Origin of the sequence: Vibrio sp. T3Y01 (assembly GCF_013114525.1) — a bacterium.
Lineage (GTDB): Bacteria > Pseudomonadota > Gammaproteobacteria > Enterobacterales > Vibrionaceae > Vibrio > Vibrio chagasii_B.
On record NZ_VTXJ01000019.1, the window covers coordinates 1 to 102,254 of the forward strand.

The window sequence follows — 102,254 nt, forward strand, 5'->3', positions numbered from 1 at the left end:
ACATTCACTGCCATGGTGATTTCTCCAATTGATTTTCCGGTATTGCGGTTTCCGACGTCTCGGAAAACCAAGTAGTTCTCTCAAAGTTACTTTTAATAACGGCGTAATTGACGAAACCTTTAGGAAAAAAACAATAAAATTAAAGAAATAGCGATAAAGGAGAAGAAAGCGTGACTGGTAATAAATTTATCAAAAAAAGATAAGAAAAACGCTAAAGTTGTCGAGAAGTCCGTCGAGCGAGGTTTTGTGTTTTTATTAACCAAAGAAGCCAAATAAACTGAAATGGTGTTATGAGATTTAAAGTAATTGATTAACCTAACAAGGTTAAGGCAAGGTTAGGTGCTTGCTTCGCTTGAGCCAGAATAGTGGTGCTAACTTGCTGCAGAATTTGCTGCTTTAGCATCTGAGTCGTTTCCTTGGCGTAATCGGTATCTTTGATTCGACTGTTTGAGGTCGCCAAGTTTTCATGAACATTTTCAAGGTTGTTAATGGCGTGGTCGAAGCGGTTTTGCATTGCGCCTAATTCAGAGCGATGGCTATCCACGTACTTCATCGCGGTATTTAAAATAGAAACAGCACGCTGCGCACCACCCACATCCGTCACATTGATGTCATTCACCGACTCATAGTAACCCGCTGACATCGACAGTTCACTCGCGAGTGAACCAGAGAAAGAGATAGTGCCAGACGTATCTTCACCAGACATGTAGATTTGAAGCTGCCCATCATCATTAACCGAAGCTGAGACCAGATCCGTTTGACCATTGATGTAGGTCGCCAATTCTTCAATGTCATCGCCAACTTTCGCATTAATGGTGATCTCTTGAGGCTGGCCAAAACGATCGGTAAACGACATCGTCATATCATTCTGATTTGATTTCACTGCCCACGAGTCATTGGCCTTGCCATCAGCGACATAACTAAAACCACCCATGTTGATGTCATCGGTACGCATACTTTTGAGGCCGATTTGTACCGCCTCGCCAGAGCTACCACCAATCTGAAATGACGTACTACCAAAATTACCATTGAGAAGTTTTTTGCCACCAAAAGAAGTGGTCTCTGCAATACGATTCAGCTCATCGTTTAAGGCGGTAATCTCTTCTTGAATCGCCGTTCTTTCGGACTGGCTATTTGAACCGTTGCTTGCTTGTAGAGACAAGTCGCGCATGCGCTGCATGATATTGGTGGTTTCATTCATCGCGCCTTCAGCGGTTTGCATGATAGATATACCATCATTTGCATTACGCACAGCGACATCAATACCACTCATCTGCGCTTCCAAGCGGTTCGAAATTTGTAGGCCAGCAGCGTCGTCTTTAGCGCTGTTAATACGACTCCCTGAAGCCAAGCGCTCCAAAGATTGGTTCAGCATGTTATTGGCATTAGAGAGGTTTCTCTGGGCCACCAGCGCTGAGACATTGGTATTAACAGTTATAGCCATAGACCTTCGCTTACAAAAAGAGGAATAAAACTCACGATTGCTCTTATATCGACCAACTCATATAAAGCTTTAATAAAAAAGGAGCCCTGAGGCTCCCTTTGTTTATTCTTTTTGAGACGACTTACTTAATCGTTAATGCACTCAACATCTCAGTTGAAGGAGCAAAGTAATACGCGCCAGTCACCGCTTTAGTAAAGCGAAGCAGTTGGTCTGTTTTGCCATCAGTTACGCCGTACATGCTCTCTAGCATCGCGTCGAAGTTATGGCGCACGTTACAGTAAGCAATAAACAGTAGGCCGTGATCACCCGTTGCTGTGCCGTAAGGTAAGCTGTGACGAACGATCTTAAGGCCTTTGCCTTCTTCTTTGATATCTACACGGCCGACGTGAGAAGCTGCTGGAACATCATCTAACTCGATTGAATCAGGCTTAGTACGACCAACCACTTTTTCCTGCGCCGATACATTCAATCGGTTCCAAGCAGGTAGGTTATGCACAAAGCGCTGCACCATCACGTAGCTACCACCCGCGAATTCACCTTCAGGAACAATCGCAACTTCAGCGCGCTGTGCGTCTTTCGGGTTTTCAGTACCATCAACGAAGTCCGTCATATCACGAGAATCTAGGAAGCGGTAACCGTAAGTTTCATCAACCACTTCAACGTCTGCTGCTACTTCAGATAGCAATTTACGTAAGATGAAGAAGTGCAGATCGTGTCGGTTTGAATGGCAGTGAATCAACACATCAGCTGGCGTGCTAGGTGCTGTAACATCACCTTCACCAAGCGCAGGGAAATCAATTAGATCAGAGGGAGCTGCCTGCTCGAACTTATCCCAAAACGCTTTAGAGAATGCAACCGAAGCCGTTAGGTTTGCATCTGGCTGAGTCTGATTCAGCTCTTCGATTAGCGCTGGAATCTTTTGAATTTCAGCTAGTACATTAGCAGTGTTAGCATTCACTTTAAGTTGAACGTAAAGAGCGAAAGGCCCAGCTTCAGGCAAAATAGCACTTTGAACGTTAGGCTGCTCATTTGAGACATTAAGCATAGATTATTCCTTCCAGTTTTAGCTTCTAAGTATAATTGTGAATGGGACAAATGTTTTGATGAGAATCAGTCTTCGTGCTCAACCACTTTAAAGCAATCCCGTGCTGTATGGCTATTGGTTAGATAAAGCGCAAACCACAGCAGCAACAATAGGGTGAGACCATTTGACCAACGGAACCAACCGTTATCCAAATAGATTAAATAAATTGTATGGGAGCCCTGCCCCACAATAGCAGCCATGGTGGCCCAACGCCCCCAAGACACCACTTTATTGAGGCGCTTTCTATCTGGAGATCTTAGCCCAAATAACCACATCAGTAACAAGCTAGGGACACTCAAGGCGATCCCTACATAAAACATATGATGATCTGGGTAGATGATCTCGAGAATATCAGTTCCCGATTCTCTACTTGCACCTGCAACGATGAAAACGACGAGAGCTTTCGCAAGAAACAGCCAACCTAACCATAATAAGATGGGTGCTTTTAAGAAGCCGTGCTTGTCGTATTGTTCTATGGAGTACCGCACAAATCTCACTTTCACTTGTTTTCAAACCAACACTTTAACGCAAATCATTCATACTTAACTAGGTTTGCGTTATCTTATTAGCTAATCCGTTTTAATTATCGAACTCAGCATGAAAAAGAAAACTAATACACCCTCTGTTGAATCACAACAAGAAGCACTGAAGATAGCCAAAGCGACTCAAAAGCCAGCCCAAACCAAAGAACAAACCAAATTAATTGCCCAAGGTATTGAGAAAGGCATCGCGCTTTACAAGAAGCAGCAAAAGGAACGCAACCGTCAAGCTGATAAAGCCAAAAAACGCGTACAAAAAGAGAAGCAAACTCAACAAGCGGCTACAGAGCAAGAGCACGATGCAAAGCCTAGTGTTGAAACAACATCAAATCACTCAAGTAAGTTACCGTGGATACTATTGTTCGCGAGCTGGGTAGGTTTTGCGATTTATTTGATGCAATAACAGGATAGACGTATGAAAAAGGAATGGATGGCATTAGCCGTGAGCGGCATGTTGTTGGGGTGTACCACACCAACTTCAGTACCTCACAATGAAGCCAACAGTGTGAGAATGGATTTTCACGGCATGATTGATATTGAACAGTGTGAGTACAAAGGGGAAGTCACTGGTAGCGAAGGCCATTGGTACAGCTACCTCTTCTACCCGAATGACACCTTGATTCAGGGTGCGATGAACGAACTCAAAACCAATACCATTGAACTTGGTGCAAACACAGTCATCTTTACCCTACCTCAAGATTTTGCCACTTCGGTTACCATGCTTGGCACCGCTTATCTTTGCGAGTAACCAACAGCTCTACTTAGCAGCATACAAAAAAGAAAGCCAGCTTTCGCTGGCTTATGCACTAAATCCAAGGCTTGTTGCTATATCGCCTTTACGTTCTAGAACCCACTGACTGTCAAATGGTCCCCAATCGGATAACTGGTAATAACCATCATTATGACGTCGCCCATCTTGAACAAACATAAGTTCGATACCGATCCCCGGTAACGCCTTGAGTACATCTTGAATAGTACGACGAGGCCAACCCGTTTTTTCGATGAGTTTAGGCACATTTGGCCTATCAAGGCTTTCAACTAACAATGCTAAATATAGCCGCCTTGCAAAAACAGGACTCAACTCCATTGACACCTCCTATATATGTGCAACTCAATTATTTCTTTTTTCGCTGACAACATGTTGAGGCTGATCAATAAGTCTCCAATAGTGACATTTTCTTACTGTTTTTTTTCGCTCAATGAAATATTCCTCACTCTATTTTGTCTGAATTGCCGCTTCCTGATAGGATTCAACTCATAACAATGAAAGAAAATCACCCAGAGGAAGAATAATGACTATCACAATGTTTGGTATCCCAAATTGCGACACGATTAAAAAAGCAAAGAAATGGCTTGAAGTTGAAGGTATCGAGTTCGAATTTCACGATTATCGCAAACAAGGCATCACTGAAGAGTTAGTAACAAACTTCTGTTCAGAGCTTGGCTGGGAGCTTGTACTAAACAAACGTGGCACGACTTATCGTCAGCTTTCTCAAGAGCAAAAAGACACGTTAACAGAGCAAACGGCAATCACTCTGCTTGTTGAACAACCAGCGATGATCAAGCGCCCTATTTTGAAAGTCGATGGCAAACTTCACATCGGCTTTAAAGCTGACCAGTACGCGGCTATTTTTGCGTAATCAGCAATTTTCTTAATCAAGAATTTGCGTAATCAGCAATATTAGAACAGATAACAAGGCGTTGAACGTGCCCTGTTCAACGCCTGAGATTAATGACTCGACGTTTTATTTAAACAAGGAATTCAAGGATGACAGATAGCCCAACTTTGGCTCTGGCAAAAGACCTCATTAGCCGTCAATCGGTAACCCCTGAAGACGCAGGCTGCCAAGAGCTGATGATTAATCGCTTAAAAGCACTCGGTTTTGAAATCGAAGTGATGGTATTTGAAGATACGACGAACTTCTGGGCTCGCCGAGGTACTGAAGCACCTCTGTTTGCTTTTGCAGGCCACACAGACGTGGTACCAGCTGGCCCAATCGAACAATGGAACACCAAGCCCTTTGAGCCAACAATGGTAGATGGCTACTTACACGGCCGTGGTGCGGCAGACATGAAAGGTTCTCTAGCTTCAATGATTGTTGCTGTTGAGCAATTCATTGAGAAGCATCCAGACCATTCAGGCTCAATTGGCTTCCTTATCACCTCTGATGAAGAAGGCCCTTTCATCAACGGTACTGTACGTGTTGTTGAAGCTCTAATGGCACGCGGTGAGAACATCGACATGTGTATTGTTGGTGAACCGTCAAGCACTGAGTTTGTAGGCGATGTAGTGAAGAACGGCCGTCGTGGCTCTATCACAGGCGACCTAACCATTAAAGGTACACAAGGTCACGTTGCCTACCCTCACCTAGCGAATAACCCTGTACACAGCTCTCTACTGGCAATTCACGAGCTAGCGACGACGGAATGGGACCAAGGTAATGACTACTTCCCACCAACCAGTTTCCAGATCCCGAATGTGAGTGCAGGTACTGGCGCATCTAACGTGATTCCAGGGGAGTTTAATGTTCAGTTTAACCTGCGTTTTAGCACAGAGTTAAGCAATGACGTTATCGTTGAGCGCGTGACAACAACGCTTGATAAATACGATTTCGAATATGATCTTAAGTGGACTTTCAATGGCGACCCGTTCCTAACAGACGCAGGCTCACTGCTTGATGCGATTGTTGATGCTGTTGGTCACGTCAATGATGTAAAACCGGCACTGCTGACAACTGGCGGTACGTCTGATGGTCGCTTCATTGCACGTATGGGCGGACAAGTGGTTGAGCTTGGCCCTGTGAATGCAACCATTCACAAGGTTAACGAGTGCGTGAAAGTAGCAGATTTAGAGAAGCTAACCGACATGTACGAAAGAACGTTAGTGAACTTGTTCGCTAAATAGATCTTTCCTAGCGAAGTATCACTTCCAAACATTGAGAGACTCGTTATGACACCAGAGCAGCTTACCGGACAATCAGATTCTCACCTGGTACCGAGCCTAATTGGTACTAAGACATTCTTGGTACACAGTGACGTTATCGATGACTTAAACAGGTTGATTGAAGCTGCTCAGCTCGCTGGTTTTAAAATGGAGATCGCCAGTGGCTTTCGAGACTATGAAAGGCAATCTCTGATTTGGAATCGCAAGTTTTCTGGTGAAGCCCCAATCTTGGATTCAGATAGCCAACCACTTGATGCTTCAACACTGACTGAACATCAAAAGCTGTCGGCGATTCTGAGGTGGTCTGCGCTTCCTGGAGCGAGTCGCCACCATTGGGGTTGTGACTTCGATGTCTTTGCTCGTAATCACCTCCCTGAAGACACACAGCTACAACTAGAGCCTTGGGAATACCTTACTGGTCACCAGCAAGCGTTTTATCAATGGCTCTCTGCTAATGCTGCACAGTTTGGGTTCTTTTTCCCGTATAGCCATGATCTTGGTGGTGTCGCGATAGAACCTTGGCATATTAGCCATCGTAGCGTTTCGGAGCCGTGTTTATCACAGTTATCCCCGACTTTACTTGGCAAGCAACTCCAATCTAAGCCAATATTAGGGTATGAGATTATTATGGAGCAGCTAGACGAGATCTATGCGCGCTTCGTAGCGAACATCAGCCATTAGGAGCGCTTATGTTGGAGTGGCTTACAAACCCTTGGGTTATCATCATCATCGTGGTTAGCGTTGTGGTAGCTAACATCGCAGCTCTAAAACAGACCGCTAATATGGATCTCGGAAAAACAAGCCGTGGGAAAAGGGAGAGTGACTTGGACAAGCTCAATCGGCTAGATAAGCAGAACCAGGAAAAAGCTCAATCAAAAGAGACCAAAGATAGCTGATCTTGCAGTCAAACGAACACAAAAAAGAGGACACAATGTGTCCTCTTTTTTATTGGATGTCGCTAAATCATTGGCTATAAAAGGGCCGATTTCACGCAGCCCTATAGCCGATCAAGCTTGGCTTACTCAGCTTCCGCCGCTTTGTCATCTTTGGTTTGGTCCGCAACGTGTGCGAGAACAGGAACCAGTGACTTAAGCAACTCTTCCTCTACTGGCTTACCTGATGCATCCGTCACGTTAATTGACGTACGGTTACCAAGATCACCGAATAGGAAGTTGTATGTACCTGGTGCTAAATCAACAGGTTGCAAGCCAACTTCTTCCCAGAACTCATCATCTGGCGCTGCGTACTTAGCTTTAACCGTACCCTGAGATTGGTTACGTTCTTCAAGTTCAAAGCCCATCGACGGTAATAAGGTCGGTAGACGCTGCCAGAACACGTTATATGGTGTACGAGCAATAATCACAGGGAAACCACTGCGGTCAGAGCCCATCGAGATAGGAATTCGTTTCACCAACTCTTGTGCTTTCAGAGCCGCTTCAGCACGAAGGTTTTCATCGTACTTAGCCATCACTAAATTGGTTAGGAAAGCGTTGTAACGCTCTTTGTTGGTTGCCGTAACTGGTTTCTCTTTGTTGCCTTCACGCCAATCAATAAGGTTAATCTTGAAGCCATGACGGTTATTCGCTTGGAAACGAGAGATAGAGTAGCGGCTGCCGATCTCTACGTCTTCGTCTTCAGAAACCCAAGTAACCCAATCGGTCTCAATCTCGTTCTCAGACTGTTCACGAATACCAATACCACGTTGAGCCAACATGTCGACAGCCGTTTGCCATACACGGTCTGCTTCTTCTGCACGAAGCAACCATAACGTTACTTCACCGTTTTGACGCTCTGCACGAGCACCAGGGATCAACTCAAGAACCTGTTGTGGTGGACGAATATCCACGGCAGGGCCGACACCACCAGTGAAGTCACCGCTCGGGATGTCAAAATTTGGGTAGAACTGAGGCTGAGCATCTTCAGGCAACTGCCATTGTGAAAACTCAGGTGTTTCTAAGTATTCGAAATCATCTTTGGCTTGACGACGTTGAGTCGGGCTGCCAGAACATGCTGTAAGAACGAAAACAGCCAGTGACCCAATCACTAGCTGGTGAGAATACTTCATTTATACTCCTAAATGCCGAAGGTTCGCTTCGGCATCACTTCATACGTTTTTAGTAAATACACGCTTCAGTCATTGCTTGAGCAACAACAGGTTGAGCTGGTTCCGACAGTTCAGTCAGAGGCAGGCGTAAGCCACCTTCAGCAATCAGACCCATTTTATGAACCGCCCATTTTACGGGAATAGGGTTAGACTCAACGAACAAATTCTTATGTAGAGGCATCAAGCGCTCATTGATCGCTTCTGCTTCTTCAAACTTACCTTCTTTCGCAAGTTTGAACATAGTAGCCATATCAGCCGCTGCAACGTTATTCGTTACAGAAATCACACCATCGCCACCACGCTTAACAAATTCTAGGCCTGTTAAGTCATCACCACTTAGTAAGATAAAATCTTCGCCACAAAGTTCACGGTGAATTGCAATTCTGTCGAGATCACCCGTCGCATCTTTAAGTGCAACGATGTTTTCGATTTCAGAAAGGCGAGCAACCGTCTCTGGTAATAGGTCTACCGCAGTACGACCCGGTACATTGTATAGGATCTGAGGAACGTCACTTACTTCAGCAATCGCTTTGTAGTGTTGGTACAAACCTTCTTGAGTCGGTTTGTTGTAGTAAGGCGTTACGCTCAGGCAACCCGCAATACCAGAACCGTTCAATAAACGACTGAATAGCACTGACTCGTGCGTAGCATTTGCGCCTGTACCTGCGATAACTGGGATACGACCATCAGCAAATTCAACGATCTTATTGACGACTTTGACATGCTCTTCAATTGTGAGTGTTGAAGACTCACCTGTTGTGCCAACCGCAACCAGACCATCACTACCTGCGGCAACATGGTGATCAACCAACTTTTTAAGGCTGTCGAAATCCACTTCGCCATCTGCGTTAAATGGCGTAACTAGCGCAACGATACTTCCTGAAAACATGTCTATCTCCCTTAATTTATTCTTTTTGCATGTTACTGTAAGCCAATCAATAAACACAAGACATTAAAGTGGCTTAGCGGCAACATCGGTATGAAATATTGTCGTATGTTTGAGGTAAAACGGCTTATCGCAACGTTCAACCTAAAATTTGGATAACCTGAGCTCAATCTAACGGATAGAACATGGATAGATGTCAGTAACAGGTAAGCTGTGCTGTCACCCGACAAACTTGTGCTACGACGTTATAGATATTCTTATCATTGGTTGCCTGTCAGACGCAAGATGAGTCATAAAAAGCCCCGCTCGCACGCTTATTCCTCTTGCTAACTGTGCTAACATGCATGAATCAATGGAATATATAGAGACGTGATTTTATGACTCAACATCTAGTAATCACAGCTGTGGGCACAGATCGCCCAGGTGTATGCAACCAAGTGGTTCATTTGGTCACCCAATCAGGCTGTAACATTATTGATAGCCGTATTGCCCTGTTTGGCGAAGAATTTACGCTTATCATGCTACTGTCTGGTAAAGCAAACAACATCACCCGTGTTGAAACCACCCTGCCCTTGCTTGGTCAAGAGCACGACTTGATTACGATTATGAAGCGAACCTCTCCGCACGATGTGGTAGAGAACTCCTACACGCTAGAAGTGTTCGTTGAGTCAGATGACAAACTCGGCCTGACCGAGCAGTTCACACAGTTCTTTGCAGACCGAGACATCGGCCTCGACTCGCTGAGCGCACAAACGATCAATAAATCTAAGGTCCAGCTCGACAACGACCAATTCCATATCTCTATTACCGCTTCTGTACAGTCAGAATGTAATTTGATGCAGCTACAAGAAGAATTCAACTCGCTGTGTCAGAGCCTATCAGTCCAAGGCTCGCTCAACTTTATTAAAAACAGTCTTTAAAAAGGAAATATCATGAATACGCTAACGGCTGGTGTTCCAGCACCTGCTTTTTCTCTTCCAGATCAAGATGGCAATATCGTATCTCTTGGTGACTTCAAAGGTAAAAAAGTACTTTTCTACTTTTACCCAAAAGCAATGACTCCGGGTTGTATCGTTCAAGCAGAAGGTCTGCGTGACATCAAAGCTGAGCTAGATGCACTGAACGTGGTTGTTCTGGGTGTCAGCATCGACCCAGTGAAACGCCTGCCTAACTTCATTGAGAAGAAATCTCTAAACTTCACTCTGCTATCTGACGAAGACCACAGCGTTGCTGAGCAGTTCGGTGTTTGGGGCGAGAAGAAGTTCATGGGCAAAGTTTACGATGGCCTGCACCGCATTAGCTTCCTCATCGATGAAGAAGGTCAGATTGAACACGTCTTCAATAAATTCAAGACAAAAACTCACCACGAAGTGGTTCTAGAGTACTTCAACCAAGAAGCTTAATGTCTGTTGGGGTGAGCTAGACTCACTACCAACTAAGATAAATTAAAAAGGCGACTATCATTGATAGTCGCCTTTTTAATCATTCATTTTTCGTTACTGGTGATGTACAGGGTCATCATCTAATGCATGGCTCGGTAAGGCATTCCAAACCGCCTTCACTAAAGTAGCCAGTGGAATCGCGAAGAACACGCCCCAGAATCCCCAAAGTCCACCAAACACTAATACCGCCACAATAATCGCCACAGGATGTAGATTCACCGCTTCAGAGAACAAAACGGGTACTAACACGTTGCCATCTAGGGCTTGAATGATGCCGTAAGCCAATAATAGCCAGTAGAATTGAGGCTCAAGCCCCCACTGGAACAAACCAACAATGGCAACCGGCACGGTTACCGCCGCTGCACCAATATATGGAATCAATACCGAGAAACCGACAGCAACCGCTAATAGCACTGAGTAGCGAAGGTCTAAAATCGCGAAAGTTACGTAGCTGACGCCACCTACGATTAAAATCTCTAGCACCTTACCGCGGATGTAGTTCGAGATTTGTTCGTTCATCTCTTCCCATACTTTGGTCGCTAAGCGACGGTTTCGAGGAAGCACACCACTTGCCATTCTGATCATCTCTTCTTTGTCTTTCAGTAAGAAGAAGATAAGCAGTGGTACTAAGATCAGATAAACACCTAGCGTCGCTAAGCTAACCAAAGAAGCTAGCGAGCCTTTCACCACACTCTCACCCATACCTAACGCCTTGTTCTTCGCATTAGACATTACAGACTCAACGATCTGCAGGTTAGCAAGCTCAGGGTAACGCTCTGGAATCGTTGCAATGAACTTCTGCAAGCTACCGTACATGCTCGGAATATCATTGATTAGATTACCCACTTGCTCCCAAATGGTTGGCACTAATCCAAATATCGCTAGTAGCATTAGGCTAAAGAACATCAAGATCACCAACATCACCGATGGCGTTCTTGGGACACCGAGTCGTTGAAGTTGAGTCACTGGCCACTCAAGCAAATAAGCCAACACAATCGCCACCAACAGCGGTGCGATCAGGTGACCAAAGAAGTAGATAGTAATAAAGCCGAATAGAATGATGGCAACCAAACTGACAGCGTGTGGATCAGAGAAACGTCGTTTATACCAACGACTGACCATTTCAAGCATCTGACTGCGATTCCTTTTTAGTGACGAGGAGATGGTGGTAATTAGAACAAACCTCTGTCATGACAACATAAGCTTGCTTAGACAAAAAAGTAACAATATCTTTCATCGAACTGTTATCTGATACATAAATTGACAAAGATTGCCCTACTTCTAACTTTACACTGTGACGCTTGGCTAATAATAACGCCATTGGGCAGCGCTCTTGGCGTAAATCTAGAATATTAGGTGTCATTCTTGGGCTCGATGCTTATTATAAGGGGCATATTGTAATCTGTTTTTGAAAACGTGCCATCATTGATTCATCTTCCTTCAGGATAGCGCACGCACTTAACAAAGGTTAAACCAGATGAAGAACCAATTTGCATTGCCCTTGTCTTACTGTCAGAAGAAACGGAGTATTACTGACTAATATGTTTAAACGCGCTCGTTCAATTGCTTGCTTATGCATCGCAGCCACATTAAGCACCCCAACGTTGGCTAACACCAACAGCTTGGATTTACCGGACATCGGCACGGCGGCTGGCGGCACGCTCACTATCGATCAAGAACTCATCTATGGTGATGCCTACATGCGCATCATCAGAAGCAGCCAGCCTGTTATCAACGATCCAGTTCTCAACCTTTATATCGACACACTAGGCCATCGCCTTGTCGCGAATGCCAATGACGTAAAGACACCTTTCCAGTTCTTTATGATCCGTGACCGCAACATCAACGCTTTTGCTTTCTTTGGTGGTTATGTTGCACTGCACTCAGGTCTATTCCTGCACGCACAATCGGAAAGTGAACTTGCGTCTGTATTAGCGCACGAAATCGCACACGTTACGCAGCGTCACTTAGCGCGTAGTATGGAAGATCAAGCACGCCGTTCTCCTGCGACTATCGCAGCGCTTGCAGCGTCTGTATTGCTGGCTATTGCCGCTCCTGAGGCGGGTATTGCAGCCTTAACCGCAACCACCGCGGGTAACATGCAGAGCCAAATTAACTACACCCGTAGTAATGAAAAAGAAGCCGACCGCTTTGGTATCAACACGCTAGCAAAAGCTGGATTTGACGTGAACGCAATGCCACGCTTCTTTGGCCGTTTAGCGGATGAATACCGCTACGCAAGCACACCACCTCCAATGTTGCTCACTCACCCGTTGCCAGAAGATCGTATTACCGATTCGCGCGCACGTGCTCGTAGCTACCCACCGCTGAAACTTGCGCCATCGCTGGATTATCACCTAGCAAGAGCACGTATCGTAGCACGCTATGCCGGTATCAATAATGAGGCGTCGCTCGATTGGTTCTCACGCCAATTGAAAAAGGCACCAAAAGAGATTGTTCCATCGTTAGAGTATGGACAAGCACTGGTTTACCTCGATTCGAAAAAGTTAGATAAAGCAGAACCGATTCTAACCAAACTGATTACCAGCGACCCGACCAACCTGTTCTACTTAGATGCGATTTCCGATCTGCACATCGAGCAGAAAAAGCCTGAGCTTGCCATTAAAGAGCTGAAATCGGCATTAGTTCGTCAGCCAAACAACCCGGTACTCACAATCAACTACGCAAATGCCTTGATTGAAAAAGAAGACTTTGCAGAGGCTGTTCGCGTATTACAACGTTATACGCATGACAATCCGAATGACACCAATGGCTGGCACCTGCTTTCAAAAGCGAATACTAGCCTTGGCAATAGTGATGAAGACCTTGCCGCACGAGCTGAAATTTTGGCATTGCAAGCCAACTGGAACAAAGCGATTCAGTACTACACGCAAGCCAGTCAAATCGCAGAGCTCGGTAGTTTGAAGCAAGCCCGCTACGATGCTCGAATTGATCAGCTGATGATTCAGCGCGAGCGCTTCTTAGCACTGCAATAAGGCGTTCAATACTCGGCGAGTCGCCAAAAGAAAAAAGCTCAACGTATACAGTGAAGAGGCCAATTAGCTGGCCTCTGCTGAAGATTAAATAAAAAATAATAATGAGGAAGAACCATGTCTGTCGTGATTTATCATAACCCACGCTGCTCAAAGAGTCGTCAAACGCTTGAATTACTTGAAACAAACGGTGTACAACCTGAAGTGATCAAGTACCTAGACACACCTCTAACTGTTGAACAGCTAAAAGTACTGTTCACTCAGCTTGGTTTTAGCAGCGTTCGCGAAATGATGCGCACCAAAGAGGCAGACTACAAAGAAGCGAACCTTGGCGATGCTTCTGTATCTGATGAAGACCTATTTTCTGCAATGGCTGCTAATCCAAAACTGTTTGAGCGCCCAGTGGTTGTTGCGAACAATAAAGCCAAGATTGGTCGTCCACCAGAGCAAGTACTAGAGATTCTGTAAGCGGCTATGAGCATCAACATCCTTGTTCTCTACTACAGTCGTCACGGCAACACACAAGCTCTAGCAAGGCAGATAGCACGAGGGGTGGAGTCCATTCCTGAGTGTGAAGCCATGCTAAGAACGGTTAACGATGTATATACAGTAGAAGAGCAGCCAGACTCTCGCTATCAACCCACGGATCCAATTGCCACGCTTCAAGATCTCCGTTCTTGCGATGGCTTGGCGCTTGGCAGCCCGGTTTGGTTCGGCAACATGGCTGGGCCGATGAAGCACTTTTGGGACAGCACTACATCATTGTGGATCAATGGCGATCTAATCGATAAGCCAGCTTGTGTATTTACCTCTTCTTCATCACTGCATGGTGGGCAAGAAACAACACAGCAAAGCATGATGTTGCCACTGCTTCACCATGGAATGTTAGTGGTCGGCATCCCCTACTCAGAGCCTGCACTGCATACCACTCAAACGGGTGGCACGCCCTATGGCGCAAGCAGCACAGGCGAGAGTGCTTCACTAAGCAAAGAAGAAATTGAGTTGGCGCAGAACCTAGGTAAACGCCTCGCGCGCATCGCGATAAATCAGAAGGGAATCTCTCAATGATGTACATGTCAGAGAAGGCGATGTCTCCTAAGACAAAGCTATTTCGCTATCTCGCATTAGCAGGCAACCTATTGCTGTTAGGTTGGGTTGTCGCTTGGCAGATGACGCTTTCACCGCATCCTCACCTAGATAATGTCACGCTGGCTATCGTTTGGGCTGTCCCGCTACTGTTGCCATTACCTGGCATTTTAATCGGTAAGCCTTACACGCACGCTTGGGCGAACTTCATCTTAATGCTCTACTTCCTACACGCATTAACCATTCTATACGTAGATGGTGGTGAACGCTTATTGGCTGCTGTTGAGCTACTGCTGACAACTATGGGCTTCGCCGGAAATATCTTATTTACCCGTTTCCGCGCTAAAGAGCTAGGCATCAAGCTTAAACGCCTTTCTGAAGTAGAAAAGAACGAGAAAGCGAAGTTCGAGTAATAAGATTCAGTTCGATATTTCTGAATAACTATCTAACCAAGCAACGAGCTAGCAAGTAACACAAACAAAAAGCCCTGCCAGGTTTCTCTAGCAGGGCTTTCTTTTTATTTCTCTTCGCTACTTACATTTTCGTATTAGCGATAAGCGCAAGCAATGGCTTAACTGCGATTCCACTCGTATACCAAGCTTGGCTCTGCATGCAGCGGTGCAGTTGCTTCTAACTCTTCGGTACCTGTATCTTCAGAGTTAGCCTCCGAGCCAGCCAATGAATCATCACTTGATACTTCATTACCTTTAATTACTTGAACGTCAGTATCTGCGTCAGTTGCTGTCGCTTCAGTATCAAGGGCAGCTGTTGAATCATCGCCTACAGACATGGTGTTGTCTTGTGTTTCGAATTCAGGGCTTACTTCTGGTTCAATGTAAGACTCTTCAACCTTCGCAACTTGGCGAATACTTGCCACCTCTTGTTCAAACTCTTGTTGAGTCGACAACAAATGAATACGGAACGTCACTTCGTTGTTTTGAATCTTAAGAATATCTAAGCTAGCAACCGAGTTTAGACGCTTAAGTGCATTCTCTAACTGGAAGAAGTCTTGAGCATTATTCAGGCTAATAAACTGAGTTAAAATCGACTCTGATGACTCACTCGCCACCGTCACCGCGCTTTTACCTGCGTAGTAGTTACTGATTTGGTCAACTAGCTTCTTAGAAGCCGTCGCGCTGTTACCCGACACAGAACCTGTGATTGGTGCCGTTGGCGCGCTAGTCAATTGACTTGGTTTTTGGTCGTACAGCGTCCAACGCAATCCTGAAGATTGAGCTTTAATCACCAATACTGCATCTACTGGGTAACGTTGACTTGCTCTGCTAATTGGTGAAACAAAGCTGCCCCACAAATCTGAGGTCGCGATACCAGTGATATCGTCGAAATCACCGACAGGCAAAGTCAGAGGTAAACCACGATCTTTTGCACTTGCTTGCATTTGAGCAGCAAACTGTGAGTTCGAGTGCTCCCACACAATGTTCTTATCGAAGCTGTCTTCCTCCACTAGCCAAACCAAGATGTTTGAGCGAGTTTCAGGCCAGTACGGCAGTTGTGCTTGAGTCAGTAGAGAACGGATTTGAGCGCCATTAAAACGCATACGCAATGTTGATTGGTCATTGCTCTCACCAAAACTCATTTGAGACATGTACTGCGCACTCTTACGCATCGCCTTTTGGATGGTCTCATTTGAAGCAACATCAGTTTGGCCAGTCGCACGTATCAATACCTGCTCCATACCGGTATTTCGTGCCACTTGTTCTGGTTGTTTGTCTTCGGCGTTAATCGCAACTTCAGCACTAAAGATATCTACTTGAGTTAAGGCGTAACTCGGGAAGGCTAATAGTCCCATCAACAACAATGCTATGTAGCGCATATTGATCCTAATATTCAAAGCTTGTGCCTTGATGATAAGCAACTATGGATTGAGGGGCAAGGTCGTTAGCGCCCACTGTGTTTAATAACCACAAAATATCACCTGACCATGATAAAGCGCTAACTTATAAACTGAATTTTCGGACCTTGTTCGATATAAAACATCACTATGATAAATAAATTTGATCTATTTTGTGTAGCAATCGATTGCTAAGTGATAGAATCGCGCGAATTTTATTTTTCACTTTTCATATAACGACCAATCTAAGGACATATCATGAAAAATGCATTGCAAGGTGCACAAATGCTGTTTGTGGCTTTTGGTGCGCTTGTACTCGTGCCGCTACTGACAGGACTTGATCCCAACGTTGCACTCTTTGGCGCAGGTATCGGTACCCTTTTATTCCAACTTATTACACGCCGTTCAGTGCCAATCTTCTTAGCGTCTTCTTTTGCATTCATCGCTCCTATTATGTTTGGTATCCAAACTTGGGGGATTGGTGCAACCATGGGTGGCCTAATGGCAGCAGGTGTTGTGTATGTTTTAATGGGCGCTCTGATCAAAGTGAGAGGCGTTGGCTTTATTCATAAGCTGCTTCCACCTGTAGTGGTTGGCCCTGTAATTATGGTGATTGGTTTAGGCCTAGCACCCGTTGCGGTAAACATGGCTTTAGGTAAGACCGGCGATGGCGCCGTTCAACTGGTTGATGCAGACGCAGCACTGTGGATCTCATCAATCTCACTGCTCGTAACCATCATCATCAGTGTATTTTCGAAAGGCTTCCTAAAGCTACTACCTATCTTCGGCGGTATTATCGCAGGTTACATTACGAGCCTGGTTTACGGCGCAGTCGACTTCACACCGGTTGCTCAAGCATCGTGGTTGGCACTACCAAACTTCACCATGCCTGAATTCAACATCAACGCTATCTTCTTCATGGTGTTTGTTGCGATTGCACCTGCCGTTGAGCACGTAGGTGACATGCTGGCGATTTCCAACGTGACGGGTAAAGACTATCTTAAGAAGCCAGGCCTGCACCGCACAATCACAGGTGACGGCGTGGCAACAATAGCTGCTTCTATGCTGGGCGCTCCACCAAACACAACTTACAGTGAAGTAACTGGCGCGGTGATGCTAACGAAAGCGTTTAACCCTGTAATCATGACTTGGGCTGCAGTAACCGCTATCGTTCTTGCATTGGTTGGTAAGCTAGGCGCATTACTGCAAACCATTCCGGTTCCAGTGATGGGCGGTATCATGATTCTTCTGTTTGGCTCTATCGCAACCGTAGGTCTTAACACGCTAATCAAGAACAACGTTGACCTCCACAAATCACGTAACCTTGTCATTGTTGGTATTACCCTAGTATTCGGTATTGGCGGAATGGCTTTTGGTATCGGCGACTTCAGCCTACAGGGCGTAAGCTTATGCGGTATCGTGGCGATTCTACTTAACCTAGTACTTCCTGAAGAGCTAGGTGACAACACTGTGGTAGACAAGGCTCAAATCGACTAACAGTTGAGTCTGGTTAGATGCCGACAAACTGGAAGATCAAAAAAGGGAGAGCATCGAATGCTCTCCCTTTTTATTAATACGGGTAATGAAGTGAATTCAGTAAATTAAAACAACGGAACCCACTTAATCTAAAAACCGAATTACTTAGTACCGAAGATCTTATCACCAGCATCGCCAAGACCAGGAACAATGTAGCCCTTGTCGTTTAGCTTCTCATCGATTGCTGCAGTGTAAAGTTCAACATCTGGGTGCGCTTTTTCTAGAGCTGCAATACCTTCGGGAGCCGCTACAAGCACAAGAATCTTGAAGTGCTTACAACCTTTCTCTTTCATTAGGTCGATAGTTGCGATCATAGAACCACCCGTTGCAAGCATTGGGTCTACCACTAGAGCGATACGCTCATCGATGTTAGATGCAAGCTTGTTGAAGTATGGTACTGGCTCAAGCGTTTCTTCGTCACGGTAGATACCAACAACGCTGATACGTGCGCTTGGGATATGCTCAAGAACACCGTCCATCATGCCTAGACCAGCACGTAGGATTGGCACTACTGTTACTTTTTTACCTTTAATTTGGTCAACTTCAACTGGGCCGTCCCAACCATTAATAGTTACACGTTCAGTTTCAAAGTCTGATGTCGCTTCGTATGTTAGAAGGCTACCCACTTCTGTCGCTAGCTCACGAAAACGCTTAGTGCTAATCTCACCTTCACGCATCAGGCCAATTTTATGTTTTACTAGCGGGTGTTTCACTTCAACAACTTTCATTTCCAACTCCGGCAATATTTAAACAAACCTGTAGATTATACACGAACTCTAAGGTTATTTCAGAATCTTTATTCTAATAAAAAAAACCGCGCAAACGTTTGCTCTTCATATTCAAGCCCTGTTAGAATAGCGCCGTTTTCACATCCAACTTAAGTTCGAGGACTATCCCGTGAGTGGTAATACTTCTTCTCTAAGCTACAAAGACGCTGGTGTTGATATCGACGCAGGTAATGCACTAGTAGACCGTATTAAAGGTGCTGTTAAACGCACTCGTCGCCCTGAAGTAATGGGCGGTATTGGTGGCTTTGGCGCCCTATGTGAACTTCCAACGAAATACAAAGAGCCAGTACTTGTTTCAGGTACTGATGGTGTTGGTACTAAACTTCGCCTTGCTTTGGATCTGAAAAAACACGACACCATTGGTATCGACCTAGTGGCAATGTGTGTGAACGACCTAATCGTTCAAGGTGGTGAGCCTTTATTCTTCCTAGACTACTACGCAACAGGTAAGCTAGATGTAGACACAGCAGCAGACGTTGTTTCTGGCATCGCTGAAGGTTGTGTTCAAGCTGGTTGTGCACTTATCGGTGGTGAAACCGCTGAAATGCCGGGCATGTACGAAGGCGACGACTACGATGTTGCTGGCTTCTGTGTTGGCGTTGTAGAAAAAGCTGACATCATCGACGGTACTAAAGTAGCTGCAGGCGACGCACTTATCGCTGTTGGCTCAAGTGGTCCACACTCAAACGGTTATTCTCTAATTCGTAAAGTTCTAGAAGTTTCTGGTGCTGATAAGAGTGAAGAGCTAGAAGGTCGCACTATCGGTGAACACCTACTAGAACCAACTAAGATTTACATCAAATCAGCACTTAAGATGATTGCTGAGCATGACATTCATGCTATCTCGCACATCACTGGTGGTGGTTTCTGGGAAAACATCCCTCGCGTACTTCCTGAAGGTACTAAAGCTGTGATTGATGGTAAGAGCTGGGAATGGCCTGCTATCTTCAACTGGCTACAAGAGAAAGGTAACGTGGAAACATTTGAAATGTACCGCACTTTCAACTGTGGTGTTGGCCTAGTTGTAGCTCTACCTAAAGACCAAGCAGACGCTGCTGTTGAACTACTGAAAGCTGAAGGCGAAAACGCTTGGGTTATCGGTGAGATCGCAAACGCTGAAGCAGGCGAAGAGCAAGTTGAAATCAAATAAGTGATACGTTCACTTACTTAGTTAATCAATGAGGACCTAATGGTCCTCATTTTGCTATTTGGCCCGCAGAAAACCTTAGTTTATGTAGGTAATATAGATACCAATCGTAGTAAGTAACTGGTCATCCTAGCTTGTTAAAACGCTCGATCACGTCGTTAGAAATTTTGATTGTAGGATAACTACTTATCTAAAATCTCTGCCTTGTTCTCAAGCCTTTTTCCTGCGCTATTTATGAGCACTTACTTACTGTGATTGGTATAAACTCCAGTTAATCAATCGTATGACCCACTTTATGAAAAACAATCACTCTCAGAAAACCACTCACTCTCAGAAAAACATCGTTGTGTTAGTTTCAGGAAGCGGAAGCAACTTACAGGCGATCTTAGATGCCTGCGATAGCAATATGATTGATGCTTCAGTTAAAGCTGTCTTCTCAAATAAGGCAGAGGCCTTTGGCTTAGAGCGAGCGAAGACCGCTGGTGTCGATGCACACTCAGTAAATCCAAAAGATTTCGGCTCTCGTGAAGAGTTTGACCATGAACTAATGATACAAATCGATGCATACCAACCAGACTTGATCGTACTGGCAGGCTACATGCGTATTTTGAGTTCGGAATTTGTTCGACACTACGCAGGAAAAATGGTCAATATCCACCCTTCTCTATTACCGAAATACCCAGGTTTACATACCCACCAGCGAGCGATTGATGCTCAAGACAAAGAACATGGAACTAGTGTGCACTTTGTTACCGAAGAGCTAGATGGTGGTCCTGTGATCTTACAAGCCAAAGTGCCTGTGTTTGAGGACGATGATGCCGACCTGCTAGCGGGGCGAGTACTCACTCAAGAGCACGCAATCTATCCGATGGTTTGTAAGTGGTTTGCAGAAGGCCGTTTATCAATGATAAATGGACAAGCGGTGTTAGACGGAAAAGTACTAGGTAAACACGGTTACGCAGAAGAGTAATTCCAAGAATACAAAAAGGCCGTTAACTGACGAGTGCAGTTAACGGCCTTTTTTATCGAATCAAGTAACGAGACGTTTAGCTCAATGGTTCAGTAGGCGCTTGGCTCGCGACCTTTTTAGGCGCATAAGCAACATCTTCCAACTCTTTGTGATTGTTGCCAATCAGTTCACCGGAATGAAACAGCGCGTATTCACCAGGCTTCATTCTAAACCACTCTTCGTTGGCGGTAAGCGGTTGAGTCGCCACCACCGTCACCACATCATTCGGTGTGGTTTCTTCTTGGAAGTTAATCTCAACATCTTCGTCGATTAAGCTTGCATTACCAAAAGGCGCACGTCTCGTTATCCAATATAAATGGTTAGTACAGTATGTCATTACGTACTCACCATCGCTCAGCAACATATTGAAAACGCCTTTCTCTCTCAGCTTATCGCAACACTCAGCAACGAAGCGGAACATCCCTTCCATATCTTGTGGCGGCTCAGGAAAACGCTCTTCAAGTTGCTTCAGCAGCCAACAGAACGAAAGCTCGCTATCTGTTTCGCCAACAGGTCTAAAGCGGCCACTAACAAGATCATCGTAATCAGATAACTGGCCATTATGAGCAAAGGTCCAATACCTTCCCCAGAGTTCACGAGTAAAAGGGTGGGTATTTTCTAGATTCACACCACCACGGTTGGCTTGACGAATATGGCTGACAACAGCTTGGCTTTTAATGGGGTAGTTTTGAACCAACTCTGCGATCTTAGATTCACAGCTAGGGTTAGGATCTTTAAAAGTACGAAAACCCTTACCCTCATAGAAGGTAATTCCCCAGCCATCGCGGTGTGGGCCAGTGTTGCCCCCACGTTGCATAAGACCAGTAAAACTAAAACAAATATCCGTTGGCACATTCGCGCTCATACCGAGCAATTCACACATGGTTTAATCTACTCCCTATTGAAACCAACAGAGCCACAAACCTAGGCTCCAAATGTCTGTAAAACTGTTATTCCATCTCTTTTTCGACAAGCTGAATCACAATATGGATGATCTTAATGTGAATCTCTTGGATGCGGTCTGCGTAACCAAAGTGTGGTACTCGGATTTCGATATCCGCACAGCCTGCCATTTTACCGCCGTCTTTACCGGTCAGTGCGATGGTTTTCATGCCTTTCGCTTGAGCTGCTTCAATGGCTTTTAGGATGTTGCCTGAGTTACCTGAAGTTGATAAACCAAACAACACATCGCCTTTACGGCCTACCGCTTCTACATAACGAGAAAATACGTGATCGTAGCCGAAGTCATTACTTACACAAGATAAGTGACTAGGATCTGAAATTGCAATACCTGCGTAACCTGGGCGGTTTTCACGGTATCGGCCTGTCAGTTCTTCTGCGAAATGCATTGCATCACAGTGTGAGCCACCGTTACCACAAGAAAGTACTTTACCTTCTTGTTTGAATGAGTCAGCAATCAATTTTGCCGCCGCTTCAATTTGAGCAATGTTATGGTCATCGCTCAAAAACTTGTTAAGAACGTCAGCAGCTTCGTTCAATTCACTTTTGATTAGGTCTTGGTACATAAGGCTTATCTCTTATTTTTATGACGCAGCTTAACGTGCGCGACATGAGAGCTGAGGTTTTTTCCCTCTTTTACCTGAGTTTACCCACAAACATGAAATAGTGTCGACACTTAAGCCCAAAGATTGCCACCTTAATTAGTCAGTCATTGCCGATTCGTCCAAATAATCACCACCAACCTCTCACAATTAGAACTTTAACTCTACTCAGATCACTTTTTACCCAACTTTGAGTTTTACAAATATTTAATATTTTGTTTACACTTGACTGGTTAGACCTCTTACCTAAAACTTAATAACAATAAGTGATCTCTGAAAAGGAAATCGATCATGAACATATTGCTCTCCCTACTCGGCATGACAGCTATCTTAGGTGTCTGTCTCTACCACAGAGTTAGCTTGGTACGCGCATTAATCGCATTAACTGGAACGATGGTAGCTTTAACGCTATTCGGCGACGTAGCGGTTACTGGCTGGCTTTGTTACCTATTAGCGGTTGCTATTTTTGCTGTGCCAGCCATTCGTCAAACTCTCATCAGCCAAAAAGCGCTTTCTGTATTTAAGAAAGTACTACCGGCAATGTCTCAGACAGAAAAAGAAGCACTGGAAGCCGGCACCGTTTGGTGGGAAGCAGAGTTATTTAAAGGCAAGCCTGAATGGAAAAAGCTACAAAACATCGCTGATCCAAAACTGTCTGAAGCAGAACAAGCGTTCCTAGACGGCCCGGTAAACACGGTGTGTGAAATGGTCAATGATTACCAAGTCACCCATGAGCTTGCAGATTTACCGCCAGAAGTGTGGCAATACCTGAAAGATCATAAGTTCTTCGCCATGATCATCAAGAAAAAATACGGCGGTTTAGAATTCTCAGCTTACGCTCAATCTCTCGTTCTACAGAAACTAACGGGCGTTTCCAGCGTGCTGTCATCAACGGTTGGTGTACCTAACTCGTTAGGCCCAGGTGAGCTGTTGCAACACTACGGTACAGAAGAACAAAGAAACCACTACCTTCCACGCTTGGCAGAAGGTAAAGAGATCCCTTGTTTTGCCCTAACTAGCCCAGAGGCAGGCTCTGATGCTGGCTCTATCCCAGACTACGGTGTGGTATGTAAAGGCGAATGGCAAGGTGAAGAAGTTCTAGGGATGCGCCTAACTTGGAACAAGCGCTACATCACTCTCGCACCAGTTGCGACCGTACTTGGCTTGGCCTTTAAACTGCGTGACCCAGACGGCTTACTGGGTGACCAACAAGACCTTGGCATCACATGTGCCCTTATCCCAACCGATTTGAAAGGTGTGGAGATTGGTAACCGCCACTTCCCGCTTAACGTTCCTTTCCAAAATGGTCCAACTCAAGGTAACGATATTTTCGTTCCTATTGATTTCATTATTGGTGGTCAGAAAATGGCAGGCCAAGGTTGGAGAATGCTAGTTGAATGTCTGTCAGTTGGCCGTGGTATCACCCTGCCATCAAACTCAACGGGTGGTATCAAAACAGCGGCACTTGCAACGGGCGCTTACGCTCGTATCCGTCGCCAATTCAAACAACCAATTGGTCGCATGGAAGGGGTTGAAGAGCCACTAGCACGCCTCGGTGGTAATGCTTATGTCATGGATGCAGCAAGTAACCTGACCGTTGCTGGTATTGACCTTGGTGAAAAGCCTTCGGTTATCTCTGCAATCGTTAAGTATCACTGTACGCACCGTGGTCAACGCAGCATCATCGATGCAATGGACATCGTAGGTGGTAAAGGTATTTGCTTAGGTCCATCGAACTTCCTAGCTCGTGGCTACCAAGGCTCTCCAATTGCGATTACCGTTGAGGGTGCAAATATTCTGACTCGTTCGATGATCATCTATGGTCAAGGTGCAATTCGTTGTCACCCTTACGTACTTAATGAAATGGAAGCGGCTTACTCTGAAAGCAGCGATGCTCTTGATAAGTTTGACTCAGCATTAGCGGGCCATGTTAGCTTTACGCTAAGTAACCTAGTTCGTAGTTTGTGGTTTGGTTTAACTGATGGCCGAGGTTCGGACACACCAACACCAGCAAATAGCACAGATAAGCAGACAAAACGCTATTACCAACAACTGAACCGTTACAGTGCTAACCTAGCGCTACTGTCTGACATCTCAATGGCAGTACTAGGCGGCTCACTAAAACGCAGAGAGCGCCTATCTGCTCGTCTAGGTGATATCCTGAGTCAACTTTACTTAGGTTCTGCAACACTAAAACGCTTTGAGAGCGAAGGTAGCAACGCAGAAGATCTACCGCTAGTACACTGGGGTATGCAAGACAGCTTGCGTCAAACTGAAGTGGCAATTGATGAGTTCTTAGCTAACTTCCCTAACCCTGTAGTTGGCCGCCTGCTACGTGTTGTGTTGATGCCATTTGGCCGTATCCGTCGTGCACCAAACGACAAACTGGATAGCCAAGTCGCACACATCCTACAAACACCGAGTGCTACACGCTCACGAATCGGCCGTGGTCAATACTTAGCGGATACTCAGTACAACGCAGTAGGTAAGATTGAGAAAGCACTTGAGGTTATTCTTCAAGCTGAGCCGCTGTTCGACAAAGTCTGCAAAGAGACGCATCAAAAACGCGCCTTCCTACGACTTGATTTGGTCGCTCAATTAGGTCTTGAGAAAGGCATTTTGACTGAGCAAGAAGCAGCATTGTTGGAAAGTGCAGAGCAACATCGACTGTACACCATCAACGTTGATGACTTCTCGCCAGAGGAACTAGCAGCAAAGCCCCAGTATCCAGGCCAATCGATTGATAACGTAGCCTAGATTTAGCTATAAAAACAAAACGGGACTCCTATGAGTCCCGTTTTTTTATTCTAGATATGATGAACATGTCACATGTTCCGAGTGCGAGATTGAATAGCTCTCTCAAAATAACTCAATCATGCAGATGGTTACTTAGGAGCCTTAAGTTGCATCTCTGGTTGAGCTCTCTTTTTGGCAGTCACTTTACGAACCACAAACCAAATCAGTAGCCCCAATAGAATAGCAACCACGTTACCTACCCCAATAATAATCATACTGCGTTGTCTGTCTTCTTCTCGCTTCTTGAGTATCATCATCTCAGTAGCGATACGCTTTTGCTCGGCTAACGCTTCTTCTTGCAGACGGCGGGATTCCGCTAAATCAATATCTTGAACCACACTGTAAGAGTGCTCGGAAATAGGGAACGTCAATGGTCGTTGGCTAGAAGCATCGGTGGCATAAACCATTCCAGACCAGTTATAAATCCCAAGTTCACCATTATAAGGGATCTCCAAAGGCACCTTCATCGCATCGACATCCGCTTGCCCTTGCTTATACATCACGTATTCATCTGGTGCTGTATGCTCAACGTGCACCGCTAACGAACTCGGCTCTATCATTCCCTGCTCGCCAGAGACCACGATAGTATGAGGTAGGCCATCTTTGCGAGACTGGATAAAGGTGGTGGTGATAGGTGTCGGATAAACCAAAACTTCTTGTTCTTGCGCTCGTAAAAACACGCCATTGCCGGAAGTGATGCGCGCGCGGTATTTGCCCGGCTCTATATCGATAGGTAAAGATACAGTGAAGACGCCGTCCCCTGCTTTTTCATCAAGATCAACGCCATCGTCAGCAAATTCACCCATCACAACTGGGACTGGGCGCGCTTCTCTCACTAAAGATTCTTCGTTTTCGACAAATTTAGTAAACGTCACCTTGAGCTTCACTCGATCAAGGAAATCACGTAGCACCAAGGGCTTACCATCAGAGGTGAGACGGGCAGTGAATTTAATACGCTCAGTCTGGTACAGCTTGTCTGGAAATTCATTCGCATCCAAAACAAGATGAGACAGTAGCTTGATATTGTTCTTAGGAGAGACCTTCCCTACCGCTTGCCATGGGCCCGGCATCGGCTTATCAATAGAGACAATGTCCATTGAGGATTCTTCATACCAACGGACATTATCAGCATTACGCCAAGAGTAGTATTTCTTGCCATCAGGACGAACCAAAACGACAGGTTTAGAGTTATCGGCTCGATAAATTATAAAGGTAATTTGTTCTATGCTGGGATCAACTCGGAATCGGTTGTCCAATAAACTCATTACGGATTCTGTTGCCGCGTGCAAGCTAAAGCTTAACAGCAGCAAACAACCGGTGGCCAATACCCTTAACATACTTTCTCCCTACTGACGCCAGAGGCAGCTTCCGCTTTTCTCGACGAGATCTAAACGACTTTGATGCGCTTCTACTTCATCGGCCGTTGCTCGTAAAACCTTTAGGGATTTTCGACCACTTTCTACTCTTCGGATACTTTCTACGCCGCCTTCTTGCTGACCAGCATTAAATTGCAGTGACGTTTGTCCACCCGTCATCAATAAGTAGACGTCGGCTAGGATCTCCGCATCGAGCAAAGCGCCGTGAAGGGTACGGTGCGAGTTATCGATGCCATAACGTTCACATAAGATATCTAGGTTGTTTCTTTTACCCGGGAATATCTTTTTCGCCATGTCCAGGGTATCGGTAACTTTACAGTAATCGTCTGTCTTACCGATAGTAGGGTCCAGTTTCTCAAACTCGTAGTCCATGAAGCCGGTATCGAAGGGCGCGTTGTGAGCCACCAGCTCAGCGCCTTTGATGAAGTCGAGAAACTCTTTGTGGATGTCTTGATATTCCGGCTTATCAACCAAGAATTCATCAGTAATACCGTGAACGCCAATCGCCTCTTCTTGAATCGCACGATCTGGCTTGATGTAAACGTGGAAGTGGCGCCCAGTTAACTTACGGTTGATGATCTCTACGGCACCGATCTCAACGATGCGGTGACCCATGTAGTGAGGACCACCTTCGGTATTCATACCGGTTGTTTCGGTATCGAGTACGACGATGCGCTTGTTTTCATTCGAACTGTTTTTTTCGTTCGCGGTTTGTTCTGGAGTGCTACTGGTATTCATAAGGATAACTGTGTCAGACTATGCCGATAATGTGCTTGAGGTAATAGTATCAAATCATGACGAAACAAGTTGAAATTTTCACTGATGGTTCTTGTTTAGGCAATCCAGGGCCTGGCGGCTACGGCATCGTACTTCGCTACAAGAAAGTAGAGAAGACGCTCGCGCAAGGCTACACCCTAACGACCAACAACCGCATGGAAATGCTCGCTGCTGTTGTTGCACTGCAAACCCTAAAAGAGCCGTGTTCTGTGATTCTCACTACCGATAGCCAGTACGTTCGTCAAGGCATCACTCAGTGGATACATAACTGGAAAAAGCGTGACTGGAAAACCGCGGACAAAAAACCGGTAAAAAACGCTGATCTTTGGCAAAAACTCGATAAAGAGACAGCACGCCACACTGTCGATTGGCGCTGGGTGAAAGGACACGCAGGTCACCGAGAAAATGAAATGTGTGATGAGCTGGCGCGTACCGCTGCCGAAAACCCAACCCAAGAAGACACGGGCTATCAGCCAAGCTAGCGTTGCGAGTTAATACGGGTATTCAATAGCAAAAAGCCGACTACGAGTCGGCTTTTTCTGTTTTTAGCGGGCGCAGCGCACGAATGGAATGCAACGTACAGCGAGTATCTGTTCTAAAGCTTGCACCGACCGGAGAGAAGCGTCGTTTAAGGTGCCAGTGTGGCTTAATCGGTTTCAATGGATAGGTGCGCTTGCGAGCGACAATAAAGTATTGGCTTCCAGCAAATGAGGCGCAACCTCCCAAAGCATTTTCAAGCCAGGTCCACATCGCTTGATACTTACTCATCGGGAACAATGCATAAGTATCACAATGAATCACTTCATAGTTCAGAACGCCCAACCAGTCTTTTACACGACTTGGTGTATACATTCGCCCACTCCACGGTAAACTGTTCTTACGCCAAGGCATTAAACTGGCAAGCCCTGTGACACTGAATGGGTTAAAGCCAGTGATGATAATGTAGCCATCGTCCATCATCACTCGGTCGACTTCTCTTAATAACCGATGTGGGTCATTGCTATAATCTAATTGATGACTCAGTACCACAACATCAAAACTTTTCTCCAAAAAGGGCAAATTATAGCCATCCGCTATCACATTATGTAATGGGTTCTGGATATCTAGGTTTACTTGATGTTGAATGTTGCATGTGCAGCTAGAAATCTCACTGCTGAGACCGCCGAGCTTGAGCATATGGTAACCAAATAACTTTGGGCACCACTCATCGAGTCGAGTTTGAATTGATTCTCTCAACCAGTCCCCATTGTGCAATTGTGCCCAAGTGTAAGGACGCTCAAACTTCTTTCTGCTACGTGCTGGCTTCATCAATAATCTGTCTCACTTATTCTGTCGCACTGAAAGTGACTGGAGAACCAATAATGTTACATATCAAAAGCATACCTGCATTTAACGACAATTACATCTGGCTGATTGAAAATAGCGATCGCCGTTGTGCTGTCGTCGACCCCGGCGATGCAGCTCCAGTATTAGAGTACTTAGCACACCATGAGCTAACTTTAGATGCAATCTTGATTACGCACCACCACCACGATCACATTGGTGGCGTTCCAGAGTTAGTTAGACAATTTCCAGGTGTTGATGTTGTAGGCCCTAAGAATGAGCCTATCCCAACATTGACACACCCAGTGGATGATGGAGACCAACTGGAGCTATTCGGCGAAGTATTCTTAGTGCTTGGGCTTAGTGGGCACACGGCGGGCCATATCGGTTACGTTGGTGATGCAAAGCTATTTTGTGGCGATGTACTGTTCTCTGCGGGCTGTGGTCGTATCATGGAAGGCACTCCGCAACAGATGTTTGATGCGTTAAATAAGATTACGGCGCTTCCTCAAGAAACCGAGGTCTATTGTGCACATGAGTACACAGCAGCCAATATCGCTTTCGCGCTTGCAGTTGAGCCAGATAACCAACATTTGCAGCAATATCGCGACCAAGTGAACCGACTTCGCGCACAAAATAAGTCGACCATCCCCACAAATTTGAGACAAGAGAAGTTTGTGAACCCTTTCTTGCGTTACACCGAACCAAGTGTAGTGAAATCAGTATCTAATCGCACTGAACAGACCGATCCTTTGTCGGTATTTACCGCTTTACGTGCGTGGAAGAACGAATTTTAACAAATACAGACTTGTCACTTATAGGGAGTGGCAAGTATTATCATCGGCCGTTTATTAAAAAGGCTGTAACATGCGAGTTAAGTACAGCTGGGCTTTGGTATTACTACTATCTGGTTGCCAATTAACTCAGTCAGAGAATCCAGACCAAGCTTCCGAGCAAACCAACACATCTCCTACAAAAGTTTCTCAAGCGAACGTTTCACCTGAAGCGACCAAAGAAGAACCAAAAGTTGAAGCACCTGTCGTTACTCCACAAACACAAGAAGATGTTTGGAAACGCATTGCGATGCAACTTGAAATGGAAGTACCAGACCAAAAGAAGGTCGACTACTACCGAACATGGTATCTAAAACACCCTAGTCATCTAAAAACCGTCTCCAAGCGAGCAGAACCTTTCCTCTACTTGATCACCACCAAAATTGAAGAAAGAGACCTGCCTTTAGAACTGGCACTGTTGCCGGTTGTTGAAAGCTCGTTTGATGCATTCGCTTATTCTCACGGCAGCGCTGCTGGCCTATGGCAGTTCATTTCTGGCACTGGCGAAGCCTACGGACTAGAGCAGAACTTTTGGTACGATGGTCGCCGTGACGTTGCTGCCTCTACCGATGCGGCATTAGACTTCTTAACCGATCTTAACAAACGTTTTGATGGTAACTGGCAACACGCAATCGCTGCATACAATAGTGGCGGTGGTCGTGTAAACAGTGCTATCCGTAAGAACAAGAAGCTTGGCAAACCAATCGACTTCTTCTCACTGGACCTGCCAAAAGAGACCAGCAGCTACGTACCTAAACTGCTCGCATTGGCAGACGTGATTGCCAACCAAGAGAAGTACGGTATTGATATCCCAGCAATTCCAAACAAGCCAGTACTGACTCTAGTAAATCCAGGAGAGCAACTGGATTTAGCAATCGCAGCTAACTACGCAGGCATTCCAGTAAAAGAACTGCAAGGCTATAACCCTGCCTATAACCAGTGGGCAACGGCACCAGAAAAACACCAACAATTACTGCTTCCCCTAGACTCAGTTGAAAAATTCAACAAAGAAGTCACGGCCAACAAAGGCAAAGGCATGAAGCTAGTACGTTACAAGGTTCAATCAGGCGACAGCATCAGCGTACTGGCAAACAAATACAACACCACCAGCAAAGTGATTCGCTCAGCGAACGGTTTAACCAACAACAATATTCGTATTGGTCAACACCTACTGATCCCTACTTCGACTAAAGATGATAAGACTTACGCACTCAGCGCTTCTAACCGCCTAGCAAGCACACAGTCAAAGAGTCGCGGTCAATATAAGCTAACCCACAAAGTAAAAAGTGGTGACAGCTTATGGACCATTGCGCGTGCCAATAAGGTATCTCACCAGTCACTAGCGAAGTGGAACGGTATGGGCCCACGCGACACGTTACGAGTTGGTCAAGAGTTGGTCATTTGGAAGAACGGTTCTGACGGTGCCATCATCCGTACTATCTTCTATAGCGTAAGATCAGGTGACACAGTCAGCGGTATTGCATCAAAGTTCAAGGTAAAAAGTTCAGATGTTGTAAAATGGAACACTTTGCAGAACAAGAAATACTTACAGCCAGGACAAAAACTGAAGCTGTATGTTGATGTAACTAAGGTAAGTGTATGAACCCGTCAAGTAACCCACTCGTCATGCTGTTGGATATATTCCGTTCACCAACAGCTTGTTTCTTAGCGCTTTATCAGCGAAGTGCTTGGGGATGGCAACCCTACGTCGTATTAATGCTCAGCCCATTTTTATTTTGGGGTGCTTATTTTTCGAACGTAGATTTTGCTTGGTTAAGTGCAGAGCTATCTAAACAATTAGCTCAAACAAACCCAGACCAGTTGGCGTTACTTGATAGTAATACCCTACTCGCCAGTGAAATCATCAGCGATGTGTTTAGCCGCACGCTCACTATCGTTCTGTTGGCATTTTGGTTTAACCTTGCAACCAAACCTAGTCAACATCAGCATAGCTTTTGGCGATGGTTTGCAGCGGCATCGGTTATCATCTTCCCAGCAGTTTTAGGTGATATTGCGAGCTACGCAAGCCTAATCCTAAAGCACGGTCATGTGATGAACTACGCTGCTGACTTAAACAGCCTAAACGGCTTAATCAAGTTACCGCTTACTAATGATTGGTCACAATTTGCTAGCTCTTTACCACTGCTACTGCCTTGGTACATCGTACTTGGTTACGCTGCTGTATTAACGTGGACAGAGTTTGAGCGTGGACAAGCACTGGTAATTTCAGGCTTGCCGTGGATTGGCTATTACCTAATCTGGGCTATCTACATTTTAGTTTCGTAGATAACCGTTACTGAGTCTTATCTTTACGCTATTTAGCCTTAAAGGTGACTAACATTGGATTATGATCAGAAGCGTCCGTTATGGGCGCTTTTGCTTTTTCTACCTCTAGCCCACGATAAAACACATGGTCTAGCACTAGCCCCGTAATGAACTGAGTGCGATTATCAGGGTTAAAAGCGACCTCAGCCAAACCTACCTTTTCCAATGCTTCTTTTAATACGGTAAAGCGAGCCTCACTCCAGCTGTTAAAGTCACCAGCAAAAATAACTGGTCCACGGTACTTTTGTAGGTTGTTAGTCAAACTCTTAAGCTGAGCTTCATAATCTTCCGTACCAAAGGTAAAGTTTACGGCGTGGATGTTGATCACCGCCAACTCTTCACCATTACTCAACTTGTAACGGGACCACAGAGCAGACTTAGGCAACTGCAGCCAAGGCTCTTCATGAGTATAAGCACAAGCCTCGATAGGCAAATGAGTCGCGAGGTTGAGCACACCAGCACTTTTTTCAAATGCCTCAAACGCATTTACTCGAGTACTTCCCCATTGACCACTCGTTACCCACTGACGAAGTCCATCCGTCATGCTCGCTTCTTGTAGCAGTACTAAATCGCTTCCCGCTGTCAGCTTATTGAGTTCCGTCTGCCAGTGACTACGGTTTTGCTTATAAATATTCCACACGGTGAGACTTAAGCCGTCAGACACATCCAGCGCTTTAGGTTCAGAGTTTTGGTAGCAACTGTAGATGTCATTGCTGGTATTTGGAGAAGACGTGATTAGATTTGGTTTATTCGGGATAACAAAAATAAAGTGAAAACTTACAACGGCAAGTGTTATCAACAGCGTGATAACTATGATGGTTTTCTTGAACATACAACACCCTACCAGAAATGAAAAAGGAGCGATAAACGCTCCTTTTAGGGTAATAGTTTTTTTATACGGCGTCTTCGTCTTCTTCGCCAGTACGAATACGTACCACACGTTCAACGTCAGTAATGAAGATCTTACCATCGCCAATTTTACCAGTTTGAGCCGTCTCAATAATGGTATCAACGCACTGGTCAGCGACGTCGTCAGTAACAACAATCTCTAACTTAACTTTAGGCAAAAAGTCGACCATGTATTCTGCGCCGCGGTATAGCTCAGTATGACCTTTTTGGCGTCCGAAACCTTTAACTTCAGATACTGTCATACCCGTAATGCCTACTTCTGCAAGCGCTTCACGTACATCATCAAGTTTGAATGGCTTGATAATGGCTTCAATCTTTTTCATGTTCATCCCTTAAACTGTGCGAATGGCTCATTATCGGATAGCTATAGTAAACATTCAATGAAAAAAGCCAGAGCTTTGAGGCTCTGGCTCGAAATTTATCATCTTGTTTAATCAGCGCTTTAAGAGGGTTTTATTTAAGGCTTGCGTAGTAAGCAGCTAGATTAGCAATATCTTCATCATTCAGCATTGAAGCTTGAGCTTGCATTACAGCAGCCAAACCGCCGGTGCGCTGGCCGTTCTTATATGCGTTAATTGATGAAGCAATATATTGCTCATTTTGACCTTTAAGGTTTGGGTAACCCGGGATCACTGCGATACCGTCAGCACCGTGACATGCTGCACAGATTGCTGCTTTTGCTTGTCCTGCAGCAACATCACCTGCCAGAGCGTTACCACTCAATAGTCCAAGTCCAAGAACTAATCCTAGTGTAATTTTCTTCATTGCATATTCCATTAATTATTTTTATTAAAGTGACGGTGAATTGTGACACAAACTTTTTCTACTTGCTCCAAAGCGCTTCACAATCTTGACCTTCGTAGTTTTTATCTACGAATAAGCCTAAAACAGCGATCACTCGCTCGCCATCCATTAATATTGGCGTTCTGCGTCGTAACCAACTGGGTACTTGGTACTCTTGAAAGAGTTTTTTGAGCTTTCGACTATGGCCCCGTCCAACAGGATGCGCTGATAATCCTTCAGGATTAAAAGTCACCCGTAATGTCGTGTTATTGTTCGGTAAGTTAAATGCTTGCGAGTAGCTGTTAGGTTTACACTCAGAGCTGCCCGCAGTTAAGCTGACTTCTCCTAAGCCATCAGGCAAAGCCAAGGGTTCACCAACAGTAATATCACCTTGCCAGAGCGATACGTCTTTAGACTCTTGTACCAAGTAAAGCTTATGGTTAAAACGCCTCACTTCAACACCGTTTAACACCAATTTAGGGTTGGCATCCGCCTGAGCACACGCCACTTCATCCCAGATAAGCTGAAGTTGCTTTTGGCTCGGCATCGCTTGCTGGCAATAACCTAACCACATTCTCAACAAGCGCGCTCTTAGTAAAGCCGATTGCTCAGATAAAACCTCAATGCTCAAGCTATGGTCACCACCGAGGGCTTGCTGTAAGTGAGAAGCTAACAACTCATCGAGCAACATCTCTTGCTCGGCACAGAGCTGGGCGCTGCGACTGACCGATTCTCGAAAACTAGACCAACGCTCAGTTAGCACCGGAGTCACTTGGTGGCGAATAAAGTTACGGTCGAAACGCACGTCCTGATTACTTTCATCTTCAACCCAAGTTAACCCCAAATCGTGAGCAGATGCTTCAATCTCCGTCCGAGTCACCGATAACATAGGACGCACAATATGAGCATCTGAAAATGGCATCACTTTCGCCATGGAAGACAGCCCTTTCGGACCACTACCACGCTTTAACGCTAACAGGAAAGTCTCAACCTGATCATCGATGTGTTGACCAGTAACAAGTACATCCCCTTGCCTGATATGTTTTTCAAAAGCTTGGTAACGTGCATCTCGGGCGAGCTTTTCTATGCTTTCACCATTGTTAACATCCAACGTTACTCGCTCAATAGCTAATGGAATAGACAAAGCATCGCACCACGCTTGGCATTGCTCTGCCCAATGATCGGCATTCTCACTTAAGCCATGATGAACATGGATCGCCAGACAATCGATTTCATGAGTTTTGGTGTATTGCGCAGCCAACTCCAACAACACACGTGAATCAACCCCACCACTAAAGGCAACCACCAGCCGGTGAGGCTTGATTGCGCTTTGGTCAAATACAGAGGTAAACGTTTCGATTAAGTGAGTCATGAGGCTTAATGAACCAAGAAGGTGTTTGAAAGATAATATTTAAATAATAAAAAAGGGTTGGCACTGAGTCCAACCCTTTCATCATCTTGTTACATAAAGTCCGCCTTCGAATAAGGCAGCTTATCAGCAGTAACCGTAGCTCATTAGACGCTGGTAACGACGCTCAAGAAGCGTTTCGTTATCAAACTGCTCTAGCTCTTCTAGCTGTTTCACTAGCATGTCTTTCATGTTCTGAGCGGTTTGCACTGGATCACGGTGTGCGCCACCTAGCGGCTCAGGGATAATCTCATCGATAAGCTCAAGCTCTTTAAGACGAGGAGCAATTAGGCCCATCGCTTCAGCAGCTTGTGGTGCTTTATCTGAATCGCGCCATAGGATTGAAGCACAACCTTCTGGAGAGATTACTGAGTACGTAGAGTACTGAAGCATGTTCACGTAGTCACCAACACCAATCGCTAGTGCACCACCAGAACCGCCTTCACCCACAACGTTACAGATAACAGGAACAGAAAGACCTGCCATAACCTTAAGGTTTTTAGCGATAGCTTCAGATTGGCCACGTTCTTCAGCGCCTACACCTGGGTATGCACCAGCCGTATCGATGAAAGTAATGATAGGCATGTTGAAACGCTCAGCGGTTTCCATTAGGCGAAGTGCCTTACGGTAACCCTCTGGCTTTGGCATACCAAAGTTACGAATCACTTTCTCTTTAGTTTCGCGACCTTTCTGGTGACCAATAACCATAACAGGACGGCCATTTAGACGAGCCATACCACCCACAATTGCTTTGTCATCAGCGTAAGCGCGATCGCCCGCCATCTCTTCAAATTCTGTGAATGCATGCTCCAGGTAATCTTTTGTGTAAGGACGTTGTGGGTGACGAGCAAGTTGAGCAACCTGCCATGCACCTAAGTCGCTAAAGATTTTCTGTTTAAGCTCTAAGCTTTTTTTCTCTAGTTGTTCGATTTCTTTGTCTAGATCTACCGCTGTGTCACCACCGTGACGCGAAACGTCACGTAGCGCTTCGATTTTTGCTTCAAGTTCAGCGATAGGCTTTTCAAATTCTAGAAAGTTCAGGCTCATCTATGAATCCTTGTTGATTCAGCTCCGCATTTGCGAAGCTAAATTTTAGTTAAATTCGAGTTCTACTTGGCTATTTCCAAGCAGCTGTTTTAATTCGTCTAGTAATGTATCACTTGGCGTCACGCGCCATTCTGTGCCCAATGTTAACCGCGCTCTAGCGTCGGCACGCTGGTAGTATACATTGACTGGGACCGTTCCGGCTCTATAAGGTTCTAAGATTTGACTAAATCGTTCAAAAAATTGACCATTAATTTGGGATTCATCGATAGATATCGATACCCCACGAGCATATTTTTCACGGGCGCTTCCTAAGTCCATGACCTCGCGCGCGGACATTTTAAGCCCACCGTTGAAGTCATCAAAGCTGACCTGTCCAGAAACGACCACAATTTTGTCTTTTTCGAGCAATTCTGCGTAACGATCGAGCGCATCTGAGAACAACATCACTTCCATACGCCCAGATCGATCGTCAATGGTCATCAAACCAATTCGAGTACCGCGCTTGGTAGTCATCACCCGTGCCGCAATCACCAGGCCGGCAATCGTTAATGATTGATCACGGCGTGTTGGCGTCGCGTCTTTCAAACGGCAGCTAGTGTATTTCGCTAACTCTTTGATGTACGCGTTAACCGGGTGGCCCGTCAGGTATAAACCTAGCGTTTCACGTTCACCTTCAAGCCAAACCTTTTCAGGCCATCTCGGTACTTGGGTGTACTTGTGCTCCACTTCTTCCGGTGCATCCGTCAATACACCAAACATATCCGATTGCCCAAAGGACTCGGCATGGTGATATTGGCTTGCCGCTTTAACCGCATCAGCCAATGAAGCCATCATCGCTGCACGGTGAGGGCCTAATCTATCTAACGCACCCGATAGAATCAACTTTTCGATAACACGCTTGTTAACTTTCTTTAAATCAATACGCGCACAGAAATCGAATAAATCTTTAAAGTAACCGCCCTTGTTTCGCGCCTCAATGATCGCTTCAATCGGTCCTTCACCTACCCCTTTGATCGCACCGATGCCATAAACAATCGCACCATCGTCATCAACATTGAATCGGTAGAGGCCCGAGTTAATATCAGGTGGCAGCAGTTTTAGCTTCATGCGGAAACATTCATCAACAAGGCCGATAACCTTCTCGGTGTTATCCATATCCGCCGTCATTACCGCGGCCATAAACTCTGCTGGGTAGTGTGTTTTCAGCCAAAGTGTTTGGTAAGAAACCAGAGCGTAAGCGGCTGAGTGCGATTTGTTAAAACCGTAACCCGCAAACTTTTCTACCAAGTCAAAGATCTTCATGGCAAGTTCGCCATCAACACCGTTGGCTTCCGCACCTTCTTTGAAGGTACCACGCTGTTTAGCCATCTCTTCTGGCTTTTTCTTACCCATCGCACGACGCAGCATATCCGCGCCACCCAGCGTGTAACCCGCGAGGATCTGTGCGATCTGCATTACCTGTTCTTGGTACAGGATGATGCCGTAAGTCGGCTCTAGCGTATCTTTTAGCGATTCATGTTGCCATGTTTCATCTGGGTAAGAGACCGCTTCTCGACCGTGCTTACGGTCGATAAAGTTATCAACCATGCCTGATTGCAGCGGGCCAGGACGGAACAAGGCTACCAATGCGATGATATCTTCAAAACAGTCAGGCTGAAGACGTTTGATCAGGTCTTTCATACCACGTGATTCCAGCTGGAATACCGCAGTGGTTTCAGAGTTTTGTAATAGGTTGAACGACGCTTGGTCATCCAGAGGGATCGATTCAATACGAACCGGCTCTTTGCCTTCCTTCTTTAAACGTGGGTTCACTAGGCCCAACGCCCAATCGATGATGGTCAGAGTACGTAGACCCAAGAAGTCAAACTTAACCAAACCAGCGGTTTCAACGTCATTCTTATCGAATTGCGTTACTGGGAAATTACCTTCAGCATCGGCATAGATAGGTGCGAAGTCCGTGATCGTAGTTGGTGAGATTACAACACCACCTGCGTGTTTACCGGCGTTTCGCGTACAACCTTCAAGGATACGACACTTATCGATCAGTTCACGAACTTCCTCATCGCCATCGTAAAGCTCTGGTAATGCAGGTTCAGCAAGGAAGGCTTTCTCTAGTGTCATCCCCGGATCTGGCGGTACAAGCTTAGAAATACGGTCCACGAAGCCAAATGGGTGGCCAAGTACACGGCCTACGTCACGAATTACCGCTTTTGCTGCCATGGTACCAAAGGTGATGATCTGAGATACCGCATCACGACCATACATTTCGGCAACGTGATCAATTACTTGGTCACGCTTATCCATACAGAAGTCGATATCAAAATCGGGCATCGAGACACGTTCTGGGTTCAAGAAGCGTTCGAACAGTAGATCGTATTCAAGTGGATCAAGATCGGTGATATCCAACGCGTACGCCACCAATGAACCAGCACCCGAACCACGACCTGGGCCTACTGGCACATCGTTATCTTTAGACCACTGGATGAACTCCATTACGATCAAGAAGTAGCCGGGGAAACCCATGTTGTTAACAACTTCCAGTTCAACCTTTAGGCGCTCGTCATATTCTGGGCGGCGCTCCGCTCGCTCTTTTTCATCAGGAAAAAGGAATGCTAAACGACGCTCAAGGCCTTCTTCTGATTTTTTAATCAAGAAGTCTTCAATCGCTAAACCTTCGGTTGGGAAGTTCGGGAGGAAGTACTCACCAAGACGAACAGTGACGTTACAACGCTTAGCAATCTCAACGCTGTTTTCAAGCGCTTCTGGGATATCGGAGAACAGTTCACACATCTCTTCTTCGCTACGAAGATACTGTTGCGCGCTGTAGTTTTTTGGACGACGCGGATCGACCATGGTGTAACCATCATGGATCGCTACACGGATTTCATGGGCATCAAACAAGTCTTCAGTTAAGAACACCACTTCGTTGGTTGCTACAACCGGTAAGTCTTGTTGCTCAGCAAGTTCTAGTGCAAAGTGCAGATAAGACTCTTCATCGGCACGCCCTGTACGAATCAACTCTAAATAAAAGCGATCGGGGAAGTGAGTCTTGTAAAACTCGACACTGCTCGCGACGAGATCACGGTTACCTTTCAGCAATGCCTTACCGATCTCACCTTCTTTAGCGCCGGATAAGATGATCAATCCTTCAGCGTTTTCGATTAACCACTCTTTGTCGATCACCGGCTGATGTTGCACGTGACCACGCAAGTAAGCTTTTGAAATCAGCAAGGTAAGGTTGTTATAACCTTTGTTATCAGACGCCAACACCGTCAGTTTCGTCAGTTCATCTCCAAATTCTGGAGATTGCATGAGGAAATCAGCACCAATAATTGGCTTAACCCCACACCCATGGGCAGTACCGTAAAATTTCACCAAACCACACAGGTTAGTGAAATCGGTAAGTGCTAGGGCGGGCATACCCATTTCAGCGACTTTCTTAACTAATGGTGGCACCTTAGACAGGCCATCCACCATAGAAAAGTCACTGTGTACGCGTAGGTGAACAAATTTTGGATCTGACATTATTTTTCCTGAGTTCTAGGCTAGGGCCTAGGATTACAACTGAGTGTATTCTATTTTTTTCTGCAGCAAGTAAGCAAATTTATTCGAAGATGAACGCTTATCTGTGTAGCACTTAATCAATGCCTAAAATACGTTTTACTGGCTTAAAGCTCTTACGGTAGTGCTCGGTAACACCGTGCTTTTCAATTGCCTCGAAATGCGCCTTAGTCGGGTAACCTTTGTGTTTAGCAAAACCAAACTCCGGATGAAGCTTATCAAGCTCTTCCATCTCTTGGTCACGAACTACTTTAGCGATAATAGATGCTGCACTAATTTCAGCGACGCGCAAGTCACCTTTAACCACTGCAATACCGGCCATTGGCAATTCAGGTACACGGTTGCCATCAATCAAAGCCATATCAGGCTGAACGCTCAAACCTGCAATCGCTCGCTGCATCGCAACCATAGTCGCTTGCAGGATGTTCAACTCATCAATTTCTTGTGGGGAACAACGACCAACAGACCACGCCAGTGCTTTCTCTTTGATTTCAGGAAGCAGAGCAAGGCGCTTTTTCTCAGACAGTTTCTTTGAGTCGTTCAAGCCTTCAATGGGATTATTCGGGTCTAGGATAACTGCAGCTGTCACTACATCGCCAACCAATGGCCCACGCCCTACTTCATCGACGCCAGCAAATAGCTGGTAGCCTTGAGGGTATTCGAAAGGTGGAAGCTCTTTTTTCTCTTTTACTGCCATGACAATTCTCTTTGTAACTTTTAAGCTCGTGCCTTTGAAACTAGCACGTTATGATTCAACAAACTCTCGACCGATCAATTTCAGCACCGCGTTGGCGGCTTGTTTGTCAGCATCTTTACGGATCCAGTGATGCATTTCAGTAAAGCGTTCAAGCAGCGCACTGTTATCTGCAGATAGCATTTTGTCGACAGATGGGAACAAGAAGTCCGGGTGGCACTCTTCAAGAATATGCTCTTTCACGATCTCTTCCCCCGCCAGAATATTCGGCAGTGACACAAACTCGGTGATAGCCAGCTTCTTCACAATGTAGCCAGTCAATTTATTCACTTTGTAGCCTACAACCATTGGACGCTTAAGCAGCATGCACTCAAGAGCGACCGTGCCAGATGCCAATAGTACAGAGTCCGCTGCAGTGATCACGTTACGAGCTGTATCCTGCACAATGACAAAATCTAACTCTGGTGCTGTCGCCTTCCAAATCTCAGTAAACTGTTGCTTGCGAGTTTCATTAACAGCTGCCACCACGAAACCGATGTCTGGGTACTTTTGTTTGATACGTTTACAGGTTTCAATGAACGGTTGCGCGATAAGCTTCATTTCGCCACCACGACTGCCCGGTAGAACCGCTAACCACTGCTTGTCTTGCTCTAGGCCAAGCAGCTCTCGTGCTTCCGCTTGATTTGGCTCGAGTGGAATGGCATCTGCCAGTGTATGGCCCACAAACTCACAGGCAACGTTATATTTATCGTAGAACGCTTTTTCAAATGGTAGGAACGCCAGTACTAGGTCGGTTGCTTTATCGATCTTAAAAATACGTTTTGGACGCCATGCCCATACTGAAGGGCTAACGTAATGAACCGTTTTTATACCTGCGTTCTTAAGGTCTAGCTCTAATCTCAAATTAAAATCAGGGGCATCTATGCCTACGAACACATCTGGTGGGTTCTGAATGAAATATTTAACCAGCTCTGCTTTTACTTTTAGCAGACGAGGCAAGCGACCAAGTACTTCAACTAAGCCCATCACGGCAAGCTCTTCCATCTCAAACAAAGATTCACAGCCTAGCGCTTTCATTTTTGGCCCGCCAATACCAACAAATTCTGCATTCGGATATTGAGCTTTAATCGCTTTAATAAAACCTTCGCCAAGGGTATCGCCAGAGAGTTCTCCGACAACAATACCTACCCGCAGTGGCTCGTTGGAAACAAAGCCTGAGTTATTGGTTTGTGCTTCTTGCTGTGCCATAGTTTTCCAACTCCCTTCTCGCCTAAAACAAAAAAGATCGCCTTAAAAGTAGCGATCTTTTTTATATCAATCACACTTGGTATTAACGAATAATACCGCGCTCAGAGTTCTCTAGCATCTCTAGCATAGGAGTTACCGAAGCAAACTCTTTCGCCATTTCAACTAAAGCTGCTTTCGCTTCTTCAAGTGTTTTGCCAGAGCGGTAAAGCTCTTTGTACGCTTTTTGCAGTGCACGAATCTCTGGTTTCTCGAACCCGTTACGCTTCAGACCTACAAGGTTAAGGCCGAATGGTGCAGCGTGGTTACCTTGTGCAAGTACGTATGGCAGTACGTCTTGAACAACAGCAGAACAGCCACCAATGTAAGCATAAGCACCGATTGAACAGAATGGGTGAATCGCAGAAAGCGCCATAACACCAGCGTAATCGCCAACCGTCACGTGACCACCTAAAATAGCATTGTTACCAATGTGAGTGTGGTTACCAACAATAACGTCGTGCGCTACGTGAGCGTTAACACAAAGCAGGTTGTCATTACCGATCACTGTGGTTGCTTTATCTTGAACCGTACCACGGTGGATTTGAACCGCTTCACGAATCACGTTGCGATCGCCGATCACAACCGTTGTATCTTCGCCACCGTACTTCTTGTCTTGGTTCTCTTCACCAATCACAGCGTGTGGGAAAATGCGGTTTTCTTTGCCAATCGTGGTGTGACCTTTGATCACAACATGCGACATGATTTCTGTGTCGTCACCAATGGTTACATTACCAGCAATGTAAGTAAAAGGGCCAACCGTTACGTTTGCGCCAATCGTTACATCACCTTCGATAACTGCAGCCGGGTGAATTTTTGCTGTTTCATGAATCATATTAAAACTCTCTACGAGCACATTTAAGTTCAGCTGAACATACTACTTCGCCGTCAACTTTCGCTACGCCGTTAAATGATGCGATACCACGACGCTCTTTTAGGAATTCAACTTCGATAACCAGCTGGTCACCAGGTACTACTGGCTTACGGAATTTCGCTTTATCAACACTTGCGAAGTAGTAAAGCTCGTTACCAGAAGGTGCACCGAAAGATTTAAATGCAAGAAGGCCTGTTGCTTGCGCCATCGCTTCTAGGATCAACACACCTGGAAATACAGGAAGTTGAGGGAAGTGGCCAGTAAACTGAGGCTCGTTAACAGAAACATTCTTAATTGCAGTCAGTGTTTTTTCTTTTTCAAAGCTAGTCACACGATCAACCATTAAGAATGGGTAGCGATGAGGTAATAGTTCCTGAATTTCAGTAATGTTCATCGTTGTCTGTTCAGTAGTCAAAGTCGTATTCCTATATGTATTCTTTATTTAATTAGAAAGATTATAAACGAAAAAGACTCGCTGTACGCGAGCCTTTTATTAGAAATGCTGGAATTATGATTCCGCGCTCTTCTCGATAAGTTTTTCAACGGTTTTCAAACGCTTGTTCATTTCATCAATACGATGAACACGCGTTGCTGTTTTACGCCAATCTTTATTTGGCTGTAAAGGAATACCCGAAGAGTACATGCCTTTCTCAGTGATGCTGCGCATTACCATTCCCATACCGGTAATCGTAACGCCGTCAGTGATTTCAATGTGACCATTGATTACAGTGCCGCCACCAATAATACAGTACTTACCTATCGTCGTGCTGCCTGCGATGATAGTACCACCCGCAAGAGCAGAACCATATCCGATGTGAACGTTGTGTGCGATTTGCATTTGGTTATCAATGATAACGTTGTCTTCAATAACGGTATCATCTAACGCACCACGGTCGATCGTGGTACACGCACCGATCTCTACGCGATTACCAATGCGAACAGAACCGACTTGAGGGATCTTAACCCACTCGCCTTTCTCGTTCGCGTAGCCAAAGCCATCAGAACCAATCACAGTACTTGATTGAACCAAACAAGCTTCACCAATTACCACTTCATGATAAATGCTTACGTTAGCCCACAGCTTAGTGCCAGCGCCAATCTTGGCGTTTTTACCGATAAAGCAACCCGCACCGATGATCACATCGTTACCAAGAACAACACCAGACTCAATCACAGCGTTCGCACCAATAGACACATTTTGCCCAAGTGTTGCATCGCTCGCAATCGAAGCTGAATCAGCAATATCCGCAGCCGGTGCTGGAGTAGTATCAAGCGCTTGAGCAACCTTAGCAAAAGCAACGTAAGGGTCACTGACCACAATCACGTTAGTCTTACACAGTTCGCGCTCACTCTCTTTAACCATAATCGCTGATGCTTTACAGTCACCTAGGTGCTTGCTGTACTTAACGTTAGAAAGGAACGTAATGTTACCTTCTTGCGCTTTATCCATAGGAGCAACAGCAGAAACGGTTACAGTACCGTCTCCATGTAGCTCCCCCCCGATAATGGTTGCCAATTCGGCTAAAGTCAGTGTCTTCATAAAACTTATTTTAGTTCTTTAATTACTTTCTCAGAGATGTTGTATTCAGGCTTGCCGTATTGTAGCGCTTGAATATCAACGATCATGTCGTAGCCTTCTTTCTCTGCAACTTTCGTTACAGCATCTTGAATCACTTTGAATAGCTTCTGCTTCTCTTGTGCTTCACGACGTTGGCTTGCTTTTTCTAGAGCTTGAGCTTTGATTTTGTACTTGCTGTCTAGTTGACCAACTTCGATACGAAGCTTCTCAACTTCGTCTGGACCTAGTAGCTCGCCATCACGCTTAAGCTTTTCAATCTTAGTCTTAGCTTCCGCTTGAATACTTTGCAGCTCAGCCGCTTTGTCTTTGAACTCTTCCTGCATTTTTTGAAGAACAACTTCACGCTGAGGTAGAGCCTGGAATACTTGTGCAGTGTTTACATAACCCACTTTTTGCGCAGCTTCAGCAGCTGTTGCAAAGAAAGAAGAGCTAAGAACTACAAGGCCTAAACCTGCTGCTTTAATCATATTTTTCAAAATATTGTCCTTTAAATATTAGAAAGTTCTACCAATGGTGAATGTGAAGAATTCCTCATCATCACCTTCGTAAATTTTAATTGGTTTCGCTAGAGAGAAAACCAGTGGGCCCATCGGTGACATCCATTGAAGGGCTGCACCATAAGATGAACGGTAATTCGTTGGATCAGAGTAATCGTAGTAGTACTGGCTGCCACTGTTAGGTGCGCCACGGTCTACGAACTCGGTATCCCAAACACTTGCCATGTCGAAGAAGACACTAGTACGAATTTGGCTACGAGCTTCATCAGAAGCAAACGGCGTAGGTACGATTAGCTCTAAACTTGCCAAAGCAACCGCGTTACCACCTACTGAATCATCCGTAGCGGTGTCGTAGGTAGGGTTGTTGCCAGTGCTGCTTCCGTAAACGGCTTTCGGACCTGCCGAGTTAGAGCCAAAACCACGTAGGGTTGTAAAACCACCCGCATAGTAGTTCTCGTAGAATGGGAACAAGTTATCGTTACCATCCGTTTGACCATAACCATTACCATAGCCTAATCGGCCACGCATCAATAGTGTGAACTCATGCTTTTTGGTCAGCGGGATGTAATGTTTTACATCGTACTGCATTTTGAAGTACTGAGCATCAGAGCCAGGTACCGTCATTTTAGCGAAAGCACGTTGGTGGTTACCTTCTGTTGGGAAGAAACCACGGTTCAAATTGTTACGCGTCCAAGAAATATTGATATCGAAGTCATCAGTTAAGATGTGCTCGTCACCGTATTGGTCGATACTTCTCGCAAACTGTTCAACCTGGATATAAGTCGGTACGTTACCGATCTTGTTGTGCGTATAGCCAACACCGAACTCAATGCGGTTCAGCTCATCCATAGGGAAACCCCAGGTTAAACTCGTACCATAACTTTGGTTGGTATAGTCGACGATACCCGCTTCAGATGCTTCAAACTCGTTGTAGAAGATCTTACCGCCTAAGCTCACACCATCTAGGTTCCAGTATGGGTCACGGTAGTCTAAGCTCACGTTTTTTTGGTAATCGTTCATCATGGCACTTACGCCAACACGGTTACCGGAGCCCGCAAAGTTGTCTTGTTGAAGGCCAACTTGGAAACTCACACCAGATTCAGTACCGTAGCCGACACCAAAGTTGATACTACCTGAGTTTGCTTCTTTAACGTTGTAAACCAAATCAACTTGGTCTTCGCTGCCTGGAACACGAACGGTTTGTACATCGACAGTTTCGAAGAAACCTAGACGGTTAAGACGGCTCTTACCGGTATCAATCGATTTAGAGTTAAGCCAGCTGCCTTCCATTTGACGCATTTCACGACGTAGCACTTCATCTTTTGTCGAGTTGTTACCTGTAAAACGAATATCACGCACGTAAATACGGCTACCCGCTTCTACGTTGATAACCAGTGAAACTTCTTTGGTCTCGTCATTGAACTCAGGAATCGTACGAACTTGTGGGTACGCATAACCTGATTCACCAAGAATACGTTTAACGCCTTCTTCTAGTGAAGTTACAGAAGAGCCGTTGTAAGTATCACCATCTTCAAATGGAACAAGTGCTTCAAAATCAGCTTCGCGACCAATAAGCTCACCACGGAACGACACGTCTTTAACCGTATAAGCTTCGCCTTCGTCTAGGCCGAGTGTGATGTAAACACCTTTCTTATCCGGAGAAATCGCTACCTGCGTAGAGTCAACCTTGAACTTCAAGTAACCACGGTCAAGGTAGTAAGATTTAAGCGCTTCGATATCACCAGCCAGTACTTGCTTCTGATATTTTTCATCCGCTAGGAAATTCCACCAGGCCACATCTACATTGAGATTGAAGCGGCTAAGCAGTTCAGCATCAGTAAACACTTCGTTACCGATAAAGTTAATTTGCTGAATCTTAGCGGAAACGCCTTCAGTAAATACAAATTTAAGGTCAGAACGGTTACGTGGCAGAGGTGTTACAACCGCTTTTACTGTCGCGTTGTACTTACCAACACTGTAGTAAAAGTCCTCAAGACCTTTCTCAATATTACTTAGCGTAGTACGGTCAAGAGCTTCACCCTCACGAACACCTGATGCATCTAGGTTCTGCTGAAGTTGTTCTTCTTTAATCGCTTTATTGCCCGAGAAAGAGATACTTGCGATGGTTGGTCGTTCTTTCACTTGAACAATCAATACACCTTCATCGCGAAGGACTTTAACGTCTTCAAAGTTACCCGAAGCGTACAATGCACGGATGATCTCAGAAACATCGCTTTCATCTACTTCATCGCCAATACGTACTGGCATTTTCAGTAGAGCTGCACCAAGTGCAACACGCTGTAAACCTTCGATCTTGATATCTTGAACTACAAAGTTTTGTGCTCCGTTCGCCGCCACACTGGTGGCTAATAGACTTGCGAACAGAATTTGCTTAATCGCCATACTTATTCTAATTATTCCTTGCTACTACCAATGCCTGTGAGAAACCATTCACAGACGAGTAAAATCGTTAAATATTGCCAGAGCCATTAAAGAGAAGAGGATAGCCCCTCCCACTCTGTAACCCATCTCCTGAACTTTCTCAGGGACTGGTTTACGAGTAACGGCCTCAATAGCGAAAAAGAGCAAATGTCCGCCATCAAGCATAGGCAGCGGAACCAAATTAATAATACCCAAGTTAACACTTATCAAAGCCAAAAAGCCTAAGAAGTAAACCAAACCGTAATCGGCGGTTGTACCTGCGCCTTTAGCAATTGAAATCGGGCCACTTAAGTTGTTTAAGCCAACATCACCCACGATGAGCTTCTTGAGCATAGTAAGCGTCAGACCAATGATTTGACCTGTTTTATCAAATGCTTTTCCTACAGACTCAATTACACCAAATTGTAACTCAAAGCGATAATCTTCTGGCCATTCTGCGACTTCCGGAGCAATACCCGCATAGCCGATTGTTGAACCATCAGAAAGCTCACGGCTTTTCGGTGTCATAACGAGTGCTTGCTCACCGCCATTTCTTGATACGACAACATCTAATGGTGTCATTGGGTTTGAGCGAATTAACTCAACCACTGATTGCCACTGCTCAATTGGTTGACCATCAATTTCAACAATTTGGTCGCCCGCTTCTAGCCCAGCAGAATAAGCAGCGCCATCGTCAATCACTTGAGCTAGTACTGTCGAGACCTCTGGAGAATATGGTCTAAAGCCAAGCGTTGTCATTGCAGATTCAGTTTCTGGGTTGAACGACCAGTCTGAAATATCCAACGTCAATTGCTGCTCAAAGCCGATATCGTCTTGCGAAGACACCGTTACCGTCATCGATTGATCACCAATATGCGATATCAAACCCATATTGACTGATTCCCAATCTGCGGTTTTGATTCCCGAAATAGATTTAAGTTCCATTCCAGTTTCAATTCCGGCTTGTGCAGCAATAGATTGTGGTGTTACCTCACCAATCACGGGCTTAACCGCAGGCACACCAATCAAAAATACTAACCAATATGCGAACACAGCAAAGATGAAGTTAAACGCTGGTCCAGCACCGACAATCGCGGTTCGCTTCCACAATGGCTTTTTATCAAACGCGTACTGCTGCTCATCTTCTGATAGGTCATCGACACGACCGTCGAGCATTTTTACGTAACCGCCCAGTGGAATCACGGACAAGCTGTATTCCGTACCATCGCGACCAACTTTGCTCCAGATTGATTTACCAAAACCAATCGAGAATTTTTCAACTTTTACACCGCAACGACGAGCAACCCAGAAGTGTCCAAACTCATGAACCGCGACCAGAATGCCAAGCGCTATAATAAAAGATGCGAAGTTCCACAGAATTCCACTCATGCTAGCTGCTCTTTAATAAATTGAATGGCTATTTGACGAGACATATTATCTAGCTCAAGGAGGCTTTCCAAGCTATCTAAGCCTTCAGAGTTATGTTGTTCACATACTTTGCTCATAACATGTTCGTTAATGACAGCAATATCGGTAAATTTAACCTGATTGTTCAAGAAAGCGTCGACCGCAATTTCGTTTGCTGCGTTAATCGCTGTCGTTGCATGCTGACCTAAGTAACACGCTTCAATGGCTAATTTCAAACATGGGTAACGGTTAAAGTCAGGCTCTAAGAAAGTCAGCTCACCGACTTTGGTAAAATCCAACGGCTTAACACCCGCTTCAGTACGCTCAGGGTACGACATCGTCAATGCAATAGGTGTCGCCATATCCGGTTCCCCCATTTGAGCAAGTACTGAACCATCCTTGTACTGAACCATAGAGTGGATCACAGACTGAGGGTGGATAATGACCTTTAGCTGCTCTTGAGACGCATTAAATAACCACTTCGCCTCAATGTACTCAAGACCTTTATTCATCATAGTCGCAGAGTCGACAGAGATCTTAGGCCCCATAGACCAGTTAGGGTGTGCGATAGCGCGTTCAGGAGTCACTGATTCCAGCTCAGCAACATCGGTATAACGGAAAGGACCACCAGAGCCCGTTAGTAGGATATGGTTTATACCATTGGCTTCTAAATCACAGCGACCTAGATTGGTTTGGACGTTTTGCGGCAAGCATTGGAAGATAGCATTGTGTTCACTATCTACAGGAAGAAGTTCAGCACCGTACTTTTCCACTGCATCGATAAACAGCTGTCCAGACATCACCAAGGCTTCTTTATTTGCTAGGAGAATACGCTTGCCCGCTTTGACTGCTGACATAGTAGGAAGCAGACCTGCCGCGCCAACAATCGCAGCCATCACCGTATCCACTTCACCCAATGAAGCAACCTTGCACATGCCTTCTGAGCCTGAGAGTACTTGGACGTTAGGGTGATTGATAGACAAGGTGTCAGCAAGCTGAGATGCAGCATCAGGACAAGCCATAGCAACATAGCTTGGTTGCCACTTTTCTACTAACGCCAGCATCTTTTCAACATTCGAGCCAGCAGCCAGTGCAACGACTGAATAAAGGTCTGGGTTTTGCTCAACGACTTTTAGTGTACTTGCACCAATTGAGCCAGTTGCGCCTAGGATAGTTAGATTTCGCATCACATATGACCGTAGAAATGTAATAAAGGGCAGATTCACTGCCCTTTTAATTAGAATGCTAAGTAAAGCAGAGCAAAGACAGGGAATGCAGCCGTTAAGCTATCGATTCTATCTAGTATACCACCATGACCAGGAATCAGATTACTGCTGTCTTTAACCCCAGAAACACGCTTGAACATGCTTTCAACAAGGTCACCTAGAACAGAGATAACAACGGTCACAAGCGTAATCACAATCATGTGTAGAGGGCTTGAGAATTGGATATTGAACAAGTCAGCAAAAATCCAAGCCACAATCACCGCGGTGATGATACCGCCAATCAGGCCTTCAATTGTCTTGTTCGGGCTAACGGCCGGAGCCATTTTGCGCTTACCGAAGCTCTTACCAGCAAAGTAAGCGCCACTGTCTGCAGCCCACACCAGTAGACACACAAACATCACGAGTTTTGCGCCATGGTAAGGATCCACGTCAATACCGTTAGCGCGCAAAATCACCACACTCCAAAAGAATGGCAATAAAGTTAGCACACCAAAACCATGACGAAGAAACGATGAGTCTTTCCATGCAGGCATAGACTTCGGATAAGTCACTGCCATACCGCTTGCAATTACCCACCAAATAGAACCAATCGTTAAAATGGCGTAGTGAGCACTCGATAAGTTATTTAGGCTAAATGCATCAAAAGGGATAAAAGCAAAACTTGCAGCACTTACCACAACCGTTGGAATCAACGCTAAATAACGCGATTTGCTTTCAACAAATTGAGTCCACTCCCAGTAACCCAATAGCGAGATAACCGCTAATGAAAGGATAAACGTAGGAAGTGATAACTCGAAAATTCCTAGAATAACTAGGGGAGCTAAAATCAACGCCGTAATAATTCGTTGTTTCAAACCAAAAAATCCTTATTAACTGTCCATCAGAGCTTTAATCTGCTCACCGGTGCAGCCAAAACGGCGCTCACGGTTTACAAACCAAGTCACAGCTTCTACTAAGCTGTCTTCATTAAAGTCTGGCCAGAATTGTTCAGTAAAGTACATTTCGGCGTAAGCCAACTGCCAAAGCATGAAGTTACTAATGCGGCATTCACCACTGGTACGGATCAGTAGATCAACTTCTGGAATATCCGCCATCGTCAGGTGCTGTGTAATCATAGCTTCATCAATGTCTTCTACATTAATATCGCCAGACTTTACCTGTTGAGCGATAGAAGTCATCGCTTGCTGAATATCCCACTTACCACCGTAGTTCGCAGCGATATTGATAACCATACCGGTATTGGTGCTAGTCAAAGCTTCCGCTTCTTCGATTTTCTTTTGTAGTCGATCATTGAAACGACTTTTATCACCAATAACACGAAGTTGTAGATTATTTTTATGGAGCTTTTTCACTTCACTTGAAAGCACGGAGATAAAGAGTTCCATCAAAATACCCACTTCTTCCTCTGGTCGGCGCCAGTTCTCGCTACTGAATGCGAAAAGTGTAACGGCTTTGATGCCGAGTCTGGCAGCAGAAGAGATGGTTTTGCGAACGGCTTGAACACCGTTTTTATGACCAAAGACGCGAGGCTTGCCCTGAGCTTTTGCCCAGCGACCATTACCGTCCATAATGACAGCAATGTGTTTAGGAAGAGAGTCTGTGAACGCTTGAGAATTATGCATAAAAGAGTGAATCAAATTCTAATAGTCGAACAGAGTAGCATAAAAAAACGCTGAACAGTGAGTACAGCGTTTTTCCGGAAAGAAAAGAATATGGAAAATTAAACTTCCATCAACTCTTTTTCTTTAGTTGCTAGAACTTCGTCTACGTTCTTAACCGCAGCGTCAGTTAGCTTTTGAATTTCGTCTTGTGCTTTACGATCTTCATCTTCAGAGATTTCTTTATCTTTAAGAAGTGCTTTTAGATCGCCATTCGCGTCACGACGGATGTTACGGATAGCAACACGGCCACCTTCAGCTTCGCCACGAACGATTTTAACTAGGTCTTTACGACGCTCTTCTGTTAGCGGTGGAAGTGGAACACGGATAACCGTACCCGCAGACATAGGGTTTAGACCTAGGTCAGATGTCATGATCGCTTTTTCAACTAGAGGCGTTAGCGTTTTATCAAACACTGTGATTGCTAGAGTACGTGCGTCTTCAGCAATAACGTTAGCAACTTGAGTCAAAGGCGTTGGTGCACCGTAGTACTCTACTGTAAGGCCAGAAAGTAGGCTTGGGTGTGCACGACCTGTACGAATCTTTTGCAGGCTGTTTCTTAGTGCATCAACACTTTTTTCCATGCGCTCTTGAGCGTCTTTTTTGATTTCGTTAATCACAATTTCACCTTGATTATGTTCTTTCTTCAAGAAAGCTTTTTATTTGGAGTGATAAGGATAAAGCTTACCAGAGTATAGCCCCCAGTAAGCCCGAAAAATTAGTCAGCGTCGCTGATTAATGTACCTTCAGTTTCACCCATAACCACGCGACGTAGTGCGCCTGGCTTATTCATGTTAAATACACGGATTGGCATTTTGTGATCACGTGCTAGCGTAAATGCAGCCAAGTCCATTACTTTAAGCTCTTTCTCAAGAACTGTGTTGTAAGACAAAGTATCATACAGCTCTGCGTCTGGGTTTGCTACTGGGTCAGCAGTAAATACACCATCTACTTTTGTCGCTTTTAGAACTACGTCAGCTTCGATTTCGATACCACGTAGACATGCAGCAGAGTCAGTAGTGAAGAATGGGTTACCAGTACCAGCAGAGAAGATCACAACGCGACCTTGACGTAGTTGGCTGATTGCATCTGCCCAGTTGTAATCGTCACACACGCCTTTTAGAGGAATTGCAGACATTACACGTGCGTTTACGTAAGCACGGTGCAGCGCGTCACGCATAGCAAGGCCGTTCATTACTGTTGCAAGCATACCCATGTGGTCACCAACAACGCGGTTCATGCCAGCTTCAGCAAGACCAGCACCACGGAACAAGTTACCGCCACCGATAACAACACCAACTTGAACGCCTAGTTCAACCAATTCTTTTACTTCTTGAGCCATACGATCAAGGATCGTTGGGTCAATACCAAAACCTTCTTCGCCTTGTAGCGCTTCACCGCTAAGTTTTAACAGAATACGTTGATACGCTGGTTTAGGGTTCGTAGTCATGGAGTTTACCTTCCAAAGAGTTGATGATTAACAGTCATGGATAAAAACTGAGTAAGTCAGTTTGCATTCATAACCACTAACGTTGCCTTCAAAAATAGTTCACTATTCATAAAAAGACCGCAGCATTTGCCACGGTCTTTTTTCAAACAATACGCTAAGGATTAACCTTTTTGTACCGCTGCAACTTCGTCAGCGAAGCTCATTTCAGCAGCTTTCTCGATACCTTCACCAACTTCTAGACGTACGAAGTTAGATACTGCAGCGCCTTTTTCTTTAAGGATTTCGCCAACAGTTTTCTTAGGTTCCATGATGAAAGCTTGACCTGTTAGAGAGATTTCGCCCGTGAATTTCTTCATACGGCCGATAACCATTTTCTCAGCGATCTCTTGAGGCTTGCCTTCGTTCATAGCGATTTCAACTTGAACTTCTTTCTCTTTAGCAACTACGTCTGCTGGTACGTCTTCTGGGTTAACAAACTCAGGACGAGAAGCTGCAACGTGCATAGCAACGTGCTTAAGAGTTTCAGCTTCGCCTTCACCAGCTACAACAACACCGATTTTCTCACCGTGACGGTAAGAAGCTAGTGCAGCACCTTCAACGTAAGCTACGCGACGGATGTTGATGTTTTCGCCGATTTTAGCAACTAGAGCAACGCGAGTTTCTTCGAACTGTGCTTGTAGCTCTTCTACAGAAGCTTTAGAAGCTACTGCTGCAGCTGCAACTTCTTCTGCAAACGCAGTGAAGCTAGCATCTTTTGCTACGAAGTCAGTTTGGCAGTTAACTTCAAGAAGAACAGCTACACCGTTCTCTTCTTTGATGATGATTGCGCCTTCAGCAGCAACGTTACCAGCTTTCTTAGCTGCTTTCGCTGCGCCAGATTTACGCATGTTTTCAATTGCTAGTTCGATGTCAGCGTTTGCTTCTACAAGCGCTTTCTTACATTCCATCATGCCAGCGCCAGTGCGCTCGCGAAGTTCTTTAACTAGAGCAGCAGTTACAGTTGCCATTCTCTATTCCTCGGTTGATTCGAAAATAAGGTAAAAATCAGGGGCCAAAATGAGGCCCCCGATCTAACTATAACTTAGCTTACATTTAATAAAGATTTCAAAATCTATATTAGCTAAGCCAAGCGTGATTCAGAGCCGCTATTATTCAGCTTCTACAAAACCATCTTTTTCAGCAGCTACAGCAGCAACGTCTTTGTTACGACCTTCTTTAACCGCGTCTGCAGCAGCGTTTAGGTAAAGCTGTACTGCACGGATTGCATCGTCGTTACCTGGGATAACGAAGTCAACGCCGTCTGGGTTAGAGTTAGTATCAACTACAGCGTAAACTGGGATACCTAGGTTGTTTGCTTCTTTAACTGCGATGTGTTCGTGATCAGCATCGATTACGAATAGAGCGTCTGGTAGGCCGCCCATGTTCTTGATACCACCAAGAGACTTCTCTAGCTTCTCCATTTCACGAGTGCGCATTAGAGCTTCTTTCTTAGTTAGCTTGTCGAAAGTACCGTCTTGAGCTTGCGCTTCAAGTTCTTTCAGACGCTTGATAGACTGACGAACAGTTTTGTAGTTCGTTAGCATACCGCCTAACCAGCGGTTGTTAACGTAGAACTGGTTGCTGTTTACAGCAGCTTCTTTAACAGCTTCAGATGCAGCGCGCTTAGTACCAACGAAAAGAACTTTACCTTTCTTCTCACCAACTTTAGCGATTTCTGCTAGAGCTTCGTTGAACATTGGTACAGTTTTTTCTAGGTTAATGATATGTACTTTGTTACGAGCACCAAAGATGAATGGCTTCATTTTTGGGTTCCAGTAACGAGTTTGGTGACCGAAGTGAACACCAGCTTTAAGCATATCGCGCATTGATACAGTTGCCATTTTAAAATCCTCTATGGGGTTAGGCCTCCACATCCCCCATGAATCCGACCCCTAACAACTAACCACTTTTCAGCCGTTATCTGTGTTGTTGAAGCACCCCGGAACATGTGACGGAATGTGTGTGATTTAAAGATATAAGTTAGTGGATACCAAAGCCTATTTCGCCAGTTGGAGAAAACAGTCCTGATGTCCGGCGCGCTTTATACCATATTTTGTCTATCTATGGCTAGAAAAAAATCGAAAAATGGCGACTGCTATACTGATCTCTAAAAGTAAATTTCCTCTATAAAATAGTGTCTATATCAAGCGACTTCTGCATCTGTTAGCCGAACATTATTTAATCACGTTAACAGTATCCTCCAGTATTGTACGGACATGGTAATGTTGCGCTAAATTGCTGCACTGATAGAATAGCCCCAATATGCACACTTAGGTGCTACCAAATTAAGAGATATGCAATGGCTGTAAAAATTAAAACTGCTGAAGAAATTGAAAAAATGCGCGTCGCCGGCAAACTGGCTGCTGAAATTCTAGAGATGATCGAACCTCACATCCAAGTAGGTACGACGACAGAAGAGCTAAACCAAATCTGTCATGACTACGCTCTAGAAAGAGGCGCATACTCAGCACCACTTGATTACCACGGTTTCCCTAAGTCTATCTGTACGTCTATCAACCACATCGTGTGTCACGGTATTCCGGCATCACAAGACGAAACTGGTAGCACAGGTCAATTTAAGCCTGCTGTACTTAAAGATGGCGACATCCTTAACGTAGATATCACGGTGATCATCCCTGACGACGAAAATGCAGATCTAAGCACTCGTCCTCAAGGCTACCACGGTGACACGTCTAAGATGTTCCTTGTGGGTGAAGTTTCACCAGCAAACAAGCGTCTATGTATGGTTGCTCAAGAAGCACTTTACGAAGGTATGCGCCAAGTTAAGCCAGGCGTTCAACTTGGCCAAATCGGTACCGCTATCGAGAAGTACATCAAAACAAACAACAAGAACAACCCACGTGCGAAGTTCTCTATTGTTAAAGATTACTGTGGTCACGGTATCGGTTCTGAGTTCCACGAAGATCCACAAGTCGTACACTACAAAAACAACGATCGCACAGTACTGAAAGCGGGCATGTGTTTCACTATCGAGCCAATGATCAACGCAGGCAAGTTTGGCTGCCGTCTTGATGATCAAGATAGCTGGACAGTGTACACAGCAGACAGCAAGAACTCGGCTCAATGGGAGCACACACTAGTCGTAACAGACACGGGTTGTGAAGTTCTAACACTGCGTAGCGATGATACAATTCCACGTATCATGAAAAACGCTTAGTTCACTGAGCTAAACGCATCAAACCTTTAAAATATCCTCGCATTGTCGAGGATATTTTTTTATCCGCTCAATTTCGATTTTCCACCAGCTTCTGGTAGATTGTTTAATATTCTCATTTGCTTGCACGGATAGCAGACTATGCCTTATCAATGCCCTCTTACGTTCAATGACGAACAAATTGAAATCTGCGAATTAAAAAATCAGCTCGAGATCTTCACGCAGTACCAAAAAAATGAATTTCTAAACCATCATCCTGTCACGGACTTGGTATTGCTCCGCTCTGAATACATGGACTTGTTGCTCAGACGATTATGGGAGCACTTTGGTTTTAGTAACCTGCCTCATATCTCGTTGGTTGCTGTGGGTGGCTATGGTCGTGGTGAATTACACCCGCTTTCGGACATTGATATCTTAATCGTATCTCAAAAAACACTACCACCAGCCCTCGGTGAAAAAGTCAGTCAGTTCATTACCTTACTGTGGGATTTAAGGCTCGAAGTTGGCCACGCTGTGCGTACCATTGCAGAATGTATTGATATTGGTATCGATGATCTGACCGTCGCAACCAACCTTCAAGAATCACGCTTACTATGTGGCAGTGAAGATACCTTTCAAGAACTTAAGCTGAAGATTCATTCCGATTCATTTTGGCCAAGTGAGACCTTCTACAAGGCAAAGATTCAAGAACAGAGAGAGCGTCATGCGCGCTATCACGATACCACTTACAACCTTGAACCCGACATCAAATCGACGCCAGGCGGGCTCAGGGACATCCATACTCTGAGCTGGGTTGCACGCCGCCACTTCGGTGCGACTTCTCTACTTGAAATGAGCAAGTACGGCTTCCTCACCGATGCCGAGTATCGTGAGCTCGTAGAATGCCAAGACTTCTTATGGCGCGTTCGCTTCGCACTGCATATTGAGCTGCGCCGCTACGACAATCGCCTGACGTTTGCCCATCAGGCACAAGTCGCTGAACACCTTGGCTATACGGGTGAAGGTAACCGCGGTGTCGAAATGATGATGAAGGAGTTTTATCGAACCCTTCGCCGCGTAGCAGAGCTCAACAAAATGCTACTCAAGCTATTCGACCAAGCAATCATTAATGGTGGTGAGACAGAAGAAGCTGAAATTCTCGATAATGACTTCCAACGCCGAGGCTCATTGATAGAAGCACGCAAGCCAGCCCTATTCCAGGCGAGGCCGGAAACCATTCTCGATATGTTTATCCATATCGCCAATGACTCTTCCATCGAAGGCGTTAGCCCTCCAACATTACGACAACTGCGTACGGCACGTCGCAGGCTTAACCGCTTCCTGCATACTATCCCAGAAGCGCGTGAGAAGTTTATGTCTCTGGTTCGCCACCCCAATGCATTGCACAAAGCGTTTAGCTTGATGCACAAATTGGGCGTGCTTTCAGCGTATCTACCGCAGTGGAGCCAGATCGTCGGCCAGATGCAATTCGACCTGTTCCATGTTTATACCGTGGATGAGCACAGTATTCGACTGCTCAAACACATCAATCGCTTTGGTCAAATTGAAAACCACGACAAGCACCCTATCTGTTGTGAAGTCTACCCACGAGTACAAAAGAAAGAGCTGCTGATCCTAGCCGCTATCTTCCACGACATCGGTAAAGGTCGTGGTGGTGATCACTCAGAGATTGGTGCGGTAGAAGCGTACTCTTTCTGTATTGAGCATGGCTTATCGAAACCAGAAGCCAAGCAAGTGGCATGGCTAGTACAAAACCACTTGTTAATGTCTGTTACTGCTCAACGTCGCGATATCTACGACCCAGATGTGATAACCGAATTCGCAAAAAAGGTGCGTGACGAAGAATCACTAGAGCTGCTGGTTTGCTTAACCGTCGCCGACATCTGCGCAACCAACCCAGAGCTATGGAACAGTTGGAAACGAACTCTACTCGCAGAGTTATTCCACTCAACTCAGCGTGCACTGCGTCGCGGCTTGGAAAACCCGGTCGACGTTCGAGACCGTATTCGTCACAACCAACAAATGGCATCCGCACTGCTGCGTAAAGAAGGTTTCACCGCTCGTGAGATTGAAGTGTTGTGGCAACGTTTCAAAGCCGATTACTTCTTGCGCCATACCCACAAGCAGATTGCATGGCATTGTGAACATCTACTACGCCTGGAAGATCCAAGTCAGCCTTTGGTTTTGATCAGCAAAAAAGCGACACGAGGCGGAACAGAAGTATTTGTTTACTGCAAAGACCAAGCGGCACTATTCGCCACCGTGGTTGCCGAGCTCGACAGACGTAACTTCAACGTTCATGACGCTCAGGTTATGGCGAGCAAAGATGGTCATGTTCTGGATACCTTTATCGTGCTAGACCAGCATGGAAAGGCGATTGACGAAGCAAGACATAAAGCTGTTGCAAAACATCTGACCCATGTTTTGGCAGATGGCCGTCCAACGAAGATTAAGACACGTCGCACCCCACGGAACTTACAGCACTTTAAGGTAAAAACTCTGGTTGAGTTCTTACCAACCAAGAGTAAAAAACGCACCTTGATGGAACTAAGAGCGCTTGATACTCCAGGGCTACTGGCACAAGTTGGTGCAACCTTCGCAGAGCTGGGTATTAATCTGCATGGCGCTAAAATTACTACCATTGGCGAACGTGCAGAGGATCTGTTTATTCTGACCAGTGACACAGGTGGACGACTTTCTGAAGAGCAAGAACAGGCGCTCAGAGAGAGGCTAACCGAGCATGTTTCGGAGCTTGCGCCTTAGAACACGAATGGAGCACAACTCGCTGGTTGAATAACCAAATAAGTGTGGGCAAAGATAGAGAGCGATCTTGCCCACAACTTACAATCAATTCACAGATATCAACTATCTAGCTCGTCGTTAGGCTGCTACATTGATTAAGTCAATTACATAAAAGTATTACATTCATAAACTAGAGGTCGCTTATGTATCCAAACCTCACTGGCTTAGGTATCCACGAGCCTAAACAGATTGAACGTTACTCCCTTCGCCAAGAAGCACACAAAGATATCCTGAAGATTTATTTTCGTAAGCAGAAAGGCGAGCTGTTCGCGAAAAGCGTTAAGTTTAAGTACCCACGACAAGTAAAAAGTGTGCTTGTTAGCGGTGGCAATAATCAATACAAAGAAGTAACTGAGATTAACCGCAACCTCACGCTTGTGATTGATGAGCTTAATAAAATCACCAAACCTACGCCAACCACTGAGACGGATGTAAAACAGAAGATCCTGACCGACCTACGCCATTTGGAGAAGGTTGTGTCTAGTAAGATCGCTGAGATCGAAGCGGATCTAGAAAAACTAAAATGATCCCGATGCTAGGCGACTAATGACCATCGTTAGTTGTTCTGCTTAGATTATACAGACAGTAAAAAGGGCTGATATCACTATCAGCCCTTTGTTTTAACGAACTTTTATTTAGACGACCGTGCTTGCGCATCGACTAAATTTGTATCCCACTCAAAGGCTTCAAATAACTGTAGCCAAGTTTCATCGAGGCTTGCCTTCATCACCAACTCTTCTTTAGTGAAAGGGTGGACAAAACGCAGCTCTGAAGCGTGCAGTAACAAACGGTGTGAATCCAAGTTTTCACGGAACAAGCGGTTATGCTTGCCATCACCATGCGAAGTATCACCAACAATTGGGTGTCTTAGGTGAGCCATATGACGGCGCAGCTGATGTTTACGGCCTGTCTTCGGCAACATCTCAACCAAGCAGTAGCGGCTCGTTGGAAAACGCCCTGTAGAATAGGGTACTTCCACTTTTGCCAAAGGTTCATAAGCCGTCACGGCTTCTTGTGCTTCCTTGTCCTCTTTTGCAAACTTATCTGCAATCTTGTCTAGTTCGACTTTAAGTGCGTAATCAAGCGTGTCGCCCTCTTCAATCCAGCCTCGAACAATTGCATGATAAGTCTTTTGCATCTCATGGTTAGCGAACATCGGCATCACCTCAGAAGCAACTTCACTTGAGAGTGCGAACACCAATACGCCAGAAGTCGGCCTATCTAAACGGTGCAATGGGAACACGTGTTGACCAATTTGGTCACGCAAAGTCTGCATCACAAATTGAGTCTCGTGTTTATCTAGCCATGAGCGGTGCACCAGCATTCCTGCAGGCTTATTTACCGCGACAAAGTACTCATCTTGATAAATGATCTCTAACATTAGGCGCATACCTCATCAATGCTTTGAATCGTCACTAGTAGCTCAGCTTTGTCTGCCTCATTTTTCCACACTTCACCAAAATATGGATGAATAGCAAACCCCTTAGGTAAAGGCATTTGCGCATCAATCATCGCATTAATCTTGACGATGAAGATCCACTGTAGCCACTCTTCGGGTTGCAGTGAATCGATAGCAAAAGGTTCAACGCTCGCTAGAGCTTCATCCGACGGTGCAACGCTACTCCACAGGGAGCATTGGCGCATTTGTTGTTCTAATTGTTGAAGTAATGGAGGTAACTTTGTGGCAGCTGTCATTTTTCACCAAGTTATTTATCTAGTGACCTTGAAATTGGGGCATAGAGTACCATCTATTGAGGAAAGAAAGTTAGGAGCTTATTACTATGGAAACCATTCACACGCTCACTCAGTTATTGAAGAATAGCGGTTGCCAATACGATATCTACGATCTCGGTCGTCGTATCCAGAAAATAGACAACACCTTATTCTCCGATGTTGAGCAAGGGAAACAGCCATACCCATTTCCACTTCAGAAACAAGCTCACTTAGCGATCAGCTACTGGAATGAACAGAAGCAGCCATGGATCTGGTTCTTAAAATTCAAACTGGATGAACGAGGCCTACTCAACCAAGCCGATGTAGGTAACTTTTTGAAGTTCGTATTAGAAGCGATGGGCACCCGTTTAAGCGGTGAGATCAGCGAAGAGCAACAAGAAAAGCTGTCGAACAACCCATACACCTTCAAGCCTTCTGAAGACAAAATGGCGGTATTCCATAGCCAAGTAAGAGCAGAATTAGACCTTGCTACTAGCCAATACTATGAACATGCTCAGCACTACTTCACCGGCGAGTTAGGTTGGGACAATTGGCAGACCGTTGGCCTACAAGGCATCACTGATATGTGTGCTCGTCTCGGCAGCCAACAAAACGGTGTCGCAATCCGTAAAGCCTTCAATAAGCTTCCGTCTGAGCCGCTTTACGCAACATTAGGCGCGCTTGAACACACGCAAATTAATGACAAGCTAGCCCAACGTTTACAAGAGATGGCAGAGAACGAGATCAACAGCAGTGAACCAGACCTGTTCTTATTGTCTGCGCTAGTGCGTGCCCTATCGGGTGCAGAGCCAAGCATCACCAATGCTGTGATTAACCAAGTTCTGGCGAGCCCACGTTTAAGTCACCAAGAAGTATTAATTGGTTTAGCAGGCCGAAGCTGGCACGCTCTGCAAGATCCAGCAATTGCTGAACAATTCTTGCTGCGCCTCGCACAAACGGGCAATCAAAACCTATTCAACCAGCTATTTGCTGATCTGGTGATGATTCCAGCTCTGAGAATGGTATTTTTACCTCTGTTGAACTCAAACCCATCGCCAGAATTGGCGAATGCACTCATCGAGTTACAGCAAGCAACTAAATCTCAGTAATACTTTAGCAACTAACTGATAAGCCTCAATAAAGCAGCTTATAGCTAAGGTTAAATAGGAAGAAAAAGTAAAAGGAAGTATGGATTAAATGATAGATAACTTATTGGCTATTTTGTTTCTGTGCTTCTTTTGCTTTCTGTTTTGGCAGCAGCGCAGGCAATCTGAGCTTGCGAAAGCTGCCATTGCGAGAAAGTGTAAAGAGCTCGACTTGCAGCTGTTAAGTGTTGCTTTTAGTGGTCATAAACTGAAGATGCGCCATGAACTCACGACCATTTGGCGTTGGCACACCATTTACCAATTTGAGTTTTCAGCGTTAGGGGATGACTGTTACAAAGGGAAACTGACCATGGTAGGTTTCCGTTCTATGCGGTTTGAGCTACAGCCTCATAGAATGTAACGTCGCAATAAGCGGTGTATCGATATTCATGATAGGGGCCAAACTGATCTTGTTTGGTCTCTTTAAATACAAAGCCGAGTTTTTCTAAAAGCTTAATCGATGGATTATGACCGACATTAACGGTCGCGAAAACATTGGTTAAACGCTCTTCAAAGCACACCAAATTAAAGAAAGGTTTCAGTACCTCACTAGCAAAACCTTGATTCCAATACTCTTTATCTAAGATAAAACCTAACTCGTGCTTACCTTCTTCTGATGAGATAAATACATGCCCAAGATATTCACGGGTTTGGTTATGGATAATGGCGCGGCAAAAGCCGACATTGTCTTGCAGTATCTCTTGAAATAGTTGCTTCGCAGAAGCGATAGAATGCGGCCCATTCATCTCTGCTCGATTAATCGGGCAGCAATTGAGCTTAATGAAGTCATGCTGTAGCTGTTCGGTATAAGGTACTAACAGCGTTCTTGAGGTTGCTATCGTCATAAAACACTCCTTGTGTTGACCGTTAGCAGAAAAGCAGATGTATTGCTCCTAAATAAAGAGCCTCTAGATGGGTGAAATGTCCAGATAAAGAAAAGCCCCGACACCGAAGTGTCAGGGCTAGGGTCTTACTCGCAGCAGTCCGGCTACTAATTAATGCTCCATGCATCATCCATAATAGTGGCTGTAATCCTTCAGCTCTTTCCTTTACTTCGCCGTCCTAGCGGTGTCCAATCATCCTGAAAGCTAACAATCCTAGTTAGCGCACATCACTTGTTCCGTGAGCGGTGTCCTTTACATCATCCTGATGCTAATCCAACCCTTTATCCTAAAGGTGTCCATTGTCATTCCGTTGCAGCTAACTTCCTGTTAACTGGCTGTGTCCCTACAATGTCCTTGCGCTCCATGCTTGATCACTCAATCCTAAGTAACCAAATCTTCATCCTGAAGATAACCAATTCCTTGGTGCTTTCCTGTTCCGTGTCAGAATCCTTCCGACAAGGTTTAATTTACGCGATTTAGGATTTCGGACAATAGATTTGCATCACATTTTGAATTCAACCAAGTTGTTAATTATATAAAACAATTAAAATTCAAAAACTTAACCATATGCACATCAATCTCTCTAGAGAAGTATTCGCGTTATCTCACAGCGTTTGTAAGAGATCTCTCACACGCTATAGGATGTTTTATGATTCGCTATCAGTCACCGGAGCGAGTAAAATAACCAAAGACTAAAAATGGAGGTCAACATGCTGACAAAAGATGTTTCTGAAGAGTTGAAATCCGTGCTTGAAGGACTGCAAGCACAAGGCAAAGAGCCAACCGTTGCGCTAGTAAAAGCTCGTATGAGTACATCAGTTCCCATGCCTGCCTTAATCACGACCATTAAAAGCTGGAAAAACGCGAACCGTGTTCCTAAAGTCGAAGTGGCAACACAACAAGAGCCAGAACTTGATCGCATTGGTCAACTAGAAAAACAAATCCTGGAACTTACAGCTCGCGTCGCCACGCTAGAAGCTCAGTTAACAAATAAATAGATCGACAGTTAAATAAGCTAACAGAGAAATAGAACACTATGAAGATATGGGTTGATGCGGACGCTTGTCCTAAGGTTATCCGAGAAACCATCGTACGCGCAGCTGAGCGAACCGGTGTTGAATGCACCTTCATCGCGAATCACGTTGTCCCTGTACCGAAGCGAAACAACATTCACTCTATTCAAGTGCCAAGCGGATTCGATATCGCCGACAATGAAATAGTAAAACGCACAGAGAAAGGCGATCTCGTGATTACTTCAGACATTCCTCTGGCTGACGAAGTGATCACTAAAGGCGCATTAGCTCTGAGCTCTCGTGGGGAGCTGTATACTAAAGAGACCATCAAAGCGCGCCTCAACATTCGTGACTTTATGGAAACCATGCGCTCAAGTGGCATCCAGACTGGTGGCCCAAGCACGCTTTCTCAAACCGACCGTCGTGAATTCGCCAACCACCTTGATCGACTATTAGCGAAGCGTTAATCCTTCCTTTTACCTCAAAGAGCTCCGAAAGAGCCTCTTTTGAATAACAGTAAGCACTGTGAAATTTTAATCGACCGACTCCGTTCTTGATATTTATTACAATAACGGAGTATTGATTATGGTTCGTCGTATCGCTTTAGCACTGTCCGTCACTTTAGGAAGCACTCAACTGTCCTTCGCCAATCAAGAATATGGCATCGTTGGCGGTAGCCTCACCTACGGTGAGAGTGTTTTTTCTACCAAGAGTACCCCGCAACTTGGTGCGACACCCAACCTCTTCTATTCTGGTCCTAAAGGCTTTATTGATGGCAGTTTAGCAAACTGGCAACTGCTACCTTTTGTCGGGCTATCTGGAAACTGGCGTTTCGCTGAAGTGTCAGACACCTTCGTTGACCTGCCCAACGGCATTCAAAACAGAGATGGCAATGGCGAGCTCGGGATAACGCTGGGGACCGTAGGCGCTAGGCTTACCTACTTACACGACGTAACCTCAGAGCATAACGGCTACGAAGTTCAGCTCCACTTAGGCAGAACGTTAGAAACATGGGCAAAGCCATTAACCATTACCCCCTACCTCGAAGTCGATTATCGTGACAAAAAACTCTCTAATCACCTCTACGGCATTTCTAGCCGCGAGTCTTCTGCTTCAGGGCTAAATCAGTTCGATGCAGGCGCTACCTTTGTTTATCAAGCTGGGCTCATTGGGCTCTATGAATTTACACCACGATGGATTGGTATTAGCAAAATGGAATTGACTCATCACGACTCGAACAGCCCTCTCATCCAAAGGGATGTAGGGTGGTCGCTGGAGGTTGGGTTAACCTACCGTTTTGCGGGCTTGTAACCGCTATCTTCCAATAAAGAAAAAGCCCGCACAATGTGCAGGCTTTCGGTGTAATCATAAAACAATGATTAGATTCTATGGCGTGTAGTACGTTGCTGCACCTGGGCCAACTGGTAGACCAAATACGAAAACCCACACGTAGAACATTAAGCTCCAACCCACCAAGAATACGATTGAGTATGGAAGCATAGTCGCAATCAGAGTACCGATACCTAGGTTCTTCATGTAACGAGTCGCTACAGCAAGGATAAGACCGAAGTAGCTCATCATTGGCGTAATGATGTTCGTTGTTGAGTCACCGATACGGTAAGCCGCTTGAATCGTTTCTGGTGCGTAACCAACAAGCATCAGCATTGGAACAAAGATAGGTGCTGTTACTGCCCACTGAGCAGAAGCTGAACCGATCATCAGGTTAATGAAGCCACACATTAGGATAAATGCGAAGAACAACATTGGACCTGTTAGGCCGATGTCTTGTAGGAAGCTTGCGCCCGCTACTGCGAATACTTGACCGAAGTTAGTCCACTTGAAGAAAGCAACAAACTGAGCAGCGAAGAATACAAGTACGATGTACATGCCCATAGAAGACATAGACTTAGACATTGCATCGATAACGTCGCGGTCAGTTTTCATTGTGCCGGTAACTTTACCGTAAACGAAACCAGGAACTGCGAAGAATACGAAGATGAACGCTACAATACTTTTCAGGAATGGAGAACCAGAAACCGTACCAGCTGCAGAACGCAGAACACCGTCTTCAGGAACAATTGTCCAAGCAAGAAGAGCTGATACTGCTAGAACTGCGATACCAGCTAGCTTAAGACCTTTCTTCTCCACATCTGTTAGCTTGCCCATTGTATCGTTTGATAAATCTTCAGACGCTTCTTCGTCGTTGTATTTACCCAGTTTTGGTTCAACAATCTTCTCCGTTACGAATGCACCCGTAATTGCGATGAAGAAAGTAGAAACAAACATGAAGTACCAGTTTGATTCAGGACCAACGCTGTAAGTCGGGTCGATCATTTGTGCAGCTGTTTCTGTAATACCAGAAAGCAGTGGGTCAACCGTACCGATTAGAAGGTTTGCAGAGTAACCACCAGATACACCCGCGAATGCTGCCGCTAGACCAGCAAGAGGGTGACGACCTAAAGAATGGAAAAGCATTGCTGCAAGTGGAATCAGTACCACGTAACCTAGCTCAGAAGCCGTGTTAGAAATGATACCTGCAAATACCACAGTTACAGTAACCATGCGCTTAGATGCGCCCATTACCATGCCACGCATCGCAGCAGATAGTAGACCTGAGTGCTCAGCAATCGCTACACCTAGCATTGCAACTAGCACAGTACCTAATGGCGCAAAGCCAACAAAGTTTTTAACTAAATTAGTTACGATAAGTTGTAAGCCTTCAGCATTAAGTAAGCTTACAACGTGGATCATGCCGTCAGCAGCACGACCAGGAGCACCTTCTGGACGAGGGTCCATAACAGACACTTCAAAGTATCCTGCGATACCAGAAGTCACTAAGATTGCGACACAGAAGATTGCGAAAAGAGTGATCGGGTGGGGTAATAGATTCCCCAAATACTCAACACCATCGAGAAAACGGGTAAAATAGGTTTCTTTGGCGAGTTGTTTTTTATTGAAGCTGATGAACTCATCAGTTCCCTCCTTGTAGTGATTCCTATGCAATTGTGACAAAAATGTTCAAATTGCAGGCGAAGGGTACGCGACAAAATTATCAATTAGAAATTCAAAATGTTACAAAATGTGTAACAAACGAATACATTTAACTCTATTTGAACAATTTATTAGCAAATAAAACCACATTAAACACAAAAACTAGCTTTATAGTTCACAACCATACATTCACTATTAATATAACTTACGATATAACCTCTTGATTAGTTTAAAAATAAAGTTCATCGTACGATAAACAATCACTCGGTATTTAATCAACTTGCATATGAAGGAAAAGAAAAAACGTTAAATGAATAAAGTTTGACTTTCCCCTCGTTTTTTACAGGTGTGTCACATCAAATTGACTGCTTATTTTTGAACCGCTTTGAACCTTGGGTTGGTTTTGCAGATTACATAGAGGCGCCCTCTACGCTTTACGATTTGACAATCCGGGTGACGGCTCTTGGCACTTTTAAGTGATTTTACAACCTTCATCTATTTAGCTCCCTTACCCAATTGACCAAAGCGGCGAGTAAAGTTCGCCACACGACCTTCTTTATGTAGCACTCTCTGTTTTCCGGTATAGAAAGGATGAGACTTTGAAGACACTTCGATAGTGAAGTAAGGGTAAGTATTGCCATCTTCCCATTCGATCGTACGGTCCGTTTTCAAGGTTGAACCTATCAAGAAGTATTCATCAACACTGGTGTCATGAAAAACCACAGTGCGGTAATCAGGATGGATATTTGGTTTCATCTGTTTTCCCCTAAATTATTATTTGATACGTTATAACATTACAAATGATAATTATTATCAAAAGAAAAACAAGTCGTTTTATGATATTTTCCGACCATAAATCGTAATTAGAGACCTTCTACCTATGTACTCCATTGAGCCTATTGGCTTTATAGAATCTCCCTATAAAGAGAAGTTCGCGGTACCAAGGCAGCCTAGGTTGGTGCCAACATCAACCTCTAAAGTAAAGCTTGTTGACGCGGCAAACTGCCTAGAGTCGGTTCGCAACATCGAACAATTCAGCCATGTGTGGCTCTTATTTCTGTTCGACAAAAACCTTGAAGCGGGCTGGAAGCCGACGGTGAGACCACCTCGACTGGGTGGTAATGAACGTATTGGAGTTTTTGCGTCTCGTGCCACATTTAGACCCAACGGAATTGGCATGTCAGCGGTGGAGTTAAAAGGCGTATCTCAAGATAAAGGGCAAACTTGGCTAGACCTTGGCAGTGTCGATTTAGTCGACGGAACACCAATTATCGACATCAAGCCTTACATCCCCTACTCCGATTCCATTCCGGACGCACAGGGAGGGTTTGCAGCCGAAGAGCCAGAGGTGTTAGAGGTTAACTTTTCACAGCAGGCACAAAGCAAACTGGCACAGCACCCAGAGGCGCGCCATATTATTCAAGTGATCAAAGAGGTATTAGGCCAAGATCCTCGCCCTGCCTATAAGAAAGGCAAGCCAGACAACAAGGAATATGCGGTAAATTTGTTCGATCTTAACGTGAAATTCGTTGTTGAGGCGTTTTTCATCAATGTAACTGACATTGAACGCTTTTGAGATCCCAAATAGGCTGATATTATATGCGGCTATATCGGATTTACTGCTGCCAATAGCGGCAGTAAATTTACTTTTATTAATGATGAAACGGATACCATAGAATGCGTACCAGTAACTATCTTCTTTCTACTCTGAAAGAGACTCCAAACGACGCAGAAGTTATCAGCCACCAGCTGATGCTACGTGCAGGTATGATCCGTAAGCTAGCTTCAGGTTTATACACTTGGCTACCTACCGGTCTGCGTGTGCTGCGTAAAGTCGAAAACATCGTTCGCCAAGAGATCGATAATGCAGGTGCAGTTGAGACTTTAATGCCCGTAGTGCAGCCGTTTGAGCTATGGGAAGAGACTGGTCGTAGCGAAAAAATGGGCCCAGAACTACTGCGCTTTACTGACCGCCATTCTCGTCCGTTTGTTCTTAGCCCAACAGCTGAAGAAGTAATCACGAGCCTAGTTCGTAACGAAGTTAACTCGTACAAACAACTGCCGCTAAACCTATACCAGATTCAAACGAAATTCCGTGATGAGCGTCGTCCACGTTTCGGCGTGATGCGTGCTCGTGAATTCTCTATGATGGATGCGTACAGCTTCGATATCGACAAAGAAGGCCTAGAAAAGTCTTACCAAGCGATGCACGATGCTTACTGTAATGCATTCGACCGCATGGGTCTTGAGTACCGTCCAGTACTAGCAGACTCAGGCGCTATCGGTGGTAGTGGTTCTCAAGAGTTCCACGTACTCGCTGAAAGCGGCGAAGACCTAATCGCATTCTCTACAGAATCTGATTACGCAGCAAACATCGAGAAAGCGGAAGCACTAGCTCCAACTGAAGAAGCTGCTGCACCAACTCAAGAGATGGAACTGGTTGATACTCCAAACGCGAAAACTATCGCAGAATTGGTAGAGCAACACGGTCTAGCAATCGAGAAAACCGTTAAGACTCTATTCGTTAAAGCTTCTGATGAAGTAGATGCAGACATCATTGCTCTAATCATCCGTGGCGACCACGAACTGAACGAAGTGAAAGCGGAAAACCTTCCACAAGTTGCTTCTCCACTAGAGATGGCTTCTGAAGAAGAAATTCGTGCACTCGTTGGCGCTGGTCCAGGTTCACTTGGTCCTGTAGGCCTAGAGCTACCATTCATCGTTGACCGCTCTGTTGCTGTAATGAGCGACTTTGGCGCTGGTGCAAACGTAGATGGTAAGCACTACTTCGGTATCAACTGGGGTCGTGACGTTGAGCTTGCTCAAGTAGAAGACCTACGTAACGTAATCGAAGGCGACCTAAGCCCATGTGGTAAAGGTACACTTCAGCTTAAACGTGGTATCGAAGTTGGTCATATCTTCCAACTAGGTAACGTTTATTCACAAGCGATGAACTGTGGCGTGCTTGGTCCTGACGGTAAGAACGTTATCCTTGAGATGGGTTGTTACGGTATCGGTGTATCACGTGTTGTTGCTTCTGCAATCGAGCAGAACCATGACAAATACGGCATCATCTGGCCGGATGCACTAGCACCTTTCCAAGTTGCTATCGTTCCTATGAACATGCACAAGTCTGAAGAAGTTAAAGAAGCGGCTGAGAAGCTATATGCTGAACTAACAGCTATGGGTATCGAAGTACTATTCGATGACCGTAAAGAGCGTCCAGGCGTAATGTTCTCTGACATCGAGCTAATTGGTATCCCTCACACTATCGTGATCGGCGACCGCTCAATGAAAGAAGGTAACTTCGAGTACAAGAACCGTCGTGCTGGTACTAAAGAAGCGGTTGCTATCGATTCAATCGTTGAACACGTTACTTCTCAATTTGCTAAATAAGCAAACTCAGCAAAGTAAGTGATCTTGCAAAGCAAATAATAGAAGGCTGCCATCTGGCGGCCTTTTTTATTTCCCCTCTTCACCTTCACTCACTCTCTCATTTCTCGATAAAGTAAATAACGTAAGTTAATCCCCGGTTCATCTTTAAATACGTATATTGGATTCATCAACTCATTAGACGCGTTTACCATTGGAGGTATCGATGGATCTTAAAAGCCTACTTAACCAAGCACTTAAGTCAGACCTTGTTAAACAAGGCACTCAGAAACTCTCACAAAGCTCATCTGGCCTAAGCGGTCTTACACAAGGCAGTAAAGGCAGCAGCAAAAGTACACTTGGTGCATTAGGTGCAGGAGCAGTTGGTGGCGGGTTGCTAGGAGCTCTCATGGGCTCAAAGAAAACCAAGAAGATTGGCAAGAAGGCCGTGGGTATTGGTGGAGCAGCTGCGCTTGGTGCATTGGCATACAAGGTATATAACGATTACCAAGCTAAACAAGGCACTCCGGACTCATCTCCGCAAGCCACTTTCAATGAGCAGGATACTTGTCATAACCTGCTGATTCTACGTTCGATGATTGCAGCTTCTAAAGCGGACGGTCATGTCGATGAGCAAGAGATGGCTAAAATTGAACAAGCCGTCGAAAACATGGGCGCGGATTATCAGCTGACTAAGTTAGTGTCTGAAGAGCTGCACAAACCGCTCGATCCGAGCGAAATTGCTCAACTCGCAAGCTCACCGCAACAAGCCAGTGAGATCTACTTAGCCTCTTTGATTGTGGCCGACGAGCAGAACTTCATGGAAAAAGCTTATCTCAAAGAGCTCGCCAAGCAACTCAACCTTGCAGATGAAGTGAAATACCAACTTGAGCAGCAAGTCACGGGCTAGTCGACCAATCATTGGTTAACTGGTCACCTAATAAAGTGACAAACTGAAGCGTAATAAAATGAGATATTGAGCAAGGACAAACTAACTCTGATCTTCGTCAGATCCACTTTGTTTTTGCTTATCTCTATGTGTATATTGAGAGCAGTTATCATTTGGTTAGGTATAAAAATGAAAGTATACGATTGTTGTGATTTGGTACGTGAACTGTACTCTCAAATTGGTAGTGGCGACCAAGGCTACATCCCTCAAGCGATCACCTGCGCAGTAAAAACATTAAACGACCTTGCAGCAGATGAATCTCTTCCTAAAGAAGCTCGCGAACGCGCAGCATTTGCAGCTGCTAACCTACTTATTTCAGATTTCGAGGACTAATATGAACCTCGCTAATTTTGCAAAGATGGATCCTGTTATGTTGATGAGCATCGTCAACATGAAGCTACGTGACGACTTCGGCGGAGACTTGGACCGAGTGGTTAACTTCTACGAAATCGACAAAGCAGCCTTAATCGCTAAACTTGCCTCTGCGGGTTTTGAATACCTGCCAGAAGCAAAACAGTTTAGATAATGGTGTAAATTCAGATTGATAGACAAAGGCCAACTCGATGTTGGTCTTTTTTATTGGTGTAAGTTTCAACCAACATAGCCGGCAGAATATAAATTATCTCCTCCTTACTCTCTTTTTATATCTTAGACTCTAAGAACGCGCCTTGAATCGTAGCGTGTAGTTGTATAGGCTACCTCAAATAGCATATAAAAACTCATCACCCAACTTGATGATAGTGAAGGATTAACAATGAAAAGACTCGGACTTTTGGCAGTGTTCGCTGCAACGCTTACTGCGGGTTGCGCTTCAAATACTCAGCAAGACAATTTTCGTGAAGCCTCTTTTGAGCTGTGTAATACCGAAGTCGATATTTACTCTGTAAGCCACGATGAGAGAGTACGTATCGTCTGTTCTGATGGCTCTAAATTCGCTTTGAACAGCGAAGATACACTAGAAGTAATGCGTGACATCAACATCGACTACTGCGATGGCGAAGGCTTAGGTAAGTTTAATGAAAGCCGTCATTACTACTCGTTCAAGTGTAAATCAGGTACCCTACTTAGCATCAAAAAGTAGAACCAACACAAACAACAAATACAAAGGGTTAATGTGAAAGCATTAGCCCTTTTTAATACCCGCTTCTCTCGATTCTCATCAGCTGACCATCAGATACAAAAAAGGCTCCCAACAGGAGCCTTTAAAATCATCATTTTTCAATCAAATAGCTTTAGTTCAAGGAAAAGACATAGAGTTTTCAGCCCCCTTCCCTAAAACAAAAAGGCCCCAAAAGGGACCTTTAAAAGCATTTTTCAAAGTAGATGAGCGAAATTCAAGGAGCTCACACGGAGTTTGCGCTAGCAAATGAGTATGTGCGACACAGAAATTCGTTCGCGCTCTAAGCATTTCTATACCAATAAAAAAGGGACTCTATGAGTCCCTTTAAAAGTGTTTTTCAAAGTAGTTGTTTGAAATTCTAGGACAGCACGCGGAGCTTACGAATGTAAGTGAGCATGCTCGACAACCAAGTTCAAATTACTACGAAGAAAAAATTAAGCGTAAACTGGTAGACGCTTACAGATCTCTAGCACTTTTGCTTTAGTCGCTTCGATAACAGACTCATCACCCATGTTATCTAGGATGTCACAGATCCAACCTGCTAGCTCTTTCGCGTCTGCTTCTGAGAAACCGCGACGAGTGATAGAAGGAGAACCGATACGGATACCTGACGTTACAAACGGGCTGCGAGGGTCGTTTGGTACTGAGTTCTTGTTTACTGTGATGTTTGCTGCACCTAGTGCTGCGTCTGCTTCTTTACCTGTGATGTCTTTGTTGATTAGGTCAACTAGGAACAGGTGGTTCTCTGTAGAACCTGAAACGATGTTGTAACCACGCTCAAGGAATTCAGCAACCATTGCTTTTGCGTTAGCAACTACGCGTGCTTGGTATTCTTTGAACTCTGGCTCTAGAGCTTCTTTGAACGCTACTGCTTTACCAGCGATAACGTGCATTAGAGGACCACCTTGGCCGCCTGGGAATACTGCTGAGTTCAGCTTCTTGTAAAGGTCTTCGCCTTCGTTAGAAAGGATTAGACCGCCACGTGGGCCTGCTAGCGTTTTGTGCGTTGTTGTTGTAACAACGTGCGCGTGTGGAACTGGGTTCGGGTAAACACCTGCCGCGATTAGACCAGCTACGTGAGCCATATCTACGAATAGGTAAGCACCTACTTTGTCAGCGATTTCACGCATGCGCTTCCAATCACAGATTTGAGAGTAAGCAGAGAAACCACCGATGATCATCTTAGGTTTGTTCTCGATAGCCAGCTTTTCCATCTCTTCGTAATCGATTTGGCCTGCTTCGTCGATACCGTAAGGGATGATGTTGTAAAGCTTACCAGAGAAGTTTACTGGAGAACCGTGAGTTAGGTGACCACCGTGCGCTAGGCTCATACCTAGAACTGTGTCGCCTGCGTTCAGTAGCGCCATGTATACAGCGTTGTTTGCTTGAGAACCTGAGTGAGGCTGTACGTTCGCGTACTCGGCACCAAACAGCTCACATGCACGTTCAATTGCTAGAGTTTCAACTTTGTCTACGTACTCACAACCACCGTAGTAACGCTTGCCTGGGTAGCCTTCAGCGTATTTGTTTGTTAGCTGAGAACCTTGAGCTTCCATTACACGTGGGCTTGTGTAGTTTTCTGAAGCGATAAGTTCGATGTGCTCTTCCTGACGAAGAGTTTCTTCTTGGATAGCTGCGAATAGATCCGCATCGTAATCAGCAATGTTCATGTCACGCTTAAGCATCTGTATCTCCTGACTCAGATTGTACTGAAAGTTTCAAAAAAACCACACAACGACCGAAAGCAAACGTTTCCGTCACCGTTTTGATGTGACGCATTCTACATAATTTGATCTAGGTCATAAAGAGCTAATTGCAATTTTATCATGCAGTTTTTTCATAATCACAAATAAGATTCATCATGGTTATTGGGCTTATCCAACCAAAGATGTTCCTTACTGTCAATTTTACGATTTACACCCTGTAAAACGCAGATTACATAGGTTTACCTTAATTTTGCCCCTCTAGCTACCGAAAGCTTAAGTTTTTCTCTACTATGCACGCCTTTATTGATTAGGTAATTATTAAAACGATGGAAAAACACTCACGTAAAGAAGATTGGATTGCAGTCCTGACGGGCACGTTTTTAGTAGCGTTAGGCGTCTTCTTTTTACAGTCTGCGCACCTGCTTACCGGTGGTACTACTGGTTTGGCTCTACTGTTGAGTCAATTTTTACCTGTAACCTTCGGTATTCTATACTTTGTCGCTAACTGTCCATTCTATCTATTGGCGTGGAAACGTTTTGGTCGCAGCTTTGCGATCAGCAGTGCGATTTCCGGCGCTTTAGTGTCTGTGTTTGCCGATCATTTATACTTGGTTATTTCGCTCGAAGTTCATAATGAGATCTACTGTGCAGTAGCCGGTGGTTTATTGATGGGCTTGGGTATGCTGATTCTATTCCGTCATCGTTCGAGCTTAGGCGGCTTCAACGTCTTGTGTCTATTTATTCAAGATCGCTACGGCATCTCAGTGGGTAAAACTCAAATGGCGATCGACGCGTGTATTCTGTTTGCCTCATTCTTCTTTGTATCGCCTTGGGTGATTGCAGTGTCAGTGCTAGGTACAGCAGTATTGAATATCGTACTAGCGATGAATCATAAGCCCACACGCTACTCGGTGAACTACGCGTCTTAACACTAGCTATCCAATCAATGAATTACTAGCTGTTTTTCATAACGAAAACAGCTAGTATTTAGCTTTTATAAGCTACCCCTCTTTCGTTATGCAAGATTACCTCTCCAGCGCCAAAGACACTCAAACCTCGATCTTCATTGAAGGTTTAGAATTCAACCCAATAACACGTGTCTTGAGTTGCAACGAGCAGGTCATCGATTTAGAGCCTCGTTCTATCGAGTTACTTGAGCTATTTCTCACGAGCGTCGGAGAGCCATTAGCGGCAGAGCAAATTATCTCGGCAGTTTGGCAAAGTAATTTCATCTCCAAAAACGTACTCACCAACCGAATCAGCACACTTCGCTCGGTACTACAAAAACACTTGCCTGAGAGCGACGCTACCAAGATTTTGGTCACTTACCCCCGCAAAGGCTACTTTCTTAGCCCTAGCTCGGTCAGCTTATCTAATGCAGCAGCAGAAACAGTTTTGGAAACAGAACAACCGAAAGCGCGAAAGACTCCGACGCTAGTGACCTCTGTTCTCCTGTTAACGACTCTGGTGTTACTGATCACTACAGCAAGCTTGGGTTACATGTTATGGCATTCGTCGAACCATGCCTCTGAGGTTGAACGTGAACAGAGGTTAATTCCTAAGGTTGAGCTGCTACTCAATCGCATCGATGCGGTCGGTGACAATGCAAGACATTATCGCAAGATGGTTAAAGCTCTGTTGCTTCAACAACAAATTGAGTACGCCTATACCGATTTAGCCAACCAAGATGCCCCAAGTTACTTCCTAGACCCGATAGATAGCTCTCCTTTCTTCCCTGGTGCAAAGAACATGCGCACCAGTGACTATCTGCTTAATATTCAGCTGAAGGACCAAGAGGTCGACAAACGACTCGCAGCCAAGGTCAGCCTTATCTACCCGAGCTCAGGTAAGCTTGCCTTTCGTGGCGTTTATTCTATTGAGATAGACAATCTCAGCGAGAGCTTGATGGAGATTAACCAAGAACTTGCGAGCTACTTTGCTCTGCCTGCTCCGCTCTATCCGGAATGGTCTGTCGACAATCACGCATTAAGTGCTCTATTGAATGGCACGACTATCGATCTTGAGAACGTACCACTCAACGTGATGACCTCAACGCTGATCGCTCGCCAGCTAGCGCTATTTGAGACAGATCACCAGCGACTGATTCGATTTACTAGCCTAGTGCAAACCCACTTTAAGTTGATTCCAGACGAACTTAAGCTGTGGCTGGGGATTATTCACTTCAAGTTGAGAGATCTGCAAACTTCGAAGGAATTCTTAACCAACACCGCCGGAAACTCGACTATCGAAAATGCTCTGGTTTATATGGTGGTATCTCACATCGCTTATAAGCAAGGAGACATGGATAAGTTTCGCCTCAACTACATGGAGTCTTTGGTTGCCTTACTACGAGTCGTTCCATCGGAAGAACTGTTTGCGCGCTTATCCAAGCCAGAGTCAAAATCGACCTGCCTTCAGCCTTGGAAAAATCTAAAACTCAGTGTCAAAGAGCCGCTGATCATCAAGCAGTGGGAAAATCTGATGCTAAATTACTGTACCGCTGTCGGGCATCAACTATCGGACTAAACAATATAAAACCATTAATAACAGCAACTTAAATATAAATTAAGGTTTCATGTGTCTTCGTTTTTTGCCCTATAAACCCTCATATCAATAGCATTCCTAAAAACATCCGACCGCTCACGGTCAACAACATTATTAGGAATGCTTCACATGAAAAAAACCATGACGCTGCTTGCGACTTCTCTTTTTGCTCTTTATGGCTGTGGCGGCGGAGGCGGCTCTTCTTCTGGTTCAACCAATGGCAATAAAGGCCCAAGCAATCAAGTCGATTACCCAATCAATGACTCTCAATTCGCGCCTCAAACAAGCACAGCATTGAAATACGCATTTACCAAAGATGGTGAAAATGAAGGCTCGATGACGATGAACTTCACGCCGTTAAGTGGTGAGCTCGTCATTGCAGGTTTAGAATCAGAGTCAGGCAATGAAGCGGAAATTCAAGTTATCAACGACCTGATCAATTACGGCATCACCGAGTTTTATGTCTCTGAAGACATCATGACGAATGCTGAAGGCACACAAGAAGACGGCAGCATTTATTTTGCAGGTCCTGACCGTGGGTTACACGAAATCACCAATGCTTACTTCATTGGTAGCCAATACATCACAAGAATGATGTACAGCAGCCCACTGTTCCGTTTGAAAGGAACAGACGTAAAAGAGAGCAACCCAATTATTGATATCAGCGAAGAAACCATTTCACTGCAGATCACGCTTGATGGAGAAGCCGTCGCGAATATGTTGAGTGACTTTGAGGATCACCAGTGGGTGCAATCACTGCCAACTGATGCGTCATGCCAAGTTACTTGGCAGCAAGAAATCAATGAAACAGGTGTACGTAAAAGCTTCACTGTTTCGGGTAAATCGATCGAAGCTGCGAATCTTACGGAGAAAAACACTTACTACATTGGCTGTGTCGGTATGGATTCAGCAGAGTTTGGTACATCGTCTGAGCGCTGGTTCAACCCAACGATTGGCCTGATTGAGCAGATTGAATTGATGTCAGTGGAACAATCCACCATTGAGGAATCAGCAGCTAAGCTGACAGCAATAGAAAAAGCCTAGTGATACTAACTGCAGCACACTGATGTAAAAAAGGCTTTGGGGAGCAATCCAAAGCCTTGTTGGTAAGCTTATGACCTACTGGGGTACTAAAGATCATGAGCTTTATTTTGTGTTTAGATATACCTTAATAAAGTGACCTGGCTAGCTAGCCCTCAATCAACAAAATACGAGTCTCGTAAGGGCGCAATACTTGATGATGCGATGTTACTGAGCCATCTGTCTCTTGATAGTTAGAAAGCAAGCACTTGGCATTCGTCATATCAAAACGCTCAGGTAAAGTACATTCCGACCCTTCACCATAATAGTTATTAATACACAGTAGAGTCTGCTCTTCACTCTCACGAGAATACGCAAATACCGATGGGTGCTCAGGTAGCAAATCTTGATAACTACCATGAGTAATCACAGGCACTTCTTTACGAAGTTCAATCAAACTCTTGTAGAAATAAAACACCGAGTCTGTGTCTTCCAGTGCTTGCTCTGCATTGATCTCAGGGTAGTTGTTCGCAACATCCAGCCATGGCTGAGCTTTTGAAAAGCCCGCATATGCTTCGCTATTCCATTGCATCGGTGTACGAGAGTTATCACGAGACTTCTGCGCTAGAATCGCCATCATATCTTTATGCTCCACACCATCGCGATTGACCATGATGTCGTACATGTTAGTACTCTCTACATCACGATACTGGCTAATTTCGGTATAACCTGGATTCGTCATACCAATCTCTTCACCTTGATAGATATAAGGCGTGCCTTGCATCATATGGACAGACGCCGCCAGCATTTTAGCCGACTCAACACGGTAGTTCTTATCATCACCTAAACGGCTCACCACTCGCGGTTGGTCATGGTTACACCAAAACAGCGCGCCCCAACCTTTTCCATTTAAGCCTGTTTGCCAATGGTTGAAGATCGATTTGAGTTGCAAGAAATCAAATGGTGCATTAGTCCACTTCTCACCATTGGTGTAATCCACTTTAAGATGGTGGAAGTTAAACACCATCGATAACTCACTGTTATCAATGTTTGAGTACTGCTGGCAATGCTCGAGTGTCGTCGAAGACATCTCACCAACCGTCACGCTGCCATATTTCTTGAATACCGCTTCGCTGATCTCTTTTAGATACTCATGCACACGTGGGCCGTCGGTGTAAAAACGGCGACCATCACCGATATCGTCATTAGGGAAATCTTGCTGCTTTGAAATCAGGTTAATCACGTCTAAGCGGAAACCGTCGACGCCCTTCTCAGCCCAGAAGCTGATAACGTCTTTCACTTCTTCACGAACGACCGGATTCTCCCAGTTCAGGTCGGCTTGCTCTTTGGCAAACAGGTGAAGGTAATATTGACCAGTCGCCTCATCGAGTTCCCACGCATTGCCACCGAACTTAGACTGCCAGTTAGTTGGAGCTTGACCATCTACTGGATCTTTCCAGATATAATAATCGCGGTAAGGGCTGTTTTTGTCGCCCAAAGCAGATTGGAACCATACATGCTCAGTGGAGGTATGGTTAACCACAATATCCATCACGATACGAATACCACGCTGATGTGCTTCAGCCAGCAATAAGTCGAAGTCTTCCATAGTGCCGAATTGAGGGTTAATCGCGTAGTAATCTGAAATATCGTAGCCGTTATCAATCATTGGCGATGCGTAAACCGGAGTTAACCAAATTGCATCGACACTCAAGTGTTTGAGGTAATCCAGTTTCGAAATGATCCCTTTGATATCACCAGTTCCTTTGCTTCCACTGTCACAAAAGCTCTTTGGGTAGATTTGATAGATGGTTGCGGTTTTCCACCAGCTTTCATCATGTTCAGTCATCGCCATCTCTAACACTCACTTACCAAAAATATAAATTAAAATCACCATGTGAATCATGGTCGAATAGCCGTTATAACTAAAATAAAAAGCTATAACTAAGAGAAAAAGCGATGACTCAATTGAAGTCATCGCTTATAAAATGCGTTACGCGTTTGCGGTTTCGAGCTCACCTTTTGACTGTGCGCGCTTGTAGAAGAACAGCGTCAAGGTTACAGGTAATACAATCGCCACCAGCATCGCAATTAAGTAAACAGACCAATATTGCGGTTGAATAGATAAGATGCCCGGCAAGCCACCAACCCCGATACCATTCGCCATCACACCGGCACTACCACAGATTGCAGCCGCAGCGGCACTGCCGATCATTGCGCTCAGCATTGGGAATTTGTATTTCAAGTTGATGCCGTACATCGCAGGCTCTGTCACACCTAAGTAGGCAGAGATTGCTGCTGGAACCGAGATGTCTCGTTCACCTTCGCGTTTACTTAAGATAATGATGCCAACAACCGCTGAAGCTTGTGCAATATTAGATAGCGCAATCAAAGGCCAGATTGGCGTACCGCCTAAATCTTGCATCAACTGCAAATCGACGGCGTTGGTTGTGTGGTGAATACCCGTAATAACCAAAGGTGCGTAAAGGAAGCCAAATACCACTGAACCAAGAATCGCGAAATCACCTGTCATGGCCGCTTTCGCTGCGAATGCGACGCCATCACCCAGCATACGACCGAATGGACCAATGAAAGCGTGCGCTAGAATCACAGACAAAATGATCGATACAAATGGCACAACCACAAGGTACAAGTAAGCAGGCACGATGCGCTTAAGGTTGGTTTCAATGAATGCCAGAGCCACACCCGCTAGCATCGCAGGTATCACCTGAGCCTGATAACCGACTTTCTCGATCACGAACAAGCCAAAGTCCCACACCTCAGGTACCGATTTACCTATCATGTAAGCGTTCATCAGCTGCGGCGACACTAAGGTCACACCGAGCGTGATACCCAAAATAGGGGTTCCGCCGAGCTTCTTAACCGTCGCCCAACACACACCAACCGGTAGGAAGAAGAAAATCGCTTCGCCAATCAGCCACAAGAAAGAGTGAACGGTTGCCCAGAATTGGCTGATTTCAACTAAGGTTTTGCCGTCGAACATGCGAATGTCGCCAATCACATTACGGAAACCAAGAATCAAACCACCAGTAATAATAGCAGGCAGCAGTGGTACAAAAATTTCGGCTAAATGGGAGATACCACGTTCAAGGAAGTTCATGTTCTGACGAGCGGCTAGCTTCGCTTCATCTTTTGATGAGGCCTCTTTACCCGTTTGCTCAATCAGAAGTGCGTACACTTCATCAACTTCGGTGCCAATAACTACTTGGAATTGACCTGCGTTGGTAAAGCAGCCTTTAACTAGCTTGAGCTTTTCTAGTTCTGCTTTATTTGCTTGTTCTGTCTCATTCAATACAAAACGCAGACGAGTCAGACAATGGCTGACACTCGCAATATTTTCTTTGCCGCCGACTAACTCGATAAGACGCGTAATGTCTTGCTTCGCTATCTTACTCATACTACCCCACCCCGGTTTCATTCAATGAATCATCTAAACCATTCAGTCACAATCACTCAGGCTTAGATTTATGGGAACATTCCCAAAACTGGTTATTATAATGCCTAGCTGAATGATAAATTAAAATGGGAACAGTCCCATTAATTGAAAGAGATCACACTCTAATTTTAATCTAAGCGGTTCAATTTCGCTTAATTGAGTGGATTATTGAATTGGTGATTGAGTGTGATGAGAGATCTCTGTATTACCTAAAAGCTGAGATATCAATAAATTAGCTGCCAACTTGCCTGCAGATTGATAGCCAGGATCAATACTAAATACGCGAGGAAACAAGAAAGAGAGAAGATCGTTACCACCAACGCCAGTCACCACCACATCTTCGCGTTGTCGCTCTTGCAGGCGCTTGATTACACCAAGAGCTAATGTGTCACTGGCGCAGACAATCGCTTGGGTTGTAGGAGTCAGTACCTCATCCACTAACTGATAAGCGCTTTCATGATGAAGTTGACCTGTACGATAATTCGCAATCACCCCACTGTTCTCGCACCAATCTAGATAAGCCTTGAGACGAAGTTCACCGGTTGATTTATCGCTAGGATCGACACCAATAAATCCAACATCGGAGATCCCCTGATCCGACAGATGCGCTAACGCACTGTTGATCACCTGTTGGTTGTCATAGTTAATAGACGTTACGTTTTCAGTATCCAACGCAATCACCACAGCTTTGTGCCCCCAAGCTTCGATAGCAGGGATGTCACAATCCGTAAAGCCAAACACAATGATGCCATCCACATTGCGACGCTTTAGAACCTGAAGGTGTTCATTGGCTTTGTCTCTGTCGAGTTGGCTTTCCATGATCACTACATCGTAATCTGCTAGATACAACTCAGCTAGCATAGTACTTACCGCTTTGTTTTCAGAGGGAGAGTCCAAACGAGAGATGATCACGCCGATGACTTTTTGGCTGCCACCACGCATTGATTGCGCAGACTTTGAAGGCGTGTACCCAGATTCTTGAATTACTCTTTCCACCCTTTCACGGGTTTCAGGTTTGACTTTAGGATCATTGGTCAGAACGCGAGATACGGTTGACTTACCAACACCGGACAGCTTAGCAATATCGAGAATAGTGAGTTTTTTGCTCATAAAAAGTCTAACGTTAAAGGGAGGAAAATAAGCAGTGAGGGCATAATCCCTCACTTAACTGTTTGTAAATCTTAGTCGTTAACTATGACTTACTTTCGGCAGTTTCGATAGACCACACGGCCAAGTTCTAGACGTGCGTTGTCACCTTTAGTACGTAAAGTGACGCTGTTGATAAGCTCCGCAGTACCATCATCTAAGATGTATTTGGTGCCAGAACCTGCTGCCACTTGAGTCAGACGGTATTCATTTTCAGGTAAACGTAATACCGCTTTCTCATTATCAAGGTAAGCCACTTCAAATGAAACGCCAGACTCACATTGATAAGTCACGAATTGATTGTCCGATGCAGCACTATCCGGCGCTGCTGATTTAGAGCACCCCACTAATGCTACCGTACATAGAGATGCTACCAACATAGCTTTCATACTTCGTTCCTCATCTTTATACCGGTAAAGGTCGTGACATGTCTTAGCCTTTCAGGAAAGCAGGCACGTCCGCAATGCTATCAAGGACAACGCTTGCCAAAGCTTCACCCTTTTCAGTGATTGGTTTACCGGTTCTTACCAATACCTTAGTGCCAACACCTGCCGCTTCTGCAGCCATCATGTCTTCAGCTTTATCGCCGATCATTACGGAGTTAGCCATATCAATCTTTAGAAAGTCACGTGCGGAAATGAACATGCCAGGCTTTGGCTTACGGCAATCACAATCTTGCTTGTAGTCACCAATACCGTGTTCAGCATGGTGAGGGCAGTAATAAATGCCATCCAGCTCAACGCCATTATCGACAAAGTTCCAATCCATCCACTGCGTTAAAGAGAGAAAACGGTCTTCACTAAACATGCCGCGAGCAATACCAGACTGGTTAGTCACAAGCACCAATAAATAACCCATATCTTTAAACGCTTTCGCCGCTTCAAACACACCATCGATGTATTCAAAGTCATGCTCATCATGTACATAGCCGTGATCAACATTAATCACACCATCACGATCTAAAAAAACAGCAGGTTTAGACAAAATTTTGTTCTCTATCAACTCTCTATTAATCATTAATTATTACACGCTTTATTTGCTTCATCACTATCTATTTAGTTTTGCGTTCGTTAACGATTTGTTTCCATCTTAGCAATACAATCGACGTTTAGCCGTCTAGACGTAAAAATATCTATTGACTTAGATCACGGAACACCATAGCATCATCTGTAAATCGAGCGAGCTATCGACATATTATTCTGTTCTACCTGCACGGGTTTCTCTATGATTAAAGTGAATCAAGTCAATAAGGTTTTTTATCAAGGCACTAAAGAAATCAATGCCTTAATTGATATCAACCTCCACATTCCTCAAGGTCAAATCTTTGGAGTCATAGGCTCTTCAGGTGCAGGCAAAAGTACCCTAATCCGCTGTGTAAATATGTTGGAAGCCCCGACTTCGGGTGAAGTGATTGTTGATGGTATCGACCTAACAAAACTCAGCAAATCAGAGCTTAGCGAAGCGCGCCGTAACATCGGCATGATTTTCCAGCACTTCAACCTGCTGTCTTCTCGTACTGTATTTAACAATGTAGCACTTCCTCTAGAGCTAGCCGGTAAAGATAAAGCGGTTATCGAAGCGAAAGTCAGTGAGCTACTTGAACTGGTTGGCCTTGCAGACAAGCGTGATACTTACCCTGCAAACCTAAGTGGTGGTCAAAAGCAACGTGTCGCGATTGCTCGTGCACTGGCATCAGACCCGAAAGTACTGCTGTGTGATGAAGCGACCAGCGCTCTGGATCCTGCAACCACTCAATCGATCCTTGAACTGTTGCGTGAAATCAACCGTAAGCTACACATTACTATCCTGCTTATTACGCATGAAATGGATGTGGTTAAGAGCATCTGTCACGAAGTAGCGATCATCGGTGGTGGTGAATTGGTAGAGAAAGGCACGGTTGGCGACATCTTTGCGCATCCTAAGACTGAGTTAGCGCATCAATTTATTCGTTCAACCTTAGATCTAACGATCCCTGAAGATTACCAAGCACGCTTGCAAGAAACTCGAGTCGATGGCAGTTACCCTCTGGTACGCCTTGAGTTCACAGGTGCAACCGTTGATGCTCCACTAATGACGCAAATCGCTCGTAAATTTACTATCGATGTCAGCATTCTAAGCTCTGACCTTGATTACGCCGGTGGTGTGAAGTTCGGCATGATGGTGGCTGAACTGTTCGGCAACGAATCAGATGATAATGCTGCTATCCAATTCCTACGCGATAACAATGTAAAAGTAGAGGTGCTTGGTTATGTCCTTTAGTTTCAACGAGATTGCTGACTGGATCAGCCTTAACGGTAACCTTCTATTAGAAGCAACGGGCGAAACACTTTACATGGTAGCTGTCGCTGGCATCGTTGGCTTTGCTGTCGGTATTCCCCTAGGCGTGATTCTACACACCACCAAAAAAGGCGGCTTGCTAGAAAACACCAAGCTTAACCAAATTCTTGGCGCGGTAGTCAACGTGGGCCGTTCAGTGCCTTTCTTAGTATTGATGGTAGCGATTATCCCACTGACCAAGATGCTGATTGGCACCTTTATCGGTACAACAGCGGCGATTGTTCCACTAACCATTGGTGCAATCCCATTTGTTGCTCGTCTTATCGAAAGTGCACTGCTTGAAGTACCAACGGGCCTAGTTGAAGCAGCGCAATCAATGGGCGCGACACCAACACAAATCATTAGCAAAGTTCTGCTTCCTGAAGCACTACCGACTATTATCAACTCAGTAACCATCACACTCGTTACCCTAGTGAGCTACTCAGCAATGGCAGGCACGGTTGGTGGCGGTGGCCTAGGTGATGTGGCGATTCGTTACGGATTCCACCGTTACGATGTGACCATCATGGCTGTAACAGTAGTGATGTTGATTGTGCTTGTACAAATTATTCAATCAATCGGTGATTCATTAGTTCGCCGCGTTGACCACAGATAAAGACTCAGCGTTAAAACGCACGCTAACTAAGACAAGAGTCGTCTGAACCAAATTAAATAGATTTATTAAAAGGAGATTATTATGAAATTTAGCCTTAAAGGTTTACTAACTATCGCAGCGGCAGCTTCAGCGCTAGTTCTAGCAGGTTGTGGTGATAAAGAAGTTGATACGTCTAAAGTAAAAGTAGGCGTAATGGCAGGTGCTGAAGCTCAGGTTGCAGAAGTTGCAGCTAAAGTAGCGAAAGAGAAGTACGGCCTAGACGTTGAACTGGTTACTTTTACTGATTACGTAACACCAAACGCAGCACTAGATGACGGTTCTATCGACATCAACGCATTCCAACATGCACCATACCTAGATCAGCAAGTAGCTGACCGTGGTTACAAACTGACAATCGCTGGTAACACGTTTGTTTACCCAATTGCGGGTTACTCGAAAGAAGTGAAATCGGTAGACGAAATCCAAGATGGCGCGCGCATCGCTGTACCAAACGATCCGACAAACCTAGGTCGTTCTCTACTGCTTCTTGAGCAACAAGGTCTACTTGAGCTTCGTGAAGGTGCAGGTCTTCTTGCAACAGTTCGTGACATCGTTAAGAACCCGAAAAACCTAACGATTGTTGAGCTAGACGCAGCACAACTGCCACGTTCTCTTGATGACGTAGCGCTTTCTATCATCAACACAACTTACGCGAGCTCTATCAACCTGACTCCACAAAAAGATGGCGTATTCGTTGAAGACAAAGATTCTCCATACGTGAACCTAATTGTATCTCGTGAAGAGAACCTAAACGCTGAAAACGTACAAAACTTCGTTAAAGCTTACCAAACTGAAGAAGTGTACAACGCGGCATCTGACATCTTCCAAGGTGGCGTAGTTAAAGGTTGGTAATCACCTAAACTGCAGCATCATATAGATACCCGAAGGGGCTGACATTATGTCAGCCCCTTTTTTATTGCTCGCAGTTAATTCGAGAGGCTCGGCTTACCACCAAGCTTCTACTTGCATACCGACACTCATTTCACTGCTTTTACCTTCACCGAAAGCATTGTCGTTTTCTGCATCATTCAGGTATGTCGCAAAGATACGGAACTCAGGACGAGACCAGAAACCCACTTGCGGTACCCAAGCCTGAGCCACGGTAAACTTACCACCCGCGCCGTCTTGGTTATCAATGGTCTCCACAAAGCCACCAATTTCAAGGATGGTACGCATGCGCTTGTCCCACTTATAAAGCGGGCGAATCACGGCACTGAACGACTCATCATCACTGTTGTTCGCACCCACACCGGATGATGCGGCATAACGCACCGTGTGACCAAATTCGATATTCTCACCGATTTCTAGTACGCCCCAGTTAATCAATCGAAAGCCATCCGCATCATTATTGTTGGCATCACGAACGATACCCTTACCAGACCCAAAGGTCGTCATCTGCTCAGCATAACCAGAATTAGCAACTTGAAGAATGGTCTTGTTGAAACCACCTACTAAATTCTGATTTAAGCTGGCGGTCAGCATCACACTATCATCCGCATCCACCGTTTGACCCTGCTTTTCATTGGCGAAGTTCATATCAATACCAACCTCAAGATCCGCATTGTTCCACAATGGAATACCTGCATAGCGTATATCAGCAATCATGGCTGTGGTTTCTTTGCCATCAAACACATCACCTGTCACCGTATCTTGAATCAATGCCACCGATAATTTACCTGGTCCCATATTGATATGTTCAACACCGGCACCAATACCACTTACATCCCAGTAGTAATTATCAACAATGTGTACATCATGGCGTTGGTAGTAGCGCTCACCCGCCCAAATACCAATGTCTTTATCTTCAAAAAGTCCTACCGCTTGAACATTAAGTTGAACCACATCAACGCTTTTATCCGCCGCGTTCTCATCTTGGCCTTGCCAGTACGACAACATGGAATCAACTAAAAATGAAACGTCGTCCTCAGCATACACCTCTTTCTTAAAGCCAAACTCACCATATAGGTCATTTTCGTTGCCGAGTCGGCCAACTTTACTCACCTCCCACTTGCTGTTTGAGCCGCCTTCATTACTAAGGCCAACGCCGCCCCGCATGTAGCCATTGAACTCCAATGGCGTGGTTTCATCAGCGTATAAATTAGGTGTCAGTAACGCAGTAGAGAGTGCAGCAGCAATAGGTAACAGTTTCATCGTCCATTCCTTTCAGATCTAGAATCAGGTTATTATTTATTAATGGGAACATTCCCATGGGATCGATCCCATTTATATTGAGAGGAATATAAATTGAAAGAGAACTGATCAATTACTGTGATCAAGTTAACTATTGAAATCAGAAAAAGTTGATGGGTGTAGGATTAGTCTGATGAATACTTCGGGATAAAAATGGAGGCATAAAGCACAAAATGGGTCTAGTTGAGAACAGATAAGAGAATAAAACAGAGAGTCAGGGAAAGAGAAAAATGGATAAATCAAACAGGTATCGAAGCATCTGATTGATACCTCGACACCTAAACTTGACGATTAAATAAGCTCAGCTGGATTACTTAAGTTGATCCCAAGATATATTTGATACCAGACGGCAGTCATCACACTTGAAATAGAAAATATCGTGGATCGGCGCATCTAGCAGCCATTCACCGCCACATTGCGGGCATTTACGCTCTTTTTCATCTTTCAAACTCGTGCCGCCCACACGGTACAAGTAATAGTAAGTGGGGATCTTAGTCAGATATTCGATGCGCCCTCTCAAACCCCAACCACGCTTAAACAATACGCTTTTGGTATCGCTGATTTCCGTCAAGGTTGCGTGTTCAGCTCGACAGCCACCACCCATTTGTACTTCATCACAGGCTTGCCATTCAGTCTGCCATTTCAGCACAGCTTTATGGTCGCCATTAAAGGTCGGTGGATTACGGTATAGTGGGATCGGCAACAAGCTATCACCACTGCGCAGCGGTGAGCAGGTGTGCACAAAGGTGGTGTACAGCACTTGCCAACTTGGCGCTTCATCTTCAGCCACTTCTTCTGAGTTCAAATCTCGACCCAGCAAACGCATTTTCGGAGTAAGCAGGCTCGCATTAGACAGACGATCCAAGCACACTTTTACGAAATCTGAGTGGTTACGCGGGTGCAAGCTATCTTGCTCCGGGCACACAACGCGAACATAAAATTCACCGTCACCCATCACGATAGGAAACTCACGGCCGAGCACTTGTCCGTTATAACGAAGTGCATCCATTAAGCCATTCACCGCCTTGTCGACAGCGCTTACCGTTGTGTTATCAAAACACTCAAATTGAAGTTCTAGTACGTACATCTATTTATACCGCTGGTTGTAACTTTTCTAAAAACTCAGCCAATGTCTCAGCAAGTACATCACGATGTTTGGTGCCTAAGCGCTCTAAAATCACGTTGCCAGTTAAGTTACAGATAGAGATAACATCCAGCTCAGCATCAGTTGCTGCGATAAAAACCGTCGGTTTCAGCTTTAGGCGACGCTGCGTTACCAAGTGACCTAGAATGTTTTCTTGCAGGCATTCGAAGTCTTCATCACTCCAAATTTGCAGAAGGGTCAGCTCATTACCGTCAAATGTCGCATTCATATCTGCGCTGTATTGAGCACCGTAGAAGGTTTTGATGTCTTCATGCAGTGTTAGCTCAATGCCCGTTTCTACGTTAGTAAAATCAGCAAATTGCTCACGTGGATAGTGTTTCCATAACACGGCGTCACCGCTCTTTTCTTCTACGCATGGCGATACGATGTCCACCAACTCCTCATTGCGAGGTAAGCTTTGGTGTTGCTGTTGCCACGCGTCAACGTATCGTTGACTAAAAGAAACCAGTGCGTCTTGAGCACGTTGAGTCATGAAAATCTCCTAAACACATAATAATAAATAGAATCTGAGCCTCTCCTTGCCGAATAAGCTTATCTAATAAGCGATGACTTAATGACAGGGTAAAGGGGATTCAGTAAAATCGACCCCATTCTAATCGAATTTGAAACGAAAGTATGAGCAAATATTCTGACGCAAAAGAACTAGCGGGTTTAACGCTGGGCCAAAAAACTGAGTACTCTAACCAATACGATGCAAGTTTATTGCAACCAGTACCGCGTAGCCTGAATCGTGATGATCTCGCGCTAAACGGCGAATTGCCTTTTGTTGGTCATGATATTTGGACCATGTACGAGCTTTCGTGGCTGAACACAAATGGCCTACCACAAGTGGCGGTGGGTGAAGTTTTCATCCCAGCAACTAGCCCAAATTTAATTGAATCAAAATCTTTCAAGCTATACCTGAACAGCTACAACCAGACTCAATTCGACAACTGGGAACAAGTGACTGAGCGCTTAACGCAAGACCTATCGGCATGTGCAGGCGAAGCTGTGATCGTGAATGTTAACTCGGTAACCGACTACACCAACCAACCTATCGTGACGATGGAAGGCGAATGTATCGATAACCAAGATATTCAAATCACTAGCTACGACTTTGAAGCGTCACTGCTTGAAGGTGCTGCTGGCGAGCAAGAGGTGGAAGAAACACTGCACAGCCATCTATTAAAATCGAACTGCTTGATCACCAATCAACCAGACTGGGGCAGCGTTGAGATCGCATATTCAGGCAAGCAAATTGACCGTGAAGCCCTGCTGCGCTATTTAGTTTCTTTCCGTGAGCACAACGAATTCCACGAACAATGTGTTGAGCGTATCTTCACTGATATCATGAAATACTGCGCGCCTTCGAAGTTAACTGTGTTTGCACGTTACACGCGTCGTGGTGGTCTAGATATCAACCCATACCGTTCAACAGAGCAAGATAGACCAAACCACAATAAGCGTATGGCTCGCCAATAATAGGCAAACCACACACTTATTTGGCACCTACCTAATCTTTAAAGGACATTGAAATGCGTTGGTTATACGTTGTTAGCCTATTTATTTTAAGCTTGAGCACCTCGGTGAATGCGTCGGTCTATTCCTCGGCGCTACTCAACGAAGCCAATAACTTGGTTGAGATTGAACCAAGCCAAGCAAAACAAATGGCCAACAGCTACCTGACGCTTCGTGTCCTTTCTGATCAGCGCGAGAAAAGCCCTTCGGCGATTTCGCGCGAAGAGACAGACTCCTCGATCCGTACTCCTAACAGCAGTATCGATGCCTACAAGATTTTAGCGAAAGCAGAGTACAACCTTGGCAATATTCGTATTGCGATTAAGCACATCGAAAAAGCTTCTGAGCTCGCTAAAACCTATAAGCTCGACTATCTAAAGGTGGATCTTGAGATCTTAAAAGTTCGTTTAATATGGCTCAATGATAAAAAATCCGACAAAGCCAATACTGCGCTAGAGAATATAGAAGCTAACCTAGAGTCAGTAAGTAAAACCTTGCGCTTAACCGAAGGCATCACCTACCGCTTAATCATGTTGAAAGCTGACATCGCGTCATACGACAACAAGGTAGATGAAGCGGAAAAGTTCTACCAAGAAGCCAAGAATTACCTCGATCAACGCTACTCCGAAAAAGTATCCATCGACTACCACATCGCAGTCGGTGAATTTTACCTGAACCACAAAGAGTACAATCACGCGCTGTCCGAATTATTATATGGCTACTGGAAATCAGTGGAAGGCAACCTAAGTGCACGGTTAGCGAAAGTAAACCGCCTACTGGCCCAACTGTTCTTTGAGCGCCAAGTGTTAGATAAAGCACTAGAACATCTATCTCAAGCTGCTGATTTTTATGACAACTTTGAAAACTCCCCAGTATTAGCACAAGTGCTTAAGAAAATGGGTGATGTGTACTTCTACCAAGGCAAATACAACCTTGCCCTAGTGCATTTCTTCAACGTACTGGATCATGAAAGTACTGACCGAGATATCTACCAAGTCATCGATATTCGTTTAAGCTTATCAGCGACTTACCTACGCCTTTATAATTACCCTCTAGCAGAACAGTACCTCACCCGTGCCCTTGAACTGCTAGAGTATACCGATATTCCAAAGCTGGAAGGACGTGCTGCGCTCCTATCCGCTGGGCTGGCTTACCACCTTCAAGAGAGTGAAGATGTGATCAAGCATGCGACACGCGCGCTTGAGATCTCACGCCAAGTCGAGAACTCACGCTTATCACAACGCTCATACTACTTGCTCTCTTTGGGTTACGAACAAGCAGGTCGCCCTCAACAGGCACTCGCTAATCTCAAACAGTACAACAGCCTAGTCTCTTTAGAGCAGCAAAAACTCAACCGTGTTGGCGAAGATGCATTCCGCCAACAGAAAGAGTTTGCCGAGCAGACCTTACACTACGCAGGACAAGCTCAAGAGCTAGAGAAATACAAACTTGAACATCGCAAGTTCCAGAAGATCGCGTTCGCACTATTCCTATTCAGCATTGTGTTGTTCTTCTTTGTGTTACGCCGAGGCTACATTATTCAAACCTTGGCCAAAGAGGTGGATTCACTGCGCACCGACCTCTTTACGCACTCGCGTTCGAAACTGCCGAACCTAAGAATGCTCAACGCCAAACTGTCGAACTCTTTAGAGCAAACCAGCCAAACCTTTGAACAATGGCAGATGGGTGAATTGATTCATGAACCATTGAATGACCGTCTGCGCTTCGTGATGATTGATTTGCCTTTCCTACGCAATATGTACACACAGAACGGCTATAAAGCAGGTCTAGAGCTTGAAGATTCGTTCGGTGAGTTCCTCAAGTCGAAACTGGAAGGTCCATCTCGCGTCTACCACTTCTCGGATGCCAACCTGCTCTATATAGAACCGAATTCAGATCGTGATTCATCGCCTGAAGCCATGTTCAGAAAGGTTCAATCTTGGGTGAATGAATTCGAGACTGAACGCAATATCAATCGCACGGTTCGCATGGGCATCGCTGACTACCCATTCTTGCCACGCGCGTACACTGCGATTAACGATCAAGAGTTATTAGATGTGCTACTGATGTCGACAAATCTGGCGCGTGAGATAAGTCTCAAAGAGCGCAGCAGCCAATGGGTATACCTCAAAGCTATCGACAACGCACCGGCTGCGAGCCTTGCAACCGGTAACATAAGAGAAGCGTGTAAACATGCGATTAATCAAGGGTTAATAAAGATACAATCCTCGTATCAGAATGAGGACAACATCAAAAAAATGCTAAAAGATGACTGATTTGCGAGCGGTTAAGACTTGCAACTCGTGACCTTATTTTTAGTTTTGTTATTATCGATGTAACGGAATTTCATCAAAATGATCGAGATCGATCTACGCGGCGCTAATTAATACATCTATGGGCATTCTTGAAAAAGACATTCAGGCGCAACTCCACCAGCTGAAATTTCAGTTGGAGCAAGTTCGTTTGACGCAAAGAGACACCTCGTTCAAATTTATTCGCGAACAGAAAGTTCTAAAGCGAATCGTCACATCTTTAAGTGACGCGTGCGTTGGCAGTAATAGCCATTTAGATGAAAACCTCATTGCCCTTAGGGAAGAGCTAGAAAAACAGAAAGACATTAGCTCGATGATCCCAAAGCTGGCAGTACTAGAAAGGATGCTGAAGCAGAAAACCTTGGCTATGGATAAACAGAACGGATATCTGGACGATAGCATTAAGCACAGTGGGGAAACGCTGCAACGCATAACCGGCCTTCCAGCACAGCTTAAACGCGACCTACGAAACTTACTTAGCTTCTCCGAATGCAATGGTAGTCAGAAAGTCGACCATGCAATAAAACTGCTCGGTATTTATGAGCGTGCCATAAAGATCATGGCGAATAACTCACGCTCTCAGTTCGCCGACACTGCACACAGCCCAGAACAAGAACTCCTTTCTGATCTATCAAACGAATTACAACATCTGATTACCGAACTCGATTTTGAGGGCGAATCAGGTGATGTGCTGACCGATATTCGCGCAAAGCTATTGCTTGGTGTTTCTACACAAAACCTGCTTGAGCTGACACTTCAGATCCTCAAGCTAGTGATTGAAGGCACCACACTAGAGCGTAAAAAATCTGAGCAGTTTATCGACCAACTCAACGCGTCACTCGCATCGAGCATAAAAACCGCAGACCAGAATACCGATCAAAGTCAGAGCTACTTTGAGCACCGCCAAGGCCTCAACTCTGAGCTCACTGAGCTGGTGAGCAAAAGCCAAAGCTCAGTTGAGAGAGCGAAGGATATTGATAGCTTAAAACAGTCGATCAATCCTCTACTCAGTGAAATCGCCTCTCTATCTGAAAGGTTGAATCACGCCGAGCAAAAAGAGCAAGCACTGATCGAACGAATGAGCTACGGAAAAACTCAGCTCGATTCCCTATATGAAGTGACTCAAGATTACCGTAAGCGTTTAGAAGATCAGGCTCAGCGTATGCTGCTTGACCCTCTAACAAAGGTGTACAACCGTACCGCGTTTACCGATCGTTTAGAGCTTGAGTACCGCCGTTGGATTCGCGCACAACACTCGCTACGTGTAGTACTGCTTGATATCGACAATTTCAAATCGATCAACGACAGCTTTGGTTACACTGCGGGCGATAAAGCCCTAAAGATCATCGCAAGAACCATCACCAAAGAAGCCAGCACTACCGATACCGTAGCGCGTTTTTCTGGTGAAGAATTTATCTTATTGCTACCAGAACAAACCGATGAATCTTGCCATCAGGTGATTCAAAACATTCAAACTCAGGTAAGCCGTTTACCATTTAAGTTCCGTGACCAACAAATCACCATCACCTTATGTGCAGCCAGCACTCAATTCAAAGAGTCAGATACGCCAGAAGAAGTGTTAGAGCGACTCAATAAAACATTAAATAAAGCAAAACATCGTGGAACCAACCAACTTGTTTGGAACTAAGCAGCCCTAGATTTAATTTATTTCATTTTTTCAAATACTTATCACATACCAATTTCCTAAATGTTTGCTAAGCTAATGATTAACATTCGCTTAACAAGCATTCTTGGCAAGCAATGCTGTATATAAGATTTCAAGCAACCGTATATTTGCTCTTAACCAATTTTTATATAATCCATTAAGCAACGCTGTCGTATCCGTTTCGTCTGGTTAACTCTCTCACCCTTAACCAAACACTTTCAACGTTTGCTTCTCACTCTCGAGCCAGAGGGTTACTTAAATGTCTCCCCTGCTCTTTTCAACAAGGAGGCACTATGATCACTCATATTAGCCCTGCCGGTAGCATGGATTTACTCTCTCAACTTGAGGTTGAGCGTCTTAAGAAAACCGCGTCTAGTGATCTGTACCAACTGTATCGTAACTGTACGTTAGCGGTACTCAACTCAGGTAGCCATACCGACAACTCCAAAGAGTTGCTCGACAAATATCTGTCGTTTGATGTCGAAGTCGTGCGCCGTGAGCGTGGTATCAAGCTCGAACTGAGCAACCCACCAGAACATGCCTTTGTCGATGGTGAAATCATCAAGGGGATACAAGAGCACCTATTCTCAGTGCTGCGTGACATTGTGTACGTCAACATGCACCTAGCCGACAACCAAAGGCTTAACCTGACCAATGCTACTCATATCACCAACCTAGTGTTTGGTATTTTAAGAAATGCAGGCGCGCTGACTCCGGGCATCGAACCGAACCTCATCGTGTGTTGGGGCGGTCACTCAATCAATGCCAGCGAATACCAATACACTCGTGAAGTGGGTAATGAACTTGGCCTGCGCGAGCTCAACATCTGTACCGGTTGTGGACCGGGCGCGATGGAAGGCCCAATGAAAGGAGCGGCGATTGGTCACGCGAAGCAACGCTACACTGATCATCGTTACCTAGGTCTTACTGAACCATCTATCATTGCGGCTGAGCCACCAAACCCTATCGTGAATGAGCTAGTGATCATGCCAGATATCGAGAAGCGTCTTGAGGCGTTTGTTCGTATGGCGCACGGCATCATCATTTTCCCTGGCGGCCCTGGTACTGCCGAAGAACTGTTGTACATCTTAGGTATTATGATGCACCCGAACAATGCCGATCAGCCAATGCCGATTGTATTAACGGGCTCGAAGGAGAGTGAAGCCTACTTCCGCTCAATTGATAAATTCATTGGCGAGACATTAGGTCCAGAAGCACAAAAACATTATGAGATCGTGATTGATGACCCGGCTCGCGCTGCGAAAATTATGAAGCAAGCTATGCCGGATGTCCGTTCTCACCGTAAAGAGACCGGCGATGCCTACAGCTATAACTGGTCACTGCATATTGAACCTGAGTTCCAACTGCCTTTCGATCCGACTCACGAATCGATGGCGGCACTCGACCTACACATGGATCAGAAAACAGAGAGCCTTGCGGCGAATCTGCGCAAAGCGTTCTCGGGCATTGTTGCGGGTAATGTCAAAGCTGAAGGTATTCTAGAGATAGAAAAACACGGCCCATTCATTATCGATGGTGACAAAGAGCTAATGACCAAAATGGACCAACTGCTTAACGACTTTGTTGAGCAACATCGAATGAAGCTACCGGGCGGGACCGACTACGTGCCTTGCTATAAAATCGCCTCACGTGATTAAGGCGTTTACGTTACCAACGTTTCAACTCACTAACTGATACGTTACTATAAGGGGCTAGCAGCCCCTTTTTTTATTGCCTATTTAGTGGAAACTTATGTCTATCCATCTTGTTATTATCGATGCCTTGAATCTCATCCGACGCGTGCACTCGGCTCAGCCGGATCCAACCGATATAGCAAGAACCATCACCACCACAACTCGTACTCTAAATAAGATTACTTCAGAGTCTAAGCCGACTCATATCATCGCGGTGTTTGACCACCACCTGCAAGACCGAGGCTGGCGCGCGGAAGTACTGCCTGCATACAAGCAGAACCGAAAACCCATGCCAGAGCCACTCATGCAAGGCCTTGATGCAATCCAACAAGCTTGGTGGGAGTTAGGCATAGATTCGTTACTGTCCGATGGTGATGAAGCAGATGATTTAGTGGCAACGCTGGCTAAGAAAGTCGCAGACCATGGCGAAACCGTCACCATCATCTCTACAGATAAGGGCTACTGCCAACTGTTGTCGCCAACCCTGCAGATCCGCGATTATTTCCAACACCGCTGGTTAGATAAACCCTTTATCGAGGCGGAGTTTGGCGTAAAACCAGAGCAGCTTGCAGATTACTGGGGGTTAACCGGTGTTAGCTCTAGCCAAGTGCCAGGCATCCCAGGCGTGGGGCCAAAAGCAGCCAAAGAGATCTTAACCACTTACCCTGATATTGAAACGGCCTTTCAAGCGGAAGATTTACCCAAAAAATATCGTAAGAAGTTTGATGAACACATTGAGTCCGCTCGAGTGTGTAAGCAAGTCTCAGCTCTCAAAACAGACATAGATTTAGGTTTTAACCTGCAAGATATTCGTTACGAAGCGAGCGCTTAGCTCTATATAGAAACCTTTTGTTATACGAAGTTCCAGATACAGAAAAGCCTTAGTCGATACTAAGGCTTTTTGTTATTTTGGCTGCCGCCTAACTGAACTTAATCGGATGATTAGAAGTTATAAGCGATAGAAGCTTTGAAGTTACGACCGGCTTCGTAGCTAGTGTACTTATCTGAGCCCCAAGAGATACCAAAGCCAGTATGCTCTGCGTATTTCTTATCAAGAATGTTATCGACACCGATGTTCATCTCTAGGTCTTTCGCAAACGTAGGTGTGTAAGCCGCCCAGATATTATGCGTAGCAAAACCAGCACGCTTCACTTGCTCACCATCTTCATCCGTGTAGTCATTACCCGGAACGAAGCGAGAGTCCCAACCAAACACAAACTCACTGTTTAGGCTGTAATTAAAGCCCGCTTTGAAGTTGTGAATGCCTGTTTTGCTCATGTGGCTTGTTTTGCCATTCTCTAGATCTTTCTGGTCACCATCCGAGTAAGAGTGGTTAGCGTATACGCTTAGAGAGTCTAGTGCGTAGCTCAGTACCGTTTCTACACCCCACACTTCAACATCGTACTGGTTAGCCAGTGTTGTGTTGTTCTTAGTTGGGTGCATTTGATTATCTAGGTTGTAGGTGTAAGCCGTGAAACCTAGGATAGCGTAGTCCGCTGCCAGTAGACGTGTCAGCTCGTAATCAAAACCAGCCTCATAGTTATTACCCGTCATCGCCTTAGTATCAGACTGCTTAACATCTGCAGCTGCTTTCATTGTCAGAGTCTCTGGCAATGACGCGCCTTTAAATAGACGACCGTAACCTACACGAAGTTTTAGATTATCCGTAGTTTGGTATTCACCTTTAAATTTAGGAGACAACTGGTCGAAGTCGCCATCGTAAACACCACCAAGCTTATGAACGTCGTAACGCAAACCTGTTGTTAAACGGAAGTCGCTAAACTCGTACATGTCTTGTAGGTAAAGGCCATATGCCGTTACGGTACCGCCATCCATGCCGTACTTCTTGGTTTCACCTTGCTTAGAACCGCTTTGGTAAACACCGTCGCCCGCGTCAATCCACTGCTCAGCTTTATAGCCATCAAGACCATAAGTCAGCTCATGCTCACCAACCCATGAGATATTGCGAATGTCACCACCAATGGTCGTCACGTTGTATTCACGATCAGGGATAGCAATTGTGCCATCTTTAATCCATTTTCCGTTCGCGTCTTTATCCCAAGCCGTATCCACAAGCGCATCGCGCTCCATATACTGACGGTTGTAATAAATGTTGGTTTTCAGGTGCACTAAGTCACTACCTGCATCGTATTCATGTTGCAGAGTCACAGTATCACGGTTAAGCGAGTGGTAGTTGTGTTCATCATCCGCATACAGAGCACCGGCCTTCTCACCAGAAAGCTGACGTTTACCGCCATCGTTGTATCGGTTAAAAGTCAGTTTAAATTCGTTAGCGTCATTCGGGATGAATACCACTTTCGCGATGCCAGACTTCAGTTCGCCTTGCTTAGACGTCACTGCTTCCTGATCTGGGATATGTAGGTCACCATCTTCAGAGTAGTTTGCAATCCCCATGAATTGCAGCTTGTCGTTTACTTTTGCATACACAGCAACGTTGGTTGCGAAACGTTCGTAAGCCGTTTGGTAGCTCGTTTTAACTCGAGCACCAATGCTTTCGCCTGGTTTAAGAAGGTCGCTTGGATCTTTTGTCTCGTAGCTAAATGAGCCGTTGATCGCACCAGAACCCGACAGTGCAGAGTTACCACCTAATTCAATTTCAGCACGCTTAAGCATCGCTGGGTCAATGGCCTGATCACCAGAGTGGTGGAACAGCTGACCTTCTTGACGTGCGCCATCAATGGTCACCACGGCAAACTTGTCTTCCATACCACGTACATACACTTTGCGAGAGTAACGTGCGTTTCCGTCCACCGTCACACTTGGCATAGTATTCAGAACGTCTTTTATGTCTGATGCTTGTTTCTTTTCAAGTGTGTCAGAGTTGATTTCTGTCTGAACAAGTTGATCAAGAGCAGAACCAATTACGACGACTGTTTCTTGTTCGTCGGCAGCAAGGGCTGTAAAAGAAGTTAAGGCAACCGTAACGGCTACTGAAAGTGCTTTAAGTTTCATATTGTGTTTTTATATTTTATAGATTCAAGTCAGGGGACGTGAATATTACACAAATTGAATGATAATTCTTATCATTTACATTCTTTACTTACGTTCACTTACTTTTAATAAAATAGAATTTGTTAATATGCCCTCGCTGTAAAACTTACTTCGTTTTGCTGCTGAATCTTTGAATAAATCCTGCTTCGTATCACCCCTGAAGATAGGTAGCCGTAAGTCTCGATCACTTGCGGCTTTTTTAATATTCAAATACTGAAATAGCCTGCATTTCGACAACTTTCCTATTATTTCGCGCCTATATTCGAGTAATTTCACGAACTTCAGATACAAAAAATGCCCCTTAAAGGAGCATTTTTATCACTGATATATCAACGCCAATATTAGTGCGGTGAGATATTTGAAAGTGACTGGATATGGACCGTAATTTCTTCGCGGTCATGATATAGGTGCTTCGCCTGCATCTTGAACTTCACTTTGTTCTCAATCAGGAACAGTTTTAGGTTCTCGATATCTTGCAGAACTTCATCGTAACGGCCCTTCATTGGCAGTTTAAGGTTGAATAGTGCTTCTTTCGCCCAACCTTTGATGATCCACTCACCCATAAGGTGTGCAACGCGCGCAGGTTTCTCAACCATGTCACAAATGATCCAAGTGACATTCTTACGGTCTGGTTCGAACTTAAAGCCATCCACCATGTGGTGTTTGATTTGACCAGTTTCCATTAGGCTATCCGCCATCATGCCGTTATCCACACAGTGAACGAACATCGAACGCTTAACCAATTGGTAAGTCCAACCACCTGGACAGGCGCCTAAGTCTACGCCCCACATACCTGGAGCCAGACGCTCGTCCCACTCATCACGAGGGATGAATACGTGGAATGCTTCTTCTAGCTTCAATGTAGAACGGCTTGGTGCATCAGAAGGGAACTTCAAACGAGGAATGCCCATGAAGAACTGCGAGTTGTTGGTTGGGTAAGAGTAACCAACAAAGCAGTGACCAGGCGCGATGAAGCACAAGTGAAGCACAGGCTTCTTCGCGTTGTCCTTCGCTGTCATCAAACCTTTACCTCGCATTGCTTGACGCATTGGCACAGTAAACTTACGACAGAACTTCAGTAGCTCTTTTGCTTCGTTAGTATCCGGTGTTTCGATACGAATATCACCACAGCGAGGGAAGCCTTCTTTCTCAGAAAGCGCCTCAAGAATTGGAGAGATACGGTCATCGGTTGGCAGATCTTTTATTTCAACGGCTACTGCTAGCATTTGACGAGCAAAGATCAGCGATTGGAAGTCGATCTCTTTGATCAACTTGTCCGCTTCACCAGCTTGGTAACATTCAAACAGTACAAAACCGGTATTGTTCTTTAAGCGAGGAAAACCAAACACTTCCAGTTGTGTTGCCTTGTCTTGAATTTCGCCAGCACATTCTTTTTCAAAACCAGAGCGACAATAAAGTAGTACGTGTTTCACTGAGTTACCTCTTTTATATTCAAAGCAGCGAAGGAGAAGACTCCCCAACCAATGATAAATAGTAGACCACCAAACGGAGTTATTGGGCCAAACCATTTTATTCCTGTCAGTGCCAGCGCATACAGGCTACCACTAAAACAAAGGATGCCGATGATAAAGCAAATTGCCGCAATGAAAAAATATTTTTGTGATTTAGCGCCAAGTTTCATCTGTAGCAGAGCGCCACACGCTAATATCGCTAACGTATGGATAAACTGATACTGAACCCCTGTCTCGAATACGCCCAGAAGATACTCAGATAGAATCGCCTTTAACCCGTGTGCAGCGAACGCACCAAGCATTACAGCAATAGCGCCAGATACACCAGCAAAGGTGAGTAGGTACTTACTCTTCATTAAGCACCTCTTTAATAAATGCAGAAAGCTTCTCAACCGTTAATGCGATGTTCTGCTGTTCTGTGTAGCCAGAGCTCTTGCGCGGCTTGAAGCTGTGATCGCCATCGGGAATAAACTCGACTTGAATAGAATCCGATAGGTCGAAATCGACAAACTCTTCACGCTTACCAAAGGTATCGCGTTCGCCTTGAAGAATCAGACACGGCTTTTGCAAAGAGGCAAGATGCCCACCTTTGTAATTCTCTGGTTTACCCGGAGGGTGGAAAGGGAAACCCAAACAAGCCATTGCTGCGACTTTATCTAGCTCAGATAAGTGGCTCGCCATACGGCCTCCCATCGACTTACCACCAATCACAAGCTTGTCAGCATCAGTTTGCTCAATAATCTCTTGATAGGCTTCAAGCAGCTTAGGCGCTCTATCCGGCGGACGACGCTTACCATCTTCGGCACGCTTAATCATATAAGGGAAATTGAAGCGAACCACTCGTATCCCTTTAAAGGCTAATCCTTTGGCTACCGACTGCATGAATTCATGATCCATACCTGCGCCCGCACCGTGCGCAAAGATAAAGGTGATTGGATTATCTTCACCATCAATAATGATGTTACTCATCTAGTAAATCCTCTTGTTCACTTTGCGCTTTAGCCAGCATCCAATCACGGAAAGTAGCGATACGTCCCATGTCAGCTTGTTTCTCATGACACACCACATAGAAAGCGTTCTTGCTTACCAACACCTCATCAAATGGCGCAATTAAACGACCCGCTTCGATTTCAGGTTGTGCGAGAACGTTGTTACCCAGCGCAATACCCTGCCCGTGCGCGGCAGCTTGCAACACCATGGTTGAGTGGCTGAAGATCGGTCCATGGTTAACATTTACTCCATCGATACCGTTTTGTTTCGCAAACTGTTTCCAATCTTTACGAGACGTGTCATGCAATAGCGTATGACATGTTAAATCTTTTAGAGATTCTAATGGCTTTGTCCCCAGTAACACTGAAGGTGAACACAGTGGAATCAAGTATTCTTGATACAGCTTATCGGCTCTCAGTCCCGGCCAATTTCCTCGACCGTAGTAAATAGCCACGTCCACATCATCCGTCAACGAGCCTTCATCCATATCAACCGCTTTGATTCGAACATCAATATCAGGTTCTTGTTGATTAAAGTCAGCAAGCCTTGGCACCAACCACTGAATCGCGAAGCTTGGGGGTAAACTGATGGTTAACGCGCCCTTCTCACTTCTCTCAAGCACCTTATCAGTTGCCTCAGCCAGCGATGTAAATATATCTTTGATATCTAAGAAGTAGCTCTGCCCTTCTTCTGTAAGCAGTAAAGAGCGGTTTCTACGGCGAAAAAGCTTCAAAGACAGAAACTCTTCAAGCGCTTTGATCTGATGACTCACCGCAGCTTGAGTAACAAACAACTCTTCAGCGGCACGCGTAAAACTCAAGTGTCGAGCCGCAGCTTCAAACACTCTTAACGAGTTTAATGGGGGTAATCGACGAGACATAGTTACTCTCTAAATAAGCATTAGTTTTTTTTATCTGAAACATTATAATTTGTCCATTGCCTAGCGGCTAGAGAAATTCTATATTTCATTCCGCAGCAGCTAGCCTGAACGGCTTGATTCTCTCTAGAATCAATTGGCTCAGCTCCTGCGATGTTGTGTTTGCAAACTCGTACTTTTCGAGTTGGGTAGAGTTCTACCAAATGTTTTGTTACAGCTACGCGCTGAAACGAGGCATCTACTTCCTGTATTTATTTTGACCTGTCTGTCAAATTTGTTTACACCGCCTATAAGGCGGTGTTTTTTTATGCCCAAAGCAAAGTAACAACAAGTTTATCAATAGCTGTACTAATTAATCCTTACTATTTCTTTACTCTAATCACAAAATGTAACGCCCGCTTACTTAAACAATCATACGCATACAAAAATAAGCATTTAATTGCACCTTTTAGTAACAATGCAAATGCTAACAGTGCAAACTAAAAATCGATTTATAACATCAGCTTGGGTGTAAACAAAAAGACCATACGAGCAACACAGTGGAACAACTGTATCGATTACAGAATAACAATCAACCGGTAAATAAAAAGGTTCATCGCGGCTTTCCGGGGAAAGCCGCTTTTATCTTCAAGAAGAAGTAGTCTGTATCTCGATACCCATATCCCATTCGCTTGATTAGCTTTATCTT

The 102,254-nt window shown here is 45.0% G+C and carries 100 protein-coding genes and 1 pseudogene; 45 read left to right on the top strand and 56 right to left on the bottom strand.

The window, feature by feature from the left end; genetic code table 11:
• Positions 1-310: 310 nt before the first annotated feature.
• The 3 genes from F0232_RS18210 to F0232_RS18220 all read right to left on the bottom strand — a co-directional run bounded on the left by F0232_RS18210 (position 311) and on the right by F0232_RS18220 (position 3,016).
• A complete protein-coding gene (locus F0232_RS18210; protein ID WP_105057477.1) occupies positions 311-1,444 on the bottom strand; it encodes a flagellin in 1,134 nt (377 codons plus the stop codon).
• Between the two features lie 121 nt (positions 1,445-1,565).
• On the bottom strand, positions 1,566-2,489 hold the full coding sequence (locus F0232_RS18215) for a Dyp-type peroxidase (RefSeq protein ID WP_102423685.1): 924 nt from the start codon (positions 2,487-2,489) through the stop codon (positions 1,566-1,568).
• Positions 2,490-2,554: 65 nt separating this feature from the next.
• The gene (locus tag F0232_RS18220; protein ID WP_102423684.1) at positions 2,555-3,016 is read right to left on the bottom strand and encodes a DUF2919 domain-containing protein; all 462 of its coding nucleotides are present in this window, start codon (positions 3,014-3,016) and stop codon (positions 2,555-2,557) included.
• 109 nt (positions 3,017-3,125) lie between these two features.
• On the opposite strand from F0232_RS18220, the gene F0232_RS18225 reads away from it, so the two are divergent.
• Both F0232_RS18225 and F0232_RS18230 read left to right on the top strand, forming a co-directional pair.
• Positions 3,126-3,470 carry a DUF2956 domain-containing protein gene (locus tag F0232_RS18225; RefSeq protein ID WP_008222977.1) on the top strand — a complete coding sequence of 115 codons (345 nt, stop codon included), beginning with the start codon at positions 3,126-3,128 and terminating at the stop codon, positions 3,468-3,470.
• A 12-nt stretch (positions 3,471-3,482) separates the two neighbouring features.
• Entirely contained in the window at positions 3,483-3,815 is a 333-nt protein-coding gene (locus F0232_RS18230) for a DUF4156 domain-containing protein (protein ID WP_032498699.1), read from the top strand.
• Positions 3,816-3,866: 51 nt separating this feature from the next.
• On the opposite strand, the gene F0232_RS18235 is transcribed toward F0232_RS18230, so the two are convergent.
• The gene (locus F0232_RS18235; RefSeq protein ID WP_004741665.1) at positions 3,867-4,154 is read right to left on the bottom strand and encodes a helix-turn-helix domain-containing protein; all 288 of its coding nucleotides are present in this window, start codon (positions 4,152-4,154) and stop codon (positions 3,867-3,869) included.
• 205 nt (positions 4,155-4,359) lie between these two features.
• On the opposite strand from F0232_RS18235, the gene F0232_RS18240 reads away from it, so the two are divergent.
• The 4 genes from F0232_RS18240 to F0232_RS18255 all read left to right on the top strand — a co-directional run bounded on the left by F0232_RS18240 (position 4,360) and on the right by F0232_RS18255 (position 6,907).
• Complete coding sequence (locus F0232_RS18240) at positions 4,360-4,707, top strand: ArsC family reductase (RefSeq protein WP_105057478.1); 348 nt, start codon at positions 4,360-4,362, stop codon at positions 4,705-4,707.
• A 128-nt stretch (positions 4,708-4,835) separates the two neighbouring features.
• On the top strand, positions 4,836-5,972 hold the full coding sequence (gene dapE, locus F0232_RS18245; protein ID WP_105057479.1) for a succinyl-diaminopimelate desuccinylase: 1,137 nt from the start codon (positions 4,836-4,838) through the stop codon (positions 5,970-5,972).
• A 45-nt stretch (positions 5,973-6,017) separates the two neighbouring features.
• Positions 6,018-6,692 carry a M15 family metallopeptidase gene (locus F0232_RS18250; protein ID WP_061034331.1) on the top strand — a complete coding sequence of 225 codons (675 nt, stop codon included), beginning with the start codon at positions 6,018-6,020 and terminating at the stop codon, positions 6,690-6,692.
• Positions 6,693-6,700: 8 nt separating this feature from the next.
• Positions 6,701-6,907 (top strand): DUF2897 family protein, encoded by a 207-nt coding sequence (locus F0232_RS18255; RefSeq protein WP_105057480.1) that lies wholly within the window; start codon positions 6,701-6,703, stop codon positions 6,905-6,907.
• Between the two features lie 122 nt (positions 6,908-7,029).
• Here F0232_RS18255 and bamC read toward each other — a convergent pair whose 3' ends face one another.
• Together bamC and dapA are read right to left on the bottom strand one after the other, a co-directional pair.
• Positions 7,030-8,076, bottom strand: coding sequence for an outer membrane protein assembly factor BamC (bamC, locus tag F0232_RS18260; RefSeq protein ID WP_061034332.1), 1,047 nt, complete (start codon positions 8,074-8,076; stop codon positions 7,030-7,032).
• Between the two features lie 49 nt (positions 8,077-8,125).
• Positions 8,126-9,004 (bottom strand): 4-hydroxy-tetrahydrodipicolinate synthase, encoded by an 879-nt coding sequence (gene dapA, locus F0232_RS18265; protein ID WP_008222965.1) that lies wholly within the window; start codon positions 9,002-9,004, stop codon positions 8,126-8,128.
• 374 nt (positions 9,005-9,378) lie between these two features.
• On the opposite strand from dapA, the gene F0232_RS18270 reads away from it, so the two are divergent.
• Both F0232_RS18270 and bcp read left to right on the top strand, forming a co-directional pair.
• Positions 9,379-9,921, top strand: a complete 543-nt coding sequence (locus F0232_RS18270; RefSeq protein ID WP_004741657.1) for a glycine cleavage system protein R — start codon at positions 9,379-9,381, stop codon at positions 9,919-9,921.
• Between the two features lie 12 nt (positions 9,922-9,933).
• Positions 9,934-10,404, top strand: a complete 471-nt coding sequence (gene bcp / locus F0232_RS18275; protein WP_061034333.1) for a thioredoxin-dependent thiol peroxidase — start codon at positions 9,934-9,936, stop codon at positions 10,402-10,404.
• Positions 10,405-10,497: 93 nt separating this feature from the next.
• On the opposite strand, the gene F0232_RS18280 is transcribed toward bcp, so the two are convergent.
• Both F0232_RS18280 and F0232_RS18285 read right to left on the bottom strand, forming a co-directional pair.
• Positions 10,498-11,574 (bottom strand): AI-2E family transporter, encoded by a 1,077-nt coding sequence (locus F0232_RS18280; protein WP_061032628.1) that lies wholly within the window; start codon positions 11,572-11,574, stop codon positions 10,498-10,500.
• Complete coding sequence (locus F0232_RS18285) at positions 11,567-11,806, bottom strand: sulfurtransferase TusA family protein (RefSeq protein ID WP_004738640.1); 240 nt, start codon at positions 11,804-11,806, stop codon at positions 11,567-11,569. The genes F0232_RS18280 and F0232_RS18285 overlap by 8 nt, the downstream gene beginning before the upstream one ends.
• A gap of 178 nt (positions 11,807-11,984) precedes the next feature.
• Between F0232_RS18285 and F0232_RS18290 the strand changes: the two genes are divergently transcribed.
• The 4 genes from F0232_RS18290 (at position 11,985) to F0232_RS18305 (ending at position 14,935) form a co-directional block, all read left to right on the top strand.
• The gene (locus F0232_RS18290) at positions 11,985-13,439 is read left to right on the top strand and encodes a M48 family metallopeptidase (RefSeq protein WP_061032627.1); all 1,455 of its coding nucleotides are present in this window, start codon (positions 11,985-11,987) and stop codon (positions 13,437-13,439) included.
• A gap of 114 nt (positions 13,440-13,553) precedes the next feature.
• A complete protein-coding gene (gene arsC / locus F0232_RS18295) occupies positions 13,554-13,904 on the top strand; it encodes an arsenate reductase (glutaredoxin) (RefSeq protein WP_061032626.1) in 351 nt (116 codons plus the stop codon).
• A 6-nt stretch (positions 13,905-13,910) separates the two neighbouring features.
• A complete protein-coding gene (gene wrbA / locus F0232_RS18300; protein ID WP_061032625.1) occupies positions 13,911-14,504 on the top strand; it encodes an NAD(P)H:quinone oxidoreductase in 594 nt (197 codons plus the stop codon).
• The gene (locus tag F0232_RS18305; protein ID WP_008222952.1) at positions 14,501-14,935 is read left to right on the top strand and encodes a DUF2069 domain-containing protein; all 435 of its coding nucleotides are present in this window, start codon (positions 14,501-14,503) and stop codon (positions 14,933-14,935) included. Before wrbA ends, F0232_RS18305 begins: the two co-directional genes overlap by 4 nt.
• 158 nt (positions 14,936-15,093) lie before the next feature.
• Here F0232_RS18305 and F0232_RS18310 read toward each other — a convergent pair whose 3' ends face one another.
• Entirely contained in the window at positions 15,094-16,356 is a 1,263-nt protein-coding gene (locus tag F0232_RS18310) for a DUF2066 domain-containing protein (RefSeq protein ID WP_061032624.1), read from the bottom strand.
• Positions 16,357-16,632: 276 nt separating this feature from the next.
• On the opposite strand from F0232_RS18310, the gene F0232_RS18315 reads away from it, so the two are divergent.
• Positions 16,633-17,871 (top strand): uracil-xanthine permease family protein, encoded by a 1,239-nt coding sequence (locus tag F0232_RS18315; protein WP_061032623.1) that lies wholly within the window; start codon positions 16,633-16,635, stop codon positions 17,869-17,871.
• Positions 17,872-18,011: 140 nt separating this feature from the next.
• Here F0232_RS18315 and upp read toward each other — a convergent pair whose 3' ends face one another.
• Complete coding sequence (gene upp, locus F0232_RS18320; protein WP_004738627.1) at positions 18,012-18,638, bottom strand: uracil phosphoribosyltransferase; 627 nt, start codon at positions 18,636-18,638, stop codon at positions 18,012-18,014.
• A gap of 169 nt (positions 18,639-18,807) precedes the next feature.
• Between upp and purM the strand changes: the two genes are divergently transcribed.
• Positions 18,808-19,848 carry a phosphoribosylformylglycinamidine cyclo-ligase gene (gene purM, locus F0232_RS18325; RefSeq protein ID WP_008222945.1) on the top strand — a complete coding sequence of 347 codons (1,041 nt, stop codon included), beginning with the start codon at positions 18,808-18,810 and terminating at the stop codon, positions 19,846-19,848.
• Between the two features lie 292 nt (positions 19,849-20,140).
• Positions 20,141-20,815, top strand: a complete 675-nt coding sequence (gene purN / locus F0232_RS18330; protein ID WP_105057481.1) for a phosphoribosylglycinamide formyltransferase — start codon at positions 20,141-20,143, stop codon at positions 20,813-20,815.
• Positions 20,816-20,891: 76 nt separating this feature from the next.
• Here purN and F0232_RS18335 read toward each other — a convergent pair whose 3' ends face one another.
• Both F0232_RS18335 and lpcA read right to left on the bottom strand, forming a co-directional pair.
• A complete protein-coding gene (locus tag F0232_RS18335) occupies positions 20,892-21,737 on the bottom strand; it encodes a class II glutamine amidotransferase (RefSeq protein ID WP_008222942.1) in 846 nt (281 codons plus the stop codon).
• 67 nt (positions 21,738-21,804) lie between these two features.
• On the bottom strand, positions 21,805-22,380 hold the full coding sequence (lpcA, locus tag F0232_RS18340; protein ID WP_008222941.1) for a D-sedoheptulose 7-phosphate isomerase: 576 nt from the start codon (positions 22,378-22,380) through the stop codon (positions 21,805-21,807).
• A gap of 327 nt (positions 22,381-22,707) precedes the next feature.
• Between lpcA and fadE the strand changes: the two genes are divergently transcribed.
• On the top strand, positions 22,708-25,173 hold the full coding sequence (fadE, locus tag F0232_RS18345; protein ID WP_061032621.1) for an acyl-CoA dehydrogenase FadE: 2,466 nt from the start codon (positions 22,708-22,710) through the stop codon (positions 25,171-25,173).
• Positions 25,174-25,301: 128 nt separating this feature from the next.
• Here fadE and F0232_RS18350 read toward each other — a convergent pair whose 3' ends face one another.
• The gene (locus F0232_RS18350; RefSeq protein ID WP_061032620.1) at positions 25,302-26,549 is read right to left on the bottom strand and encodes a TIGR03503 family protein; all 1,248 of its coding nucleotides are present in this window, start codon (positions 26,547-26,549) and stop codon (positions 25,302-25,304) included.
• 9 nt (positions 26,550-26,558) lie between these two features.
• Entirely contained in the window at positions 26,559-27,326 is a 768-nt protein-coding gene (gene dnaQ, locus F0232_RS18355) for a DNA polymerase III subunit epsilon (protein ID WP_004738617.1), read from the bottom strand.
• A 56-nt stretch (positions 27,327-27,382) separates the two neighbouring features.
• Here dnaQ and rnhA point away from each other — a divergent pair, with 56 nt between their 5' ends.
• Positions 27,383-27,847, top strand: coding sequence for a ribonuclease HI (gene rnhA / locus F0232_RS18360; protein ID WP_008222935.1), 465 nt, complete (start codon positions 27,383-27,385; stop codon positions 27,845-27,847).
• A 40-nt stretch (positions 27,848-27,887) separates the two neighbouring features.
• Here rnhA and F0232_RS18365 read toward each other — a convergent pair whose 3' ends face one another.
• Positions 27,888-28,673, bottom strand: coding sequence for a class I SAM-dependent methyltransferase (locus tag F0232_RS18365; RefSeq protein ID WP_008222934.1), 786 nt, complete (start codon positions 28,671-28,673; stop codon positions 27,888-27,890).
• A 53-nt stretch (positions 28,674-28,726) separates the two neighbouring features.
• On the opposite strand from F0232_RS18365, the gene gloB reads away from it, so the two are divergent.
• The 3 genes from gloB (at position 28,727) to F0232_RS18380 (ending at position 31,807) form a co-directional block, all read left to right on the top strand.
• On the top strand, positions 28,727-29,485 hold the full coding sequence (gene gloB / locus F0232_RS18370; RefSeq protein WP_061032617.1) for a hydroxyacylglutathione hydrolase: 759 nt from the start codon (positions 28,727-28,729) through the stop codon (positions 29,483-29,485).
• A gap of 70 nt (positions 29,486-29,555) precedes the next feature.
• Positions 29,556-31,124 carry a LysM peptidoglycan-binding domain-containing protein gene (locus tag F0232_RS18375; protein ID WP_105057483.1) on the top strand — a complete coding sequence of 523 codons (1,569 nt, stop codon included), beginning with the start codon at positions 29,556-29,558 and terminating at the stop codon, positions 31,122-31,124.
• Positions 31,121-31,807, top strand: coding sequence for a YIP1 family protein (locus tag F0232_RS18380; protein ID WP_105057484.1), 687 nt, complete (start codon positions 31,121-31,123; stop codon positions 31,805-31,807). Before F0232_RS18375 ends, F0232_RS18380 begins: the two co-directional genes overlap by 4 nt.
• A gap of 28 nt (positions 31,808-31,835) precedes the next feature.
• On the opposite strand, the gene F0232_RS18385 is transcribed toward F0232_RS18380, so the two are convergent.
• The 21 genes from F0232_RS18385 to rpsB all read right to left on the bottom strand — a co-directional run bounded on the left by F0232_RS18385 (position 31,836) and on the right by rpsB (position 54,524).
• Positions 31,836-32,678 (bottom strand): endonuclease/exonuclease/phosphatase family protein, encoded by an 843-nt coding sequence (locus tag F0232_RS18385; RefSeq protein ID WP_008224022.1) that lies wholly within the window; start codon positions 32,676-32,678, stop codon positions 31,836-31,838.
• Between the two features lie 61 nt (positions 32,679-32,739).
• Entirely contained in the window at positions 32,740-33,078 is a 339-nt protein-coding gene (glnB, locus tag F0232_RS18390) for a nitrogen regulatory protein P-II (RefSeq protein WP_008224020.1), read from the bottom strand.
• A 130-nt stretch (positions 33,079-33,208) separates the two neighbouring features.
• Complete coding sequence (locus F0232_RS18395; protein WP_061032613.1) at positions 33,209-33,520, bottom strand: cytochrome c; 312 nt, start codon at positions 33,518-33,520, stop codon at positions 33,209-33,211.
• Between the two features lie 58 nt (positions 33,521-33,578).
• Positions 33,579-34,910 (bottom strand): tRNA lysidine(34) synthetase TilS, encoded by a 1,332-nt coding sequence (gene tilS, locus F0232_RS18400; protein WP_105057485.1) that lies wholly within the window; start codon positions 34,908-34,910, stop codon positions 33,579-33,581.
• Between the two features lie 123 nt (positions 34,911-35,033).
• Positions 35,034-35,993 carry an acetyl-CoA carboxylase carboxyl transferase subunit alpha gene (gene accA, locus F0232_RS18405; protein ID WP_008224015.1) on the bottom strand — a complete coding sequence of 320 codons (960 nt, stop codon included), beginning with the start codon at positions 35,991-35,993 and terminating at the stop codon, positions 35,034-35,036.
• A gap of 45 nt (positions 35,994-36,038) precedes the next feature.
• A complete protein-coding gene (gene dnaE / locus F0232_RS18410) occupies positions 36,039-39,518 on the bottom strand; it encodes a DNA polymerase III subunit alpha (RefSeq protein WP_105057486.1) in 3,480 nt (1,159 codons plus the stop codon).
• A 112-nt stretch (positions 39,519-39,630) separates the two neighbouring features.
• Positions 39,631-40,251: a ribonuclease HII gene (gene rnhB / locus F0232_RS18415; RefSeq protein WP_008224012.1), complete on the bottom strand. Its 621-nt coding sequence runs from the start codon at positions 40,249-40,251 to the stop codon at positions 39,631-39,633.
• 48 nt (positions 40,252-40,299) lie between these two features.
• Positions 40,300-41,496: a lipid-A-disaccharide synthase gene (gene lpxB / locus F0232_RS18420; protein ID WP_105057487.1), complete on the bottom strand. Its 1,197-nt coding sequence runs from the start codon at positions 41,494-41,496 to the stop codon at positions 40,300-40,302.
• 82 nt (positions 41,497-41,578) lie between these two features.
• Complete coding sequence (gene lpxA, locus F0232_RS18425) at positions 41,579-42,367, bottom strand: acyl-ACP--UDP-N-acetylglucosamine O-acyltransferase (RefSeq protein WP_061032609.1); 789 nt, start codon at positions 42,365-42,367, stop codon at positions 41,579-41,581.
• Between the two features lies 1 nt (position 42,368).
• Entirely contained in the window at positions 42,369-42,821 is a 453-nt protein-coding gene (gene fabZ, locus F0232_RS18430) for a 3-hydroxyacyl-ACP dehydratase FabZ (protein ID WP_004738598.1), read from the bottom strand.
• A gap of 93 nt (positions 42,822-42,914) precedes the next feature.
• Positions 42,915-43,946, bottom strand: coding sequence for a UDP-3-O-(3-hydroxymyristoyl)glucosamine N-acyltransferase (gene lpxD, locus F0232_RS18435; RefSeq protein WP_105057488.1), 1,032 nt, complete (start codon positions 43,944-43,946; stop codon positions 42,915-42,917).
• Between the two features lie 5 nt (positions 43,947-43,951).
• Positions 43,952-44,452, bottom strand: a complete 501-nt coding sequence (locus F0232_RS18440; RefSeq protein WP_008224002.1) for an OmpH family outer membrane protein — start codon at positions 44,450-44,452, stop codon at positions 43,952-43,954.
• Between the two features lie 27 nt (positions 44,453-44,479).
• On the bottom strand, positions 44,480-46,885 hold the full coding sequence (gene bamA, locus F0232_RS18445; protein WP_105057489.1) for an outer membrane protein assembly factor BamA: 2,406 nt from the start codon (positions 46,883-46,885) through the stop codon (positions 44,480-44,482).
• Between the two features lie 48 nt (positions 46,886-46,933).
• Positions 46,934-48,292 carry a sigma E protease regulator RseP gene (gene rseP / locus F0232_RS18450; RefSeq protein ID WP_105057490.1) on the bottom strand — a complete coding sequence of 453 codons (1,359 nt, stop codon included), beginning with the start codon at positions 48,290-48,292 and terminating at the stop codon, positions 46,934-46,936.
• Positions 48,289-49,497 (bottom strand): 1-deoxy-D-xylulose-5-phosphate reductoisomerase, encoded by a 1,209-nt coding sequence (ispC, locus tag F0232_RS18455; protein WP_105057491.1) that lies wholly within the window; start codon positions 49,495-49,497, stop codon positions 48,289-48,291. Before ispC ends, rseP begins: the two co-directional genes overlap by 4 nt.
• Before the next feature lie 50 nt (positions 49,498-49,547).
• Positions 49,548-50,390, bottom strand: coding sequence for a phosphatidate cytidylyltransferase (locus F0232_RS18460; protein WP_061032604.1), 843 nt, complete (start codon positions 50,388-50,390; stop codon positions 49,548-49,550).
• Between the two features lie 15 nt (positions 50,391-50,405).
• Positions 50,406-51,158 carry an isoprenyl transferase gene (locus tag F0232_RS18465; RefSeq protein WP_004738590.1) on the bottom strand — a complete coding sequence of 251 codons (753 nt, stop codon included), beginning with the start codon at positions 51,156-51,158 and terminating at the stop codon, positions 50,406-50,408.
• Between the two features lie 98 nt (positions 51,159-51,256).
• Complete coding sequence (gene frr / locus F0232_RS18470) at positions 51,257-51,814, bottom strand: ribosome recycling factor (RefSeq protein ID WP_004738588.1); 558 nt, start codon at positions 51,812-51,814, stop codon at positions 51,257-51,259.
• Between the two features lie 98 nt (positions 51,815-51,912).
• Entirely contained in the window at positions 51,913-52,644 is a 732-nt protein-coding gene (gene pyrH, locus F0232_RS18475; RefSeq protein ID WP_004738586.1) for a UMP kinase, read from the bottom strand.
• A 161-nt stretch (positions 52,645-52,805) separates the two neighbouring features.
• Positions 52,806-53,651 carry a translation elongation factor Ts gene (gene tsf, locus F0232_RS18480; RefSeq protein WP_017063361.1) on the bottom strand — a complete coding sequence of 282 codons (846 nt, stop codon included), beginning with the start codon at positions 53,649-53,651 and terminating at the stop codon, positions 52,806-52,808.
• Positions 53,652-53,792: 141 nt separating this feature from the next.
• Complete coding sequence (gene rpsB / locus F0232_RS18485) at positions 53,793-54,524, bottom strand: 30S ribosomal protein S2 (RefSeq protein ID WP_032546326.1); 732 nt, start codon at positions 54,522-54,524, stop codon at positions 53,793-53,795.
• Positions 54,525-54,982: 458 nt separating this feature from the next.
• Between rpsB and map the strand changes: the two genes are divergently transcribed.
• The 3 genes from map to F0232_RS18500 all read left to right on the top strand — a co-directional run bounded on the left by map (position 54,983) and on the right by F0232_RS18500 (position 59,187).
• Entirely contained in the window at positions 54,983-55,861 is an 879-nt protein-coding gene (map, locus tag F0232_RS18490; protein WP_008224626.1) for a type I methionyl aminopeptidase, read from the top strand.
• 138 nt (positions 55,862-55,999) lie between these two features.
• Entirely contained in the window at positions 56,000-58,621 is a 2,622-nt protein-coding gene (gene glnD / locus F0232_RS18495; protein ID WP_105057492.1) for a bifunctional uridylyltransferase/uridylyl-removing protein GlnD, read from the top strand.
• Positions 58,622-58,803: 182 nt separating this feature from the next.
• Complete coding sequence (locus tag F0232_RS18500; protein WP_061032602.1) at positions 58,804-59,187, top strand: DUF3461 family protein; 384 nt, start codon at positions 58,804-58,806, stop codon at positions 59,185-59,187.
• A 104-nt stretch (positions 59,188-59,291) separates the two neighbouring features.
• Here F0232_RS18500 and truC read toward each other — a convergent pair whose 3' ends face one another.
• Both truC and F0232_RS18510 read right to left on the bottom strand, forming a co-directional pair.
• Positions 59,292-60,041: a tRNA pseudouridine(65) synthase TruC gene (gene truC, locus F0232_RS18505; protein ID WP_061032601.1), complete on the bottom strand. Its 750-nt coding sequence runs from the start codon at positions 60,039-60,041 to the stop codon at positions 59,292-59,294.
• Positions 60,041-60,355: a YqcC family protein gene (locus tag F0232_RS18510; RefSeq protein WP_105057493.1), complete on the bottom strand. Its 315-nt coding sequence runs from the start codon at positions 60,353-60,355 to the stop codon at positions 60,041-60,043. Before F0232_RS18510 ends, truC begins: the two co-directional genes overlap by 1 nt.
• A gap of 86 nt (positions 60,356-60,441) precedes the next feature.
• Here F0232_RS18510 and F0232_RS18515 point away from each other — a divergent pair, with 86 nt between their 5' ends.
• Together F0232_RS18515 and F0232_RS18520 are read left to right on the top strand one after the other, a co-directional pair.
• On the top strand, positions 60,442-61,482 hold the full coding sequence (locus F0232_RS18515) for a DUF3549 family protein (RefSeq protein WP_105057494.1): 1,041 nt from the start codon (positions 60,442-60,444) through the stop codon (positions 61,480-61,482).
• 88 nt (positions 61,483-61,570) lie between these two features.
• Entirely contained in the window at positions 61,571-61,879 is a 309-nt protein-coding gene (locus F0232_RS18520; protein WP_032498839.1) for a DUF3301 domain-containing protein, read from the top strand.
• On the opposite strand, the gene F0232_RS18525 is transcribed toward F0232_RS18520, so the two are convergent.
• Positions 61,845-62,363 (bottom strand): GNAT family N-acetyltransferase, encoded by a 519-nt coding sequence (locus F0232_RS18525; protein ID WP_004738571.1) that lies wholly within the window; start codon positions 62,361-62,363, stop codon positions 61,845-61,847. The genes F0232_RS18520 and F0232_RS18525 overlap by 35 nt on opposite strands.
• Positions 62,364-63,112: 749 nt before the next feature.
• Here F0232_RS18525 and F0232_RS18530 point away from each other — a divergent pair.
• The 3 genes from F0232_RS18530 (at position 63,113) to F0232_RS18540 (ending at position 64,726) form a co-directional block, all read left to right on the top strand.
• A complete protein-coding gene (locus F0232_RS18530) occupies positions 63,113-63,400 on the top strand; it encodes a hypothetical protein (RefSeq protein WP_061032598.1) in 288 nt (95 codons plus the stop codon).
• A 38-nt stretch (positions 63,401-63,438) separates the two neighbouring features.
• Complete coding sequence (locus F0232_RS18535) at positions 63,439-63,882, top strand: YaiI/YqxD family protein (protein ID WP_008222931.1); 444 nt, start codon at positions 63,439-63,441, stop codon at positions 63,880-63,882.
• Between the two features lie 118 nt (positions 63,883-64,000).
• Positions 64,001-64,726, top strand: a complete 726-nt coding sequence (locus F0232_RS18540) for a MipA/OmpV family protein (protein ID WP_105057495.1) — start codon at positions 64,001-64,003, stop codon at positions 64,724-64,726.
• A gap of 75 nt (positions 64,727-64,801) precedes the next feature.
• Here the strand turns inward: F0232_RS18540 and F0232_RS18545 are convergent.
• The 3 genes and pseudogenes from F0232_RS18545 to F0232_RS18555 form a co-directional block, all read right to left on the bottom strand.
• Positions 64,802-66,387, bottom strand: a pseudogene (locus F0232_RS18545) (AbgT family transporter).
• A gap of 388 nt (positions 66,388-66,775) precedes the next feature.
• Positions 66,776-66,901, bottom strand: coding sequence for a type B 50S ribosomal protein L36 (gene ykgO, locus F0232_RS18550; RefSeq protein ID WP_005380299.1), 126 nt, complete (start codon positions 66,899-66,901; stop codon positions 66,776-66,778).
• Complete coding sequence (locus tag F0232_RS18555; protein ID WP_008222928.1) at positions 66,902-67,162, bottom strand: type B 50S ribosomal protein L31; 261 nt, start codon at positions 67,160-67,162, stop codon at positions 66,902-66,904. It abuts the gene before it with no gap.
• A 124-nt stretch (positions 67,163-67,286) separates the two neighbouring features.
• On the opposite strand from F0232_RS18555, the gene tsaA reads away from it, so the two are divergent.
• The 6 genes from tsaA (at position 67,287) to F0232_RS18585 (ending at position 71,808) form a co-directional block, all read left to right on the top strand.
• Positions 67,287-67,982 carry a tRNA (N6-threonylcarbamoyladenosine(37)-N6)-methyltransferase TrmO gene (gene tsaA, locus F0232_RS18560; RefSeq protein ID WP_061032595.1) on the top strand — a complete coding sequence of 232 codons (696 nt, stop codon included), beginning with the start codon at positions 67,287-67,289 and terminating at the stop codon, positions 67,980-67,982.
• A 101-nt stretch (positions 67,983-68,083) separates the two neighbouring features.
• Entirely contained in the window at positions 68,084-69,802 is a 1,719-nt protein-coding gene (locus F0232_RS18565) for a proline--tRNA ligase (protein ID WP_004738559.1), read from the top strand.
• Positions 69,803-70,004: 202 nt separating this feature from the next.
• The gene (locus F0232_RS18570; protein ID WP_105057496.1) at positions 70,005-70,688 is read left to right on the top strand and encodes a tellurite resistance TerB family protein; all 684 of its coding nucleotides are present in this window, start codon (positions 70,005-70,007) and stop codon (positions 70,686-70,688) included.
• Between the two features lie 168 nt (positions 70,689-70,856).
• The gene (locus F0232_RS18575) at positions 70,857-71,060 is read left to right on the top strand and encodes a YaeP family protein (protein ID WP_004738556.1); all 204 of its coding nucleotides are present in this window, start codon (positions 70,857-70,859) and stop codon (positions 71,058-71,060) included.
• A gap of 1 nt (position 71,061) precedes the next feature.
• The gene (locus F0232_RS18580; protein WP_105057497.1) at positions 71,062-71,253 is read left to right on the top strand and encodes a DUF4250 domain-containing protein; all 192 of its coding nucleotides are present in this window, start codon (positions 71,062-71,064) and stop codon (positions 71,251-71,253) included.
• A gap of 228 nt (positions 71,254-71,481) precedes the next feature.
• A complete protein-coding gene (locus tag F0232_RS18585; RefSeq protein ID WP_008222921.1) occupies positions 71,482-71,808 on the top strand; it encodes a hypothetical protein in 327 nt (108 codons plus the stop codon).
• A gap of 473 nt (positions 71,809-72,281) precedes the next feature.
• Here the strand turns inward: F0232_RS18585 and glyA are convergent, their stop codons facing one another.
• Complete coding sequence (glyA, locus tag F0232_RS18590) at positions 72,282-73,532, bottom strand: serine hydroxymethyltransferase (RefSeq protein ID WP_004738553.1); 1,251 nt, start codon at positions 73,530-73,532, stop codon at positions 72,282-72,284.
• A 347-nt stretch (positions 73,533-73,879) separates the two neighbouring features.
• On the opposite strand from glyA, the gene F0232_RS18595 reads away from it, so the two are divergent.
• From F0232_RS18595 to F0232_RS18605, 3 genes are all read left to right on the top strand, one after another.
• Positions 73,880-74,482 carry a YitT family protein gene (locus F0232_RS18595; RefSeq protein ID WP_061032592.1) on the top strand — a complete coding sequence of 201 codons (603 nt, stop codon included), beginning with the start codon at positions 73,880-73,882 and terminating at the stop codon, positions 74,480-74,482.
• 88 nt (positions 74,483-74,570) lie between these two features.
• Positions 74,571-76,079 (top strand): winged helix-turn-helix domain-containing protein, encoded by a 1,509-nt coding sequence (locus F0232_RS18600; protein WP_105057498.1) that lies wholly within the window; start codon positions 74,571-74,573, stop codon positions 76,077-76,079.
• Between the two features lie 147 nt (positions 76,080-76,226).
• Complete coding sequence (locus F0232_RS18605; RefSeq protein WP_105057499.1) at positions 76,227-77,141, top strand: hypothetical protein; 915 nt, start codon at positions 76,227-76,229, stop codon at positions 77,139-77,141.
• A 145-nt stretch (positions 77,142-77,286) separates the two neighbouring features.
• Here F0232_RS18605 and treC read toward each other — a convergent pair whose 3' ends face one another.
• From treC to gmhB, 5 genes are all read right to left on the bottom strand, one after another.
• Positions 77,287-78,972, bottom strand: coding sequence for an alpha,alpha-phosphotrehalase (gene treC, locus F0232_RS18610; RefSeq protein WP_105057500.1), 1,686 nt, complete (start codon positions 78,970-78,972; stop codon positions 77,287-77,289).
• Between the two features lie 138 nt (positions 78,973-79,110).
• A complete protein-coding gene (gene treB / locus F0232_RS18615) occupies positions 79,111-80,535 on the bottom strand; it encodes a PTS trehalose transporter subunit IIBC (RefSeq protein ID WP_205416617.1) in 1,425 nt (474 codons plus the stop codon).
• Between the two features lie 204 nt (positions 80,536-80,739).
• Positions 80,740-81,684, bottom strand: a complete 945-nt coding sequence (treR, locus tag F0232_RS18620) for a trehalose operon repressor TreR (protein ID WP_105057502.1) — start codon at positions 81,682-81,684, stop codon at positions 80,740-80,742.
• 89 nt (positions 81,685-81,773) lie between these two features.
• The gene (locus tag F0232_RS18625) at positions 81,774-82,109 is read right to left on the bottom strand and encodes an MliC family protein (RefSeq protein ID WP_061032587.1); all 336 of its coding nucleotides are present in this window, start codon (positions 82,107-82,109) and stop codon (positions 81,774-81,776) included.
• A gap of 43 nt (positions 82,110-82,152) precedes the next feature.
• The gene (gene gmhB / locus F0232_RS18630; protein ID WP_004738542.1) at positions 82,153-82,704 is read right to left on the bottom strand and encodes a D-glycero-beta-D-manno-heptose 1,7-bisphosphate 7-phosphatase; all 552 of its coding nucleotides are present in this window, start codon (positions 82,702-82,704) and stop codon (positions 82,153-82,155) included.
• 240 nt (positions 82,705-82,944) lie between these two features.
• Between gmhB and metN the strand changes: the two genes are divergently transcribed.
• The 3 genes from metN to F0232_RS18645 all read left to right on the top strand — a co-directional run bounded on the left by metN (position 82,945) and on the right by F0232_RS18645 (position 85,543).
• On the top strand, positions 82,945-83,979 hold the full coding sequence (gene metN / locus F0232_RS18635; RefSeq protein WP_105057503.1) for a methionine ABC transporter ATP-binding protein MetN: 1,035 nt from the start codon (positions 82,945-82,947) through the stop codon (positions 83,977-83,979).
• Complete coding sequence (locus tag F0232_RS18640) at positions 83,969-84,652, top strand: methionine ABC transporter permease (RefSeq protein ID WP_008222912.1); 684 nt, start codon at positions 83,969-83,971, stop codon at positions 84,650-84,652. Before metN ends, F0232_RS18640 begins: the two co-directional genes overlap by 11 nt.
• Before the next feature lie 81 nt (positions 84,653-84,733).
• Positions 84,734-85,543, top strand: a complete 810-nt coding sequence (locus F0232_RS18645; RefSeq protein ID WP_061032585.1) for a MetQ/NlpA family lipoprotein — start codon at positions 84,734-84,736, stop codon at positions 85,541-85,543.
• Between the two features lie 93 nt (positions 85,544-85,636).
• Here F0232_RS18645 and F0232_RS18650 read toward each other — a convergent pair whose 3' ends face one another.
• The 3 genes from F0232_RS18650 to syd all read right to left on the bottom strand — a co-directional run bounded on the left by F0232_RS18650 (position 85,637) and on the right by syd (position 88,518).
• A complete protein-coding gene (locus tag F0232_RS18650) occupies positions 85,637-86,842 on the bottom strand; it encodes a carbohydrate porin (RefSeq protein WP_105057504.1) in 1,206 nt (401 codons plus the stop codon).
• Positions 86,843-87,191: 349 nt separating this feature from the next.
• On the bottom strand, positions 87,192-87,968 hold the full coding sequence (locus F0232_RS18655; RefSeq protein WP_061032583.1) for a Zn-ribbon-containing protein: 777 nt from the start codon (positions 87,966-87,968) through the stop codon (positions 87,192-87,194).
• 4 nt (positions 87,969-87,972) lie between these two features.
• Positions 87,973-88,518 carry a SecY-interacting protein gene (syd, locus tag F0232_RS18660; protein ID WP_105057505.1) on the bottom strand — a complete coding sequence of 182 codons (546 nt, stop codon included), beginning with the start codon at positions 88,516-88,518 and terminating at the stop codon, positions 87,973-87,975.
• 143 nt (positions 88,519-88,661) lie between these two features.
• Between syd and queF the strand changes: the two genes are divergently transcribed.
• From queF to xni, 5 genes are all read left to right on the top strand, one after another.
• Positions 88,662-89,507 (top strand): NADPH-dependent 7-cyano-7-deazaguanine reductase QueF, encoded by an 846-nt coding sequence (gene queF / locus F0232_RS18665; protein WP_105057506.1) that lies wholly within the window; start codon positions 88,662-88,664, stop codon positions 89,505-89,507.
• A gap of 53 nt (positions 89,508-89,560) precedes the next feature.
• Complete coding sequence (locus F0232_RS18670; protein ID WP_105057507.1) at positions 89,561-91,819, top strand: lipopolysaccharide assembly protein LapB; 2,259 nt, start codon at positions 89,561-89,563, stop codon at positions 91,817-91,819.
• A gap of 118 nt (positions 91,820-91,937) precedes the next feature.
• Positions 91,938-93,503, top strand: a complete 1,566-nt coding sequence (locus F0232_RS18675) for a diguanylate cyclase (RefSeq protein ID WP_061032580.1) — start codon at positions 91,938-91,940, stop codon at positions 93,501-93,503.
• A gap of 311 nt (positions 93,504-93,814) precedes the next feature.
• On the top strand, positions 93,815-95,179 hold the full coding sequence (ppnN, locus tag F0232_RS18680) for a nucleotide 5'-monophosphate nucleosidase PpnN (protein WP_008222901.1): 1,365 nt from the start codon (positions 93,815-93,817) through the stop codon (positions 95,177-95,179).
• Between the two features lie 94 nt (positions 95,180-95,273).
• Positions 95,274-96,047: a flap endonuclease Xni gene (xni, locus tag F0232_RS18685; RefSeq protein WP_061032578.1), complete on the top strand. Its 774-nt coding sequence runs from the start codon at positions 95,274-95,276 to the stop codon at positions 96,045-96,047.
• A gap of 110 nt (positions 96,048-96,157) precedes the next feature.
• Here the strand turns inward: xni and F0232_RS18690 are convergent, their stop codons facing one another.
• The 5 genes from F0232_RS18690 to F0232_RS18710 all read right to left on the bottom strand — a co-directional run bounded on the left by F0232_RS18690 (position 96,158) and on the right by F0232_RS18710 (position 101,569).
• Entirely contained in the window at positions 96,158-98,188 is a 2,031-nt protein-coding gene (locus F0232_RS18690) for a TonB-dependent siderophore receptor (protein WP_061032577.1), read from the bottom strand.
• 380 nt (positions 98,189-98,568) lie between these two features.
• Positions 98,569-99,660 (bottom strand): 23S rRNA (cytidine(2498)-2'-O)-methyltransferase RlmM, encoded by a 1,092-nt coding sequence (gene rlmM / locus F0232_RS18695; RefSeq protein ID WP_004738523.1) that lies wholly within the window; start codon positions 99,658-99,660, stop codon positions 98,569-98,571.
• A complete protein-coding gene (locus F0232_RS18700; protein ID WP_105057508.1) occupies positions 99,657-100,055 on the bottom strand; it encodes a DUF423 domain-containing protein in 399 nt (132 codons plus the stop codon). The genes rlmM and F0232_RS18700 overlap by 4 nt, the downstream gene beginning before the upstream one ends.
• Positions 100,045-100,668: an alpha/beta fold hydrolase gene (locus F0232_RS18705; RefSeq protein WP_105057509.1), complete on the bottom strand. Its 624-nt coding sequence runs from the start codon at positions 100,666-100,668 to the stop codon at positions 100,045-100,047. The genes F0232_RS18700 and F0232_RS18705 overlap by 11 nt, the downstream gene beginning before the upstream one ends.
• Positions 100,661-101,569: a transcriptional regulator GcvA gene (locus tag F0232_RS18710; RefSeq protein ID WP_061032573.1), complete on the bottom strand. Its 909-nt coding sequence runs from the start codon at positions 101,567-101,569 to the stop codon at positions 100,661-100,663. The genes F0232_RS18705 and F0232_RS18710 overlap by 8 nt, the downstream gene beginning before the upstream one ends.
• Positions 101,570-102,254: the final 685 nt, after the last annotated feature.

Coding starts and splice junctions, on each gene's coding strand:
- lpxB (WP_105057487.1), bottom strand. CDS start 41,496: ATGGCACAGCAAGAAGCACAAACCAATAACTCAGGCTTTGTTTCCAAC.
- F0232_RS18375 (WP_105057483.1), top strand. CDS start 29,556: ATGCGAGTTAAGTACAGCTGGGCTTTGGTATTACTACTATCTGGTTGC.
- F0232_RS18250 (WP_061034331.1), top strand. CDS start 6,018: ATGACACCAGAGCAGCTTACCGGACAATCAGATTCTCACCTGGTACCG.
- ppnN (WP_008222901.1), top strand. CDS start 93,815: ATGATCACTCATATTAGCCCTGCCGGTAGCATGGATTTACTCTCTCAA.
- bcp (WP_061034333.1), top strand. CDS start 9,934: ATGAATACGCTAACGGCTGGTGTTCCAGCACCTGCTTTTTCTCTTCCA.
- F0232_RS18675 (WP_061032580.1), top strand. CDS start 91,938: ATGGGCATTCTTGAAAAAGACATTCAGGCGCAACTCCACCAGCTGAAA.
- treR (WP_105057502.1), bottom strand. CDS start 81,684: ATGAGCAAAAAACTCACTATTCTCGATATTGCTAAGCTGTCCGGTGTT.
- F0232_RS18235 (WP_004741665.1), bottom strand. CDS start 4,154: ATGGAGTTGAGTCCTGTTTTTGCAAGGCGGCTATATTTAGCATTGTTA.
- glyA (WP_004738553.1), bottom strand. CDS start 73,532: ATGCTTAAGCGTGACATGAACATTGCTGATTACGATGCGGATCTATTC.
- F0232_RS18535 (WP_008222931.1), top strand. CDS start 63,439: ATGAAGATATGGGTTGATGCGGACGCTTGTCCTAAGGTTATCCGAGAA.
- rseP (WP_105057490.1), bottom strand. CDS start 48,292: ATGAGTGGAATTCTGTGGAACTTCGCATCTTTTATTATAGCGCTTGGC.
- F0232_RS18210 (WP_105057477.1), bottom strand. CDS start 1,444: ATGGCTATAACTGTTAATACCAATGTCTCAGCGCTGGTGGCCCAGAGA.
- F0232_RS18215 (WP_102423685.1), bottom strand. CDS start 2,489: ATGCTTAATGTCTCAAATGAGCAGCCTAACGTTCAAAGTGCTATTTTG.
- F0232_RS18645 (WP_061032585.1), top strand. CDS start 84,734: ATGAAATTTAGCCTTAAAGGTTTACTAACTATCGCAGCGGCAGCTTCA.
- F0232_RS18600 (WP_105057498.1), top strand. CDS start 74,571: ATGCAAGATTACCTCTCCAGCGCCAAAGACACTCAAACCTCGATCTTC.
- treC (WP_105057500.1), bottom strand. CDS start 78,972: ATGGCGATGACTGAACATGATGAAAGCTGGTGGAAAACCGCAACCATC.
- F0232_RS18500 (WP_061032602.1), top strand. CDS start 58,804: ATGTATCCAAACCTCACTGGCTTAGGTATCCACGAGCCTAAACAGATT.
- F0232_RS18380 (WP_105057484.1), top strand. CDS start 31,121: ATGAACCCGTCAAGTAACCCACTCGTCATGCTGTTGGATATATTCCGT.
- dnaE (WP_105057486.1), bottom strand. CDS start 39,518: ATGTCAGATCCAAAATTTGTTCACCTACGCGTACACAGTGACTTTTCT.
- F0232_RS18555 (WP_008222928.1), bottom strand. CDS start 67,162: ATGAAACCAAATATCCATCCTGATTACCGCACTGTGGTTTTTCATGAC.
- F0232_RS18700 (WP_105057508.1), bottom strand. CDS start 100,055: ATGAAGAGTAAGTACCTACTCACCTTTGCTGGTGTATCTGGCGCTATT.
- pyrH (WP_004738586.1), bottom strand. CDS start 52,644: ATGACTACGAACCCTAAACCAGCGTATCAACGTATTCTGTTAAAACTT.
- F0232_RS18710 (WP_061032573.1), bottom strand. CDS start 101,569: ATGTCTCGTCGATTACCCCCATTAAACTCGTTAAGAGTGTTTGAAGCT.
- fadE (WP_061032621.1), top strand. CDS start 22,708: ATGAACATATTGCTCTCCCTACTCGGCATGACAGCTATCTTAGGTGTC.
- F0232_RS18270 (WP_004741657.1), top strand. CDS start 9,379: ATGACTCAACATCTAGTAATCACAGCTGTGGGCACAGATCGCCCAGGT.
- F0232_RS18315 (WP_061032623.1), top strand. CDS start 16,633: ATGAAAAATGCATTGCAAGGTGCACAAATGCTGTTTGTGGCTTTTGGT.
- F0232_RS18440 (WP_008224002.1), bottom strand. CDS start 44,452: ATGATTAAAGCAGCAGGTTTAGGCCTTGTAGTTCTTAGCTCTTCTTTC.
- F0232_RS18640 (WP_008222912.1), top strand. CDS start 83,969: ATGTCCTTTAGTTTCAACGAGATTGCTGACTGGATCAGCCTTAACGGT.
- rnhB (WP_008224012.1), bottom strand. CDS start 40,251: ATGGCAGTAAAAGAGAAAAAAGAGCTTCCACCTTTCGAATACCCTCAA.
- F0232_RS18230 (WP_032498699.1), top strand. CDS start 3,483: ATGAAAAAGGAATGGATGGCATTAGCCGTGAGCGGCATGTTGTTGGGG.
- F0232_RS18225 (WP_008222977.1), top strand. CDS start 3,126: ATGAAAAAGAAAACTAATACACCCTCTGTTGAATCACAACAAGAAGCA.
- F0232_RS18385 (WP_008224022.1), bottom strand. CDS start 32,678: ATGTTCAAGAAAACCATCATAGTTATCACGCTGTTGATAACACTTGCC.
- treB (WP_205416617.1), bottom strand. CDS start 80,535: ATGAGTAAGATAGCGAAGCAAGACATTACGCGTCTTATCGAGTTAGTC.
- F0232_RS18310 (WP_061032624.1), bottom strand. CDS start 16,356: ATGCGCTACATAGCATTGTTGTTGATGGGACTATTAGCCTTCCCGAGT.
- rpsB (WP_032546326.1), bottom strand. CDS start 54,524: ATGGCAACTGTATCAATGCGCGATATGCTTAAAGCTGGTGTTCACTTC.
- glnB (WP_008224020.1), bottom strand. CDS start 33,078: ATGAAAAAGATTGAAGCCATTATCAAGCCATTCAAACTTGATGATGTA.
- F0232_RS18290 (WP_061032627.1), top strand. CDS start 11,985: ATGTTTAAACGCGCTCGTTCAATTGCTTGCTTATGCATCGCAGCCACA.
- bamA (WP_105057489.1), bottom strand. CDS start 46,885: ATGGCGATTAAGCAAATTCTGTTCGCAAGTCTATTAGCCACCAGTGTG.
- F0232_RS18305 (WP_008222952.1), top strand. CDS start 14,501: ATGATGTACATGTCAGAGAAGGCGATGTCTCCTAAGACAAAGCTATTT.
- F0232_RS18565 (WP_004738559.1), top strand. CDS start 68,084: ATGCGTACCAGTAACTATCTTCTTTCTACTCTGAAAGAGACTCCAAAC.
- F0232_RS18335 (WP_008222942.1), bottom strand. CDS start 21,737: ATGTGTGAATTGCTCGGTATGAGCGCGAATGTGCCAACGGATATTTGT.
- upp (WP_004738627.1), bottom strand. CDS start 18,638: ATGAAAGTTGTTGAAGTGAAACACCCGCTAGTAAAACATAAAATTGGC.
- F0232_RS18285 (WP_004738640.1), bottom strand. CDS start 11,806: ATGACACCTAATATTCTAGATTTACGCCAAGAGCGCTGCCCAATGGCG.
- truC (WP_061032601.1), bottom strand. CDS start 60,041: ATGTTAGAGATCATTTATCAAGATGAGTACTTTGTCGCGGTAAATAAG.
- map (WP_008224626.1), top strand. CDS start 54,983: ATGGCTGTAAAAATTAAAACTGCTGAAGAAATTGAAAAAATGCGCGTC.
- F0232_RS18585 (WP_008222921.1), top strand. CDS start 71,482: ATGAAAAGACTCGGACTTTTGGCAGTGTTCGCTGCAACGCTTACTGCG.
- F0232_RS18670 (WP_105057507.1), top strand. CDS start 89,561: ATGCGTTGGTTATACGTTGTTAGCCTATTTATTTTAAGCTTGAGCACC.
- F0232_RS18605 (WP_105057499.1), top strand. CDS start 76,227: ATGAAAAAAACCATGACGCTGCTTGCGACTTCTCTTTTTGCTCTTTAT.
- lpxD (WP_105057488.1), bottom strand. CDS start 43,946: ATGAAGACACTGACTTTAGCCGAATTGGCAACCATTATCGGGGGGGAG.
- F0232_RS18595 (WP_061032592.1), top strand. CDS start 73,880: ATGGAAAAACACTCACGTAAAGAAGATTGGATTGCAGTCCTGACGGGC.
- F0232_RS18395 (WP_061032613.1), bottom strand. CDS start 33,520: ATGAAGAAAATTACACTAGGATTAGTTCTTGGACTTGGACTATTGAGT.
- purN (WP_105057481.1), top strand. CDS start 20,141: ATGAAAAACAATCACTCTCAGAAAACCACTCACTCTCAGAAAAACATC.
- F0232_RS18650 (WP_105057504.1), bottom strand. CDS start 86,842: ATGAAACTGTTACCTATTGCTGCTGCACTCTCTACTGCGTTACTGACA.
- F0232_RS18350 (WP_061032620.1), bottom strand. CDS start 26,549: ATGTTAAGGGTATTGGCCACCGGTTGTTTGCTGCTGTTAAGCTTTAGC.
- rnhA (WP_008222935.1), top strand. CDS start 27,383: ATGACGAAACAAGTTGAAATTTTCACTGATGGTTCTTGTTTAGGCAAT.
- gloB (WP_061032617.1), top strand. CDS start 28,727: ATGTTACATATCAAAAGCATACCTGCATTTAACGACAATTACATCTGG.
- metN (WP_105057503.1), top strand. CDS start 82,945: ATGATTAAAGTGAATCAAGTCAATAAGGTTTTTTATCAAGGCACTAAA.
- F0232_RS18240 (WP_105057478.1), top strand. CDS start 4,360: ATGACTATCACAATGTTTGGTATCCCAAATTGCGACACGATTAAAAAA.
- tilS (WP_105057485.1), bottom strand. CDS start 34,910: ATGACTCACTTAATCGAAACGTTTACCTCTGTATTTGACCAAAGCGCA.
- glnD (WP_105057492.1), top strand. CDS start 56,000: ATGCCTTATCAATGCCCTCTTACGTTCAATGACGAACAAATTGAAATC.
- F0232_RS18580 (WP_105057497.1), top strand. CDS start 71,062: ATGAACCTCGCTAATTTTGCAAAGATGGATCCTGTTATGTTGATGAGC.
- syd (WP_105057505.1), bottom strand. CDS start 88,518: ATGACTCAACGTGCTCAAGACGCACTGGTTTCTTTTAGTCAACGATAC.
- F0232_RS18540 (WP_105057495.1), top strand. CDS start 64,001: ATGGTTCGTCGTATCGCTTTAGCACTGTCCGTCACTTTAGGAAGCACT.
- F0232_RS18705 (WP_105057509.1), bottom strand. CDS start 100,668: ATGAGTAACATCATTATTGATGGTGAAGATAATCCAATCACCTTTATC.
- tsaA (WP_061032595.1), top strand. CDS start 67,287: ATGTACTCCATTGAGCCTATTGGCTTTATAGAATCTCCCTATAAAGAG.
- lpcA (WP_008222941.1), bottom strand. CDS start 22,380: ATGTACCAAGACCTAATCAAAAGTGAATTGAACGAAGCTGCTGACGTT.
- arsC (WP_061032626.1), top strand. CDS start 13,554: ATGTCTGTCGTGATTTATCATAACCCACGCTGCTCAAAGAGTCGTCAA.
- ispC (WP_105057491.1), bottom strand. CDS start 49,497: ATGCGAAATCTAACTATCCTAGGCGCAACTGGCTCAATTGGTGCAAGT.
- dapA (WP_008222965.1), bottom strand. CDS start 9,004: ATGTTTTCAGGAAGTATCGTTGCGCTAGTTACGCCATTTAACGCAGAT.
- F0232_RS18520 (WP_032498839.1), top strand. CDS start 61,571: ATGATAGATAACTTATTGGCTATTTTGTTTCTGTGCTTCTTTTGCTTT.
- ykgO (WP_005380299.1), bottom strand. CDS start 66,901: ATGAAGGTTGTAAAATCACTTAAAAGTGCCAAGAGCCGTCACCCGGAT.
- wrbA (WP_061032625.1), top strand. CDS start 13,911: ATGAGCATCAACATCCTTGTTCTCTACTACAGTCGTCACGGCAACACA.
- F0232_RS18575 (WP_004738556.1), top strand. CDS start 70,857: ATGAAAGTATACGATTGTTGTGATTTGGTACGTGAACTGTACTCTCAA.
- F0232_RS18365 (WP_008222934.1), bottom strand. CDS start 28,673: ATGAAGCCAGCACGTAGCAGAAAGAAGTTTGAGCGTCCTTACACTTGG.
- F0232_RS18510 (WP_105057493.1), bottom strand. CDS start 60,355: ATGACAGCTGCCACAAAGTTACCTCCATTACTTCAACAATTAGAACAA.
- F0232_RS18570 (WP_105057496.1), top strand. CDS start 70,005: ATGGATCTTAAAAGCCTACTTAACCAAGCACTTAAGTCAGACCTTGTT.
- accA (WP_008224015.1), bottom strand. CDS start 35,993: ATGAGCCTGAACTTTCTAGAATTTGAAAAGCCTATCGCTGAACTTGAA.
- F0232_RS18515 (WP_105057494.1), top strand. CDS start 60,442: ATGGAAACCATTCACACGCTCACTCAGTTATTGAAGAATAGCGGTTGC.
- dapE (WP_105057479.1), top strand. CDS start 4,836: ATGACAGATAGCCCAACTTTGGCTCTGGCAAAAGACCTCATTAGCCGT.
- F0232_RS18530 (WP_061032598.1), top strand. CDS start 63,113: ATGCTGACAAAAGATGTTTCTGAAGAGTTGAAATCCGTGCTTGAAGGA.
- F0232_RS18465 (WP_004738590.1), bottom strand. CDS start 51,158: ATGCATAATTCTCAAGCGTTCACAGACTCTCTTCCTAAACACATTGCT.
- F0232_RS18625 (WP_061032587.1), bottom strand. CDS start 82,109: ATGAAAGCTATGTTGGTAGCATCTCTATGTACGGTAGCATTAGTGGGG.
- lpxA (WP_061032609.1), bottom strand. CDS start 42,367: ATGATTCATGAAACAGCAAAAATTCACCCGGCTGCAGTTATCGAAGGT.
- F0232_RS18655 (WP_061032583.1), bottom strand. CDS start 87,968: ATGTACGTACTAGAACTTCAATTTGAGTGTTTTGATAACACAACGGTA.
- bamC (WP_061034332.1), bottom strand. CDS start 8,076: ATGAAGTATTCTCACCAGCTAGTGATTGGGTCACTGGCTGTTTTCGTT.
- F0232_RS18525 (WP_004738571.1), bottom strand. CDS start 62,363: ATGACGATAGCAACCTCAAGAACGCTGTTAGTACCTTATACCGAACAG.
- xni (WP_061032578.1), top strand. CDS start 95,274: ATGTCTATCCATCTTGTTATTATCGATGCCTTGAATCTCATCCGACGC.
- F0232_RS18255 (WP_105057480.1), top strand. CDS start 6,701: ATGTTGGAGTGGCTTACAAACCCTTGGGTTATCATCATCATCGTGGTT.
- F0232_RS18690 (WP_061032577.1), bottom strand. CDS start 98,188: ATGAAACTTAAAGCACTTTCAGTAGCCGTTACGGTTGCCTTAACTTCT.
- queF (WP_105057506.1), top strand. CDS start 88,662: ATGAGCAAATATTCTGACGCAAAAGAACTAGCGGGTTTAACGCTGGGC.
- dnaQ (WP_004738617.1), bottom strand. CDS start 27,326: ATGAATACCAGTAGCACTCCAGAACAAACCGCGAACGAAAAAAACAGT.
- tsf (WP_017063361.1), bottom strand. CDS start 53,651: ATGGCAACTGTAACTGCTGCTCTAGTTAAAGAACTTCGCGAGCGCACT.
- F0232_RS18280 (WP_061032628.1), bottom strand. CDS start 11,574: ATGCTTGAAATGGTCAGTCGTTGGTATAAACGACGTTTCTCTGATCCA.